The organism is Sinorhizobium sp. BJ1, from assembly GCF_002531555.1.
Taxonomy (GTDB): Bacteria; Pseudomonadota; Alphaproteobacteria; order Rhizobiales; family Rhizobiaceae; genus Sinorhizobium; species Sinorhizobium fredii_B.
Window position 1 is genome coordinate 170,855 of sequence record NZ_NWTH01000007.1, and the last position, 115,343, is coordinate 286,197.

The following is a 115,343-nucleotide window of genomic DNA, read 5'->3' on the forward strand; positions in this document are numbered from 1 at the left end:
TCCATCGCTGCGCTGAACTTGCCGGTCTATACCGGAGAGGCTCGCCTTTTCTCGCTCAATCGCAAAACAACGGCCAAAACGACGACGAAAACCGTCTGACGTCTCTGGCCCTCCGCTCTCTCCCCGGTACGGCCGGGGACAGGAACCTCGCGGACAATCCGCGCGGCGCCGCCTCCACCAGATGAGGAGAGACAGAAAGAGAGCTTAGATCATGGGTTTCAAGATTGCAGTCGCAGGCGCCACCGGCAATGTCGGCCGGGAGATGCTGAACATCCTGTCCGAACGGGGATTTCCTGCGGATGAGGTTGTGGCGCTCGCCTCCTCGCGCTCCATCGGCACCGAGGTCTCCTACGGCGACAAGACGCTGAAAGTCTCCAACCTCGAAACCTATGATTTCTCCGACACCGACATTTGCCTGATGTCGGCCGGCGGCGCGGTTTCCTTGAAGTACTCGCCGAAGATCGGTCAGCAGGGCTGCGTCGTCATCGACAATTCCTCAGCCTGGCGCTACGACGCCGACGTGCCGCTGATCGTGCCGGAAGTGAACGCGGATGCGGTTTCCCAGTTCACCAGGAAGAACATCATCGCCAACCCGAATTGCTCGACCGCGCAGCTCGTCGTCGCGCTGAAGCCGCTGCACGACCACGCGAAGATCAAGCGCGTCGTCGTTTCCACGTATCAGTCGGTTTCCGGTGCCGGCAAGGATGGCATGGACGAGCTCTTTAACCAGACGCGCGCCGTGTTCGTCGCCGATCCGATCGAGAGCAAGAAGTTCACCAAGCGAATCGCCTTCAACGTCATTCCGCATATCGACGTCTTCATGGAAGACGGCTACACCAAGGAAGAGTGGAAGGTTCTCGCCGAAACCAAGAAGATGCTCGATCCGAAGATCAAGGTGACCTGCACGGCCGTCCGCGTGCCGGTGTTCATCGGCCATTCGGAATCGGTCAATATCGAGTTCGAGAACGAGATCACCGCCGACGAGGCGCGCGAGATCCTGCGCGAGGCGCCGGGTTGCCTGGTCGTCGACAAGCATGAGAACGGCGGCTATGTGACGCCTTACGAATGCGCCGGCGAAGACGCGACCTATATTTCGCGCATCCGCGAGGACGCGACCGTCGAAAACGGCCTCAACATATGGGTCGTTTCCGATAACCTGCGCAAGGGTGCGGCGCTGAACGCCATTCAGATCGCCGAACTGCTCGTCAATCGCGGCCTGATCAAGCCGCGCAAGCAGGCCGCCTGAGAGGCGACAATCAAGTGCAATCGGAACCCCGCTCGGCACCTTGACCTTGCGGGGTTTCGCATTGAGTTCGGCGCGACGGATTCACGTGAAACCATGACGCGTCACAAGAGCAACGCGGGGCCAGCAGTGCGAGCGGCTCTTTTCTAAGGCAACAGATTCGGGCAATGACGGGGTATTCCATGAAGATGGCAAAGCGCGCAGCGGCAGGGCTCGCAGCCCTCATGATAAGTGCAGTTCTTCCCGCAGCCGCCTCGGCGGCGCAATGCGGCAACGACGGCGGTGGCTTTTCGGCCTGGGTCGCGGAGTTCAAGCGCGAGGCGGCCGGCAACGGTATCAGCCCATCGGTGCTCGACTCGGCACTTGCCAACGTTTCCTATAGCCGGGCGACGATCCGCGCCGATCGTGGACAGAAGAGCTTCAAGCTCTCGTTCGACCAGTTCATGAAGAAGCGCGGCGGCCAGACGATCATATCGCGCGGCAGGAAGATGCGCGCCCAGAACGCCAGGCTTTTCGACAGCATCGAGCAGCGCTACGGCGTGCCGGCGGGTCCGCTGATCGCGATCTGGGGCATGGAGACCGGCTTCGGCTCGTTCATGGGCAAGGAGCACACACTCTCAGCCGTCTCGACGCTTGCCTATGATTGCCGCCGCTCCGCCTACTTCACCGACCAGCTCTATGCCGCGCTCCAGCTCGTCCAGCGCGGCGATCTGAACCCGGCCGCCCGCGGCGCTGCCCATGGCGAAATCGGCCAAACCCAGTTCCTGCCGATGAACGTCCTGAAATACGGTGTCGACGGCGACGGCAACGGGCATGTCGACATGGTCCGCTCACGCGCCGACGCGCTTGCCTCGACCGCGAACTTCCTGCGCGGCCACGGCTGGCAGCCGGGCGGCGGCTACCAGCCGGGCCAGGTGAACTACGCGGCGATCCAGGGCTGGAACGCCGCAAGCGTCTACCAGCAGGCGATCGCAATCATCGGCGCCGAGATCGACGGCGACTGATCAGGCACACTGATTGGAATAAAGGCTCGCTTCGAAAGGAGCGGGCCTTTCTGTATCCTACGTCCCAGGCCGGGTAAAATCGCCGGTCTTCGCGTCCATCACCCAAAGCTCGCCGGTCGAGATGTCGAACCAGGCGCCATGCAGACGCAGCTTTCCCTTTGATTCGAGGATCTGCACGCAGGGAAATGTTCTGAGATTGGCGATCGAGTTGCGGATCGACACGCGCTCGAGCGCGCGCTGGCGTTCCGACTGAGTCATGAACTCATTGCTCTGGATCTGTTCGGCGGCCGGCTTCAGCAGGTTCATCCAGCGGCCGATGAAATCACCGGGGGAGAGCGGTTCCGCATCCGGGTCGAGCGCCGCCTTGATGCCGCCGCAGCGTCCGTGACCCATGACGACGATGTCGCTGACGCGCAACGACTGGACCGCGAATTCGAGTGCCGCGGATGTGGAATGATAGTGCCCATCCGGCTCGTAGGGCGGCATCATGTTGGCGACGTTGCGAACGACGAAGAGTTCTCCCGGACCGCTGTCGAAGATCGTTTCCGGTGCGGCGCGCGAATCGCAACAGGCGATAACCATTGACCTTGGCTTCTGGCCGCTCTCCGCAAGCGTCTTGTAGCGTTGCTGCTGTTCGCTGAAACGACCGCTCATGAAGTTGCGGTAGCCGGTCAGAAGATGTTCCGGAAAGCCCTGCATATCCATCGGTAACCCCGCGTCATCCAACGTCATTCACTGTCGCATGGCTCCCTGGGAACCATGGGCGTCGAAGTGTTACAGCGACCATCGCGCGCCTGGAAGGGCGAAGAGCGCTTATGAGCCATTTCTTTTATATCCGTCCCTATTTCTTCACCTGGCTCGGATGCATCAGCCGGCGCATCTGCACCATCGCCATCGGCGTCGCCAGGCTCGAAGCATCCTGCTCGAGCGTCAGTTCGTCGGCGCCGCGCTTGCGGCTGCGCGCGATGATCTCGAACACGCTGGCGGTCGCCATCTGCAACGCACGCTCCTCGGAAAGCCCCTGAAGAAGCCGCGCAAGAAAGACGGCCGCAAGGAGGTCTCCGGTGCCGTTCGGCGGATCGTCGATCAGCCGATGTTCGGCAAGCAGCGCATGCCGTCCGGAAAGATAGAGATTGCCGGTGCCGCCGCTCATCATCGGGATCGCCGACGTCACCAGCACCCGGGACGGCCCGAGACCGAGGGCTGCGTCGAGGATCGTCGCGTTGGTTTCAAGCGCGGCACCCGCGAGCCAGGCGAGCTCGAACCGGTTGGGCGTCGCCAGCGTCGCAAGCGGCAACAGCCGATCGCGGATGGCGGCAGCGACTTCGATCGGCACGTAAAGGCCGTTCGCATCGCCGATCACCGGGTCGCAGGCGTAGAAAAGGTCCGGATTGCGTTCATTGAGCGCTGTCACCAGCCGGGCAACGCCTTCGGCCTGGGCGGGCGAGCCCAGGTAACCGGAGAGTACGGCGCGCACCTCGCCGGCCCACGGAGCATTGGCAAGATCGTCGATGATGGACTGGAAGTCCGCGTCGGGCATCACCACCCGGGTCGAGCGGCCATGGCCCGGATGCCAGGGCAGAATGACGGTCGGCAGCGCCCACACCCGATGCCCGAGCGTCTCCAGGGCGAACACGGCGGCGCGATTGCCGACCGTGCCGCGAACCACATGGCTGGATATGACAATGACGGCACCGGGCGCGGCGGGCATTTCGGACATCGGGCAAGACCATCCTTCGATTCGAAGTGTGATCGCCCGACTGTTGCGGCGCTGTCAACAGCCGGTCACTTAGGACGACTACGGAGACCTGCGGTGTTTTTGTCCGTTTTCGTCGTTTTTCGAGAAATTTTCGCGAAAACACCCCCGATTTAAATGGATTAGGTCGATTCTACGTGAATTTCTCCAAAAACAGGCTCGATTTTGCCCAAATCCATCATAAAACAAGTCGCCATTGACCACGGTTCTGATAGGGTCGACTATCTTTTTGGGGGAGCGATTTTCATGGGCGTGAAGCATAATCCGAAACGGGATCGTCACATTGATGCGGCCCGTGCGGCTGTGACCAAGATCGGAACCGAGACTCTGCCGCCGGAGATCCTCTTCGGGGGAGCAAGCAACGACGACCTCGACCTCTATTCGCCGGACATGCTGGCGCTGACCGCCGCCCATGCCCGCCGGGAGCTGGCCCGCTGGGATGGCGGCAAGCCGCAGGTTTCGGTCGAGACGGTGCCGGGCGTAGCGCCGGGAGGAACCGAAGTCTCGATCATCGCCGTCACCGAACGCAACATGCCCTTTCTTTATGACTCGGTCATGGGGGAGGTGACGAGCACCCACCGCGACATTCACCTGGCGATCCATCCCATTCTGGTCGTGAAACCCGGCCAGTCCACGAAACTGTTCGATCCGGACGAGGAAAGCGATCCGGCGCACCGCGTCAGCCATATCCAGATCCATCTGAGCAAGCTGACGCCGCTCGAGGAGCGGTCGCTGAGCAAGCGTATCACCGATGTGCTGGAGCAGGTCCACCAGGCCGTCCACGACTGGCCGGCGATGACCGCCTTGCTCGATCAGGCCATGCGCGAACTGGAGGATTACAACGCTTCGCGCAAGAAGAGCGACCGCGACGAGGCGCTCGCCTTTCTTCGCTGGCTAAGGGACAACAATTTCACCTTCCTCGGAATGCGCGAATACACCTATTCCGGCAAGGGCGAGAAGGCGAGCGTCGAGCGCGGCAAGGGCCGGGGCCTCGGCATCCTTTCCAATCCGGATGTCCGCGTTCTGCGCCAGGGCAAAGATGCGGTGTTGACGACGCCCGAGATCCTCGCCTTCCTGGAAGGTCCCGACTTTCTGATCGTCACCAAGGCCAATGTGAAGTCCGTCGTGCACCGCCGGGCCTACATGGATTATATCGGCGTCAAGCGCTTCGACGCCACCGGAAACGTCGTCGGGGAACTCCGTATCGTCGGCCTCTTCACCTCGACGGCCTACACCCGGCAGGCGGCGGAAATCCCGCTGTTGCGGCACAAGATCGAGAAGATCGTCGATCACTTCGGCTACGACCCGCAAAGCCACTCGGGCAAGATGCTGGCGAATACGCTCGAAGCCTATCCGCGCGACGATCTCTTCCAAATCGACGTCGGCGTGCTCGCCGCCTTCTGCGAGCAGATCAACGAGCTCGCCGACCGGCCGCGCGTTCGCGTGCTGCCGCGTATCGACCACTTCGACCGCTTCGTTTCAGTCATCGTCTTCGTGCCACGCGAGCAATATGATTCGGACGTTCGCGAAAAGATCGGCGATTACCTGAAGACCGTCTATGACGGCCGCGTCTCCGCCTACTATCCCGCCTTCCCGGAAAGCGGTTTGGCCCGCGTGCACTTCATCATCGGACGCCCGGGCGGCAAGACACCACGCGTCCCGCAGGCCAAGCTCGAGGAAGCGGTCCGCGCCATCGTCACCCGCTGGATCGACCGCTTCAACCTGCTTGCCCGCAAGGACGGCATCGAGCTTGCGGTCGGAGAGGCCTATCAGGCCGCCTTCACGCCGGCCGAGGCCTATGCCGACCTCTCCGCCATAGCCGCCTGTAGGGCGGACGATCCGATTCGCATCTCCTTCTATCATCGGGACCGGGAAAGCCCGGACGCGCTGGAACTGAAGATCTTCCACGCAGACACCCCGGTGTCGCTCTCCCGCCGCGTGCCGCTCCTCGAAAATCTCGGTTTCCGCGTCATCAGCGAGCAGACCCACGACATCGGTGTGCGCACCCATGGGCAGGAACTGCGTGAAGTAGTGCTGCACGACATGGAGCTCATTCACCGCGACGGCCACACGGTCCATCTCGCCAAGACGGGTGCTGCCCTGGAGGAAGCCTTCCTCGCCGCCTGGAACGGCACGATCGAGGACGACAACTTCAACCGGCTGGTCATGCTGGCGGGGCTCACCGCCCGCGAAGTAACTGTGCTGCGCGCCTATTCACGCTACCTGCGCCAGGCCGGGATTACCTATTCGCAGGGCTATATCGCCGATACGCTGAACAAATATCCGGCCATCGCCGCCGATATCGTCCGCCTGTTCTCGACGCGGCTCGATCCGAAGATTGACGCGAAGTCGCGCGCGAAGAAAACCAGCGCCCTGCTCGCGGCGATCGAGGAGGCGCTATCCGCCGTACCGAGCCTTGACGAGGACCGGATCCTGCGCCGTTACGTCAACGTCATCCAGTCGACGCTCCGGACAAATTATTTCCAAAAGGATGCGGAGGGCAGACCGCGTCCGGTGCTCGCCTTCAAACTCGATCCGAAGACGCTCGAAGGCCTGCCGGAACCGCGGCCGTTCCGCGAGATCTTCGTGTACGGCACCGAAGTCGAAGGCGTGCATCTGCGGTTCGGCAAGGTGGCGCGCGGCGGGCTTCGCTGGTCCGACCGGGCCCAGGACTATCGCACCGAGGTGCTCGGCCTCGTCAAGGCGCAGCAGGTCAAGAACGCGGTCATCGTGCCGGTCGGCGCCAAGGGTGGCTTCTATCCGAAGCAGCTTCCCCTAGGCGGCAGCCGCGACGAGATCTTCAGGGCCGGCACCGAGGCCTACAAGACCTATATCCGCACGCTCCTGTCGGTGACGGACAACATCGTCGGCCAGGAAGTCGTACCGCCTCAAGACACGCTTCGCCTCGACGGCGACGACCCTTATTTCGTCGTGGCCGCCGACAAGGGTACCGCAACCTTCTCGGACACGGCGAACGGGCTGGCGCAGGAGGCCGGTTTCTGGCTCGACGACGCCTTCGCCTCCGGCGGCTCGGCCGGCTACGACCACAAGAAGATGGGCATCACGGCGCGCGGCGCCTGGGAGGCGGTCAAGCGGCATTTCCGCGAGATGGACATCGACATCCAGACGACGCCCTTCACCGTCGCCGGCGTCGGCGACATGTCGGGCGACGTCTTCGGCAACGGCATGCTGCTTTCGGAGAAGATCCGGCTGATCGCCGCCTTCGACCACCGCGACATTATCATCGACCCGAATCCGGATATCGATCTCTCCTTCGCCGAACGTAAGCGCATGTTCGCGCTGCCGCGCTCGAGCTGGCAGGACTATGACCGCAAGACGCTTTCGCCCGGTGCGATGATCATCTCGCGCGCGGAAAAGCTGGTGACGCTGACGCCCGAGGCGATGGCGGCGATCGGCATCGACAAGCCGAAGGCGACGCCGTTCGAGATCATGAACGCCATCCTGAAGAGCCAGGTCGACCTTCTGTGGTTCGGCGGCATCGGCACCTATGTGCGCGGCAGCAACGAGACGGATGCCGAAGTCGGCGATCGTGCCAACGACCCGATCCGCGTCACGGCGGAAGAGCTGCGCGCCCGGGTGATCGGCGAGGGCGCCAATCTCGGCGTCACCCAGAGGGGTCGCATCGGCTTCTCGCTTGCCGGCGGGCGCTGCAATTCCGATGCGATCGACAATTCGGCCGGCGTCAATTCCTCCGACGTGGAGGTCAACATCAAGATCGCCCTCGCCTCGGCGATGCGCGACGGACGTCTGACCCGACCCAAGCGCAACACGCTTCTGGCGGCTATGACGGACGAAGTCGGCCATCTCGTGCTGCGCAACAACTATCAGCAATCGCTGGCAATCTCGCTCACGGAAATGCTGGGCCTCGGCAACCGCACGCCGCTGGCACGGCTGATGGCGCGGCTCGAGACCGACGGGCATCTCAACCGCAAGGTGGAGACGCTGCCGACGGAAATAGCCATGGCCGAGCGCTACCAGGGGGGCAAACCGCTGACGCGCCCGGAGATTGGCGTGCTGCTCTCCTATGCGAAGCTGGTATTGTTCGAGGAGCTGATCCAGAGCGAACTGCCGGATGACCCCTATTTCACCGCGACGCTCGAACGCTACTTTCCGGCAAAGATGCGCAAGACCTATGCCGGGGATATTCACGGCCATCGCCTGCGCCGCGAAATCATTGCGACGGTGCTCGCCAACGAAACCATCAACCGCGGCGGCCCCGCCTTCGTCTCGACACTCACGGACGCGACCGGCTTCCTTTCCGCCGATGTCGTAAAGGCAGCGGTGCTGGCGCTGGATGGTTTCGACCTGCCGCGGATCTATGGCGAGATCGATGCGCTCGACAACAGGATCAGCGGCGCGGTCCAGAACCGGCTCTACCAGGAAGTCGGGCGTATCTTTGCGGTCGTCGCCGAGAGGGCCTTGCGGACGCGGGCGTCCGAGGGGGCCGTTGCCGACGCCGTTGCGCGGCTGCGCGATGGGCTGCAGAAGCTGCGCGGCACGATGCGCGCGGCGATTTCGAGCGAGAGTGCCGAGGAGGCGCGCCTGAAGTCTGCCGGATTCATCGAGAGCGGCATCCCGGCAAAGCTTGCCGAAGAGATCGCCGAACTGTCGATGATGACCCTGGTCCCCGAGATCATGCAGATCGCCACGGTAACCGGCGAGCCTCTCAATCGCACGGCGCAAGGCTATTTCGCCGTGACCGAAACGCTCCGGGTCAACCGCCTGCTGGCAGCCGCCGATCGCGTGCCCGCCACCGAACAGTTCGAGGCGATGGCGCTGACACGGGCCGTTGCCGACATAGCCACCGCCCGCCGCGATATCACCGTCGCCGCGCTCGTCGAACAGAAGCGAGACCGCAATCCGGTACTCGCCTGGCAGGAACAGGACCGTGAGCGCGTATCGCGCGCTGGCGACCAGTTGAAGCTCCTGACCGAAAAGGGCGAGACGACGCTTGCCAAGATCACCGTCGCCGCAGGTCTCCTCAGCGATCTTGCGCGCGGCAGGGCGAAATGACACAGTCCCTCCGGGCCGCTGGCCTGGAGGACTGATTCCGTTCCCGGTTAAGCGAAATCAATGCATTGGCACTCGCGCCCGTTAAACAGCGCGGGGTGCCCTACTGCATGTTTCCTTAAAGCGTAGACGATTTAAGGACTGAGACATGCAGCAATTCAAAGTGCTACAGCGTCCTTTGTGCGTCTGAAAAGACGCACGGCGCTGTAGTCCGGGAGGGGAACCTTGGAGTTGACGGCCGGACGAACGGCGGAACAGCCGAAAGCCACGCGACTCGGCATTGCCGGCTGGATGCTGTTCGACTGGGCCGCGCAACCGTTCTTCACCGTCATCACCACCTTCATCTTCGCACCTTATTTCGTTTCCCGGCTAACGGCAGATCCCGACGCCGGGCAGGCGATCTGGGGCTACACGCTCACGGTTTCCGGCATCGTCATCGCGGTGCTTTCACCGGTGCTCGGCGCCGTTGCCGATGCGACCGGACCGCGCAAGCCGTGGATCGGCTTCTTCGCGATCATCCAGATCTTCGCGCTCGCCATGCTGTGGTTCGCGGTGCCGGATTCACCACTGATCTACCCCGCGATCTTCCTGGCGCTGGCAACGGTCGCGGCCGAGTTTTCGATCGTCTTCAACGACTCGATGATGCCGCGTCTCGTCGGCGAGAAGGACGTGGGACGTATCTCCAACATCGCCTGGGGAATGGGCTATCTCGGCGGCATGATCGTGCTGATCGGCGTCGTCGCCCTGCTTGCCGGGAATCCGGCTACCGGCAAGACGGCGCTGGGGCTGGATCCGCTCTTCGGGCTCGATCCGGCCAAGGGCGAAGACGCGCGCATCACCGGCCCGATCTCGGCGCTCTGGTACCTAGTCTTCATTCTGCCGATGTTCCTTTTCACCCCCGATGCGGGCAAGGCGACGACATCCCTCAGGGAGGCGACGGAGCGGGGTCTGACGGAACTCAGAGGCACGCTCGGCGAGCTCAAGGAGAGGACGGGGATCTTCCGCTTCCTGATCGCCCGCATGATCTTCCAGGATGGCGTCAATGGCTTGCTGGCGCTCGGCGGCACCTTCGCCGCCGGCATGTTCGGCTGGCAGACGATGGAACTCGGCCTCTACGGCATCATCCTGAACGTCGTCGCGATCGGCGGCTGCCTCTATGCGAGCCGGCTCGACACGCGGCTCGGCTCGAAAGCCATCGTGGTCGCCAGTCTCGTCTGCCTGACGATCGCGACACTCGGCATCGTTTCGACGGGTCCCGGCTTCACCCTGTTCGGACTTATCCCCCTGCCGAGCGTGGATTCGGGCGGACTTTTCGGCACGGCCGCCGAGAAGGCCTACATTCTCTACGGCCTCCTGGTCGGCATCGCCTTCGGCCCGGTCCAGGCCTCCTCGCGGTCCTATCTCGCCCGCAGCGTCGCGGCCGACGAGGCCGGGCGCTATTTCGGGCTCTACGCGCTGTCCGGCCGCGCCACCTCGTTCCTGGCGCCCGCCTCGGTGGCCACCATCACGGTGATGACCGGTTCGGCCCGGATCGGCATGATGGCGCTGGTCGCCTTTCTGGCCGTCGGGCTCGTTATCCTGCTGCGCACGCCCTACCCGGCCCATCGGCCGGCATAAAGAACCCGCGGCGCGGCGGAGTTTGCCTTGTGAAAGCTGAAGAGCGACAAGGTCAGCGGTTTCCGCCCGCATCCGTCTCAGTCGTCATCCTCGGGCTTGATCCGAGATCCACTCACGAGCCGGCAAAAGGCGCCGCTCGTTGAAATCTGCTCCGCGTCCCGGTGAAGCTTGCGTCTGGATCCTCGGGTCAAGCCCGAGGATGACGAAGGAGCAGACGCAGATCACCGCAAAACCCTCGCTCAGTGGCGGAAATGCCGCATGCCGGTAAAGACCATGGCGACATTGTGCTCGTTGGCTGCGGCGATAACCTCTTCGTCGCGCATCGAGCCGCCCGGCTGGATGACGGCGGTGGCGCCGGCGGCGATCGCCGACAGGAGACCGTCGGCGAAGGGCAGGAAGGCTTCCGAGGCGACCGCCGAACCGCGTGTCAGCGGCGCAGCAAGGCCAAGCGCCTTGGCCGCTTCCTCGGCTTTGATAGCGGCAATGCGGGCTGAATCGACGCGGCTCATCTGACCGGCGCCGATGCCGGCCGTCTGGCCGTCCTTCGCATAGACGACGGCGTTCGACTTGACGTGCTTCGCCACCTTGAAGGCGAACTTCATGTCCTCGAGCTCCTGCGCCGTCGGCGCGCGTTTGGTGACCACCTTGAGTTTCAGATCCTCGACCATGCCGTTGTCACGGGTCTGGACGAGCAGGCCGCCGGCGACGGTCTTGGCGGTCAGCCCCGGCGTACGCGGATCCGGCAGGCCGCCGGCCGCCAGCAGCCGGAGGTTCGGCTTGCGGGCGATGATCGCTTTGGCCTCGTCGCTGACCGACGGCGCGATGATGACTTCGGTGAACAGCTTGACGATCTCTTCGGCCGTCTCCGCATCGAGCGGCTGGTTGAGGGCGATGATACCGCCGAAGGCCGAGGTGGAATCGCAGGCGAGCGCGCGGCGATAAGCTTCGGCGAGCGACGGCGCGGTGGCGACGCCGCAGGGGTTGGCGTGCTTGATGATCGCACAGGCCGGCGCCTTCTCCGGCAGGAACTCGGCTACCAGTTCGAAGGCTGCGTCCGTATCGTTGATGTTGTTGTAGGAAAGCTGCTTGCCCTGCAGCAGCGCCGCGGTCGCGACCCCCGGCCGCTGCTCGCCGGTCACGTAGAAGGCCGCCTTCTGATGCGGGTTCTCGCCGTAGCGCATCTCCTCCTTGAGCACGCCGCCGATCACCCGATGGCGCGGCATGGGCGTATCGAGCGCCTCGGCGAACCAGTTGGAGATCGCCGCATCGTAGGCCGCGGTGCGGGCATAGGCCTTGGCCGCCATTTTCTGGCGGAAGGCGTAGCGCGTCGTGCCGTTGGCGATTTCGTCCAGCAGCCCGGAATAATCGGCCGGATCGGTAACGATCGTCACATAGGCGTGATTCTTGGCCGATGCGCGGATCATCGCCGGTCCGCCGATGTCGATATTCTCGACCGTCGTCGGATAGTCGCCGCCCTGGGCGCGGACCTCCTCGAACGGATAAAGGTTGATGACGGCGAGATCGATGGCAGTAATGCCGTGCTCGTCCATCGCCGCTTTGTGGTCCGAATCGTCGCGAATGGCGAGCAGGCCGCCATGCACGCCGGGATGGAGGGTCTTGACGCGGCCGTCCATGACTTCGGGAAACTTGGTCAATTCGGAAACGTCACTGACGGGAAGCCCGGCCGCCGCCAGCGCCTTGTGTGTGCCGCCGGTCGAGACCAGCCGAATCCCCTTCGCGTCGAGAGCGCGGGCGAGCTCGACGATGCCCGCCTTGTCGGACACGGAGAGAAGGGCGGTTTGGATCCGGACTTCGTCCGGTGCCGGAATTTTCTTGGAGGCGACAGCCATCAACCATGCTCCTTTGGCAGCGCCGGACGCTTGGAAAGAGGGTGCCGGCGATTGGGATGGCTGCCCGTTAGCACAGCTTGCCGACGGAAGGAACCGTTGCAGCCGCAGGCGGGGAAAATAGGTCCTTTGTGCCCCCGTCTAACCCTCGCGGGTCAGCGTCCACTGGATTTCCGGCTGCGTCCCGACCGCGAAGGTGACCGTGATCTGCGAAGAAGCGCGGACGCCGGAGGGGTCGGCAAAGAAGACGTCTTCCTCGATCGCCAGGTCTCCGTCCCGGCAGGCAAAAAGCCAGGCCTCGCCGTCCGGCGCACTCAGATAGATCTCGCCCACGCTGCTCTGGCGCAGCCCGATTGCCGGATGAATGTGAAAGCGGGCGACGGCGATAGCGGCATCGGACGGCTCCGGATCGCTTCCGTCTTCGCGGGCGAGCCGATCACGTCCGCGGATCAGCCGGCCGCCGTTCAGAAGACCGATATCGCGCTCGTGGATGAGCCCGAAGGCGCCGAGATAACCATTATGACTCGCCCTGACGGATTCGATGCGGCCGGGCTCGTCGCTTCGCTCCGATTCGACCCGCGACACGCCGCTGACCATGAGCGGACCGAGAAAGTGCGATTGCGAAAAGCGTGAGGAGGAGGTGTCGTTCACCGTCACCGTCGAGTGCGCGGCAGTGGCGCGGGCCATTTGCCGGAATCGTTCGCCGGCAAACTTCGGCGCGCCGGAATTGATGATGAGACGGTTTCGCCCCGAAGACATCTCGAAGGAGAGGCAGCCGGCATGGGCGCTGCGCGACAGATCGACCGACAGCGGACGGCCCGTGTCGACGATCGCGACGGTCTCGCCGAGCGCCAGCCGCTCGAAACTGATATGCGGAAGCGACCGGAACGGCTCGCCCGCCGTTTCGTCGTAACGCAGCACCGATGCAAGCTCGTGTGCCGGCACCGAGCTGGCGCCGTTGAAGAGCGCCAGCTCCCCGCTCTGGTGCCGAAAGAAGCGCAAGGCCGGGTACATCCGGTCGATGCCGGAAATCAGCCGCGACGGCACGTCGTGACCGAGATTGACATAGGTCTGCCTGAGCGGCAGCAGGTCGAGCAGCAGTTCGAGACCGGCGCGCGGGTTGCGCGAGAAATGACCGCCGTCGGGCAGGATCTGCCGGTCGAGCTCGAGATCCAGACTGCGCGCGGCCCTGCGCAGTGCCGAAGAAGAGACGGGCATCGACACGGAAGCCATCGCCAACGCTATGCGAACCCTGAGCCGCGCCTCCCCGTCCGGGACGGTTTCGGCGATGTGGCGGAGATAGCGGATTTGAAAGGCGAGGCTTTTCAGGAAGCGGCGATAGAAACCGTGCTCGGCATTGCGTAACACCACCGGCGAATGCGACAGCCAGACGATGACGCGCTGCGCGATCACATCGGCGTCCCAGGCAATGCCGCCGATAGTGCGACCATGCGTGCCCATCCAGTCGTCGAAGATCTGACGCAGCCTAATGAAGCCGGCTTCATCGCGGACCGCACGCATGTGGCGCAGCCAGTCGAAGGCGTGGAGCCGATTGGCAAATTCGTGCGACGGCAGGTCGATCTCGAAGGGCGATTCACCCTCTGTGTCGAGCACGCGGCCGGCCAGCGGGTAGCGGCCCTGAAGAATTTCCTCCGCCACAAAAGGATCGATGGCTCTGAGATCCGTGGGCGCGACGATGAGCCGGTCCGGCGTCGATCCGGAAAAACGCAGCGCCGACAGGCGGCCGAGCGAAAGCCGGCGCGCAAATCGGCGCCAACCTTCGCGCAGATACAGGTAAAGCAGCCTTCGTTTACCGGTAAACAGCATCGGCGCCTGCAGGTTTGTTGATTGCCGCAACGGGACCTTCAAAGCGCTTGAGCAGAATCGCTTTCATGGCCGGAACCGTGCCGGAAGGATGATTAAATTTCTATCAATCTGGCCACCATTGATAGGCGGGCGGTCCGAAAGCGTCAATTGTCGCGGCGAGACAGCCTGTTGACGAGGCTCTAGCCCTCGGCGCGGCGAAGCACCGCCGCATAGAAACCGTCAAGCCCGCTGGAAAAGGGCGCGGCAAGCGGCAGCATCGCCGGCGTCGTGCGGAACTCGCCAACAGCCGTGATCGCCGCTTCGAACCCGGGCCAGTCGGACGCGGCAATCGGAACGCGCTCGCAAAGTCCCTCGTCAAGGACACGCGCTACGACGTCTTCCCCTTCTCGCGGGTCCAGCGAACAGTTGGAGAAGACCACGATGCCACCCGGCTTGACGACGCTCAGCGCATGGCGCAGCAGCCGCTCCTGAAGCTGGGCAAGCTTTTCGACGTCTTCCGGTCCCTTCGTCCACAGCACATCCGGGTGACGCCGCGTCGTGCCTGTCGAAGAGCAGGGGGCATCGAGCAGCGCGGCGTCGAAGAGCTCATCCGGACGGAAGTCCGCCATGTCGGTCTCTTTCGTCCGGGCCTCGAGGCCGAGCCGCTCAAGATTGCCCTTGAGCCGCCGCAGCCGGCTGGAGGACTGGTCCAGCGCCGTCACATTCGCCCCGGCAAGAATAAGCTGGGCCGTCTTGCCGCCCGGCGCCGCGCAGAGATCGACCACCGTTTTGCCGGAAAGATCGCCAAAAAGGCGCGCTGGTATAGAGGCGGCGGCGTCCTGCACCCACCAGGCCCCTTCCGCAAAGCCCGGCAAGGACGGGATCGCACCGGAAAAATCACCGAGCCGAACGGAGCCGGTCGGCAGGACCGTGCCGCCGAGGCGTTCGGCCCACAAGGCTGGGTCGGACTTCACCGTGAGGTCGATCGCGGCGGGAACGAGCTGCGCTTCCGAAATGCCTTCCGCCTGGGCGCGGCCGTAATGGGCGACGAGCCGGTCATGGAACCAGACCGGAATGGCGGGCACCGACCGCACCTTCTCGAGGATCGTCTCCTTCTCGCGCGAAAGCCGCCTGAGAACGGCGTTGACGAGACTGGCAAAGCGGCGATTGCGCGGATCCGACTGCGCCTGCTCGACCGCAAGGTCGACGGCGGAATGATCCGGAATGTCGAGATAGAGGATCTGTGCGGCGGCAACCGTCAGCACGTGCTCCAACGCCCGTGCGCCCTCGGGCAGCGGCGTCTGCAGCAGCGAATCGATCGCGGCGCGGATTCGCGGCAGGTGGCGGAGCGCCGAATTGAGGATGGCGCGCACCAGCGCGCGATCCGCATCATTGAGTTCGCGATAGGCGGGATTGCCGTGCTCCTGGTCGAGCATGCCGTCGAGCGACGTCCTGCGGTCGATCACCGCCGCCAGGATCTTGGCGGCGGTCTGGCGGCTCCTCAGCCCGGGCTTGGCCTCGACGCCGGCCGCGCCAGAGCGTTGCCCAGCCGACTGGGAAGGCTTGTTTCTGCGCACTCGTTTCGGATCTGAATCGTTCTTCGTTTTTTCGGACATCAGGACCAGGGGCCTTTCGGCGGTTCGGAACCACCGCGACCCCAGCCGGTTCTCGGGACAGAGCGCGATTTGCGCACCGCATTATCAGGGCGAACCCCTGGCGTCGAGCCCGCCGACATCTCGCCAGCCATCCGCTCGAGCGCGGCAACGCGGTTTTCGGTATTCGGATGGGTCGAAAAGAGGTTGTCCATGCGCTCGCCCGAGAGCGGATTGATGATGAACATGTGCGCCGTCGCCGGATTGCGCTCGGCATCATAGTTCGGAATCGCATGGGCCGCGCCGGCGATCTTGCGGAGCGCCGAGGCGAGGGAGAGCGGATTGCCGCAGATCTCCGCGCCGCGCCGGTCGGCGGAATATTCACGGGTGCGGCTGATCGCCATTTGCACCAGCATGGCCGCGAGCGGAGCGACGATCATCGCGATCAGAACGCCGATGAAGCCGAGCGGATTGTTGTTTTCACGGTTGCCGCCGAAGAAAAAGGCGAAATTGCCGAGCATCGAAATGGCGCCGGCGAGCGTCGCGGTCAGCGTCATCGTCAGGGTGTCACGATACTGAATATGAGCGAGCTCATGCGCCATGACGCCGGCCACTTCCTCATAGGAGAGCGACTGCAGCAGACCGGTAGAGGCGGCGACCGCCGCATTCTGAGGATTGCGGCCCGTCGCGAATGCGTTCGGCTGCGGACTGTCGATGACGTAGACGCGCGGCATCGGCAGGCCGGCATTCTGCGCCAGGTCGCGGACGATTCCGTAATATTCCGGGGCACTGCGTTCGTCGACTTCCTGGGCCCGATACATGCGCAGCACCAGGCGGTCGGAATTCCAATAGGAGAAGAAGTTCATGCCGGCGGCCATGACCAGGGCGATCATCATGCCGCCCCTGCCGCCGATGACATAGCCTACGGCCATGAACAGGACGGTCATGAAGGCAAGCAACATTGCGGTGCGCACGAGATTCATGAATCAAGCTCCTGGCATTCTCAAGTGGCTTCCCGTTCGGCGGCGAAGCGCAGCACCGACTCGGCTTGGCCTCTGATCTCACTCCAAACGTTTCACGTGAATCAGGGTTCCCGCTTCGAAGGAAGCCACTTATATGATGGGGATAAAGGTCCCGCTCTTCAATATCGTCAGGAAAACCAGCCGTCACATGCAGAACGACAATGACAATTCACCCGATCGTCCGAAGCGGCCGCTGACGCCGGCCGCGCTCCGCGCCCTCAAGGAGGCGGAGGAGAGACGCCGCGCCGAGGAGCAGGCGGCGACGCCGGCGGAATTCGGCGGACGCGGCGGTCTCGATCCGGCCCGTTTTGGCGACTGGGAGATCAAGGGTCGGGCGATCGACTTCTGAGAAGCCTTTGCCAGGATGGCGCACCATCGTTTCGTCGGCGAATCGATGCTGGCCGAGGATCTCTGGACTGCACGATTCGCGTCCGCTGCGTCGTCCCTTCTCCCCGCCTGCGGGGAGAAGGTGGCCGGCGGGCCGGATGAGGGGTCTTTCTAAGCGCCTTGCGCGGCCCATTCCCCCAAGCTCACATCAGCCGCGGTTCTGGCGGTTGGCGATCAGGTCGTCGACGACCGTCGGATCGGCGAGCGTCGACGTGTCGCCAAGCGACCCGAAATCGTCCTCGGCGATCTTGCGGAGAATCCGGCGCATGATCTTGCCGGAGCGCGTCTTCGGCAGGCCGGGTGCGAACTGGATCTTGTCCGGCGTGGCGATCGGCCCGATCTCCGAGCGGACGTGCTTGACGAGCTCCTGGCGAAGCTCGTCGCTGCCAACCTCACCCGCCATCAGCGATACGTAGCAATAGATGCCCTGCCCCTTGATCGGGTGCGGATAGCCGACAACCGCCGCTTCGGAAACGAGGTGGTGCGAAACGAGTGCCGATTCGACCTCCGCCGTGCCGAGACGGTGGCCGGAAACGTTCAAGACATCATCGACGCGGCCGGTGATCCAGTAATATCCGTCCTCGTCGCGGCGGCAGCCGTCGCCGGTAAAGTACTTGCCCCTGTATGTCGAGAAATAGGTCTGAATGAAGCGCTCGTGGTCGCCATAGACCGTGCGCATCTGACCAGGCCAGCTGTCTATGATGCAGAGATTGCCGTCGGCCGGCCCGTCGATCACCTTGCCTTCATTGTCGACGATCTGCGGCTGGACGCCGAAGAAGGGCCGCGTCGCCGAGCCGGGCTTGAGATCGGTCGCGCCTGGCAGGGGCGTGATCAGGATGCCGCCGGTCTCCGTCTGCCACCAGGTGTCGACGATCGGCGAGCGCTCTTCACCGACGACATGGTAGTACCACTCCCAGGCTTCCGGATTGATCGGCTCGCCGACTGTTCCGAGCAGACGCAGCGAAGAACGGGACGAGCGCTTGACGAAGTCGTCGCCCGCCCCCATCAGCGAGCGGATTGCGGTCGGCGCCGTGTAGAAGATGTTGACCTTGTGCTTGTCGACCACTTCCCAGAAACGGCCTGCATCCGGGAAGTTCGGCACGCCCTCGAACATCAGCGTCGTCGCGGCGTTGGCGAGGGGTCCGTAGACGATATAGGAATGGCCCGTCACCCAGCCGACATCGGCGGTGCACCAGTAGATATCGCCGTCGTGGTAGTCGAACACATACTGATGTGTCATCGAAGCGTAGACGAGATAGCCGCCGGTCGTGTGCAGAACGCCCTTCGGCTTGCCGGTCGAACCAGAAGTGTAGAGGATGAACAGCGGATCTTCGGCTTTCATCTTCTCCGGCGGACAATGCGGCTCGACCGTCGCGGTCTCCTGGTGGTACCAGAGATCGCGGCCCGATGCCCAGCCCACCTTGCCGCCGGTGCGGCGTACGACCAGCACCTTGTCGACCCTCACATGCTGCCTGGCGGCGATGTCGATCGCTTTGTCGGTGTTTTCCTTGAGCGGCACCGGCTTGCCGCCGCGCACCCCTTCATCGCAAGTGATCACGAAGGTGGATTCGCAGTCGATGATGCGACCGGCAAGCGCATCGGGCGAGAAGCCGCCGAAAACGACCGAGTGGATCGCGCCGACGCGAGCGCAGGCGAGCATCGCATAGGCCGCCTCCGGGATCATCGGCATGTAGATGGTGACACGATCACCCTTCTTGACGCCATGCTTCTTCAAGACGTTGGCAAGCCGGCAAACCCTGTCGTAAAGTTCATTATAGGTGATCTTCTTATCGAGATACGGGTTGTCCCCTTCCCAGATGATTGCGGTCTTGTCGCCATGCGTCTTCAAGTGACGGTCGATGCAATTATAGGAGACGTTGGTCAGCCCGTCCTCAAACCATTTGATCGAAACATCGCCCTCGAAGGAGGTATTCTTGACCTTGGAGTAGGGCTCGAACCATTCGATCCGCTTGCCGTGCTCGCCCCAGAACTTGTCCGGATCGGCAACGCTCTCTTTATACCATTTCAGATAGGTCTCGTTGTCGATGAGCGTGCGGTTCTTGGCCGCTTCCAGGACCGGGTGGGTCTTGACGTCCATATTCTTCCTCCCTGTGCATTTCTGCCTGGATCACGATGATCGTGGGTCGAATCGTCCCAGAACATCAACATGATCCATCCGAACATAGAGCGGGTGCGAACCGCTCTCAGCGGCACTCCCACCGCCGTTTTGACGATTCATAGCAGCTCAAAGCTTCGCCGCAATTAGACAAAAGCACATTCGGAAGTGAAGAATTGCAATTTCGAGACAAGAACGATATAGAACGCTCAATTCCCGGAAATGAGTGGTAGACTCAACGGCCCGCGACACCGGCGCGGCGGACAAAAGGACTATATCCATGGCTCAGCAATTGCTTATGCCCAAGGCAACGGCCGTCTGGCTCGTTGACAACACCGCACTCTCGTTCGACCAGATCGCGCAGTTTTGCAAGCTGCACCCGCTCGAAGTCAAAGCGATTGCCGACGGTGAATCGGCGCAGGGCATCAAGGGCCTCGACCCCATTGCAACCGGTCAGCTTTCGCGCGACGAGATCGCCCGCGGCGAGGCAAATCCGAACCATAAGCTCAAGCTCTCCGAACCGAAGGTCCGCGTTCCGGATTCGAAGCGCAAGGGACCGCGCTACACGCCCGTTTCCAAGCGCCAGGACCGTCCGAACGCCATTCTCTGGCTGGTCCGCAACCATCCGGAACTGAAGGACGCGCAGATTTCGCGCCTCGTCGGCACGACGAAGTCGACGATTGAGCAGATTCGCGAACGCACCCATTGGAACTCTGCCAACCTGACGCCGATGGATCCGGTCACCCTCGGCCTCTGCTCGCAGATCGACCTCGACCTCGAAGTCGAGCGCGCCGCCAAGGGCCGCCCGCTGCCGACCGCGGCCGAGGTGGGCGCGACGCTCGAGTCGGCACGGGAAACCGAGAAGCTCGACTACAGCTTCGAACGCGAAGAAGAGAAGGAAATCGACGCCGACGCCGTCTTCGCCAAGCTGAAGTCGCTGAAGTCGGACCGCAAGGACGAAGACGACGACTATTGATCGGTTCGTCAGCGGTGAGATTCAAGAACCCGGATCGCAGGATCCGGGTTTTTTGTTGCCGTACTCAATAGGCCGAGCCCGAAGAGTCTTTGAGGTTGTGGCGCTCCGTCCCCGTGAGCGGCGGATTGAAGATACTGACGAGGACCAGGTCCTTGTCGCGGCCCCCGCGCAGATAGTGCTTGTCATGCTTGTCGAGCACATAGATGTCGCCCCTGCGGATCGGAAAGACATTGCCCTCCATGTCTTCGACCTCGCCTTCGCCGGCGATGCAATAGCAGGCTTCGAGATGGTTGCGGTATTGAAGCAGCGACACGGTGTTGGCCCGCACCACCGTATGGCAGACGGTGAAGCCCATGCCGTCCTTTTCCGTCAGCAGTCGGTGGCTGGTACCGCTGCCCCACTCGACGAAGTGATCGGTGACTTCAACGTCCTGCAGACTGCGCACGAACATGGCGTTCTCCTCGTGTAAGAAAATCTGACAAATCCCGCAATGGGTCCCCGGGGCCGTCGCGATGAATCCCTTTATTTGCTTGATTTATGCCTCTTACAAACGATGATTCCTCACCGGATAGTTGAGGAGAATTTACATATGATGCCGCCCTTGGGCGCCTTGCGGGTCTTCGAAGCCGCCGCCCGCCTCGCCAGCTTCTCGCGCGCCGCCGACGAATTGCATGTCACGCATGCCGCCGTGAGCCATCAGATCCGGCAATTGGAGGAATGGTTCGGCCGACCCCTGTTCCTGCGCGAAAAGCGCGGCGTTCGGCTCGCGCCCGAAGCCGAGCGGCTTGCCGAAGCCCTGTCGGTAAGCTTCGAGCGCATTGCCGCCGAAGCGGAATCCTTGAAGCTCAGGACGAAATCGGAAATCACCGTCGCCTGCATTCCCTCGATTGCGACCCGCTGGCTGATCCCGGCGCTCGGTGAGTTCCTCGCAGCCCATGCCGATATCACGGTCAGGGTGGTCTATGCCATGGCAGCGCAGCGCCTACGTGAAACCGGCTGCGACGTGCTCATCACGCTCGGCGCCGATCTGTCCGACGGCGTCGTCTCGGATCGGCTCTTTTCCCGCATCAACAGGCCCGTCGCAAGTCCGCGTTATCTGGAACGGGAGGGTCGTCTCGCGACTGCTCAGCAGATCGCCACGGCGGACCTCTTGCACGACGAGACGACGGCCCATTGGCAGCAATGGTTCGCCCGGGCCGGCATAGTGCCGCCCGGGGCACCGAAGGGTCCGGTGTTTCAGGATTTCAATCTGCTGGCGACCGCCGCCATCGCCGGTCATGGCGTCGCGCTTTGCCCGGTCGAAGTATGCCGGCGCGAGATCGACAACGGCGACCTGATCGTGCTCTCCGAGACTTCTATCCTCGAAGAGGAGAGCTACTTCCTGATCAGCAAGTCCTCGCGCCAGACGGCCGCGTCCGCCTTCTGCGGCTGGTTCAAACAGGTTGTTGACCCCACATCGAACTGACGCCCCGCGTCAAATGCCGATACCCTTGGCGTGAAGCGCCTCGGTGATTTCATCGAGGATCGCCGGGTCGTCGATCGTCGCCGGCATCTTCCAGGGCTGGCGGTCGGCGATCTTCTGTATTGTGGCGCGCAGAATCTTGCCGGACCGGGTCTTCGGCAGCCGCTTGACGCAGATCGCGGTTCGGAAGGCGGCGACAGGGCCGATGCGCTCGCGAACGAGGTCGATGACCTCTGTCTCGATATCCGATGTTTCACGGGAAACATTCGAGTTGATCACCAGGAAGCCGGCCGGAATCTGCCCCTTCAACGGATCGGCGATGCCGATCACGGCGCATTCGGCGACGTCCGGATGACTGACGCAGACCTCCTCCATAGCCCCCGTCGAAAGCCGATGCCCCGCAACGTTGATGATGTCGTCGGTACGCGCCATGATGAAGACATAGCCGTCCTCGTCGATATAGCCGGCGTCGGCCGTCTTGTAGTAGCTGGGATATTCCTCGAGATAGGCGGCCCGAAACCGGTCGTCGGCCTTCCAGAGCGTCGGCAGGCAGCCGGGCGGCAGCGGCAGCTTGACCACGACATTGCCGAGCGTCCCCGCCTCGACCGGATGACCGGCATCATCTACGACCTGCACGTCATAACCGGGGAGGGGAACGGCGGGCGATCCGTATTTGACCGGCAGCAAGCCGAGGCCCAGCGGGTTGCCGGCGACCGGCCAGCCGGTCTCCGTCTGCCACCAGTGATCGATGACCGGTACCCCGAGTGCCCGCTCGGCCCAGCGGATCGTGTCCGGATCGGCGCGTTCGCCGGCAAGATAGAGGGCGCGGAAGCGCGACAGGTCATAACGCGCCACATGGGAGGCTTCCGGATCCTCCTTACGGATCGCACGCAGCGCTGTCGGGGCGGTGAACATCACGGCGACGCCGTGCTCGGCGATGATTCGCCAATAGGTGCCCGGGTCGGGGGTCCCGACCGGCTTGCCCTCAAACAGGATCGAGGTGCTGCCATTGAGGAGCGGTCCGTAGACGATATAGGAGTGCCCGACGACCCAACCGATGTCGGATGCCGCCCAGAAGACCTCGCCAGGCCGGACGCCGAAGAAATTCTCCATCGACCATTTCAACGCGACCATGTGGCCGCCATTGTCGCGCACGACGCCCTTCGGCTGGCCGGTGGTTCCGGAGGTGTAAAGGACATAGAGCGGATCGGTGGAGGCGATCGCTGCACAGGGTGCTTCATCGCCGGCCTCCCTGGCAGCCGCCAGAGCATCGGCGAAATCGAGATCACGACCGGGCACCATCTCGGCGGCCAGCATGTCGCGCTGGAAGATGAGGCAGTGGGCGGGCTTGTTGCTGGCGATCTCGATCGCCTGATCGAGCAGCGGCTTGTAGGCGACGGTGCGGCCGGGCTCCAGCCCGCAGCTTGCCGAAACGACGAGCCTGGCCTGGCAATCATCGATCCGGACGGCGAGCTCATTGGCGGCAAAGCCGCCGAAGACGACCGAATGGACCGCGCCGATCCGCGCCGCCGCCAGCATGGCGATCGCGGCTTCAGGGATCATCGGCATATAGATGATGATCCGGTCGCCCTTGTCGATACCGAGCTTTCCATAGACCGCCGCCATTGCCTTTACGTCGGCGAGCAGCGCCGCATAGGTGATCTTTTCGGTCCTGCCGGTGACGGGACTATCGTAGATGAACGCCGTCTGCTCACCGCGGCCCGCCTCGACATGGCGGTCGAGGCAATTGTAACAGGTGTTGGTGACGCCATCCGGAAACCAGTGCCCGTAAGGCCCACGCTCGGCGTCGAAGATCCGCCGCGGCCTTTCGACCCAGTCGATCGCCTCCGCGGCTTCGGACCAGAAGCCCTGCGGATCGGCTTTCCATGCGGCATACACATCGGAATAGCGACTTGCCATTTCCGTTCTCCTCCACTGACCTTCTGGACGGATGGCCCGACTCCTCTGTGCTGGAGGATAAGCCCGTGGAGGCAAAGGGAAAGCCCGACGAAAGGGTAATGGTCGGAATCGAGACGAGTGCGGCTCTCTGCCGCTCTCCAAGCTCTGCCAATCAGCGCGCGCCGAAGATCGCCGAGCCGACCCGGACGCTGCTGGCGCCGAAAGCGATGGCCGTTTCGAAATCGCCGGACATGCCCATGGAGATCTTGGTGAGACCGCACTTGGCCGCGAGTTTCGCAAGCAGGGCGAAATGCGGACCCGGATTCTCATCGAGAGGGGGAATGCACATCAGGCCCTCGACATCGAGGCCAAGCTCCAGGCGGCAGAGATCGATGAACGCGACGGTCGCCTCCGGTGCTATGCCCGCCTTCTGCGGCTCGAGACCGGTATTGACCTGCACATAAAGCCGCGGCTTGCGGCCCTGCCGCTCCATCTCGGCGGCGACGACGCGGGCGATCTTCTCTCGATCGATCGTTTCGATTACATCGAAGAGCGCGACGGCGTCGGCCGCCTTGTTGGACTGCAGCGGGCCGATCAGGTGCAGTTCGACATTAGGCGTCTCGCGCTTGAGCTCCGGCCACTTGCCTTGTGCTTCCTGGACGCGATTTTCACCGAATACCCGCTGGCCGGCAGCGATCACCGGTCGGATCGCCTCTGCGTCGAAGGTCTTCGAGACGGCGACGAGCGTGACGACGCCTTCAGCCCGCTTCGCCGCCCTTTCGCTGGCGCGAATCCGGCTCAGGACATCGCCCAATCGTTCCTGTACGTCCATTCTGCGCTCCTTGCGGTGTCGAGGCTCACATGCGGATTATTGAAACTTGCGACACTTGCCAAGCCCGGCGACGGTAACGGCCGCCGAATAGGCCAAAGTGCGGTGTCCTGGCCCTGAAAACTTGACGGTCCGGCGGTTTCATGATGAAGGTCAGGCCAGCTATTACGAGGGCGCTTTGGACGCCGCAAAATTTCCGGAACATCGACAAAGACATGGCTACCGAACGATATAATCCGCGTGATGCCGAACCGCGCTGGCAGCAGGAATGGGACGCAGGCAAGGTCTTCGAGACCAGCAACGACGATCCACGTGAAAAATATTACGTGCTCGAGATGTTCCCCTATCCGTCCGGGCGGATCCACATGGGCCACGTGCGCAACTATACGATGGGCGACGTCGTAGCCCGTTACAAGCGCGCCCGCGGCTTCAACGTGCTGCATCCGATGGGCTGGGATGCCTTCGGCATGCCGGCCGAGAACGCCGCCATGGAACGGGGCGTGCATCCGGCCAGTTGGACCTACCAGAACATCGCCTCGATGAAGGCGCAGCTCAAGGTCATGGGCCTGTCGCTCGATTGGAGCCGCGAATTCGCCACCTGTGATCCGGCCTATTATCAGCGCCAGCAGCATCTCTTCCTCGATTTCCTGAAAAAGGGCCTGGTCTACCGCAGGCAATCGAAGGTCAATTGGGACCCGGTCGACAACACCGTGCTCGCCAACGAACAGGTAATCGACGGCCGTGGCTGGCGCTCGGGAGCGCTGGTCGAACAGCGCGAGCTGACGCAATGGTTCTTCCGCATCACCGATTTCAGTCAGGATCTGCTCGACGCGCTCGATGGTCTGGATCAGTGGCCGGAAAAGGTGCGGCTGATGCAGAAAAACTGGATTGGCCGTTCCGAGGGCTTGGCTCTGCGGTGGGAACTTGATCCGGCGACGGTTCCCGGCGACAGCAGGGAGCTGACCGTCTATACCACGCGTCCCGACACGCTGTTCGGCGCCTCGTTCCTGGCGATCTCCGCCGACCATCCGCTCGCCAGGGAAGCCGCTGCCAACAATGCGGCGATCGACGCCTTCTGTGAGGAGTGCCGGCGCGCCGGAACATCGCTCGCCGCCCTCGAGACGGCCGAGAAGAAGGGGATGGATACCGGCATCCGCGCCAGGCATCCGTTCGACCCGGATTGGGAGCTGCCCGTCTATGTCGCCAATTTCGTGCTGATGGACTACGGCACGGGCGCGATTTTCGGCTGCCCCTCCGGCGACCAGCGTGACCTTGATTTCGCCCGCAAATACGACCTGCCGGTCGTGCCCGTCGTGATGCCGAAGGATGCCGATCCGGCAAGCTTCACGATCGAAGACGAGGCCTATGTCGGCGACGGGGTCATGATCAACTCGCGCTTCCTCGACGGGCTTCCCACGGAAGAGGCCTTCGAGGCCGTCGCCTCGAAGCTCGAGAAGGAGACGCTGAACGGCGACCCGCGCGCCGAACGCAAGGTGAATTTCCGCCTGCGCGACTGGGGAATCTCCAGGCAGCGTTATTGGGGTTGCCCGATCCCGGTCATCCATTGCGAGGATTGCGGCGTCGTTCCGGTGCCGAAGACCGATCTGCCCGTGGTCCTGCCGCCGGACGTCACCTTCGACAAGCCCGGCAACCCGCTCGACAGGCACCCGACCTGGCGGCATGTGGCCTGCCCCGAATGCGGCAAGGACGCGCGTCGGGAAACCGACACGATGGACACGTTCGTCGATTCCTCCTGGTATTTCACGCGTTTCACGGCGCCCTGGGAGGACAATCCGACCGATCCGAAGGTTGCCAATCACTGGCTGCCGGTAGATCAGTATATCGGCGGTATCGAGCATGCGATCCTGCATCTGCTTTATTCGCGCTTCTTCACCCGGGCGATGAAGGCGACCGGCCACGTGGCACTGGACGAGCCCTTCAAGGGGCTGTTCACGCAGGGCATGGTGGTGCACGAGACCTATAGCCGCGGCGAAGGTGCGCAGCGCGAATGGATCACGCCCGCGGAAGTCCGCATCGAAGAGATCGACGGCCGCCGCCGCGCGCTGCTCGTCGAAACCGGCGAGGAAATCGCCATCGGCTCGATCGAGAAGATGTCGAAGTCCAGGAAGAACGTCGTCGATCCGGACGACATCATCGGCTCCTATGGCGCCGACACGGCACGCTTCTTCGTGCTCTCCGATTCGCCGCCGGACCGCGACGTGATCTGGTCCGAGGCGGGCGTCGAGGGCGCCCACCGCTTCGTCCAGCGCGTCTGGCGCCTGGTCGGCGAGGCTGCCGAAAACCTGCGCGGCGTAAATGCCTCGCCGGCTAAGGAAGGCGAGGGCATGGCGATATCGCAGGCCGCCCATCGCACTCTGCGCGCAGTCGAGGCTGACTACGACAAACTTGCCTTCAACAAGGCCGTGGCGCGGATTTATGAGCTCGTCAACGTGCTGGCCGCGCCGCTCGCGCAGGTTGCCGCGGGCAAGGCCGACCCGGCCGTCACCGCCGCTGTCAAGGACGCCACGACGATCCTGATCGACCTGATCGCGCCGATGATGCCGCATCTCGCCGAAGAGTGCTGGCGCGAGATCGGCGGCGCGGGGCTGATCGCCGAGAGATCATGGCCGGCCTTCGACCCGGCGCTCGTCGTCGAGAACGAAATCACCTTGCCGGTGCAGATCAACGGCAAGAAACGCGCCGATTTGACAATCGCGCGCGACGCAGATCAGAGTGCGATCGAAAGCGCCGTCCTCGCACTTGACGCCGTAAAAGCGGCGCTCAACGGCGGCAGCCCGAAGAAAATTATTGTCGTGCCGCAAAGGATCGTCAATGTCGTCGTCTGAGAAAGCTGGCCTTCGTCTCCGGTTCCTGGGCGTGCTTGCCGGCACGTTACTGCTGACGGCGCTGGCCGGCTGCCAGGTCCGTCCGCTCTATTCCGACGGTCCGACCGGTGCGACCTCTGTGGCGCTTGCCTCCATCGAGATCGCGGAAGCGGACGATCGCGTCGAGCAGGAAGTCCGCAATGCATTGATCTTCCTGGCCTCGGGTGGCCAGGGCGAGCCGGTCAACCCGCAATATCATCTCGCCCTCAATGTTTCGCACCGGACGATGGGTGTGCTTTACGACGATGCGGAGGACCGGGCGAACGCCGGCCGCATCGTCGTCAAGGCAGACTACAATCTGACGAGGACGGGAACAGGCGAGACGGTGAAGGCGGGCTATCGCTCGGCGGTCGCGCTCGCCGATTTCCCGGAACAGGAATTCGCAAAGGTTCGCGCCGTTCGCGACGCCGAGAATCGCGCCGCCAAGGAACTGGCGGAACTCATCGGGGCTGATATCGCCGCCGCTCTCGGCCGCTGACGCCGGTATTCGGATGAGCGAGGTCAAATCGCACGAATTCGACAGCTTCCTCAACCGAGGCGCGTCGAACTACCGCCTTTTCCTGCTCTACGGCCCCGACCGTGGCCTCGTTTCCGAGCGTGCCGCCCAGCTTGCCGGCCGCTGCGGCGTCGCTCTCGATGACCCCTTTGCCGTCGTCAAGCTTGATGCAACGGAGTTGCAGCAGGGCGCCGGCAGGGTGCTCGACGAAGTCAATGCCATCGGGCTTTTCGGCGGCGATAAACTCGTCTGGATCCGCGGAGCCTCGAGCGAGAAGGCGATCGGCGAAGCCTTGCAGATTCTTGCCGACACGCCACCGCCCGGGAGCACGCTGATCATCGAGGCGGGCGACCTGAAGAAGGGCGCGGCGCTCAGGAAGATTGGCGAATCGTCGCGGGCGGTCGCCTCCATCGCCTGCTACAGCGACGACGCCCGCAGCCTGCATGCTCTCGTCGACAAGGAACTTTCTGAGGCGGATCTGCGCATAAGCCCGGCGGCACGCGAGCGTCTACTCGAAGCGCTCGGCGGCGACCGCATGGCCTCGCGGAACGAGGTGCGGAAGCTCGCACTCTATTGCCGTGGCAAGGATATGGTCGACGAAGAGGACGTCCTCGCCATTGTCGGCGACGCCAGCGCCATTTCCGTCGACGACGCGGTGGACGCGGTGCTGCAGGGCGACGTCGATGCACTGCTGCACGCCATGAAGAAGATCACCACCTCGAAAACGCCGCCCTTCCTGGTGCTCCAGGGCTGCCTCAGGCAGTTTCAGCAACTGGATGCGATGCGCGCCGAGATGGACACAAGCCGCCAGTCGGCGAGCCAGGTGGTTGCAAGCCTCGGCCGCGGCCTTCATTTCCGCCGCAAGCCGATTGTCGAGGCGGCGCTCAAGCACTGGACCACGCCGGCGATCCGGCGTGAACTGCGACGGCTCCAGGCAACAATTTACCAGAGCCGCGCGCGACAGAGCCTGGAAGAGAGTATGGTGCTGCAGAATCTCCTTGCGATCGCGATACAGTCGGCAAAGCGGTGATCAGTGTTCCTACAGCGTTGGGGGGGCCTCTCGATGAATCCGAGCGAGAGTGTTCGAAGCAGCTAGTTGCCACTGATCTCGACTAGGATCCGCCTGTGGTTTTCCCCTCCCCAAGGCCTGCCGCAAGGGGCCCACAACGGGGAGGGGGTAAGTGCACCTCGCAACCACGAGCCCATTCCGACCGCTGCATTTTGTGTAGCAGGCAAAAATCGGAGCCGTGCAGCCGAGATGACTCCAACATGGGAGCCCGCGAAACCGCCGAGATTTGGCGGATGCAGTGCGGCATCGCAAGTCCCTCCCTTTTGGGGAGGGGTTTGGGAAGGAGCTTATGAAACCCAGTCCTAACGTCGCTCGAGTAGCCGGCAAATCTCTTCGAGCTGATCGAGGGTCTTATAGGCGATCCGCAGATGCCCTCCGGATGCCCTATGGCTGACGGTCACCTCTAACCCCAAGCTGTCCGACAGGGTGCGTTCCAGCGCCAGCGTATCGGCATCCTTCTCATCGCGCTGCCGGCTCTTGGCGAAATTCGGATCGTTCTGGGCCTTGATGTCGTTCTGGGCCATGCGCTCCGCTTCGCGCACCGACAGGCCCTTGGAGACGATCGAGCGTGCCAGCGCCACCGGATCGGAAGTCGGGACGAGGGCGCGCGCATGGCCGGCCGACAGGCTGCCGTCGGAGAGCATGTCGCGGACCGGTTCCGGCAATTTGAGCAGCCGCAAACTGTTGGCGACATGGCTGCGGCTCTTGCCGATGATGTCGCCGAGATCGTTCTGCGTATAGCCGTGTTCGGCGATCAGCTGCTCGTAGCCAAGCGCCTCTTCCAGCGGATTGAGATCCGAACGCTGGACGTTCTCAACGATCGCGATCTCGAGGGCCGTCCGATCGTCCACATCGCGCACGATCACCGGTATTTCCGTGAAGCCGGCAAGCTGCGCCGCCCGCCAGCGGCGCTCACCGGCGATGATCTCGTAACGCTCATGACCTACGGTGCGAACCACGACAGGCTGGACGATGCCGTGCTGGCGAATCGAACTGGCCAGATCCTGCAACTCCGCTTCGTCGAATTGGCGACGGGGGTTGCGCGGGTTCCGGGAGACGAATTCGATTGGCACGCGGCGGTCGGCATTGACCTGGCTTGCAGGCGCCGTTCCACTTTGCAACGGCTGGTCCATTTCGCCAATCAAGGCGGCCAAACCGCGGCCGAGGCGCCTCTTGGAGCTGTCGTCGTTCATTCTACACCCGATTAATTACGATACCGAAACGTTTACGCCGCCTTTCGCTGGCGCTCACGTTGGATAACTTCTGACGCCAATTGCAAATAGGCCTGGCTTCCGGCGCATTTGAGATCGTAGAGAATCGCCGGTTTGCCGTAGGACGGGGCCTCGGAAACGCGCACGTTGCGTGGAATCAAAGTGTGATAGACCTTTTCGCCGAGGTGGGTCCGGACATCGCTGACCACCTGCTGTGCCAGATTGTTGCGCGAGTCGAACATGGTCAGCACGATACCCTGGATATCCAAGCTCGGATTCACCGTGCGACGCACCTGGTCGACCGTCTCCAACAGCTGACTGAGACCCTCCAGCGCAAAGAACTCGCATTGCAGCGGCACGAGCACCGAATGCGCCGCGGCCATGGCGTTCATCGTTAACAGGTTGAAGGACGGCGGGCAGTCCACCAAGATATAGGAATAGGCGAGCGCTTCCGGGGCGGTCAGCGCCTTGCGCAGGCGGAAGACCCGGTCGGCTTCGCGCGAAATCTCCATTTCGACGCCAAGCAGATCCATTGTCGATGGGATGATCGCCAGGTTTGGCACCGCGGTCTCGCGCGCAATCTCGCCAATGGAATGGCTGCCCATCATCAGCTCGTAGGAAGACAGGTGCCTGTCGCGACGCTGAATGCCGAGTCCGGTGCTGGCGTTTCCCTGCGGATCGAGGTCGACGATCAGAACCCTTTCGCCGATAGCCGCCAGTGCGGTCGCTAGATTGATCGCGGTCGTCGTCTTGCCGACGCCGCCTTTCTGATTGGCAATGGTGATGATCCGATTTCTTGGGCCAAACATGCTTCGCTCGCCTATCACTTCGTCCGACGCGAAAGATTTGCAATCTCGAGCACAACCGAATCCGGCTCGACGACACTTGCATGTTTTACCAGATCGAATTGAAAGCGACTAACGGCTTTGTCGACTTCCTGCTGATAATCCCGGCCTTTGTGAAAGAAAGCGACCGTATTCGACGTCTCCTCGAGCATCCAGGGCGTGCAATAGTCGAGCAACTGGGTCAAATCGGCCAGCGCGCGAGCCGAAACCGCGTCGCAACGGGGAATCACAGACGGAGCTTGCTCGATTCGAATCGGATGCACCGATCCACGCGCACCGGTTTCATTCAGGGCAATTCGTAGAAAGGCTGCCTTCTTGTTGTTGCTTTCGACAAGATCCACCCAGCCGTCAGAATATTCCGACAAGCAGATGGCGGTGATCACGCCGGGGAAGCCGCCGCCGCTGCCGAGATCGACCCAGGCTTTTGGGGAAGGCGAAAGCTGGAAAATCTGCAGGCTGTCAACGATGTGGCGCTGCCACAGGTCTTCGAGCGTGGATGGCGCCACGAGGTTAATCGACTTCGCCCACTTCTGAAAAAGCACGGCGAAATGCTCCAGCTTTTCGAGCGTTTCACGTGAAACACGCAGCGCTTTCATGCGCTCGGCAGGACTCGCTTTCATTGTGCCGCAGGCTCCGCCACAGGCCTGACACCACGCTCCTGCCGCCTTAGCCACGTCAGCAGCAACGACACAGCGGCGGGCGTCATGCCATCGACCTTCATCGCCTGGGCCAAGTTGCGGGGCCGCTGCTGTGCCAGCTTCTGCTTCAGTTCGTTCGACAGCCCCGGCAAGTCGCTATAATCGAAGTCATCCGGAATTATCGCGCTCTCCTCCCGCCGGATACCGGCGATGTCCGCAGCCTGACGCTCCATATAAACGGCATAAGCCGCATCGATCTCCAACGCCTCGCCGAGACGGCGCTCGATCGCTTCTTCGAGCTGCGGCCACAAGGGCTTGAGCGCCTCGATGGTCTGACCCGGGTAGGAGAGGATTTCGAAGGCGGAACGCCGCTGACCGTCCTGGTTAAGTTTTAGGCCAAACCGCCTGCCTTCGTTCGGCGTGATGGACAGGGACTGCAGAAGGGTGCGACCCTCTTCATAGGCGCCCTTCCAGGATGCAAAGCGTGCCCGCCGCGCCTCTCCGACGCAACCCAACTCGACGCCGACCGGGGTCAAACGCATATCGGCATTGTCGGCCCTCAGCGACAGCCGATACTCCGCCCGGGAGGTAAACATCCGGTAAGGCTCAGTGATGCCGCGCGACGTCAGGTCGTCGATCATCACGCCGATGTAGGAATCCGTCCGACTGAAAACGAAGGACTCGCGCCCGGTTGCCGCCAGCCCTGCGTTCAGGCCGGCCACGAGACCCTGCGCTCCCGCTTCCTCATAGCCTGTCGTGCCGTTGATCTGACCCGCCAGGAAGAGGCCGGGCATCTTGCGTACCGCCAGCGAAAGCTGCAGCTCGCGCGGATCGACATGGTCATATTCGATGGCATAGCCTGGCTGGAGGATGGACACACTTTCCAGACCCGGAATGGTGCGGATAAACGATTCCTGCACATCTTCCGGCAAGGAGGTAGAAATGCCGTTCGGGTAAATGGTGTCATCCTCGAGCCCCTCCGGCTCAAGGAAAATTTGATGGCCATCCCGTTCGCCGAAGCGGACGATCTTGTCCTCGATCGACGGGCAATAGCGTGGCCCAACTCCCTCGATCTGGCCCGAATACATGGCGGAGCGGTGAATATTGTCGGCAATGACCTTGTGTGTGGCGTCCGTCGTCCGGGTGACGCCGCAATCGATCTGGCGGTTGACAATCCCGTCGGTCATGAAAGAGAAGGGCACCGGCTCTTCGTCCGGCCCCTGGCGGGCAACGCGGTCCCAGTCGATTGTCCGGCCATCCAAGCGCGCCGGCGTACCGGTTTTCAACCGTCCAAGTCTGAGGCCGAAGCGCGTTAGCGTCTCCGAAAGGCCTACCGACGGCTCCTCGCCGACGCGGCCGGCCGGGATCTTGCGGTCACCGATGTGAATCAGACCCTTGAGAAAGGTGCCGGTCGTCAGTACCACCGCAGCGGTGCGAAACACCCGGCCGTCTTTCATGATCACGCCGGCTACCACATCGGCTTCGGTCAGGAGGTCATAAGCGTCTCCTTCGATCACGGTGAGATTGTCGGTTGCATCAATCTCCCGCTGCATAGCGTCGCGGTAGAGCCGGCGATCCGCTTGCGTGCGTGGTCCCCTGACCGCCGGTCCCTTGCGCCGGTTAAGCAGCCGGAACTGAATACCGGCCGCATCGGCGACGCGACCCATCAGCCCGTCCAGTGCGTCAATCTCGCGGACCAGATGGCCCTTTCCCAAGCCGCCAATGGCAGGGTTGCAGGACATTACACCGATTGTCTCTTTCTTATGGGTGATGAGCGCGGTCCGCGCACCCAACCGTGCCGCCGCCGAAGCGGCTTCGCAGCCGGCATGGCCGCCGCCAATCACGATGACATCAAAGCTTGTCATACCTACTCTCGCTCACTTCAGGTCTTGATTCGCAATTCGCAGCACCGAGTCAAGAAGTTTCACGTGAAACGTGCCGAGCAGACTCGGAATTGGTGCAATCGCCCTGAGACGTCATTTGCCGATGCAGAATTCCGAGAATATCACGTCGAGCAAATTCTCGACATCGACGCGGCCGGTGATCCGCCCAAGGGCGTCACTTGCCAGTCGAAGCTGTTCCGCCTGGATGTCGAGACCCTCTGCGGCTAGGCCGCTCGCAAGCGCCGCGCTCGCCTGTCTCAGGCAATCCACATGGCGCTTCCGCGACGGCATGGCAAGTGCGGTCCGGCCCGCCAGATCGGGAAGGTGTGCCTTGATCCTTTCCAGCAAATCGGCGATGCCGTCGCCCGTCTTCGTCGATAGGAACACGTCGGCCTGCTCGGGCGACCAAGTCGTCGCCTTGCGATCGATCTTCGTTGCGACACGAAGCACCGGCACATCACCCCCGACCGGTTCGCTCCAGACGAAGTCGCCCGGTTTCTCCGATAGCAGCAGGATCAAATCGGCGTGCCCGATAACCTCACGCGCCCGGCGGATGCCTTCCCGCTCGACGATTTCCGCGGTTTCCCGAAGTCCGGCGGTGTCAAACAGCTTCACTGAGAAGCCGGCTAAGGAAAGGTCAACCGATAGAACATCGCGAGTCGTCCCGGCAATCTCCGTGACGATCGCAATGTCCCTCTTGGCGAGCGCATTGAGTAAGCTCGATTTTCCGGCATTCGGTTCGCCCGCAATGACGATCTTCAGACCGTCGCGAACAATCTCGGCAAGGCCGGCCTGGTCGATATGCGCGTCAATCTCCCCCTGAAGCTTCTCGATGTCGGCCCAAATCGTCTCGCTGACGGAACCGGGAACATCCTCTTCATCGGCAAAGTCGAGTTCCGCCTCGATCATCGCGCGCGCATGCGTCAGGCGTCGAGCCCAACTCTGGTAGACAGCCGATTGACCGCCGCTGGACTGCTCGAGGGCAAGACGACGCTGCATCTCCGTCTCGGCAGTGATCAGATCGGCTAACCCCTCGACCTCGACGAGATCCATCTTGCCGTTTTGGAAGGCGCGCCGCGAGAACTCGCCGGCTTCGGCATGCCGCAGCCCTTCGAACCCGGCGAGCGCATCGAGAATGGCGTGCACCACGGCCCGCCCGCCATGTACCTGCAGCTCGCAGCAGTCCTCTCCGGTGAACGAGGCCGGAGCGGGAAAGTAGATCACCAGTCCGCTATCCAGCATCTCATCGTTTCGAGTCCGAATCGTTTTGAGCGAGGCGGAACGCGGTTTCGGCAGTGCACCGCATAGGCGCACCAGCGCATCGGCCGTCGCCGGTCCGCTGATGCGGATCACGGCAACGCCGGCGGGTAGGGCGCCGCTGGAGAGCGCGTATATGGTATCCGTGAACTGCATCGGCTTGTTCGATCCGGTGAAGGCACAGCGCGAATCCGCGCGCCACGTCAACGGTTTTCTCTGTCTGTGTAGAGGTGCAACCTTAGGCGAGCACTATGTTCGTACGCCGAAACACGCTGCGTCGGTCGTCGGCAACGGCGCAGACTTATGCATGCCTGCGGCCCGGAAATCAAGCATAGCCAAGGCTATGCGGATTGCGGCGGACAGACGCACTGTTTCACGTGAATCATCGTGATGCCGAAGGACCGCAGGACCCACACTGGCGCCACGACCAGGCAGCTGAGGAATACCAGCGACAGAAAAGGCCGGGATTCAGTGAATCCCGGCCACCTGGATGGTACGGCAGCAATCGATCAGGTGTTCATCGAATCGAAGAAATCGCCGTTTGTCTTCGTCTGCTTGAGCTTGTCGATGAGGAACTCGATCGCATCGGTCGTGCCCATCGGTGCAAGAATGCGGCGCAGCACGAAGATTTTCTGCAGATCCTGGCGCGGCACCAGCAGGTCTTCCTTGCGCGTGCCGGACTTCAGAATGTCCATCGCCGGGAAGATGCGCTTGTCGGCAACCTTGCGGTCGAGCACGATTTCCGAGTTGCCGGTTCCCTTGAACTCTTCGAAGATGACTTCGTCCATGCGGCTGCCGGTGTCGATCAGCGCCGTGGCAATGATCGTCAGCGAGCCGCCTTCCTCGATATTACGAGCCGCACCGAAGAAGCGCTTCGGACGCTGCAGGGCATTGGCGTCGACGCCGCCGGTCAGCACCTTGCCGGAGGACGGCACGACCGTGTTGTAGGCACGGCCGAGGCGGGTGACCGAGTCGAGAAGAATGACGACATCACGGCCATGCTCGACGAGGCGCTTCGCCTTCTCGATGACCATTTCGGCCACCTGCACGTGGCGCGTTGCCGGCTCGTCGAAGGTCGAGGAGACGACTTCGCCTTTCACCGAACGCTGCATGTCGGTCACTTCTTCAGGCCGCTCGTCGATCAACAGTACGATCAGATAGCATTCCGGATGATTGGCGGTGATCGAATGGGCGATGTTCTGCAAGAGAACCGTCTTGCCGGTACGCGGCGGGGCGACGATGAGGCCACGCTGCCCCTTGCCGAGCGGAGCGACGAGGTCGATGACGCGGGCGGACAGGTCCTTGGAGGTCGGTACTTCAAGTTCCATCTTGAACCGCTCATTCGGGTAGAGCGGCGTCAGATTGTCGAAGTGAACCTTGTGGCGGATCTTTTCCGGATCGTCGAAATTGATCGTGTTGACCTTGAGCAGCGCGAAGTAGCGCTCGCCTTCCTTCGGGCCGCGTATCGGCCCTTCGACCGTATCGCCCGTCTTCAACGAAAAGCGGCGGATCTGCGATGGCGAAATGTAGATGTCGTCCGGACCGGGCAGGTAGTTTGCATTTGCCGATCGAAGAAAGCCAAATCCGTCCTGAAGGACCTCGACAACGCCTTCACCGATGATTTCTATCTCTTGCGTGGCCAGGTTTTTGAGGATGGCGAACATCAGCTCTTGCTTGCGCATGGTGCTGGCGTTCTCGACCTCGACCTCTTCGGCAAAGGCAAGGAGATCCGTCGGCGTCTTGTTCTTGAGATCTTGAAGCTTCATTTCAGCCATGAAGAGTCCATGATTTGTAGGGGAATGGGAGCAGGCGTGATTTTCGTAAGGGAGCTGCAGAGGGGGAAAAGCGGCAGGCTCTAAACTTCGTCACAGGCCTTGGGATGAAGGAGATGGGCGAAAATAGCGATTCACGTGAAACGCCGCAAGGGGGCGCCGCAAATTAAGCGCCAACTATTACAGCTCTGAATCGATTGAAGTCAAAATGGTTTCACGACGGCGAGGATGACGATGAGGATCATCAACAGGGTCGGCGCCTCGTTCATCAGCCTCCAGTAGCGCGCGCTCTTCCGATTCGCGTCCCGCTGAAAGTCAGCCACCGCCCGGCCGAAATGCACGTGCACGAGCGTCAACAGCACGACGCAGAAGAGCTTCGCGTGAAGCCAGCCGCCACGGAAGCCGTAGACGCTCCAGGCGAGATAGAGGCCGAGGACCCAGGCGATCATCATCGCCGGATTCATGATGACCTTCAGCAGCCGTCGCTCCATCGTCTTGAAGGTCTCGGACTGCACCGAACCGGGCAGCGCATCGGTGTGATAGATGAACAGCCGCGGCAGATAGAGGAGCCCCGCTATCCAAGAAATCACCGCGATGATGTGAAGCGCCTTGATCCAGAGATAGAGATCGCCCGGCCGCCCGACGAAAAGCCCGGCCAGCAAAGCCACAAAGACGGACAGCGCGGCAATCGCCCGAAGCCGCGCCCGCTTTCCGGGAGCGTTATCCGTCTGCCGCTCGATCATCACCCTCTCCCGCGAACACGCGCAACGAGGGCGGCGACGTTCTCCGGGTCGGCCTCAGGCGTGATGCCGTGGCCGAGATTGAAGATCAATGGTCCATTGCCGAGCACATCGAGAATCCGATCGATGCCGCGCTCCATTGCCGCCCCGCCGGCAACAACCCGCATCGGGTCGAGATTGCCCTGCACCGGACCGTCCTTCTGCAATTCGGCAGCGAATGACAGGGGCACAGCCCAGTCGAGCCCGATCGCGTCGGCGCCGGTCGACCGGCGATAGTCCTTGAGCAACAGGCCGGCTCCCTTGGCAAAGGCGATGATCTTCGCCGAAGGGCGGCGGGCGCGCACGGATGCAACGATCCGCCGCACCGGCTCGACGGCAAAGCGCGCAAACTCATCCTCGCCGAGGACACCCGCCCAGGAATCGAAGATCTGCACCGCATCGGCGCCGGCATCGATCTGCTCGACCAGGTAGTCGGCAGAAACGTCGGCCAGGAAGGCCAAAAGCTGCTCGAAAGCCTTCGGATGGCGGTAGGCGAAAAGGCGTGCGGGTGCCTGGTCAGGTGTGCCGCGACCGGCGATCATGTAGGTCGCAACCGTCCAAGGCGCACCACAGAAACCGAGCAGCGTCGTCTCCGCCCGCAATTCCCGGCGGAGCCGCGAAACGGTTTCGAAGACGGGAGTGAGGTGACTCAAAACGTCATCGGCCTTGAGGCCCGCAATGCCGTCCGCATCGATCGGATCCATCCGTGGCCCGTGGCCCTCCTCGAAACGGACGTTCCGGTGAAGCGCATCGGGAATGACGAGAATATCGGAGAAGAGGATCGCAGCGTCGAAGGCGTAGCGCCGGATCGGCTGCAGCGTCACTTCCACGGCGAGATCCGGCGTATAACAGAGATCGAGGAAGCTCCCGGCTTTCACTCGCGTAGCGCGATATTCCGGCAGATAGCGGCCGGCCTGGCGCATCAGCCAAACGGGTGGAGGTGTGAGGCATTTGCCGTTCAACACCTCTATCACTTTGCGACGTGTCTCTGCCACTCGCCATTCCCCAATCTAAAAATAAAACCTTATTGAAAAGGTTTCTATTTCTTAGAGTCGGTGGGTATCAAGGATTAAAATCAATCCTCAGTTCTTCCAATCAGCAGGGATCGACGCGCGCATGGTGGGAGAAAGTTCGACCGAATTTCCGATGGATCGGGAAAAGGCGCGAAAACTCAGAAAAGTCAGGATCTTGGCTGCACTCCCGGATTTGCGATTCCTGTGGACAAGGAGTCGATCCGCGTGACAATTTGTCGTCGGCATGAGTCTTGTCCACAACAGCGCCTGGGCGTTTTTCGTCTCGGTACCGAATGTGAATAACGCGGCGGTTTTCCACGTGCCTGAGCGGCGACCGCGATTTTGGCGTCTGGTGTCCCGGCCTATCAACAGCCTCCGGAGAATTGCGTGGAGAACCGAAAAAACTACTTCCACCTGCATCTCGTCTCCGATTCGACCGGCGAGACGCTGATTGCCGCGGGCCGCGCGGCGGCGGCGCAATTCCAGTCCGCGCACGCGCTCGAACACGTCTATCCGCTGATCCGCAACAAGAAGCAGTTGATGCAGGTCCTCGACGCCATCGACGGCGCGCCGGGCATCGTGCTCTATACAATCGTCGACCGGGAGCTTGCCGGTATGATCGACCAGCGCTGCCGCGAGATCGGCGTTCCTTGCGTTTCGGTCCTCGATCCGATCATCGAGCTGTTCCAATCCTATCTTGGTTCGCCGTCGCGTCGGCGTTCGGGCGCACAGCACGTCATGGATGCCGATTATTTCGCCCGGATTGAAGCGCTGAATTTCACCATGGATCACGACGATGGCCAGATGCCGGCCGATTTCAACGCGGCGGACGTCGTGCTCGTCGGGGTGAGCCGGACCTCGAAGACGCCGACGAGCATCTATCTTGCCAATCGCGGCATCAAGACCGCCAACATCCCGATCGTGCCCGGCGTGCCCTTGCCGGACGGGTTGCTCAAGGCGACGAAGCCGCTGGTGGTGGGGCTGATCGCCAGTGCCGACCGACTGTCGCAAGTCCGCCAGCATCGCGTGCTCGGCACGACCCAGAGCTTCCATGGCGAGGACTATACCGACCGGGCAGCGATCGCCGAGGAACTGAAATATGCCCGCACGCTCTGCGCGCGCAACAATTGGCCGCTGATCGACGTGACGCGGCGTTCGATCGAGGAAACGGCCGCGGCAATCGTTGCCCTTCGTCCTCGGCTCAGATAGAGCGAATCGCAGGAACCGGGCGGGGCGCGCACCAGTCGGACGGTCACCGTTCGGTTCCGGTTCATGATGAATCGATCATGATGGTTCGGATCGAACCGGTCCAGCGACCATGGTGATCTCGGGACTGCGGAATTGAGAAGATGAAATCCTCGCTCGTGCTGGCCTCTGCCAGCCCATTTCGACGCGCCCTCCTGGAAAATGCGGGGCTGACATTTGCGGCGCGCGCAGCTCAGCTAGACGAGCGGGCCCTGGAGCGTCCGCTGGAGGAAGCAGGTGCGTCGCCGACCGAAGTTGCGCTGGCGCTCGCCGAAGCAAAGGCGAGGAATGTCTCGCGCCATTTCGATGGAGCGCTGGTGATCGGCAGCGACCAGACGATGTCGCTTGGGGCCCGCGTCTATCACAAGCCGAAGGACATGGCGGAAGCCGCCGAGCATCTCTTGTCGCTCGCCGGCGAGACGCACAGCCTGAACAGCGCGATCGTGATCGTCCGCGATGGCGATGTCCTCTGGCGGCACGTCTCGACGGCGCATATGACGGTCAGGCCCTTGGACCGGACCTTTGTCGAACGGCATCTGAAGCGGGTCGGGGAGAAGGCGCTTTCGAGCGTCGGCGCCTATCAGCTCGAAGGCGAGGGGATCCAGCTCTTCGAGAAGATCGACGGCGATTACTTTACCATTTTGGGCCTGCCGATGCTGCCGCTTCTTTCCAAACTGCGCGAATTGGGATCGATCGATGCGTGATTCACGTGAAACATTTGTTAACCATGCCTTCGTCACGGGCTGTCCGATCAAGCATTCGCGCTCGCCGCTGATTCACGGCTATTGGCTGAAGCAGTTCGGAATTGCCGGAAGCTACCGGGCTTACGAAGTGACCCCGGAGGCATTCCCGGATTTCATGCGCCAGTTGCGGGACGGCAGCGCCGGCTTCTGCGGCGGCAATGTCACCATCCCCCACAAGGAGATGGCATATGAGCTTGCAGACCGGCCGGATGAGCTGAGCGCCGAGCTTGGCGCCGCCAACACGCTCTGGCTCGAGGACGGAAAGATCTCAGCGACGAATACGGACGGGCGTGGCTTCGTCGCCAATCTGGACGAGCGCGCCAGCGGCTGGGACCGGAGCTCGACGGCGGTCATCCTCGGCGCCGGCGGCGCCAGTCGCGCCGTGATCCAGGCCGTCCGCGATCGCGGCGTCAAGACGATCCACGTGGTGAACCGCACCGCCGCCAGGGCGCAGGAACTGGCCGACCGGTTCGGCCGCGCCGTTGAGGCTCATCCGGTAGCCGCACTTTCCGAAGTTATGGCCGGCGCCGGCCTGTTCGTGAACACGACGTCGCTCGGCATGGACGGCGAGCCGGTGCCATCAATCGATTTCTCGCCCTTGGCAAGCGGCGCCGTGGTCACCGATATCGTCTATGTGCCGCTGAAGACACCGCTCCTTTACCAGGCCGAAGCGCAGGGCTTCCGCATCGTCGACGGGCTTGGCATGCTTTTGCATCAGGCAGTGCCCGGATTCGAGAAATGGTTCGGTCAGAGACCGGTTGTCGATGAAACGCTTCGGCAAATCATCATCGAGGATATGGACGTTCACGCATGATCATCGTCGGGCTCACGGGCTCCATCGGCATGGGAAAAACGACAGCGGCTCAGATGTTTCGGGAGCTCGGCGTACCGGCGAGCGACGCGGACGAGGTGGTCCACGACCTCTATCGCGGCGAAGCGGTCGCCCCGGTCGAAGCAGCCTTCCCGGGTGTCGCAAAGGACGGCGTCATCGACCGGGCGGAACTCTCCCGGCAACTGCTTGCGCAACCGGAGCGGCTCGGCGAACTGGAGCGGATCGTCCACCCGCTCGTTCGCGCCAAGGAAATGGAATTCATCGCCCGGCACAAGGCGGCCGGGGCGCCTTTTGTTCTTCTCGATATTCCCCTGCTTTTCGAGACCAGGGCCGAAAAGCGGGTGGATCGGGTCGTCGTCGTCAGCTGCGATGCGGAGAGTCAGAGAGAGCGCGTCATGAAGCGCCCGGGCATGACCGCGGAGAAATTCGCGATGATCCTCGCGCGGCAAGTGCCCGACAGCGACAAGCGCGCCAGAGCGGACTATGTGATCGACACAAGCAACAGTTTCGACGTCACCCGCGAGCAGGTTCGGGCCATTGTCGATCGATTGCGCGCGGGCCGGCACTGATCTGGGCCAACCAATGGGCTTCAATTGGCAAAAGAACGACATTAGAATCGCGTGCAAGAGTGGCCGTGATTCGCCGAGCGCCCGCCTTTAGGAAAATCCATGCGTGAGATCATTTTCGATACGGAAACGACTGGGCTCGACAGCCGCGAGGACCGGGTCATCGAGATCGGTGGCGTCGAGCTCGAGAACCAGTTTCCAACTGGGCGGACGATCCATCTCTATATCAATCCCGGCGACCGCAAGGTCCACCCCGACGCGCTCGCCGTGCACGGCATCACCGACGACTTCCTCAAGGACAAACCGTCCTTTGCCGACGTCGTCGAGGAGATCGTCGAGTTCTTCGGCGACGCGCGTTGGGTGGCGCACAACGCCACCTTCGACATCGGCTTCATCAATGCGGAGTTCGATCGCTTGGGACTGTCGCCGATTGCCATCGATCGGGTGACCGATACGTTGTCGCTGGCGCGGCGAAAGCACCCGATGGGTCCGAACTCGCTCGACGCCCTCTGCCGCCGTTATGGCGTCGACAATTCACATCGCGCCAAGCACGGCGCCCTTCTCGACTCCGAACTGCTCGCCGAAGTCTATATCGAGATGATCGGCGGCCGGCAGGCGGCTCTCGGACTCGTCACCAGTGAGATCGGCGGTCTTGCCGTACAGGCGGACGACGGCCCGATCATTGTCATGCAAAGGGAGCGGTTGCTGGCGCCGCGCCTGACGGAGGCCGAAATCGCCGCCCATGCGGCTCTTGTTTCGAAGATCGGCGCCAAGGCGATCTGGGTGAAATACGGCCGCTAGGACATGTCGTCCAAAGGGCGAAGCGGTAGCGCTGGCTCAGCTTGAATACAAAAACCCGGCGCGAGCCGGGTTTTCCATCACTATCCGAATTGGGATGCGTCAGTTGGTCGTCGTGTTGCTGTTGGCGACCTGAGCACGGACCTTCTCTTCTGCCATGCGCTGAGCGAACATCTGCGCGAAATCGATCGGATCGATCATCAGCGGCGGGAAACCACCGTTGCGGGTCGCGTCGGCGACGATCTGACGGGCAAAGGGGAACAGCAGGCGCGGGCACTCGATGAAGAGCAGCGGCAGCATGTGCTCCTGCGGGAAGCCCGAAACTCGGAAGACGCCGCCGTAGGCGAGTTCGACATTGAACAGCACCTTGTCGCCGTCCTGCGCCTGGGCGTTCAGCGAGAGAACGACGTCGAAATCGTTCTCCGCGAGCGGGTTGGCATTGACGTTGACATTGATGTTGATCGACGGCGCGTGCTCGCGGGCCTGGAGCGAACGCGGTGCGCCGGGGTTCTCGAAGGAGAAGTCCTTGACATACTGGGCCAGGATATTGAGCGACGGGGTCTGCTGGGCGGCGGCGCCGTTGCCGTTGGATGCGGTATCAGTCGTCATAAGAGTTTCCTCGGACTTCGAATTGGTGAGGCCGTCTAGCATTTCGGTCCTGGGCTTACAACCCTCGAAGCCCGGACCGGTTCCCCGGAATGAAGGGCGATTCAAGCCCTCCTCGGCCGGAATCATTATGGCCCTGATCTAACGAGAAATCCGGTTGCTCGGTGGCGGGGAACCGTCTCCGTCCTCGTCTTTCCTGGAGAACTCGTCCGTATCGAGATCGATGATCGTCGGCCTGTGCGGCGGTCGGTCGTTCCCGCCGCCGCCATAATAGAAGCCGCTTCCCGTCGTCAGGATCGTCAGCCGCGTCTGTAGGAAGGAAGCGATGGCGCGCCTGACCGGGGGCAGGAAGAGGACCAGGCCGGCAATATCGGTGATGAAGCCGGGAACGATCAGCAGGATCGCCGCAATGAAGATGAGCGCACCGCCAAGAAGATCCGGGCCGGGATCCTTTCCTGCCCGCGCCGCCTCCTGTACACGGCGCAAAGTGCCGAGCCCCTGGATGCGGAGAAGCAAGACGCCGGCAACTCCGCTCAACAGGACGAGGAGCAGCGTCATCGCCAAGCCGAGCTCCCGGCCGACGACAACGAAACCGGTAATCTCTGCGATCGGCAGACCGAGAATGACGAGAGGAATGATCACCGAACGCATTGATCGTGCTCGCAAGAAGATGAGTGCAATTGATCAGTCTCCGGTTTATGGGTGCGACATCGCCATTTGAATGGTTTATCCTTGCGGACTATATGGAACACCAAGATAAATTCTAACAGCGGTTCCGGGTGGAAATGGGCTCTTTTGACTTCATCACGTTTTTTTTCCTGATCGCAGCTGTGGTCATCTTCTTGCAATTGCGCAGCGTCCTTGGCCGCAGGACAGGAAATGAACGACCGCCTTTCGATCCCTATTCGCCGCGCGAGGCGCAGGGTCCGGAGGCGAGAGACAATGGCAAGGTCGTGCAGCTCCCCCGCCGCGAGAGCACTGCGGAGGACGAGTCGCGCTACGCCGCCATCGATGGCTTTTCGAAGCCCGGCACGCCTTTGAACGCCCAACTGAGGGCGCTCAGCGACGCAGATCCCACCTTCCAGCCCGCCGAATTCCTCAACGGCGCGAAGATGGCCTACGAGATGATCGTCATGGCTTTCGCCGATGGCGACCGCAAGACACTTAAAGGGCTCCTGTCCCGCGAGGTCTATGAGGGCTTCGAAGCGGCGATCGCCGAACGGGAAAGCAAGGGCGAGGTGGTCAAGTCGACCTTTGTCGGCATCGAAAAGGCCGACCTCGTCCATGCTGAACTCAAGGACAGCGAAGAGAACGTCACGGTCCGCATCATCAGCCAACTCATCTCCGCCACCTACGACAAGCAAGGCAAGCTGATCGACGGTGATGCCGATTCGGTTGCCGAAGTGAACGACCTCTGGACGTTTGCGCGCGATGCCCGATCGCGCGACCCAAACTGGAAGCTGATCGCCACCGAATCGGAAAATTGACCGCAAGGGGCGATAATGGCCTTTGATCTCGAACCGGTCGCCTTCTCGGAATTGCCGGGGTGGCAACAGGATGACCCGACTCCCGTCATCGACGCGCTGCGCCGCTGTCAGCATCAGGTGACGGCGGTCAAGCCGTACAGGACTGGCTCTCTCGGTGTTTCGGTTGCCGATCTGCTGCCCGTCTTCGAGGCGGCCGGGGCGGTTTTTTCAAGCGCGCCGGAAGCGCGGAAGTTCTTCGAAGGTCATTTCGTGCCCTTCCGCATCCGGCCTGCGGACAGAAGGCCAGGCTTCGTCACCGCCTTTTACGAACCAGAGGTTGAGGTTCGCGCCATCGCCGACGAGGCATTCCGCTTTCCCTTCTACCGGCGCCCCGCCGACCTCGTTGATATCGACGATACGAACCGGCCGGAAGGCATGGATCCCTATTTCGCCTTCGGCCGGCTGCGTGACGGCAGGATTGAGGAGTATCCCGATCGCCGGACGATCGAGGAGGGCCTGCTCCTGGGCCAAGGCTTGGAGATCGCCCACGCCCGCTCGAAAGTCGATGTCTTTTTCGTCCATGTCCAAGGTGCGGCCCGGCTCGTTTATCCGGATGGATCGCGCCGCCGCATCACCTATGCGGCGAAGACCGGGCATCGCTTTTCCGCCATCGGCAAGCTCTTGATCGAGCGCGGCGAAATCGACGCGGCGACCGTTTCGATGACGAGCATCCGCGGCTGGCTCGTGGCCCATCCGGAAGAGGTTGACGAGGTCCTCTGGCACAATCGCTCCTTCATCTTCTTCCGCGAAGCACCCGTCGGAGATGAAAAGCTCGGACCGGTGGCCGCGGCCAAGGTGCCACTCGAGCCGGGACGGTCGCTTGCGGTCGACCGCCTGATCCACACTTTTGGGGTTCCTTTCTATATTGCCAGCGAAACCCTTACCCATCTCGATGGCGGCCGTCCCTTCGGACGGCTGATGCTTGCGCTCGATACGGGTTCGGCGATTGTCGGGCCGGCGCGCGGGGATATCTTCACGGGATCGGGCGAGGCGGCCGGCGCGCTTGCCGGCTCCGTGCGCAACGATGCCGATTTCTACATCCTTGTGCCGCGCGCGGCTGCCGCCCGATATCGCCATGGCTAGGGACAAGAAGCTATCGCCGGACGACCGCATCCTTTGGGGAAAGGTCGTGCGCTCGATCAAGCCGATGCCGGGGCGTTTGCAGGACCTCGAGGACCTGCTCGGGGAAATCGAGGAGCCGTCAACGCCACCTCCGCAGCAACCGAATTCCGGCGTGTCCGCGTCCGAAACGCCGGAACAGGGGATTGCGCTCAGCGGCAAGGCCGAGCACCGCCATCATCCGTTCGAGAGGCCGGTTAAGCGGAAGCTTTCCAAGGGCCGGCTCGCGCTCGAGGCGCGGATCGACCTGCACGGAATGATCCAGAGTGAGGCGCATGGCTTCCTTCTGCAGTTCCTGCTGAAAGCGCACGAGCGGGGTTTGCGCCATGTGCTTGTCATCACCGGCAAGGGAACGTCGCTCGGCAGCGACGGAGCGTTGAAGCGCGCCGTGCCGCTCTGGTTCGCGCTGCCGGAGTTTCGCCCGCTGATCTCGTCCTACGAGCCGGCGGCGCGAAACCATGGGGGCGAGGGGGCGCTCTATGTCCGCCTGGCGCGCAGCAGGGGACATGCATCGTGACGCCTTTCGGTGAGGCCATGCGCGAGCTGCGCCGCCGCAAAGGCGTCTCGCAGAAGGAGATGGCGGCGGTGATCGGCGTTTCGCCGGCCTATCTGTCGGCCCTCGAACACGGCAAGCGCGGCGCACCGAGCTTCGATTTCCTGCAGCGCGTCGCCGGCTATTTCAATGTGATCTGGGACGAGGCCGATGAACTCTTCCGGGTCGCGCGGCTTTCCGACCCGCGAGTGGTCCTCGACACATCGGGCCTGCCGCCCGGCCACACGGCCTTTGCAAACCGTCTGAGCGAGCGGATTCGCGGCCTGTCGGGCGAAGCGATCGAGGCGATGGAAGATATTTTGGAAAAAGCCACATTTCCTGATAATGACAGGGGATGAAGCCTCGCCCTGGCCGTGCTCCTGTGGCCCGGGGTTTGGAACCCGTGGACAAATTTCCTATAGTCCGCGAGGCGTCCGCGCTGTGATTCGCAACGAATCGCCGCGTCCGAAGAACCTGGAAAGACCTGAAGCCGAATGACCGATATCTCTGAGACCGAAGCCGGCGCGATTGCCGAATATGGTGCCGATTCCATCAAGGTGCTGAAGGGCCTCGATGCCGTGCGCAAGCGCCCGGGCATGTATATCGGCGACACCGACGACGGCTCCGGTCTGCACCACATGGTCTACGAGGTCGTCGACAATGCGATCGACGAGGCGCTGGCGGGCCACGCCGACATCGTCACCGTCACGCTCAATCCGGACGGTTCGGTCACCGTGACCGACAACGGTCGCGGCATTCCGACGGACATCCACCGGGAAGAGGGCGTCTCGGCGGCCGAAGTCATCATGACGCAGCTCCACGCCGGCGGCAAATTCGACCAGAACTCCTACAAGGTTTCCGGCGGCCTGCACGGCGTCGGCGTTTCGGTCGTCAACGCACTCTCCGTCGCCCTGAAGCTCAAGATCCGCCGCGCCGGCAAGATCCACGAGATGAGTTTCACCCACGGCGTCGCCGACGGGCCGCTGGCGATCACCGGAGACGCCGGCAGCGAGACCGGCACCGAAGTCACCTTCCTGCCGAGCGAGCTGACCTTCTCGAAGACCGAATTCGACTATGCGACGCTCGAACACCGGCTGCGGGAGCTCGCCTTCCTGAATTCCGGTGTCCGGATCGTGCTCACTGACAAGCGCCATTCCGACATCCGCCGCGACGAGATGATGTATGACGGCGGGCTCGAGGCCTTCGTCGCCTATCTTGACCGGGCGAAGAAGCCGCTCGTCCACAAGCCGGTGTCGATCCGCAGCGAGAAGGACGGGATCACCGTCGAGGTGGCGATGTGGTGGAACGACAGCTACCACGAGAACGTGCTCTGCTTCACCAACAACATCCCGCAGCGCGACGGCGGCACGCATATGGCGGGCTTCCGCGGGGCGCTCACCCGCCAGATCACCTCCTATGCCGATACGTCCGGCATCACCAAGAAGGAAAAAGTGTCGCTGACCGGCGATGATTGCCGGGAGGGCCTGACGGCGGTTCTGTCGGTCAAGGTGCCGGATCCGAAGTTTTCCTCGCAGACAAAGGACAAGCTGGTATCGTCCGAAGTCCGGCCCGTTGTCGAAAGCCTCGTCAACGAGGCGCTCAGCGTCTGGCTCGAGGAAAATCCCTCCGAGGCGAAGATCCTCGTCGGCAAGGTCGTCGAAGCGGCCGCTGCCCGCGAGGCGGCCCGCAAGGCCCGCGAACTGACGCGCCGCAAGGGCGCGCTCGACATCTCGTCGCTGCCCGGCAAGCTCGCCGACTGCTCCGAGCGCGATCCAGCGAAGTCGGAGGTGTTCCTGGTGGAGGGCGACTCGGCAGGCGGCTCAGCCAAGCAGGGCCGTTCGCGCGAGAACCAGGCGATCCTGCCGCTGCGCGGCAAGATCCTGAACGTCGAGCGCGCCCGCTTCGACAAGATGCTGTCGAGCCAGGAAATCGGCACGCTGATCACCGCGCTCGGCACCTCGATCGGCAAGGACGAGTTCAATGCCGACAAGCTGCGCTACCACAAGATCATCATCATGACGGACGCCGACGTCGACGGCGCCCACATTCGCACGCTGCTGCTCACCTTCTTCTTCCGGCAGATGCCGGAGCTGATCGAGCGGGGCCACCTTTATATCGCCCAGCCGCCGCTCTACAAGGTGACGCGCGGCAAGTCCGCCCAGTACCTGAAGGACGAAAAGGCGCTCGAGGATTATCTGGTCACCATGGGCCTCGAGGAGGCATCGCTGACACTCGGCTCCGGCGAGGTCCGGGCCGGGCAGGATCTCCGCGAGGTGATCAACGACGCCTTGCGCCTGCGCTCGCTGATGGAGGGGCTGCATTCGCGCTACAACCGGGCAATCGTCGAGCAGGCGGCCATCGCCGGTGCGCTCAATACGGAACTCAACAGCCATCAGGACGACTACCAGAAGATCGCCGTCGAAGTGGCGCGCCGTCTTGATGTCATTGCCGAAGAGACCGAACGCGGCTGGGTCGGATCGGTGACGGCCGAGGGCGGCCTGAAGCTCGAGCGCATGGTGCGCGGCGTCAAGGAGGTGGCGGTGCTCGACATGGCGCTGATCGGCTCATCCGATGCCCGCCACATCGATCAGCTGACGGGGAAACTCAAGGAAGTTTATTCGGAGCCGCCGGTGCTCAGGCGCCGCGATGGCACGCAGGAGATCAGCGGGCCGCGTGCCCTTCTGGACGCGATCTTTGCCGCCGGTCGCAAGGGCCTGACCATGCAGCGCTACAAGGGTCTTGGCGAGATGAACGCCGAGCAGTTGTGGGAAACGACGCTCGATCCGAACGTCCGCTCGCTGCTGCAGGTCAGGGTTGCCGACGCCACCGACGCGGATGGCCTGTTCTCGCGGCTGATGGGCGACGAGGTCGAGCCGCGCCGCGACTTCATCCAGGAAAATGCGCTGAGCGTCGCCAACCTGGATATCTGACGAAGCGATCGATTCGGAAAGAAGCGCTTCGGTGCGTTGAAAACAAAAGCGTGGGGCGTCTTCGCTCCCACGCTTTTTCTTTTGTGCACTCGGCACAGACCATGCAAACGCCGCCCGATTCCAGCTCCAGGTGTCAATCGCCTCGGAATCGACCCTCGAAGACGAATTCGCCGATCGCCTTGCGCTGGCTCGGCCTTTCCCTTTCGCGCAGATCCTCCGGAAGGGTGGAGGGATCGGCGATCCTGCCGATCGCCACGGCCGCCTCGACCCGGTAGTGCTCCGGCACGCCGAGCACGTGCATTGCCTTGTCTCGGTCAATCCCCGCCATGGCATGGGCATGCCATCCGGCAAGCTGCGTCTCCAGCGCCAGTGCAAACCAGGCAGCACCCGTATCGAAGGCATGGGTATAGGCGGGTCTCAGCTCGCCGCTCGATGTCAACCTGTGGGTCTTCGACAGAATGATGACGAGCGCCGAAGCGTTCTTCGCCCAACGCTGGTTGCCTTCGTCGAGCGTCTCCAGCAGCGACGCAAAGTACTCGGTGCCGCGCCGGGCATAGACGAAGCGCCAAGGCTGCATGTTGCTCGCCGAAGGCGCCCAGCGCGCCGCTTCGAAGAGCGCCAGCAGGTCCCTTTCGCTGATTTCTTCGCCGGTGAAGGCGCGCGGCGACCACCGCTCGAGGAAGATCGAGTGGATCGGGTGGTCGGCTTTTCTGTGGTTGATTTCTGTCACGAACGAGCATCCTTGTCCTGCATGGGAATTCCTTGGGAGGCCCTTCGACTTGCAGATGAAGCGTCCGCGAGGAGCCGGATTCGCCGCGACGCTATAGAAGATGCAGGCGCTTTGAAACGCGCTCTCCGAAAAATGATCGGAGTTGGATCTTGCACCGCAAGGACCCTTCGAAAGGTTGGAACGAAGCGAGACGGCAGCCGTTCTGATTTGGGGTTCGCCCGGGAGCGGCGCTGCGGAGGCTTGCCTTTTGTTTGAGGGGAAAAGCAGAAAGGGTGTCCCGACCGATTGTCGAAACCGAAAAAAGTTGTATAAGTTCTGTAAAGTTTTCCGAGGGAAGGACCAGCCATGAACATGAAGGACCCGTCGCTGTTTCGCCAGGCCGCGCTCGTCGGCGACAACTGGATCGAAGCGGACCCGCAGAATGCGATCGAGGTGAACAACCCGGCGACCGGCGAGATCATCGGTCTTGTGCCGAAGCTCGGTGCCGCCGAGACCAGGGCCGCGATCGAGATCGCCGCGCGGGTGCAGAAGGAATGGGCGGCGCGAACCGCTAAGGAGCGCGCGGCAATCCTGCGCCGCTGGTTCGAGCTGATGATCGAGAATAAGGACGATCTAGGCCGGATATTGACTATCGAGCAGGGCAAGCCGCTTGCCGAAGCGACCGGCGAGATCGTCTATGGCGCGAGCTTCATCGAATGGTTCGCCGAAGAGGGGCGGCGCGTCTATGGCGACCTCGTGCCCGGCCACCAGAAGGACAAGCGCATCCTGGTGATGAAGCAGCCGATTGGCGTGGTCGCCGCCATCACACCCTGGAACTTCCCGAATGCGATGATCACCCGCAAGGCCGGCCCCGCCTTTGCCGCCGGCTGCGCCATGGTGCTGAAACCGGCCGCGCAGACGCCGTTCTCGGCGATCGCCATCGCCGTGCTCGCCGAGCGGGCCGGCATGCCGAAGGGCCTGTTCAGCGTCATAACCGGCTCGGCCCGCGAGATCGGCGCCGAGATGACCTCCAACCCGACCGTGCGCAAGCTGACCTTCACCGGCTCGACCGAGGTCGGCGCCGAGCTCTACCGCCAGAGCGCCGCGACGATCAAGAAGCTCGGCCTCGAACTCGGCGGCAACGCGCCTTTCATCGTCTTCGACGACGCGGACCTCGATGCTGCGGTCGAGGGCGCCCTGATCGCCAAGTACCGCAACAACGGTCAGACCTGCGTCTGCGCCAACCGCCTCTATGTCCAAGACGGCGTCTACGAAGCCTTCTCGGCGAAGCTGGCTCAAGCGGTCGCCAAGCTCAAGACCGGCAACGGGATGGAAGAGGGCGTCATTCTCGGGCCGCTGATCGACAAGCCGGCGCTTGAGAAGGTCGAGGAGCATGTCGCCGACGCGCTCGCCAAGGGCGCCCGCGTCATCCAGGGCGGCCAGCGCCACGCGCTCGGCGGCAGCTTCTATGAGGCGACGGTGCTGGCGGACGTCACCCAGGCGATGGCGGTGGCGCGCGAGGAAACCTTCGGTCCGGTGGCGCCGCTCTTCCGCTTCAAGGACGAGGCGGACGTCATCCGCCAGGCGAACGACACCGAATTCGGCCTGGCCTCCTATTTCTATGCCAAGGATCTGGCGCGCGTCTTCCGCGTCGCGGAGGCGCTGGAGTACGGCATGGTCGGCGTCAATACCGGTCTGATCTCGACGGCGGAAGCGCCCTTCGGTGGCGTCAAGCTCTCCGGCCTCGGCCGCGAGGGCTCGAAATACGGCATCGAGGAGTTCATGGAAATCAAATATGTCTGCCTCGGCGGTATCGCCTGAGTAGGCCAGGTCTTTCACGCAAACAAACCGGCCGGAAAGTTCTGGCCGGTTTTTTTGTTTGCCGCTAAGACATTGGTCTTCGTCACAGGAGAGCGATCATGCCGGCCCCCAAAAACTCCTTCAAAGCGGCAATTCGCGAAGGTCGTTTCCAGCTCGGCCTGTGGGTGGCGCTTGCCAGCCCCTATGCCGCCGAAGTGGTGGGCGGCAGCGGCTATGACTGGCTGCTGATCGACGGCGAACATGCGCCGAACGACCTCCCGTTGCTTGCCGCGCAATATCGCGCCATCGCCGGCCGCGGCAGTCATCCGATCGTGCGCCTGCCGGTCGGCGACACCGCCCTCATCAAGCAGATCCTTGATACGGGTGTTCAGACCCTGCTCATCCCGATGGTCGACACTGTCGAACAGGCGCGGCAGCTGGTCCGCGCCGTCCGCTACCCGCCGCACGGCATTCGCGGCGTCGGCGCCGCCCTCGGGCGAGCCACGAATTTCGGACGGGTCAAGGATTATCTGCAGAACGCCAATGACGAGATCTGCCTGATCCTGCAGATCGAGAGCCGGGCAGGCTTGGCGGCCATCGATGAGATTGCCGCACTGGACGGTGTCGACGGCCTGTTCATCGGCCCATCGGACCTGGCCGCCGACATGGGCCATCTCGGCAATCCCGCCCACCCGGAGGTCCGGGCCGCAATCATCGACGGCTTTGCGCGCATCGAGAAGGCCGGCAAGGCGCGCGGCATTCTGACCCTCGATCCGGTACAGGCGCGCGACTACCGCGATCTCGGTGCCGACTTCCTGGCGATCGGCACCGACGTGACCTTGCTCGTCAGTGCCACGGAGCGATTGCGCCGCGAATTTCTCGGAGAGGTTGATCCGGTGAGAGCCGAATCCGGCTACTGATCGGGACGAGCTGCTAAGGAATCGACTGCAGCAGGGTCTCCCGCGCCGACTTAAGGTGACGGCGGCAGGCCTGCTCCGCCTGCTTCGGGTCGCGCGACTGAAGAGCCGCGATATAGGCGAGATGCTCTTCCAGCGCCCGGGCGTTGCGCTCGCGCGCATTCGCCTTGTTCCACTGGTAATGGTAGTGGAAGACGATCGCGATAACGTCGTAGAAATCGACGATGAAACGGTTGCTCGACGATTTGTGCACAAGCAGGTGAAATCGCTCGTCGAGCTCGGAGAATTCCCTGTAGCGGTTGTCGATGTCGGCAAGGATTTCGCGATGCAGCGCTTCGATCTGCTTCAGTTCGGCCCAAGCGGGGTCATTCTCGGGTAGGGTCACGAAGCGAGACGCCGAGCGAAGCTCGAACATCTCCCTGACTTCCGTCAGCTCGAGCGCGAATTCGCGGGTAAATCCCTTGAGCACCCAATGGCTGTTCGGCCGCTTCTCGATCAGGCCGAAGCGACTGAAGCGGATCAGGAATTCGCGCACACTCGTGGTGCCGGTGCCGATCTCGCGCGCCAGCTCGAGCTCGTTGATCTGCATGCCGGGCTCCGCGCCGCCCGCCAGAATCCGGCGCATGAAGCTGCGTTCGATTCTCTCGGCGAGCGAATCGGTTTCCTCGGTGGGGAAATAGTCCGACGCCTCTGGACGCCTGAGCACGATCTTGCGGCGCTTGTCCCAGCTGATGAGCTTGACCTCCTCGCAACGCGACAGGATGGCACGCACCGTCGTGCGGCTGACGCCGAGCGCCTGTCCGAGCTCCGGTTCCGAGGGCAACGCGGATGTTTCCGAAAGCAGCGTGAGGCAGCGGTTGAAGGCATCCTTGAAGACTGTGTTTTGCTTCGCCATGAATTGATCCGGCCTATTGACGTTTCCTGGGGTCTAGCCCGGCAGCGCCGTTTTGTCTTGAGGGTCGCTCGCAGAATTTGTCGAGACCGTCCTGCTTCCTGCCTCTCCCATGCCGTCATCGGCTGAGAGCATCGGAATCCCAGTTGCGACGGCAGCCATAATACCCATTGACGAAGATCTGTCTATTGTAGATAAAAGACAAATCAGAGAACACGGGCCCATCCCGTGAAAACAGTTCTGGGAGAGCCTGAGATTGTCCGCACCGACTTCGATCCTTCTTTCGCCGGAAGATAATGTCGCTGTCACTACGGTGGCGATCGAGCCCGGCGAAACATTGCCCGGCGGGCAGAAGGCAACGGCGCGGATCGAAGCCGGCCACAAGGCGGCAATCCGGCCGATCCCGGCCGGTGAGCCCGTCGTCAAATATGCCCAGGCGATCGGCCGCGCCACCCGCGACATCGCCGCCGGCCAGCATGTGCACTCCCACAATCTTGCCTTTGATCAGGACCGGCTGGCGATCGGTGCGCCGGTGCCGCCGGAAGCGGCGAGCGAAGCCGACAAGGCGCGCACCTTCCTCGGCTACCGGCGGGCCGACGGCCGTGCGGCGACCCGCAACTATATCGGCATCATCGCCAGCGTGAACTGTTCCACCACCGTCTGTCGCGCCATTGCCGAGGAGGCCAACCGCCGCATCCTGCCCCGGTACGAAGGCATCGACGGCTTCGTGCCGATCGTCCACGACCAAGGCTGCGGCATGTCGTCCTCCGGCGACGGGATGAAGAACCTGCACCGGACGCTTGCCGGCTATGCCCGTCATGCCAATTTCGGCGGCGCACTGATGGTCGGGCTCGGCTGCGAGGTCAACCAGCTGACGCTCTACGGCCAGGGCGGCTCCGGCGCGGAAAAGCGGCATTTCAACATCCAGGAGGCCGGCGGCTCGCGCCGCTCGGTCGAGCGCGCCCTTGGCGTTCTCGAGGAAATCGCCAAGGAAGTGGCGACGGCGCGCCGCGTGCCGATTCCGGTGAGCGAGATCATCGTCGGGCTGCAATGCGGCGGCTCGGACGGCCTTTCCGGCGTGACGGCAAACCCGGCGCTCGGCGCCGCAGTCGATATTCTCGCCGGTGCCGGCGGCACCGCGATCCTCTCCGAGACCTCGGAGATCTATGGGGCCGAGCATCTCCTGCGCAGCCGTGCCGTCAACGAGGCGGTGGCGGTGAAGCTCGACGGGCTGATCTCCTGGTGGGAAAACTACGTCGAGATGCATGGCGCCTCGCTCGACAACAATCCTTCGCCGGGCAACAAGCGCGGCGGCCTGACGACGATCCTCGAAAAGTCGCTCGGTGCGGTTGCCAAGGGCGGCCGTTCGCCGTTGGCCGCCGTCTACAGCTACGCCGAACGCGTGACCGAGCACGGCCTAGTCTTCATGGACACGCCCGGCTACGACCCGGTGTCGGCAACCGGCCAGGTGGCAGGCGGAGCCAATGTCATTGCCTTTACGACCGGCCGCGGCAGTTGCTTCGGCTGTCGGCCGGCGCCGTCGATCAAGCTGACCAGCAACACGGCGCTCTACCGGGCAATGGAAGAGGACATGGATATCGATTGCGGGGTGATCGCCTCCGGCGAGGCGACGATTGCCGGGCTCGGCCGCCAGATCTTCGATCTGATCATCGACACGGCTTCGGGCAGCAAGACGAAGAGCGAACTTTTCGGTTACGGCGACAACGAATTCGTCCCCTGGCATCTGGGGGCGACATTGTAGGAGGCAGGTGACTACCCCTCATCCGCCTGCCGGCACCTTCTCCCCGCCCTGCGGGAGGGCTAAGGGTGAGGGCAAAGGGCCGGGTGAGGAGCTGCCCCGCTCTTGAATTGAGAATGGGCATCCTTGGAGGGAGGAGACAAGGAATGCAGACGAGAAAGATCGGCCGTACGGATCTCGAGGTGACCGAATACAGTTTCGGGACCGCAGGGCTCGGCGGCCTCTATCGCGAATGCACGCGCGAGGCGGCGCTGGCGACGCTCGACGCCGCTTGGAATTCAGGCATCCGCTATTTCGACACGGCGCCCTATTACGGTCTCGGTCTTGCCGAGCGCCGGGTCGGCGATTTCCTGCGCGGCAAGCCGCGCGACAGCTACGTGCTCTCGACCAAGGTCGGCCGCCTGCTTCACCCGGTCCCGGAAGACAAGGTCCCCGACTATTCCTACGTCAAGGCGCTGAATTTCGACGTCACCTATGATTACGGGTATGACGCGATCATGCGGTCGGTGGAGTTCAGCTATGCCCGTCTCGGACTTAACCGCATCGATATTCTCTATGTCCACGATATAGGCGGCTACACCCACGGGACGGCGAAGAACGCCGTCTATCTCCGGCAACTGCTCGATTCCGGCTTGAAGGCGCTGGAGGAGCTGAAGGCGGGCGGCGCCATTTCGGCCTATGGCCTGGGTGTCAACGAAGTCCCCGTCTGCCTCGACGTGATGCGCCAGGCGGATATCGACTGCATCCTGCTTGCCGGCCGTTACACGCTTCTCGATCGATCGGCGGTCGCGGAACTCATCCCGCTCTGCGAGAAGAAGCAGACCTCGCTCGTCGTCGGTGGCGTCTTCAATTCTGGCATCCTCGCCACCGGCCCGGTGCAAGGGGCGCATTTCGACTACATGCCGGCGACGGAAGAGATCCGTGCGAAGGTGGCGGCGATGGAGCGGATTGCCAGCGAGCGCGGCTTGCCGCTTGCGGCGCCCGCCCTTCAGTTTCCGTTGGCCAATCCTCAGGTCGCCTCGGTCCTGCTCGGCACCGCCAAGCCCTCAAGCCTCGAGCGCAACATGGAGCTGACCCGAAGGAAGATAGCGCCGGAAGATTTCGCCGTCTTCGAGCCTCACACGCTCGTAGCCCCAGCGCTCGGAGCGGAGGCTGTGAGGGTCTGATTGTCTCGCCGGCTGCCGAGAGCGGCGGCGATCCTTTTTGCGTCCTGGAGGAACGCAATGAAGCGGGCGTATCGAAGTGGGGCTTGCCAACTCGATTTGTCTGAACTAGCGTGTCGAAATGTTTTTTATTGATAAAAGACGATCTGCAAGCACCTGGCGGATTGGTCTCGCTAACGGAACAAGGTGTAATGAGAGGAGAAACTTGATGAGCATGACCAGACGCATTCTTTCCCGCCGCGCCTTCAACGCCCTGGCCGGCGCCGCCTTCGCCGTTGCGATGGCGCCCGCGACGTCTTTCGCGCAGGACGTCACCATCCCGATCATCGTGAAGGACACGACCTCCTTTTACTGGCAGATTGTGTTGGCGGGCGCGCGTGCCGCCGGCAAGGACCTCGGCGTCAACGTGCCGGAACTCGGCGCACAATCCGAATCCGACATCAACGGCCAGATCAGCATCCTAGAGAACGCCGTCGCCGGCGCGCCGGCCGCGGTGGTCATCGCTCCGACCGAGTTCAAGGCACTTGGCAAGCCGATCGACGAGGCCGCCAAGGCGGTGCCGGTCATCGGCATCGATTCGGGTGCTGATTCGAAGGCCTTCAGTTCGTTCCTGACGACTGACAACGTCCAGGGCGGCCGCATCGCCGCCGACGGTCTTGCCGCCGCGATCAAGGAAGCGACCGGAAAGGAAGAGGGCGAGGTCGCCATCATCACCAGCCTGCCGGGCGTCGGTTCGCTCGACCAGCGCCGCGAAGGCTTCCTCGACCAGGTCAAGACCAAGTATCCTGGCCTCAAGGTGGTTGCCGACAAATATGCCGACGGCCAGGCGACGACCGGCCTCAACATCATGACCGACCTGATCACCGCCAATCCGAATCTCGTCGGCGTCTTCGCCTCCAACCTGATCATGGCGCAGGGCGCCGGCCAGGCGATCGCCGAGAACAAGCTCGGCGACAAGATCAAGGTCATCGGCTTCGACAGCGACGAAAAGACCGTCGGCTTCCTCAAGGAAGGCGTGCTGGCCGGTCTCGTCGTGCAGGATCCCTATCGCATGGGTTATGATGGCGTGAAGACGGCGCTTGCGGTTTCGAAAGGCGAAAAGGTCGAGGCCAATGTCGACACCGGCGCGAACCTGGTCACCAAGGCCAACATGGCCGAGCCGAAGATCGACGCGCTCCTGAACCCGAAGGTCAACTGACCTGTCGCCAATGAGTCGTGGCGTTTGGGTCACCTGCGCCACGACCCGTCTTGGCGCGACGGCCGGCCGGAGAAGCCGACCGTCGCGGACCGGAAAGTGAGGAGGGTGTTATGACGGGGCTTCAAGAGGTCAGCCAGCGGCACGAGGAGGCGCTCGAGGCGGCCGTGCCGAAAGGCAAGCCGATCCTGGAACTGCGCGGCCTGCAGAAGAACTATGGCGCCGTCCAGGCGCTGAAGCCTGCGAACATCACCTTTCTCTCCGGGGAGGTTCACGCGATCGTCGGCGAAAACGGCGCCGGCAAGTCGACGCTGATCAAGCTTCTGACCGGCGTCATTCCGCGGACCGCCGGCGAAGTGTTCTGGCAAGGTGAGTCTGTTCAACTCGCGAGCCCCAACGAGGCGATCGCCCGCGGCATCAACGCGGTTCACCAGGAAGTGGTCCTCTGTCCGCACCTGAGCGTGGCGGCCAACATGTTCCTCGGCGACGAGATGAACCGCCGCGGTGTCATGCGCAAGCGGGCAATGACGGATGCGGCCCAGGGCGTTCTCGACGACCTCGGCTTCAACCTGCCGGCCAACGCGACGCTCGGCAGCCTGACGATCGGCCAGCAGCAGTTGGTCGCGACCGCGCGCGCCGCCATGCGCGGCACCCGCTTCCTGATCTTCGACGAGCCGACGGCCTATCTGACGCGGCAGGAATCGGCCCAGCTCTTCCGCCTCATTCGCCGGCTGCAGGGCGAGGGCGTCACCATCGTCTATATCAGCCATCGGCTCGAGGAAGTCTTCGAGCTTGCCGACCGCGTCTCGGTGCTGCGCGACGGGACCCATGTCGGCACGCGCGGTATATCCGAGACGAATGAGGCGGAACTGATCGCGCTGATGATCAACCGCACCATCGAGCAGATCTATCACAAGGAGCAGTTTGCTTTAGGCGAGACCATCGTCGAGGCGCGCGGGCTCTCCGGCCCCGGTTTCAGCGACATATCGCTTTCCGTCCGGGCCGGCGAGATCGTCGGGCTCTATGGCCTGATCGGCGCAGGGCGCAGCGAATTCGCGCTCGGCCTCTACGGCCGTCATCCGCTCACCGCCGGAGAGGTCTATTGGCAGGGCCGCAAGGTCGAGATCGACCATGAGCGCAAGGCGATGGAACTCGGCATCGCGCTCGCGCCGGAAAGCCGCCGCGACCAGGGCCTTTGCCTCAACCTGCCGATCGGCCTCAACATCAACCTGCCGGTGTTTCGCAGGCTGACGCGCGGCTTGACGATCAACCGCGCCGAGGAGGCCGCCAATGCCGAACGCCAGATCCGCGACCTGCAGATCAAGACGCCGTCGCGCCGGGTGCTCGCCTCCGCCATGTCCGGCGGCAACCAGCAGAAGATTGTCATCGGCAAGTGGCTGAGCCACGGAGCCAAGCTGTTCATCTTCGACGAGCCGACTGTGGGCGTCGACGTCGGCACTAAGGCAGAAATCTACCGGCTCTTCGCGCGCTTGCTGGAAAATGGGGCGGGGATCATCCTGATCTCCTCCTATCTGCCGGAAGTCTACGAGCTTGCGGACCGGCTGCACGTATTCCGCCAGGGACGACTCGTGGCAAGCCATGATTACCGCGCCGCCAGCCACGAGGATGTCCTGGCGCAGGCGATCAATGCCTGAGCGTTTCGAGCGAATAAGAAAGACTGCAGGGAGGACGGAATGAGTGTGGAAACGGTAGAAAGCAGCGCAGGTCCGACGCCGAAGAGAGGGGTCAGCATCCTGTTCGGGCTGACGCTCCTCGGGCTGCTGGTCGTGCTCTGGCTGCTGCTTGGCCTGGCGACGAGCGCCTTCTGGACGCCGAACAATATCAGCAACCTGCTGCGCCAGGGGGCGATGACCGCGATCCTCGCGGTCGGCCAGACCTTCGTGATCATCACCGCCGGCATCGACCTGTCGGTCGGCGCGGTCGTCGGCTTCAGCAGCGTCGTCGTCGCCTGGCTGCTGGCCGCCGGCGTGCCGCTCTGGCTGGCGCTCGTCGCAACGCTGGCGATCGGCGTGCTGATCGGCGCATTTCACGCCTTCGGCATCGTTCGCATGGGCCTGCCGCCCTTCATCATCACGCTGGCGACGCTGACATCGTTGCGCGGTATAGGCCTGCTGGTCACAAACGGTTCGACGATCTCGATCACCAACGAGGCCTTCACCAATTTCTCGCGCGCCGACTTTCTCGGTGTCCCGAGCCTTTTCTGGATGGTGATCGTCGTCGCGATTCCGGCCTACGTCTTCCTGCATTTGAGCCGCTTCGGCCGCTATCTCTTTGCCGTCGGCTCGAACAGCGAGGCGGCCCGCCTGTCCGGCGTCAACGTCAACCGGACGATCTATCTCGCTTATATTCTGTCTTCGACCTGCGCCGCCTTTGTCGGCCTGCTGCTCGCCTCGCGCATCGGCATCGGCAACGCCACGCAGGCGGAGGGCTGGGAATTGCAGGCGATCGCCTCGTCGGTCATCGGCGGGACCAGCCTTTTCGGCGCCGTCGGCTCTGTGCACGGACCGCTGCTCGGCGCCTTCATCCTGGCGACCATCAACAACGGCGCCAATCTGTTGAACGTCAACTCCTTCTGGCAACGCATCATCACCGGTCTGCTGATCATCGTGATCGTCTATTTCGACCAGCTCAGGCGCCGGGGGTCGCGTTGAACGGCGATTGGCCAATGCCGGCCGGATCGCGCTTCGGAATCTAGGAAAGCCCCATGAAAGTTGTCGTCTGTTCAGAACCCGGTCGCCTGGAAATCACCGATCGACCCCGGCCGGCGGCGCCCGCCGAGGGTTGGGTTCGTCTTGCCGTTCGCCAGGTCGGGATATGCGGCACCGACTATCACATCTTCGAAGGCAAGCATCCGTTTCTCGAATATCCGCGCGTTATGGGCCACGAGATTTCCGCGACCGTGATCGAGGCAGGCCCGGGTTCCCGGCTCGATCCGGGCATGCTGGTGGTCGTCAATCCCTATATCTCCTGCGGTAGCTGCATTGCCTGCCGGAGGGGGAAGCCGAATTGCTGCACGGCGATCCGGGTTCTCGGCGTCCACACCGACGGCGCCTTCTGCGAAGAGATCCTCATGCCCGAGCAGAACCTCTATCCGGCGAACGGTCTTTCTCCCGAAGCCGCAGCGACGGTGGAGTTCCTGGCGATCGGCGCCCATGCGGTCAGGCGGTCAGGGGTGGCGCCCGGCGCCAGGTCCCTGGTGATCGGCGCCGGCCCGATCGGCCTCGGGACGGCGATTTTCTCGCGGATTGCCGGACACGAGGTAACGCTTCTCGATACAAGCGCCGAGCGACTGGGTTTCGCGGCGAACGAGCTCGGCTTTTCGGGCGGCCTTCTGGCCGGTGAGGGGCTGGAAAAGGCCGTCGCCCAAGCGACGGATGGCGATGGCTTCGACGTCGTTTTCGACGCCACCGGCAATGCCACGTCGATGGAACGCTCCTTTGCCCATGTCGCCCATGGCGGGACGCTAGTGTTCGTCAGCGTGGTGAAGAACGACATCCGCTTCTCCGACCCGGAATTCCACAAGCGCGAGACGACGCTGGTGGCGAGCCGCAATGCGACGCGCGAGGACTTCGATCACGTTATCGCGTCGATCGGCAGCGGCCTGGTCCCGGTGGACAGGCTCGTGACCCACAGGACGACCCTCGACCAGGCGGTGCACGACTTGCCGCGTTGGGCGCACGACAAGGCGGGCCTTGTGAAGGCGGTCATTACGGTGAATGCGGCATGAGCTTCATCGATGCCCACCAGCACTACTGGACCTTGGGGCTTGGTCACAACGACTGGCCCGGCCCGGACCTTGAACCGATCTTCCGCGACTTTGGACCCGACGATCTCAAGCCCCATCTGAGCGCCGCGGGAATCGGCAGTACCATCCTCGTGCAGGCGGCGCCGAATGTCGCCGAAACCGAGTTCCTGCTCGATATCGCCGCGCGGGAAGAGACGGTTGCCGCGGTCGTCGGTTGGGTCGACATCCTTGCTGCGGACGCCGGTGCCGAGCTTCGGCGACTGAAAACGCATCCGAAATTCAAGGGCATTCGGCCGATGTTGCAAAGCATCGACGAAACCGCCTGGATTCTTCGGCCGGAAGCGATCGCCACGCTTGAGATGCTGCCGCAAATGAACCTCCGTTTCGACGCGCTCGTCCAGCCGCGGCACCTGCCGGTGATCGCTGTGCTCGCCGATCGCCTGCCGGATCTCGCCATCGTCGTCGATCACGGCGCCAAGCCTTTCATTGCGGAAGGCCGGCTGGAGCCTTGGGCGACGGATATGGCGGCGCTCGCCCTCCGCCCCAACGTTCACGTCAAGCTGTCGGGGCTTGTGACCGAGGCCGGCGGAGACTGGTCGGTCGAACGATTGCGGCCCTATGCCGCTCACCTGGTTGACGTCTTCGGTGCTGAGCGAGTCATGTTCGGCAGCGATTGGCCGGTTGTGCTGCTCGACGCCGACTATGCAGAGTGGTTCGCTGCTGCCCGGGCGTTGACCGCGACTTGCACGGCAGCGGAGCGGCAGGCGATTTTCCTGGGGACGGCGGCCCGTTTCTACGGAATTTCCGCGGTCTGAGGTACGAACGTCATAGCGCGACAGGCCGGCGCAATGTTATCTCAATATATTAGTAATATGATTTCGCTGCGCAACATACCCCAAAATGCAGGGGGCGTTTTTGTTGCGATGCACAAGAAAAGTGGTAGTCTGCAAGGGATTGCGGACACCAAGACAAACACTCGCAAGCCTTGCGTCGGGACCTGGGAGCGGCGCCGAGATTGATTGAACCGAGGGGTACGCATCCCATGTTCTACCAGCTTTACGAAATGAACCATGCCATGATGGCACCGTGGCGCACGGCGGCGGATGCCATGCGGCTGGCCTTCAAGAATCCGATGAATCCGGTCTCGCACACTTATTTCGGCCGCGCCGCGGCCGCGGGGCTGGAAGTCTTCGAACGCGCCACGCGTCGTTACGGCAAGCCGGAATTCGGCCTGCCCGAAACGATTATCGACGGGCAGCCGGTGCCGGTCCGCGAAAAGATCGTCTGGCGGGCGCCCTTCTGCAACCTCATCCATTTCGAGCGGTCGCTGCCGAAGGGGCGGACGCCGGACCCGAAAGTGCTGCTCGTCGCGCCGATGTCCGGCCATTATGCGACGCTGCTGCGCGGTACCGTCGAGGCGCTGCTGCCCCACTCCGACGTCTACATCACGGACTGGATGGATGCCCGGATGGTGCCGCTCAGCGAAGGCACCTTCGACCTCGACGACTATATAGACTACGTCATCCAGCTCCTGCATTTCCTCGGACCCGACACGCATGTAATCGGCGTCTGCCAGCCGGCGGTACCGGTCCTCGCCGCGGTCGCGCTTATGGAGGCGGACAACGACCCGCTCTCGCCGGCGTCGATGACGCTGATGGGCGGTCCGATCGACACGCGCATCAATCCGACCGGTGTCAACCAGCTGGCCGAGCAGCGTCCGGTTGAATGGTTCCGCGACAATGTCATCATGCCGGTGCCGTGGCCGCAGCCGGGCTTCATGCGCATGGTCTATCCGGGCTTCCTGCAGCTCTCGGGCTTCATGTCGATGAATCTCGATCGCCATCTGGTCGCCCATAAGGAGTTCTTCGCCCATCTCGTCAAGAATGACGGCGATGCCGCCGACAAGCACCGCGATTTCTATGACGAATATCTCGCGGTCATGGACCTGACGGCGGAATTCTATCTGCAGACGGTGCAGGTGGTGTTCATGCAGCATGCGCTGCCGAAGGGCGAGATGACGCATCGCGGCAAGCGCGTCGATCCGACGGCGATCCGCAGAACGGCCCTGCTGACCGTCGAGGGCGAGAACGACGACATTTCCGGCGTCGGCCAGACCAAGGCGGCGCAGACGATCTGCACCAACATCCCGGACTACATGCGCCAGCACTACATGCAGCCGGATGTCGGGCACTACGGCGTCTTCAACGGCTCTCGCTTCCGCGGCGAGATCGCGCCCCGCATCGTCGCCTTCCAGCGCCAGCATTCGCGCCACTCGAAACCGGTGAAGCAGATCATCAAGGGCGGCAAGTCGGCCTAAGGGCCGTCGCCGCCGGGCCGATCCGAATATCCCTCGGACCAACTGCGGCAGCGATTTGCTACCGCAGAGTCAAGGGCTTGTCCGATTCGCATCCGGTGCATCTTGCAGACATCTTCGGTCTTTCCCACATCGTCTTCATCGGGCCGCAACGGGCGGCCCGCTGACTGCGAGGAATACTGAAGATGAACCAATCTGCATTGATCCGTCCGGACTGGACGCCTGCGACCATTGCATTGATGGTGCTTGGTTTCATTGTGTTCTGGCCGCTCGGTCTGGCGATGCTCGCTTACATCCTCTTCGGCGACAAGCTGAGGACCTTCAAGAAGGACGCCAACGACAGCGTGGACCGCATGTGCGCCGGCTTCCGCCGGAACCACAAGGCCCAGTGGGCCCACCATCGGACCGGCAATGTCGCCTTCGACGACTGGCGCGAAGCGGAACTTACCCGCCTCGACGAAGAGCGCCGCAAGCTCGACGAGATGCGCGAGGAGTTCGACGCCTATGTCCGCGAGCTCCGGCGCGCCAAGGACCAGGAGGAATTCGACCGCTTCATGCGCGAGCGCAAGAACGGCCGCCCGGGTCCGGCACCCGGCTCCGAAACGAACTGACCTGACGGAATCGATGTCCGGCGTTTCACATGAAACGCCGGACGTCTCGTAGAGGCAGCTGCCAGCGGTCGGCGAATCGGCTAGAAAGGCCTCATGTTTCCTTCTTTCAAGCGGCGCCGCGGCACTGAAACGCGCCTCGATGTTACGCGTGACATCGAGGTGGCCGGCAAGCTTCTTCCCTTGACCATCCGGCAGAACGCCCGGGCGACGCGGATGACGTTGCGTATCGAGCCCGGCGGGCGGGCCTTGAAACTGACCGTTCCCGAGGGCCTGCCGGAGCGCGAGGTCAGCGCGTTCCTCACCCGTCACCAGGGCTGGCTGATGACCAGGCTCGCGCGCTTCTCCGGCGAGAGCGAAATCGAGCATGGCGGAACGATCTTCATCCGCGGCGTCGCCCATCGCATCGAGAGAACCGGCCGGATCCGTGGCCTCACCGAGGCCGTGGTCGCTGACGACGAGGCGGTGTTGCGGGTCGGCGGCGCGGAGGAACACCTGCGTCGGCGGATTGCCGACTTCCTGAAGAAGGAGGCGCGCTTCGAACTGGAGCGTCTCGTCGCCGTCTATGCCGGCAGGATCGATCGCCGGGTGCGCTCGCTCAGCTTCAAGGATACCCGCAGCCGCTGGGGTTCCTGCTCCGCCGAAGGCGACTTGAGCTTTTCCTGGCGCATTGCAATGGCGCCCCCGAAAGTCATCGCCTATCTCGCCGCCCACGAGGTGGCCCATCTCCAGGAGATGAACCACGGCCCCGACTTCTGGGCACTGTGCGAAAAGCTCTGTCCGGACACAAACGACGCCAGGGGCTGGCTGAAGCGCAACGGCACCATGCTGCACGCGATCGATTTCGGTTAGATCTGGATTGGGGAAAGCGCGCGGTTTCCGCCGCAACGACGTGCCGGCCTGATTCTTCGCCGGCCAAGAATGTCACATGAGCGTCATTTGATGTTGCTACTGCAACGCGCAGAACGACAATGTGACGGTAAACTCATGCCATCCAGCCTTCCTTCCAAAGCCGTTCGCTTTGGAAAGCGCGCTTCCAAAAAGGCGCCAGCATCGGCAGCGCCGATCGCGGTGCGCTTCCAGCATCGGGCTGACGTCGATGCGCTCCTCGTTCTCGAACGGGCCAAATGGACCGGCGCGCAGGCTGCGAGCCGGGCCGATCTCGAGCGGCGCATAGCGGCTTTTCCCGGCCTGAGCATCGGGGCCTTTTCCACGGAGACCGGCGCGGCGCTTGCGTCGCTCTTCCTGAAACCGGTGACGCCGGAGCAGATCAGAGCCGCACGCACTTGGTCGGAATGCGCGGCAATTTCCAGTCCCCCGCCCGCAAACGCGCGAGCGCTCTTCGGAATCAGCCTGAGCAGCACGGATGCTCTCGCCGTGCGCCTCATCTTCGAGTTCTTTTGGCCCTACGCGTTGAAACAGGGATGGCGGCGGATCTATCTCGGCTCGCCCATGCCGGGACTGGCAGCCTGGAGGCGCGCCAATCCGGAGGCGCCGATCGACGAGTACGTCTGGGAAACGCACAACAAGCTGCCGCGCGATCCGCAGTTGCGCTATTATTATAAGAAAGGCTTCCGCCGGATCGAGGGCTGGAAAGCGGATTATTTTCCCCACGAACCGTCCCTCGACCACGCCGCCCTGTTGCGCGCCGACATTCCGCTGTCGTCGGTCTCTCCCTTGTGGACGCTGATGCCGCTGTCGTGGCTTGAGCGCATGCGCAGTCTCTTGTTCCTGGTTGCTTGAGACTTCCATTCGCCGTTGATTGCAGATCGGGATAGCCTCATGATTTCGAATGACTCCGTGGCGAACCGCTACGACGCCGACGTCCTCGTGATCGCGCAAGCATGGCAGGGCTGCTGGCTGCAGCGGCGGCGAGCCAGGCCGGCAAGACCGTGCGCATCATCGAGCGCGATGTGCTCGACGGTTTGCCCCTGCCGCGCAAGGGTGTGTCGCAAGGCCATCAGCCGCATGTTCTTCTCTATCGTGGTCTGTGCGCCATCGAGGAACTGCTGCCGGGGTTCCGGAGCGAGCTTGTCCAGGCTGGTGGCGTGCCGCTCGACACCGGCAATCTCGCCTGGCTCGGCGAACAGGGATGGGCACCGATCGGCAACCCGGCCTTCGAACTGGTCTCCGCGACGCGCCCCGTGGTGGAAGAGCTCGTGCGCCTGAGGGTGGCTGCCTTGGCTGGCGTAGCCTTGACCGACGGCGTGCGCATCGCGGCTCTCGAGCGCGACAGCGAAAGACACGGCTGGATCGCCCGAAAGGCGGACGGAAGCGTGCTGTCGGCGCCGCTTGTCATCGACGCGTCCGGGCGCGCGTCCCGCCTGCCGTTCTGGCTCGTGGAGTCGGGGTTCGGCGGGGTCGAGGTCACGACCGTCGATGTCGGCTTCGGCTATGCGAGCCGCATGTACAGAGCTCCGGCGGATCATCTGGCGCCGGCCGCCGGCATTCTCGTTCTTCCAACCCCTTCGAGCCCCATGGGAGGGGTTGCCCTTCCCGTAGAAGGCGGACGCTGGATGATCGGCGCGGTGGGTGCGGGAGAATGCTGCCCGCCGCGCGAAACCGAGGGCTTCCTGCCTTTCCTCGAACGGCTGCGCGATCCTGCGCTCGCGGATTTCGCCCGGTCGGCGACCGCTGTCAGCGATGTCGTCATCCATCGCCGGACGGATAATGTGCGCCGCCAGTACGACCGGATGTCGGCTTGGCCCGCCGGATTGCTGGCGATCGGCGACAGCTTTTGCGCCTTCAATCCGGTTTACGGACAGGGCATCACCGTATCGGCCTGCCAGGCGCTCATGTTGCGGGACAGTTTCAGGGCCGGTGAGGTCATCGGCGCGGAACACCGCCTGATGCGGAGGCTCGGTCAACTTGCGCAACTGCCCTGGGAGATCGCGACGGGCGAAGATCTGCGCTATTCCTCGAGCCGGGGAGAATCGACCCCGCTCCAGGCGCTGTTTGGGAAATGGTCCCGGCAGCTCGACCTGCTCGCCGCCCATGGAGACCTGCAGGCCCAGCGCGCCTTGGACCGGGTATATCATCTCGTCGGTTCGCCGGTGGGATTGCTTCATCCGCGTCTCTTCTGGTCCGCGTTGAAGGCGTGGGCGTTCGGCCTACCGCCCCGGCTTCCCCGACCGCTTGAGCGCCCGAGGTGAGGGCGGCAAAAAGCACCGCTTCGTCGAATGTGGTAAGCTTGTGACCTGAGCCGCAACACCTGGCGGCAACCCTCCTCTTGATTGCCGAGGAAGGCCATGGTTTTGCTCGACTCGCGCGGCATTTCGTGCAAGGTCGCTTCCCATGAAAATGGACGTGAAGATTTGTGGATTGAAGACCGCGGAGGCCTTGGAGCACGCCGTGTCCCTCGGCGCTTCGCACACGGGTTTCATTTTCTTCCCGAAGAGCCCGCGCAACATCGAGCCGGACGATGCCGGTCGCCTTGCCGAGCGCATTCGCGGCCGGGCGACGATCGTCGCCGTCACGGTCGACGCGGACAATGACGATCTCGACGAGATCGTTTCCGCTCTCAGGCCGGATATGCTGCAGCTGCATGGCGGCGAGGATCCGGAGAGGGTGCTGACCGTCAAGGCGATCTACGGCCTTCCGGTGATGAAAGCGCTGTCGATCCGCGAGGCTTCCGATCTCGACCGGATCGATCCCTATCTCGGCATCGTCGATCGTTTCCTTTTTGATGCGAAGCCGCCGGCCGGGTCGGAACTACCGGGCGGCAACGGCGTCTCTTTCGACTGGAGACTGCTCGACGCGCTTGACGGAAGCGTCGATTACATGCTTTCCGGTGGACTGAATGCTGAAAATATCGGCGAGGCTGTTGCGCTCACCGGCGCGCGCGCCGTCGATACATCCTCCGGGGTCGAGAGCGCACCGGGTGTCAAGGATTTGAAGCTCATGGATGCGTTTTTCGATGCGGTCCGCCGCGCCGAAACCGAACGGCGACGATCAGGGAGCAAGACGTGAATCAGCCGCTAAAACCGAACTCCTTCAGGGCCGGACCGGACGAGGACGGCCGTTTCGGTATTTTCGGCGGCCGTTTCGTCGCCGAGACTCTGATGCCGCTGATCATCGATCTTCAGGACGAATGGAGCAAGGCCAAGAACGACCCGGCCTTCAAGGCGGAGCTCGAAAACCTCGGCACCCACTATATCGGCCGGCCGAGCCCGCTCTACTTCGCCGAACGCCTGACCGCCGAGCTCGGCGGCGCGAAGATCTATTTCAAGCGTGAGGAGCTGAACCACACCGGCTCGCACAAGATCAACAATTGCATCGGTCAGATCCTGCTGGCCAGGCGCATGGGCAAGACCCGCATTATCGCCGAGACCGGCGCCGGCCAGCACGGCGTCGCCTCTGCGACCGTTGCCGCGCGCTTCGGGCTTCCCTGCGTGGTCTATATGGGCGCCACCGACGTCGAGCGCCAGGCGCCGAACGTCTTCCGCATGAAGCTGCTCGGCGCCGAGGTGAAGCCTGTGACCGCCGGTCACGGCACGCTGAAGGACGCCATGAACGAGGCGCTGCGCGACTGGGTCACGAACGTCGACAGCACCTATTACCTGATCGGCACGGCCGCCGGCCCGCATCCCTATCCGGAGATGGTGCGCGACTTCCAGGCGGTCATCGGCCAGGAGGCCAAGGAACAGATTCTCGCGGCCGAGGGCCGCTTGCCCGACCTTGTCATCGCGGCGGTCGGTGGCGGCTCGAACGCCATCGGCATCTTCCACCCGTTCCTCGATGACGAGGGGGTGAGGATCGTCGGCGTCGAAGCGGGCGGAAAGGGACTTGAGGGCGACGAGCACTGTGCCTCGATCACTGCCGGCTCGCCGGGCGTCCTGCATGGCAACCGTACTTACCTGCTTCAGGACGGCGACGGCCAGATCAAGGAAGGCCACTCCATCTCGGCCGGCCTCGATTATCCGGGTATCGGTCCGGAACATGCCTGGCTCAACGATATCGGCCGGGTCGAATATGTGCCGATCATGGACCATGAGGCGCTCGAAGCCTTCCAGACGCTGACGCGGCTCGAAGGCATCATCCCGGCGCTCGAACCGTCGCATGCGCTGGCCGAGGTTATCAAGCGGGCGCCGTCGATGGGCAAGGACGAGATCATCCTGATGAATCTCTCCGGTCGCGGCGACAAGGACATCTTCACCGTCGGCAAAATTCTGGGAATGGGGCAGTAACGAGTATGACCGCACGCATCGAGCAGAGGTTCGCCGACGTCGCGGCGGAAGGCCGCCCGGTCCTCGTCACCTATTTCATGGGCGGCGATCCCGACTTCGCAACGTCCCTGGCGATCATGCAGGCGCTGCCGAAGGCGGGCGCCGACGTGATCGAACTGGGCGTGCCGTTTTCCGATCCGATGGCCGACGGTCCGGCGATCCAGCTTGCCGGCCAGCGTGCCCTCAAAGCCGGGCAGACGCTCGCCAAGACGCTCGAACTCGCCCGCCGCTTCCGGGCCGAAGATCAGCGCACGCCGGTCGTGCTGATGGGCTATTACAATCCGATCTATATCTACGGCGTCGAACGGTTCTTGAACGATGCGGTCGAGGCGGGTGTCGACGGACTGATCGTCGTCGATCTGCCTCCGGAAATGGACGACGAGCTGTGCATCCCGGCCCTGAAGAAGGGCATCAGCTTCATCCGTCTGGCGACGCCGACGACGGATGACCGCCGTCTGCCCAAGGTTCTCGAAAACACCTCCGGTTTCGTCTATTACGTCTCGATGACCGGCATCACCGGTTCCGCCTTGCCCGATCCGTCGCTGATTGCCGGTGCGGTGGCACGGATCAAGTCACACACGAAGCTGCCCGTCTGTGTCGGCTTCGGCGTCAAGACCGCCGACCATGCGCGGGTGATCGGCGCCTCGGCCGATGGTGTCGTGGTTGGCACGGCGATCGTCAACCAGATCGCCTCGAGCCTGACCGAAGAAGGTCGCGTCACCGAGGCGACGGTGCCCGGCGTCGAGGCGCTTGTGCGTGGGCTTTCGGCCGGGGTGCGGGCCGCACGCCTTGCGGCAGCCGAATAATCGCCCATATTGGCGCGCAGAAGCCGAAGGACAGCTTCAGGAGTCTATAAGTGAACTGGATCACAAACTACGTTCGGCCGAAGATCAATTCGATGCTCGGCCGCAGGGAAGTTCCGGAGAACCTCTGGATCAAGTGCCCTGAAACCGGCGAGATGGTGTTCCATCGCGATCTCGAAGAGAACAAGTGGGTCATCCCGCAGTCCGGCCATCATATGAAGATGCCGGCAAAGGCTCGCCTGAAGGATCTCTTCGATGGCGGAATCTACGAAACGCTGCCGCAGCCGAAGGTGGCGCAGGATCCGCTGAAGTTCCGCGATTCGAAGAAATATCTCGACCGCCTGCGCGACAGCCGCGCCAAGACCGAGCTCGAGGATACGATCGTCGCGGGCCTTGGCCTCGTTCAGGGCGTCAAGCTGGTCGCCGTCGTGCATGAGTTCAACTTCATCGGCGGCTCGCTCGGCCTGGCGGCCGGCGAAGCAATTATCAAGGCCTTCGAGAGAGCGATTGCCGAGAAGTGCCCGCTGGTGATGTTCCCGGCTTCGGGCGGAGCCCGCATGCAGGAAGGCATCCTTTCGCTGATGCAGCTTCCCCGCACCACCGTCGCGGTGAATTTGCTGAAGGAAGCGGGGCTCCCCTATATCGTCGTGCTGACCAATCCCACCACCGGCGGGGTAACCGCATCCTATGCGATGCTGGGCGACATCCACCTGGCCGAACCCGGTGCGGAGATCGGCTTTGCCGGCAAGCGGGTAATCGAGCAGACCCTGCGCGAAAAGCTCCCCGACGGCTTCCAGACCTCCGAGTACCTCCTGGAGCACGGCATGGTCGACATGGTCGTCAAGCGCCACGACATCCCGGCGACGTTGGCACGCGTACTGAAGATCCTGATGAAGAAGCCGGCGGAGGCCGCAAGGCGGGAGAGCGGCTCCCAGGTTTCGGCCTTGCCGCTCGCAGCCCGGGCGTAGCCGCCGCAACCCATCGAGCCCTGTATTGAACGTTGCGCGTCCCATCCGGACGCGCATACGTCGTTGTAAGTGTTTTGATTTGCTGCAATTCCGTTCTAAGGAATCATCGAGCAGCGGATCATCTTTTGCGAGGCAGGAACATGACGGCGGCACAGGTCAGCGAGGCGGCGCAGGAGATCGACAAGCTTCTTGCCCTGCATCCCAAGGGGTTCGACCTGTCGCTCGACAGGATCACGCGGCTGCTCGCCGCGCTTGGAAACCCGCAGGACCGCCTGCCGCCGATCATCCATGTCGCCGGCACGAACGGAAAAGGCTCCGTCACCGCATTTTCCCGGGCAATCCTGGAGGCGGCGGGTCTCAGCGTTCATGTGCACACATCGCCGCATCTGGTGAACTGGCACGAGCGTTATCGGCTTGGCGTCGCGAGCGGCAAGGGTGCGCTCGTCAGCGATCCGGTTCTCGCCGATGCGGTACGCCGCGTTGCGAAAGCCAATGCCGGCGAGAAGATCACCGTCTTCGAAATCCTGACGGCGGTCACCTTCGTGCTGTTCGCAGAGCACCCGGCCGATGTTGCGATCATCGAGGTCGGTCTCGGCGGCCGCTTCGATGCGACGAATGTTATCGCCCGGCCGGCGGTTTCCGTCATCATGCCGATCTCGCTCGATCACCAGGCCTATCTCGGCGACCGCGTAGAACTGATCGCCGCCGAAAAGGCCGGAATCATGAAGCGCGGCTGCCCGGTGGTGATCGGCCATCAAGAGGAAGATGGTGTGCGCGACGTGCTCGTCGATACGGCCGAGCGGCTCGGCTGCCCGATGTCCGTGTATGGCCAGGATTTCATGGCGCATGAGGAATTCGGCAGGTTGATTTTCCAGGACGAGAACGGCCTTGCCGACCTGCCGCTGCCGCGCCTGCCGGGCCGGCACCAATATGCCAATGCCGCGGCGGCGATCCGCGCCGTCCGGGCGGCCGGGTTCGACGTTCCGGAAGCGGCGATCGAGAAGGGCCTGGCCGGCGTCGAATGGCCGGGGCGCCTGCAGCGACTGGCCGGCGGCAAGCTTTCGCACTATGGACCGCCGGCCGCCGAGATCTGGATTGACGGCGGCCACAATCCCGGCGCCGGCCAGGTCATAGCCGAAGCGATGGCCTCCTTCGAGGAACGCGATCCGCGGCCGCTGTTTCTGATAATCGGCATGATCAACACCAAGGATCCGGTCGGCTACTTCAGGGCCTTCCTCGATCTCGCCGAACAGGTCTTCACCGTGCCGATCCACGCCTCGGACGCGGGCCTTGATCCGGTGGCGCTGGCCGCCGACGCGGCCGCTGCCGGGTTGGAGGCCAATGCCACCTCCTCGGTCGCCGAAGCGCTCGGTCTCATCGCCGAACTCACCGAAGAGGACCCCGTGCCGCCGCGCATCCTGATCGGCGGTTCTCTCTATCTCGCCGGCGATGTGCTCGCCGAAAACGGCACGCCGCCGCGGTAGTAGGACGAGTTCGGCTCAGCTGCGTCTGCCCTCATCCCGCTGCCGCGACCTTCTCCCCATTTTGAGGGGGAGAAGGGATTTGCCGCGAGCTCTTAAGTCCCTCGCCCCGCGCGCTGGGAAAGGCTCTAAAGATCTGGGGTAAGGGGCAAGCTCAAGCCTCGGCTGTCTCGGACGAGCAAGAAAAAAGCCCGGCGAGCCGGGCTTTTCGATAGCGCTTTTCAAAAATTCGGCGGCTTAGACCGCGTTGGAAATCCACGAGCTGAGCGCGGTCTTCGGCGCGGCGCCGACCTTGATGTCGGCAACTTCGCCGGCCTTGAACATGGCGAGCGTCGGAATCGAGCGAACTCCATATTGGGCGGCCAGTTCGGGGTTTTCATCGATGTTGAGCTTGACGACCTTGACCTTGCCGGCCAGTTCGGTGGCGATCTCTTCAAGGCTCGGCGCAATCATTTTGCACGGGCCGCACCATTCGGCCCAGAAGTCGACGACGACCGGCTCGGCGGAATTCAGGACTTCTTTTTGAAAATTGGACGCATCGACTTTTACAGTTGCCATCGGCTGCTCCTTCGGAATGGCATTGTCCAGATATTGTGCCTCATGTGAGGCCTCGCCACTGGATTTTCAATATCGTGTATCTCACTTTGTCGCGAGCTCTTCAAGGCTCGCGTCCAGCATCGTGTCGGGAAGCACCCGGACCGCCGGACCTTCCGTGAAGATCAGCGCAGAGCGAAATTGCTTGCCAGGATAAAGCGGCTTCAACAGTTCGCGATAAATGGCGAGCTGCCGTCGGTAAACGGTCGGAACCTCGTCGGCCGAGGCCGGCACGTCGCGGTTGGTCTTGTAATCGGCAATCGTCACCGTGTCGCCGGCAATCGCCAGGCGGTCGAGCCGGCCTGACACGGCGAACGCATGACTGCCGAGCGTGAGCGTTCCCATGACGGACACCTCGGCGCGGCTGTCCTCGCCAAAAAGCGACTGCAGGTCCGGATGATCGAGCACGTCCATCACGGCACCGGCGAGCGCCTGCCGCTCTGCCTCCGGCCAGCGCGGTACGGCGCGGCTCAGATAGCGTTCCGCCGCGTCGCGCCGCTCCGGACCGTCGAGCATCGGGAGCACCTGCAGCAGCCGATGCAGGATCGCGCCGCGCAGCATCGAGGCCTTGGGCGCAGTAGGCCCTGCAAAGAGAGCCGAGCCGACGATCGACTCCTGATCCGAATCGTCGATGGCCACGCTCGTTCCGGAAGGGGCGAGCGGCCGCGGCAGTCGGCGCTGCGGCGGCAAGGGCGTGAACAGCGCCGGCGGCAGGCCGGAGGCCATTGAATCAGGCTCACTGCCCGTGTTGCCGCTTGTCGGGATGATGACCGGCACATGCGCTTCGCGCCAGACATGGCCTGTCCATTCCTCGCCTCCGGCGCGGAAGGCCATCGGCGTCGCTCTGCCTTTTGGGTCGTGCGACAGCGTCCCCTGAACCAACGCATGCCAGGTGTCGAGGTTCTGCCGCTGGCCACGATAACCGCAGACGATCAGCCGATCCGCGGCGCGCGTCATGCCGACATAGAGCAGGCGGCGATATTCTTCTTCCGCCAGTCGCTTCAGTCGATCGTTGTCGGCGGCGATCAGCGAATTCGGCGTCGAGCCGGGCGCCCGCCAGACGGGGACGCTGACGAGCGAGCCGTCGGTCTGTTGCTTCTCCAGAAAGCGCAGGTCCGATACCTGCTGGCTGACGAAGGCGGTGCCGCCGCCGTCGACAAGGAAGACGACCGGCGCCTCGAGGCCCTTGGCGGCATGCACGGTCATGACGCGGACCTCGTCGCGCTCCTTGTCCTGCTCGCGCTTGACCGTCGGCGCTTCGATCTCGAGCGTCGAGATGAAGGCCTGCAGGCCGGGGAGCCCACTCCGCTCGTGGTCGAGCGCGAAGGTGAGGAATTCGTCGAGGATGTCGCTGACCTCGCTGCCGAGCCGCGCCAGGAAGGCGCGCCGGCCGCCATGGGTCCCCAGCACCCGGGCGTAGAAGTCATGCGGCAGCAGGTTGCGGGCAAGCTCGCCGTAACCGGCAAGGGTCCGCACGACCCCGTGATAGCGGCTCGATTCGTCCGTACCGAGCTGTTGCAGCCGCTGCCAGAGGCTTTCGCCCTCCGCCCGGCGTCCCGCCAGTTCGAAGACATCCTCCTCGCCGAGATTGAGGAGCGGGCTCTTCAACAGCGCCGCGAGTGACAGGTCGTCCTCCGGCAGAAGTACGAAGCGGCCGAGTGCCATCAGGTCCTGGATGGCGATGTGGTTGGTCAGCACCAGCCGGTCGGCACCGGCAACCGGAATATTGCCGCGGCGCTTCAGCGCGCGTGTCAGGGCGTTGACGAAGGCATCGCGCTTGCGCACCAGCACGATGACGTCGCCCGGCCGCATCGGCCGCCGGACGCCCTTTTCGATCACGGTCTCCCTGCCGATCCAGTCTTCGAGCACGGCCGCGATCCGCCGGGCGAGAATGTTCACCGGTGCGCGCTCGGGCGTCGCATCGAACGGCGCCGTCCAGTCGTCTTCGGAGGTGGCTGGCTCAGGGGCGATGACGTCCCAGATGTCGACGGCTCCTGGGTGGCCAATCCGGTTGGAGGCATGCACGACCGCCTCGCTCCGGGCGCTGAGCCCCTTGGCATTGCCCGGATTGGCAAAGACCGTATCGACGGCGGAAAGCACGTCAACAGTCGAGCGGAAGGAGAGCTGCAGGCGGATGGGGCTGAAATATTTGTTGCCGGCGCGCACCCTGCGCTCGGTCAGGATGCTTTCGCGCGAAAAGCGCTCCGGACGTGCGCCCTGGAAGGAATAGATCGACTGTTTCTCGTCGCCGACCGCAAAGATCGTCCGGTCGTCCGCGCGCGCTGTTTCGCCGGCAAAGAAATCGGCGGCAAGCGCCTGGATGATCGTCCATTGCGCGGGGCTCGTATCCTGTGCCTCGTCGACGAGAATATGGTCGATACCCTGGTCGAGCTTGTAATGCACCCAGGCGCCGACGTCGCTGCGGGCAAGCAGCGCCGCCGTGCGGTTGATCAGGTCCTCGAAATCGAGCTGGCTGCGCCTCTTCTTGAGGTCCTCGTAGTCCCGATTGAGCCTTTCCGCGAGGATCAGCGCCGCGCGTGTCGCCTCATACATGCGCACGATGCTGAGGCGATCGGCACAGGAGACGATGTGCTGGCGTGCTTCCTCGATCAGCGGTGTTAGCTGCGGCGCCTGCGCCAGCATCGCCTTGTTGAAAAACGCAGAGTCCGCCTTCGGCTTGCCGCCGCCGTTGAAGAACACGCGCAGAAGTCCGGCGAAGCGCTCCTCCGCATTCCCGGCCGCGCGGACGACCGCCAGCCCCTTTGCAATCTCGCCGGGCTTCATACCACCGAGGCTGAGCGCAAGCTCGATATATTGCTCGAGGGCAGTGCCGTTGAGGCCGGCAAGCGGCCAGGCGCCGGCCATCACGCTCGCGGCCGATTCTCCCGGAGCGAGACCGAGCGCCGCTCGCAATTGCCTCTCCCGCCCGCCGCGTTCGGTGGCGCGGTCGAGAAAGGCCTGGATGGGCGCGCGGTTCGCCACGATCGCCTGCAGCAGTTTTTCGAGACCCGTGTCGTCGGCAAGGTCGAGAACCGCCGCAAAGGCATCGGCAAGCTCCGTCTCGTGCTCAGCGGCGGTGGCCGTCAGCAAAGCGCGTCGCGCGTCGGCGAGCAGCACCGCCGCGGCCCGGTCGTCGAGGACCGAAAAATGGCCTGCCACATTGGCCTCGAGCGGAAACTGGTGAAGCAGGGCCTCGCAGAAGGCGTGAATCGTCTGGATCTTCAGACCGCCGGGGGTTTCGAGCGCCTTTGCAAAGAGCCGCCGCGCCTCCTGGATCTTGGCGACCGAAGGGCGTGCGCCTTCGATCGTCTCGATGCGCTTTTCCAAGGCGGCGTCATCGATCGTTGCCCATTCGGCGAGACGCTCGAAGATGCGGTTCGACATCTCGGAGGCCGCCGCCTTCGTATAGGTCAGGCAGAGAATCGCGGAGGGCCGGCAGCCGGCGAGCAGCAGCCGGATGACTCGCTGCGTCAGCACATGCGTCTTGCCCGAGCCAGCATTGGCCGAGACCCAGGCCGAGCGGGCGGGATCCGAGGCAAGCGATTGCCGCTCCGTCGTCCAGTCGAGCCACGCCTTGGGCGTCCTCTCCTCCGGGCCGGAGGCGTCATTCCTCATCGTCGTCCTCCCCTTCGGCGGTCGCCCATTCGGCGACGCGTGCCAGGTGGTCGTACTCGCCGCCATAGTCCCGCTCCTTCTGGACGATTAGGCGCGAGGCGAAGCCATATCGACCGCTGGTGAGCCCGGTAAGCAGCTTCTTCAGTTCGGCAAGCGAATCTTCCGCCAGCTGGTCGGCAGATTTGGTCTCCTTCGACTTGCTGTTCTCGTTATTGACGGTGTCGACGACAAAGCGGCTGCCGGGCTTCAGGCGCACATAGCGCAGCGAATGCGGCCGGGCGGGTCCGATCGTGCCGAAAGCGCCGGCCTTGAGCGCCGCCGCTTCGAGCGCCAGTTGCGGGTCGAGCAGCGCCCGCGCTTCTCTGGCGGAGGGGCTGGAGCCGGTCTTGTAGTCGATGATATCGATGACGCCGCCCACGAGCCTGTCGAGGCGGTCGGCAATGCCGGTCAGCCTTATGTCGGCAATGCCGAGGTCCATTGCGGCAGGAACTTCGGTGAAAGACCAGACGATCTCATGACGGCGCTCCCGCTCCCAGGAAAGGAACGTCCTCGCCACCGCTTCGAAGCGTGGCCGCCAGATTGTGTCTATGTGAGCCGGGAGATTTTCCTCGTCGAAGGCCTCCCCGATCAGCCGCGCCATCGCCTCTTCACCGTCGCGGGAGGCGGGATCGAAGCCGCCTTTGACGAAGCGGTCGACGATCCGGTGGTAGAGCAGGCCGCGTTCGGCAGCACCCGGATCGCAGTTGAAGGGGTCGATCGGCTGCAGCCGCAAGATGCGCCGCGCGTAGATGGAATAGGGATCGCGGCGAAGTCGGGCCACCTCGCTGAACGAATATTTGCGCGGCTGCAGTTCGACCGGCGGCTTCGGCTGCGGCCTCTCGCTGAGCGGCTGGCGCTCGCCATCGTCGAGGATACGCATAAAGTGGAGATAACTGGCGCCATTCGCCTTGAGCTGCTCGGTCAATGTCTTGCCGCCGAGCGCCTGCAGGCGTTGCAGCCATCGCGAGGCGACCGTCGGAGCCGAGCCCTGGCGCATGGATCTGGAAAGGATCAAGCGGCGCGTTCCGCAGGCCATCTGCAAATCATGGGCAAGCTGGCCGATGCGTCGTTCGGGCGGTTCGAGGCCGATTCCGGACTTCATGGTCCGCGACAGAAACGGGTCGTTCGAGGTCTGCCCCGGCCAGGTGCCCTCGTTCATGCCGCCGAGCACGATGAGGTCGACGCTTTGCAGACGCGATTCCAGCGCCCCGAAGATAAAGACGCGCGGGTGCCGCATCGACCGAGGCTTGACCGCTTCGCTGGCGGCAAGCGCCTCGACGATATCGCACCATTGCCGCCCGTCGGCCTCCATCTGCCCGTCGGTCTCGATGATCCCCTTAAGCAGCGTCGCCAATGCTTCGCCGGCTTCCGAAGCCCACAACCCGCCGAGGCTGCCGCGCTCGTCGATGCTGACCGCTTCCAGTGCTCGGCCGGTGCGCTCCGCCCATTCGGCCAGGGTCAGGACTGTCATGTGGCGGCCGCTTTCTGGGCCGCCGGAGATGGTGCTCGCCAGCGGCTCGACAGCCGCTGAAATTCGCCGGGCGAGGGCCCGTGCGAGTTCGACATCGTTCTGACCAATTCCGCCGCGCCAGGGCCTCGGATGCCGCTCAGTCCGCTGCCTCGCGAGTGCCTTGTCGAGCACCACTTCGAGAGCGGAAATATCGGATACGTCGGTGCCGCCGCGCAGCGCAAGAAGCTCCAGCACGTCGGCTGCATGCCGCGCGGCTTCCGCCGCCTGGCCGAAGCGGGCGAGCGGGTGCTTCAGAAGCGCTACCAGGGCCACCGGGTCGTCCGGTCTGAGAGTCGCCTCGATCAACAGCCGCGTGAGCGCGCCTGCCGCGGTGGCCGAGAGCGGCACGCCAGCGGAATCATCGGCCTCGATGCCGAATCGGGCGAGCTCCGCGCCGACCCGTCGCGCCAAGCCGCGATCGGGTGTGATCAGCGCCGCCTGGCTCTCTTCGTCGCCTTCGAGCGCGAGCCTCAGCGCAATCGCGATCGCGGTCGCCTCCTCGCGCTCGTTCGCCGCCTCGATCAGCGCCACGTCGGCGAAGGCGGCAAAGAGCCTCTCCGCCGCAAAGCTCTCGCGGGCCTCGGTCCAACGATCGGTGGCTTGGGCCGGCAACAGTGCCCGCGAAAGAACCACGGCTCGATCGCCGAGGTCATCGTCGAGCGACCCCAGCACCGGCACTTCGCGGCGTTCGATGCGCATGCGCTGCAGGAGGCGATGAAAACCATATTGTGGGTGCGTACGGCTTGCCGGGTCTCGTGCCGCCAAGGCGGCCCCGTTGCCGCCGATCAGCTCCCATTCCGCGTCGCTCATCTCCAGGTCGAGGCCGGGAAGCACGATGGTGCCGTTCGACAACGCCTTCACCGCGGCGATCAGGGCCGCGGTCGCAGGTATCGAGCCGGTCGAGCCGGCGATGATGATCGGCCCATCGACCTTGCCGGCGGCGATGCGCTGTGTTTCAGCCTTGAGCACGGCGTTGCGATGGCGCGCCGGCGAGGAATGTTTGAGCTCGTTAAGGCGGTCCGGCCAATAGGTCCGGGCAATCTTCAGGAAGGCGAGCGTCAATTGCCACCAGAGCGCATGCTCGCCGCCGTCGAGACCGTCGAGCGCATCCCAGTCGAGCTCCTCCGTCTCGATCGCGTCGATCAGCTCGGCGAGATTGCGCGCCAACCAGATGGCGTCGGCCGGGCTTGCCGGGGCGATCAGCGGGCTTTCGGCATGAATGTCGAGGACCACCTGCGGCAGTCGGTTGCGCCAGGCGAGAATGAGGCGGGCGAGCTCGATTAGCCGCGCCGTGCCGGAGAGCGGTGGGGCAAGATCGAGGATCGCCGGAACCTCGGCGTCGAAGAAGCCGTTGTCATCCTCCGTCTCGCCCAGCGCGCGGATCATCGGCAGGATCGCCGAGCGGCCGCCGAGCAGGTCGACGAATTCCGAGCGCAGAACGCGGGCCGAACGCCGGGTCGGAACGAAGATCGTCACGCCGGCGAGCGCCAGCGGATCGGCCGGATCATATTGGAAGTCCGGCGTCAGCGCGCCGCCCAACAGTTTTTCCGCCAGCGTTTTCAGGAAGGGCAGGCCGGCTGGGATCGTGAAGACGTTGGAAGCGCGGCCGGGCAAGCTAGCCTCCCGGCTCGAACCGCCGGACCACAGCTTCGGCCTCGTCGATCGCCTCCGGCGTGCCGACGGTCATCCATTGGCCTTGCAGCATCAGACCGAACAGCCTTTCCCTGGCGATCGCCCGATCGAAATAGACGTTGAGATTGAACGCGTCACTGGGCGCATCGGCGAAAAGCCGCGAGTCCATGGCGATCGCGCCGGCATAGACGACGGGATTTTCCATGTCTTCTTCATAGCGCGTCAGCCGCCCGCTTCTGGACAGCGAAAAATCCTTCTTGCCGTTGTGACCGGTCGTGTCCTCCAGGCGCACGCAGAGCAAAGCCATGTCCATGCGCTCGGGATCGAAGAATTCGGCGAGCCTCTGCAGATTGCAGGGTTGCTCAGCCTCCTCGCCGACCCAGAAGAGATCGGCATTCATCACCAGGACCGGCCCGTTGTCGAGAAGCTTCAGTCCCTTGGCGAGTCCGCCGCCGGAATTCATCAGCGCATCCCGCTCGTCCGAAATCAGGATCCGCGGCGTTTCGCGCCGGCTGAGATGAGCTTCCATCTGGTCGGCGAAATGATGGACGTTCACCGCCGCCTTGGTCACGCCGGCAGCCGCGAGCAGGTCCAGGACATAATCGATCATCGGCTTGCCGGCGATCCGGACGAGCGGTTTCGGCAGAGTGTTGGTGATCGGCCGCAGGCGGATGCCCAGTCCGGCTGCGAGCACCATGGCATTGGTGATAGGCATGATTTCCCGTCAGTTTGCTGATTCGCTAACCAGGATTCCAGCCTTAATGCACCATTCGCGCAAGGGTGTCAGCACTTCATGCGTCAATGCATGCTGCAGATAGGCGAAGGTTCGTGGCATGTGCTTCATATAGCCGGGCTTGCCGTCGCGCTGCATCAGCCGCACCCAGATGCCGGCCAGTTTGCAATTGCGTTGCGCCGCCATCAGGTGCCAGTCGCGCAGGAAGGCCGCCTCATCGAAGCCGCCCTGCGCCTTGCGCTCGGCCACATAGGCGCCCAGCAGCCGTTCCGCCAGCCTACGATCGATTGTCACGCGCGCATCCTGCACCAGCGCGGCAACGTCGTAAGCCGTTGGCCCGATCATCGCATCCTGGAAGTCGATGATGCCGATCCGCTCGAGGCCAAGGCGATCGGGCCGCCAGAGGATGTTGGGCGAATGGAAGTCACGCAGCAGCAGGTTCTTTTCGCCTGAGCCGAGAATGTCGATCAATTCGTCCCAGATCGCGAAATAGTCGCTTCGCTCCGTGTCGGAGGCAGGCAGCCCTCGCTTCCATGGCAGGTACCAATCGATCAAGAGGCTCGTCTCGATCTTGATTGCCGTGCGGTCGAAATCGGGAATGTGATGAACGATGCCGTCGGCGATCGCGATGTCACGCTCAGCCGTCTCGGCATGAAGTCGGCCAAGCAGCCGTACGGCCTCGATATAGCGGTCCGCAATGGGCCGTGCTTCGGCATCGAGGATACCCTCCGAGCCCAGGTCCTCGATGAGCAGCAGCCCTTTGCCGAGATCGCGCGCATAGATCGCCGGCGCCGCAAAGCCGCGCTTGCGCAGGAGCTCGGAAATGGCGACGAAGGGGATGACGTCCTCGGCAAGATGGGCGAGCTGCTGGTAGTATTTGCCATCCTGGAGGATGGGGCCGGGCTTGTGCTTCGCCGCGTCCATGAGGATTTTCGCCGGCTCACCGTCGGCCGAATGGATGCGCTCATAGGCCCGCACCGAGGCGTCGCCGCTCAGGTGCCGGCGACGCGCGTCCGCATGACCGGCATCGGACAGAAAAGCGCGGATGGCGAGCGAGCGGGCAATCCGCTCGAGGGCCGCGTCGGGCCCCGTAATGCGCACACGACGCCCTTCGCTCTCATGTGTGAAGCTCAGTGTGATGCGTTGGGCGGGCAGCGCTTCCTCGGCCTTCTCCGGCCATTCGACGAGACAGATGCCTTCCGACAGGGCCTCGTCAAAACCGAGCTCGTCGAGCTCCGAAGCGTCGGCGAGGCGGTAAAGATCGAAATGCGCGACCGGGATTCGAAGATCGTAGGCCTGTACCAGGGTGAAGGTGGGGCTTGGCACCTCCAGCGAATCGTCGTCGGCCATCGCCCGCAGAAAAGCGCGCGCGATGGTCGATTTCCCCGCCCCGAGATCGCCCGAAAGCCCGACGCAGTCGCCCTTCTTCAAGGCCAGCGCCAGGTCTTCGCCCAGTTCGATCGTCGCGGCTTCATCCTTCAGCAGGCGTTCGAGAGACTTCATCTATTCCGCCGCGATGATCTTCGGCATGTCGGCGGAAGGGATGCGGCAGGTGACTTCCGTGCCTTCGCCTTCCTTGCTGCGGATCGAGACGGTGCCGTGATGCAGGCTGACAAAACTCTCGACGATCGACAGGCCGAGACCCGCGCCGCCGCTCTGGCCGTAGCTCTCGAAGCGGTTGAACACGGTGTTCAGCACGTCCTGCGGGATGCCCGGTCCCGTATCGGTGACCGAGAAGACGAAATCGCTGCCTTCACGCCGGCATTGGAGGTCGATCGTGCTGCCGTCCGGCGCGAAATTGGCGGCATTGGTCAAGAGCTTGATGAAGACCTGCTTCAGCCGCTGCTGGTCGGCGGTGATGCGCCCGAGATTGTCGGGCGCGTCGATCCTCAGCGAGACGCCGCTCTCGGTCAGCCTGTCGGCCATCTGCTGCGCCACGTCGTCGAGCAGGTCCAAGAGGTTCACCTCGGACATGTCGAGTTCGACGATGCCGGCATCGACGGTTGCAAGGTCGAGGATATCGTTGACAATCGTCAGCAGGAGCGAGGAGGAGGTGGCGATGTGGTCGACATATTCCGCCTGGCGCTCGTTGAGATCGCCGAAGGCCGGCGTCTTCAAGAGATCGGCAAAGCCGATGATGTTGGTCAGCGGCGAGCGCAGCTCGTAGGAGACGTGATGGACGAAATCGTTCTTCAGCGCATCCGCCTTGCGCAAGGCCTCGTTCTTTTCCGTCAGCGCTCGCTCGACGCGCACGCTGTCGGTGATGTTGACGAAGGTCAGCATCGTCTGGGCGTTGGGCAGCGGAATGACGGCATAGTCGAGGATCAGTCCGGTGCGCAGCTCCAGGATGCCGCGGCTCGACGGCCGCTCGTCGTCGAAGCTGGTGATGATATGGGCGAAGCGCTTCCAGCCGTCCGGCTGGTCGTATGAGGCGAGGCACGCCTGCTCGACGGCACGGATATGGGTGCCGGGCTTGGCCTCCGCCTCGCTGATGCCCCAGATCGCCCGGAAGGCCGGATTGGATAGCCGCATGCGGCCGTCGGGCCCGAAGACGGCGACGCCCTCGGCTAGGTGATCGATCGTTTCGCCCTGAACCTGCACGAGCGTGTTGTAGCGGGTTTCGAGATCGACCTTTTCGGTCAGGTTCTCGAAGACCCAGGTCACGCCGCCCTGTGGCCGTGCCGTCGCGAAAACGCGCAGGGTCTGCCCGTTGGGCAGGTGCCAGAGGTCGGACTGCGTATCGAGGGCCTGGTAGACCGACAGCGCGTTTGTCTTCCATTGCTTCCAGTTGAGCTGTTCCGGCAGCTTGCCGCCGGCTCTCAGCCGATCGAGCACTTCGCCGTTGTCGGGCTTGCGCTCCAGGAACCCCATGTCCAGCTCCCAGAGCCGCTGGAAGGCCTGGTTGTAGAATTGCAGGCGCTGATTGCCGTCGAAGATCGCGACGGGCGTCGCCAGGTGGTCGAGCGTTTCGGCATGGCTCTTCAGCGTGCGCGCCAGTTCCTCGCGCACCGATTCGATGCCGGAAATGTCGATGGCCATGCCCGCCGAGCCGGTGGGGGTGCGGGCGTCGACGACGTCGAAGAAGGTGCGGTTGCCCTTGACGACGGTCGAAAGCTTGTCGCGGTACGGCGTTTCGAAGGTCGAGACGGAGCGGATCTTTTCGCGCGCCGTAGTCGCCAGCAATTCGCGTCCCTCGGTCGCGGCCACAGCCGGGCTACGCGCATCGACCGCCTCCGCATAGGCCTCGTTGACCCATTCGAGCTTGCCGTCGGCGCCGCGCTGCCAGACCGGAAGGTCGACCGCGTCGAGAAGTGTGCGGAATGTCGAGAGCGAGGAATGCAACTGGTGACGCTCGAGCTTCAGTTCGGCCAGTTCGGCGCGCAGATTGTTGAGCGCGATGAAGCGCACGAAGGCTCGCCCGCCGGATACGCGTCCCTGCGCTTCCAGCACCTCGTTGCGCTGTGTTTCGAGCACCAGGTCGAAACTTTGCGCCTGGGCGCGCAAGGCCTCGATCGCCTTCTCGAGCTGGCCCGCCGATTGCGGCTTGATCCAGCGCCCGAAGGCAAGAAAATCCCGGTCGTCCTGCGGAGCGCCGGTCTCGACGGGAAGCTGCCCGAGGAATTCCGGGCGTTCGGCCAGTCCGTCCCAGACGACAATCCGGCGGTTCTTGTCGGCAATGAGCGCCTGGAAACGGGAGATCCGCTGGTTCGCATCCGAAAGGTCCGAGCGCAAGGCACGATTTTCCGCTTCGATATTGCCGCGCTGGCGGATGAGCCAGATCGCCGAAAGCATCGCTGCGGAGATGACGCCGATGAGCACGGAAAAGGTGACGACTTCGGAGGTGCCGAAAATCGATCTGGCGACCGGCGCGGAGGCCTGGGCGGCTGCGTCCGTTGCCGCCAAAAGCGCCGTGCCGGCGAACAACCGCCGCACCAGCCGGGAAGCCTTGCGGCCATCGCCGAAAAAGCTGAATCGTTCTCTTCTCATGGCGCCGTCCCCGTTGATCCGCAAAGTTCCGCCGACCTTGCGTCGCCATGCTCGAAACCCTCGAGGAGGGTTTGCGTCCGTTCCGATTGCATCCCCGGTCTGTCTCCGTCTGTTTGCCGCTTTCCGACAAGACATCCCCGCGCGTAACGCCTCAGGCCCCTCCGGCGTCACGAATCAATGACTTAACCATACTTCTTTGACGATTCACCGGAAAGTGCGCCGCCCAAAAAAGCGGCCGCGATCTCTTGTCAAGATCGCGGCCACAAGATGTTGTGGATTGCCCGGGTAAGGATTAGTACCGGTAGTGTTCGGCCTTGAACGGGCCCTGCGGCTTCACGCCGATATAGTCGGCCTGCTCTTCCGAAAGCTCGGTCAATCTGGCGCCGAGCTTGGCGAGATGCAGGCGAGCGACCTTCTCGTCGAGCTGCTTCGGCAGAATGTAGACCTCGTTGTTGTAGTTTTCGCCCTTGGTGAAGAGCTCGATTTGCGCCAGCACCTGGTTGGAGAAGGAGGCCGACATGACGAAGGACGGGTGACCGGTGGCGTTGCCGAGGTTCAACAGGCGGCCTTCCGAAAGCAGGATCAGCCGGTTGCCCTTCGGGAACTCGATCAGGTCCACCTGCGGCTTGACGTTCGTCCACTTCAGGTTCCTGAGCGCGGAGACCTGAATCTCGTTGTCGAAGTGGCCGATATTGCCGACGATCGCCATGTCCTTCATCTCGCGCATATGCTCGATGCGGATGACGTCCTTGTTGCCGGTGGTGGTGATGAAGATGTCGGCGGACGACACGACGTCCTCGAGCTGCACCACTTCGTAACCGTCCATGGCGGCCTGCAGCGCGCAGATCGGATCGATTTCGGTGACCTTGACGCGGGCGCCGGCGCCCTGCAGCGAGGCGGCCGACCCCTTGCCGACGTCGCCATAGCCGCAGACCACGGCGACCTTGCCGGCCATCATCACGTCGGTACCGCGGCGGATGCCGTCGACGAGCGACTCCTTGCAGCCGTACTTGTTGTCGAACTTCGACTTGGTGACGCTGTCGTTGACGTTGATTGCCGGGAAGGGCAGCAGGCCCTTGGCCTGGAGCTGGTACAGGCGGTTGACGCCGGTGGTCGTCTCTTCGGTCACGCCCTTGATGGCGTCGCGCTGCTTGGTGAACCAGCCCGGCGAGGCGGCAAGCCGCTTCTTGATCTGGGCGAAGAGGATTTCTTCTTCTTCCGAACCGGGATTCGAAAGCACGTTCTCGCCGGCTTCGGCGCGGGCGCCGAGCAGGATGTACATGGTGGCGTCGCCGCCATCATCGAGGATCATGTTGGAGAAGCCGCCATCGGTCCACTGGAAGATCTTGTCCGTATAGGCCCAATATTCTTCGAGGGTTTCGCCCTTGACGGCGAAGACCGGCACGCCGCTTGCAGCGATCGCCGCTGCCGCATGGTCCTGCGTGGAGAAGATGTTGCAGGACGCCCAGCGGACATCCGCGCCAAGCGCAACCAGGGTCTCGATCAGCACGGCGGTCTGGATGGTCATGTGCAGCGAGCCGGTGATGCGTGCGCCCTTCAGCGGCTTCGAAGCGCCGAATTCCTCACGGCAGGCCATCAGGCCCGGCATTTCCGTTTCGGCAATGGTAATTTCCTTGCGCCCGAAATCGGCAAGCCCGATGTCGGCGACAATATAGTCCTGAGTTGCGGTCATGGAGTTCTCCAGGCTGATCTTGGGGCGCGTCGGTCCTACAGAGTCCGGCGGCATGACGATGCCTCCCGCGCGTCACGTTCGCGGGGAGAGTGGGCTCGGTCTATCAGGAATCGCCGGGCAGGGCAACCGTCATATAAAGAGGTCTTTATATGTTTATATTACCGTGCCGGAGAGCGGGGCGGCCAGCAGGGGATCACATTTCCTCGCCGAACTTGTCGCGCACCAGCGCATCCAACGCGTTCAAGGCCTCTTCGGCCTGATTGCCGCTGGCGGCCACGAAGACCGTGCAGCCGGTGCTGGCGGCCAGCATCATCAGTCCCATGATGGATGTTCCGCCGACGGTCATTCCGTCTTTCGATACGGTGATCTCGGCGTCGTAGGCCTCGACCGTCTGCACGAATTTCGCCGAGGCCCGCGCATGCAGGCCGCGCTTGTTGATGATGAGCAGCTCGCGCGTCAGCGCCGTGTCGGGCAGGTGGTCCATCATTTTCCGCTCAGGACGCGGCTGGCGACATTGATGTATTTGCGGCCCGCCTCGGAAGCCTCGACAAGGGCCTTGTCCATGTCGCTCTCGCCCCGGACGCCGGCGAGCTTGATCAGCATCGGCAGGTTGACGCCGGCGATCACCTCTACGATGCCGCTGCGCATCACGGAAATGGCGAGATTGGAAGGTGTGCCGCCGAACATGTCGGTCAGGATGATGACACCGTTTCCTTCGTCGGCACTTTCGACGGCGTCGATGATATCCTGACGCCGCTGGTCCATGTCGTCCTCGGGGCCGATGCACACCGTCTCGATAGCTTTTTGCGGACCGACGACATGTTCCAATGCATGCCGAAACTCATCCGCCAGCTTGCCATGGGTGACAAGCACAAGTCCGATCATGGGTATCTTTGCTCCAACTGCAGTGCAATTCGTCGATGGTCAGATATCGCAATGCAGCAATTTCGTCCACCTGTTGGGGCGGCCATCTTGGCAAGGAAAAGCTGAAGTGCAAGCCAAAAATGCCGAAAAAGCAGTCGCCCTGCCTTTCGACAAGGCTAAAGGCCTAGTTTTTCCGGCAGCAATGCGGTGAGCGCATCGACCGGCGAAAGCAGAGTTTCAACGGGAAGGCGCAGCATCGGCAAGCTTCGCCCGATCTCGAGTTGCAGTTCCTCCTGCTCCGGGGGAAGGCGCGGATCGAAAGGCGCGCGGACCGGCAGGATCGCCCAGTCGAGGACACAGGCAGGCAATGTGTCGACTTCCGCTATGCCGCTGCCGCGGATTTCGATCAGGCCGCGGATCGCCGCAGGGCAGCGCGCCACGATCCGCTCGTTCGCGAGCGTCAGGTCGACCCGGTCGTCAGCAACGAGCGCCGCGAAGCGCCCGCGGCGTCGTAGTTCTGCAATGCAGGCGAGCGCCAGAGCCGATTTCCCCGATCCGGAAGGGCCGGTGACCAGAAAGCCGGTCGTGCCGAGCACCATGGCGGTGCCGTGGATGTTGCAGTGCGTGCTCACGTGTGCGGCTCGGCGGGAAGGGAAAGGATGAAGCGGGCACCGGTTACCTCACCGCCCTTGCCGACGATGTTTTCCGCCTTGAGCGTGCCGCCGTGGGCTTCGGCGATCTGGCGCGAAATCGACAGGCCGAGGCCGGAATTCTGGCCGAAATCCTCGGCCTCCGGCCGATCCGTGTAGAAACGCTCGAAAATCCGGTCAATGTCTTCCGCCTGAATGCCGGGACCGTTGTCCTCGACATAGACGAGGCAGCGCGACCGCGAACGGGTCAGGCGCAGGATGATCCGGCCGTTCGGTTCCGGCACGAAGGAGCGAGCGTTCTCGATGAGGTTGGTGATGATCTGCCCAATGCGCAGGTCGTAGCCGCTGACGATGAAGTTCGCCTTCGGATTGTCCTTGCGATCGACGACGAAGTCGAGCAGCACGGGCTTCTTCTTGCCGCGAATCTGCCGCGAGATGTCGATCATATCGCCGAGAAGTTTTTCCAGGTCGATCTTCTTCGCGTCGCTGCGCGCCAGTTCGGCATCGAGCCGCGAGGCGTCGGAAATGTCGCTGATCAGCCGGTCGAGGCGCCGGACATCGTGCTGGATGATGTCGAGCAGCCGCTTCTTCGACTCCTCCGTGCGCGCCAGCGGCAGGGTCTCGACGGCGCTCCTGAGCGAGGTGAGCGGATTCTTGAGCTCATGGCTGACATCGGCGGCGAAGTTCTCGATCGCGGCGATGCGATCGTAAAGCGCCGTCGTCATTTCCCGGAGCGCCACCGAAAGGTTGCCGATCTCGTCCTGGCGGGAGGAGAAGTCCGGGATTTCCTCGCGCTCCTTGGCGCCGCCGCGACGCACCCGGATTGCGGCTGCCGACAGTCGCCGCAACGGATTGGCGATCGTCGACGACAGGAGCAGCGAGAGAATGACGTTGACGAGCGCCGCCACGCCGAAGACGCGGATGATTGCCAGACGCTCGGCATGGACGATCTTGTCGATGTCGCCCGCCTGGGTGGAAAGCAGCAGGACGCCGAGCACCGCGCGAAAGCGCTGCACTGGCACCGCCACGGACACGATCAGCTCGCCCTTCTCTGTGACGCGCACCACCGCGCCGCGTACGCCGGTCAGCGCGTTCATCACCTCCGGATAGATCGAGCCGTTGCCGCCCGGCGGCTCCTTGTAGAGCGGCAGGTCACGCGGCTGCAGCAGGCGGTTGAACCAGGCGCTGATCTTATCGGAAACGCTCGACGTCTCCGGATCGACCGGCGGAAGATCGAAGCGGAGCACCTGGCCGCCGCTATAGAGATGGCGCGAGTCGAGCAGAAGGTCGGCATCGGCGTCGAACAGGCGAGCCCGCGTGCGTGTCGGCGAGATTAGCCTTCTGAGGACGGGCGCGACTCGTTCTTGGATGATCGGGAATTCCAGATCCTCGTCGCTCGGCAGCGGGGTTATGCTCTCGCCGGCCTGCAGCTCGAGCAGCTTTTGCGGGTCGATGGTGATCGAGTTGGTGTCGACCGACGCCGAGGCGGAGATGGCTCCGGCGATGATTTCGCCTTGGGTCAGCAGGCTTTCCACGCGGGCGTCGATGAGGCCCTCGCGGAACTGGTTCAGGTACATGATCCCGCCGACCAGAACGACGAGCGCGACGAGGTTGAAGAAGACGATGCGCCGCGTCAGGCTGGAGAAGACGGCGTTGCCGAACAGCCGCCGGATCAGCGTAAAGGGATGCGCCCATCGGCGCCTTCCACGCAGCGCCGATGACCGCCCGTCCGAATCTTCGATCTCGCCCTGCAAGACTTCTACCAAGTCTTCCGCTCCCACGACGAATATTCGCCGCCCTTTTTGTTTGCGTATCAGCCCCGGGCCAGCCTGCCGCTCTTGCGCCCAAGCCATCCTTCGGCGCCGCCTAATCCGCGATCGGAGCACCGAAGGGTCGGGCTTGAGGTCAAGCGTATTGCGGCGCTTTCGCCGAAGCCGGCGCTATCTGGCGGAATCGATCGCCGCTATCATCATGACTGCTCACCAGTCGCGAGCTGCGATCCCGTTCGGTGGCCGCGTCGGTTTTCAATGAGCCACAATCGGTGCGAAGGCAAGCCCCGCGTGGCCTCAGGCGGACTCGCGGAAGCGATAGCCGACGCCATAGAGCGTCTCGATCATATCGAAGTCGCCGTCGACCATCTTGAACTTCTTGCGAAGCCGCTTGATGTGGCTGTCGATCGTCCGGTCGTCGACATAGACCTGTTCGTCATAGGCGGCATCCATCAGCGCGTCGCGGCTTTTCACGACGCCGGGCCGCTGCGCCAACGAATGCAGGATGAGAAATTCGGTGACGGTGAGTGTGACCGGTTCGCTCTTCCAGGTGCAGGTGTGGCGCTCCTGGTCCATGACCAGCTGTCCGCGCTCCAGCGAGCGGGACGGCGCGTCGGCGCTCTTGGCAAGGCCAACGACTCCGGCCGCGGCGGCGTCGCGGGCCGGTGCGCGGCGCAGGATCGCCTTGACGCGCTCGACCAGGAGCCGCTGCGAGAACGGCTTCGTGATGAAATCGTCCGCCCCCATCTTCAGGCCGAAGAGCTCGTCGATCTCCTCGTCCTTGGAGGTCAGGAAGATCACCGGCAGATCGGATTTCTGCCGGAGCCGCCGCAACAGCTCCATGCCGTCCATGCGCGGCATCTTGATGTCGAAGATCGCCAGGTGCGGCGGGCGCGCCACCAGACCCTCGAGCGCGGAGGCGCCATCGGTATAGGTTTCGACCTTGTAGCCCTCGGCTTCCAGCGCGATGGATACCGATGTCAGGATGTTACGGTCGTCATCGACAAGCGCGATGGTCTGCATCGTGTTTCAACTCCGTCTTTATGGGTCCGGCGCCGGGATCCGCTCTTGGCAGCGGCGGCAAACCGCGAGTCACGGTTGCGTTACTTGAGTATAAAGGTGGAACAAATTGTGGCGAAGCGAAAAAAGCGCCCTATCGCAGGCGGGTCGGAGCGCCTGCTACGGTTGGGCTCCTCCAGGGAGCGATTCAACCGATTAAAAAATCCATATTTTTCTTTAAATCGATTAATATACTGATATCATTACTCTTTTAGGATTAACTACCTTGTTTTCAGCAAACCGACCCGGTATGTTCCAATGAAATTCAACGCCATTGGCCAGAGACGAAGGAAGCTTGACCATGGAGCAACTCGGCAACCGCAACCCCTCGAACGGATTGGAAACGATCGGTTTTTCCGACCTCTCGGTCGTTCGCTACAACTTCGAGGCAGCGGAGCTTTATGAGGAAGCCCTTCGCCGCGGCGAGGCGCAATTGACGGCTCATGGTGCGCTTTGCGCCCGCACCGGCCAGCACACCGGCCGCTCGCCCAAGGACAAGTATGTCGTGCGTGATTCGGCCACGGCCGATCAGATCTGGTGGGACAACAACAGCGCGATCTCGCCCGAAAACTTCGAGCGTCTTCGCCAGGATATGCTGGCGCACGCCAAGGGCATGTCGCTCTATGTGCAGGATCTCGTCGGCGGCGCCGACGAGGAGAATGCGTTGCCGACGCGGGTCGTCACCGAATTCGCCTGGCATTCACTGTTCATCCGCAATCTCCTGATCCGTCCGCCGCGCGAGGCACTGGCGACCTTCCTGCCGAAGCTGACGATCATCGACCTGCCGAGCTTCAAGGCCGATCCCGAGCGCCACGGCTGCCGCAGCGAGACCGTCATCGCCTGCGACCTGACCAGGGGTCTCGTGCTCATCGGCGGCACGTCCTATGCAGGCGAGATGAAGAAATCGGTCTTCACCGTGCTCAACTACCTGCTGCCGAAGAAGGCCGTCATGCCGATGCACTGCTCGGCGAATGTCGGCCCGGCCGGCGACACGGCCATCTTCTTCGGCCTTTCCGGCACCGGCAAGACGACACTCTCCGCCGATCCGAACCGCACCCTGATCGGCGACGACGAACATGGCTGGGGCCACCAGGGCGTCTTCAATTTCGAAGGCGGCTGCTACGCCAAGGCAATCCGCCTGTCGGAAGCGGCCGAGCCGGAGATTTTCGCGACGACACGCCGCTTCGGTACCGTCATGGAAAACGTCGTCCTCGACGAACGGCGCGCGCCCGACTTCGACAATGGCTCGCTGACGGAAAACACCCGTATCGCCTATCCGCTCGATTTCATTCCGAATGCCAGCGAGACCGGCACGGCGCCGCAGCCGCGCACCATCATCATGCTGACGGCGGATGCCTTCGGCGTCCTGCCGCCGATCGCCAAGCTGACGCCGGAACAGGCCATGTACCACTTCCTGTCCGGTTATACCGCCAAGGTCGCCGGGACGGAGAAGGGCGTGACGGAACCGGAGGCGACCTTCTCGACCTGCTTCGGCGCACCGTTCATGCCGCGCCATCCCTCGGAATACGGCAACCTTCTCAAGGATCTGATCGCCAAGAACGGCGTCACCTGCTGGCTCGTCAATACCGGCTGGACCGGCGGCGCCTACGGCACCGGCAGCCGCATGCCGATCAAGGTAACGCGCGCGCTTCTCTCGGCGGCGCTCGACGGATCGCTGAACAGCGCCTCGTTCCGCACCGATGCGAATTTCGGCTTCGCGGTGCCGGTCTCGGTGCCGGGCGTGGATGACCGCATTCTCGACCCGCGCTCCACCTGGTCGGACGGCGTGGCCTATGACGCCCAGGCGCGGCGGCTGGTCGAAATGTTCATCGCCAACTTCGCCAAGTTCGAGAGCCATGTCGACGGCAGCGTGCGCGATGCCGCTCCGGGGACCCGGTTGGCCGCCGAATAACATCGCAGGCCATGATTCACGTGAAACCCGGTCCTCACGGCCGGGTTTTCGCGTTTTATCTTGAGGTCGTTCTCAATCGCGCAACTCTGTGCGATAGAACGGTCTCTATCCAAAGTGCTACAGCGTCACGCGTCTGGTCAGACGCGTGACGCTGTAGGGGGCGAACATGGCAAGCGAACCGCTTTACATCAACGAAAACATCGTGATCGCCGGCTGGGAGCTGACGGAGCAGTTCGTGCTGGCCGGCGGTCCGGGCGGCCAGAATGTCAACAAGGTGTCGACCGCCGTCCAGCTCTTCTTCGATATCCAGGCCTCACCGTCGCTCCCGGACCGCGTCAAGGCCAGTGCCCTGAAGCTTGCCGGCAGACGGGCCTCCAAGGACGGCGTGCTGATGATCGAGGCCAGCCGTTTCCGCAGCCAGGACCGCAACCGCGAAGACGCCCGCGAGCGGCTGAAGGAACTGATCCTGAAGGCGGCCGAACCGCCGCCGCCGCCGCGCAGGAAGACGAAGCCGTCGCGCGGTTCGATCGAGCGGCGGCTGAAGGAGAAGTCCGGCCGCGGCGAGATCAAGAAGCTGCGCGGACGCCCCGCCGGCGATTGAGGTACGGGCGTGCCCTGAATCTTTCCGGACTGCCCTTGTCTTCATGGAAACCGTCCTCTCTTACCGGCAGCATACCCGTAGAAGGAGGCGACCATGGGTCTGTTCAGCTTCATCAAGAGCGCCGGCAAGAAGCTCGGTATCGGCGACGATGATAGCCCGCCGGATGCGGCGACCGTCGAGAAGGAACTCGCGTCTCACGATCTCGGCACCAAGGACGTCAAGGTCGAAGTCGTCGACGACAAGGTGGTCCTCAAGGGTGTCGTCAAGGACCAGTCGATTTTCGAGAAGGCTGTCGTCGCCGTCGGCAATACGCTCGGCATATCGGCGGTCGAAGCCTTCGAACTGCAGGTCGCCGCTGGCGGCGCGGCGCCGGCGGCGGCAAAGGCTCCGGTTTTGCATACCGTGAAAAAGGGCGACAACCTCTGGAAGATCGCCGAGGTACACTGCGGCAAGGGCAAGGGCGCCAAACACACGGTGATCTTCGAGGCCAACCAGCCGATGCTCACCCATCCGGACAAGATCTATCCCGGCCGAGTGCTGCGCCTCCCGGAGCTCGATGCCGGCTGAGCGAAGGCGATATTCGGGTCGCATTCGGCTCCAATGAGCGCTACATCCCAGTCGTCGGGGCCCCTTGAGCGGCAGTTTCGCCTCCCGCGGAAAGAGGTCGGTGATCGTCATCGAACGACAGGGTGCTGGCAATGCAGGTGCTGCCGAAGGGCGTAAGGCATATTCCCGGTTTTCTCGACCGCTCGCGTCAGGAAGAGCTTGTCGAGGCCATCCGCCATGTGGTCGCCACGGCGCCGCTCTACCTGCCGGAAATGCCGAAGACCGGCAAGCCGATGTCGGTGCGCATGACCAATTGCGGATCGCTCGGCTGGATCACCGATCGCGAGCGCGGCTATCGCTACCAACCGGAACATCCGGTCACCAGCAAGCCGTGGCCGCCGATTCCCGATGTCCTCATCGACATCTGGTGGGCGGTTTCGGCAAGCGACAAGCGACCCGAGGCGTGTCTCGTCAATTTCTATTCCGCCGACGCCCGGATGGGATTGCACCAGGACCGGGACGAGCGCGACCTGGAAACGGCCGTCGTGTCGATTTCGCTCGGCGATACCTGCCTCTTCCGCGTCGGCGGCCGGACGCGCGGCGGGCGGACCATGTCGTTCAGGCTCGAAAGCGGCGATGTCGTCGTGCTCGGCGGCGAGGGGCGGCTCGCCTTTCACGGCGTCGACCGGATTTATCCGAACACCTCGACGCTCTTGAAGAACGGCGGGCGGGTCAATCTGACGCTACGGAGGGTCAATCCGTAGAGCTTCGATAAGACCCCTCCCCAACTCTCTCCACAAGGGGAAGGAGCTTCAATGTTCGCTGCGACCGCCTGCCGCTTCCGACCGTCGGAAAGGCCGACTTCGAAACGCTGGCAGTGCGGCATCGTAAGTCACTCCCCCTTGAGGGGAGGGGTTGGGGAGGGGTCTTCACTCCAGCGCCGAAGCTCTGCGCTCAAAGCTTCCTCAGCGCCACCGTCTGCGTCAGGTGATTGGGACCCTTCTGCAGGATGAGGTCGGCGCGCGGCCGCGTCGGCTGGATATTCTGGTGCAAGTTTTTCAGGTTGATGTTGTGCCAAAGGCCTTCGGCGATCGCCCGCGCTGCGTCCTCGCTGATCGTCGCATAGCGATGGAAGAAGGATTGCGGGTTCTGGAAGGCCGTTTCACGGAGCCGCATGAAGCGGCTCACATACCAGTTGTGGATCAGGCTTTCCTCGGCGTCGATATAGATCGAGAAGTCGAAGAAGTCCGAGACCATCGGGACGATCTTGCCGTCGGCCGGCAGATCGCGCGACTGCAGCACGTTGATTCCCTCGAAGATCAGGATGTCCGGTCGGTCGATGACCTGGAATTGGTCGGGGATGACGTCATAGGTCAGGTGCGAATAGGTCGGCGCCTTGACGTTCGGCCGGCCGGCCTTGATCGCCGAGAGGAAGCGCAGCAGCGCGCCGATGTCGTAGCTCTCCGGGAAACCCTTGCGATCCATCATGTTTTCGCGCTGCAGGTGCGCATTCGGGTAGAGAAAGCCGTCCGTCGTGATGAGATCGACCTTCGGGCTCGAGGGCCAGCGCGCCAGCAGCTCGGCGAGGATACGGGCGGTCGTCGACTTGCCGACGGCGACGGAGCCGGCGATGCCGATGACGAAGGGGGTCTTCGTCTCGTCCGACATGCTCAGGAAGCGCTTGCGCTGCTGGAAGAGAATCTGCGACGCTTCCACATGGGCGGAGAGAAGTCGCGACAGCGACAGATAGATGCGGCGCACCTCGCCGAGATCGACCGGGTCGTTGAGCGAGCGCAGCCGTTTGACCTCTTCTGCCGTCAGCGTCAAGGGCGTATCGGCGCGAAAGCGCGACCATTCCTGGGCGGAGAAGACGTGATAGGGCGAATATTCGCCCCCGGTGAGATTGCCCGGAATATCGACCGGTTCGATGTCTTTCGCGGCGATGCTCATGGATTCTGCCGGTTTGCCTTCTCCTGCAGGCCGGATTGGCTCGTTCGCCTGGCCAGTTCGCTCATCACATCCTGCAACGGGACGGCGGCGATGTTCAATACGACCATAAGATGATAGAGGAGATCGGCGCTCTCATCGATCAGATTCTCGCGGTCGCCACTGACCGCCGCGATCACCGTTTCGACCGCCTCCTCGCCGAGTTTTTTCGCCGCCTTGCGCTGTCCGGCCGCAACCAGCTTGGCCGTCCAGGAGTCTTCCGGCGCCGCCTTGGCCCGGGTCGCCACGATCGTCTCGAGATCGGTGAGGGTGAAAGCGCTCATCACGAAAATCCTTCAATCGAGGCGCATGGCGATGCCGCGCTCGGCCATGTAGCGCTTCGCTTCGCCGATGCTGTAGGTACCGAAGTGGAAGATGGATGCCGCAAGCACTGCTGTCGCATGGCCGTCGCGGATGCCTTCCACCATATGATCGAGCGTTCCGACGCCGCCCGAGGCGATGACCGGCGCACGCACCGCATCGGCAATGGCGCGCGTCAGCGCGATGTCGTAGCCGCTCTTGGTGCCGTCGCGATCCATCGAGGTCAAAAGGATTTCGCCGGCGCCGAGGTCGACGACCTTCCTGGCGAATTCGAACGCATCGATGCCGGTCGGCTGGCGCCCGCCATGGGTGAAGATCTCCCATCGGTCCGCTTCGCCCGCAGCCGAGACCTGCTTCGCGTCGATGGCGACGACGATGCATTGGTTGCCGAACTTGTCGGCGGCCTCGGCTACGAAACCCGGATTCTTCACGGCCGCCGTGTTGATCGATACCTTGTCGGCGCCGGCAAGCAGCAGCTTGCGAATATCCGATACCTGGCGCACGCCGCCGCCGACGGTGAGCGGCATGAAGCATTGCTCGGCGGTGCGGGCGACGACGTCGAAGATCGTCTCGCGATTGTCCGATGAGGCGGTGATATCGAGGAAGCAGAGCTCGTCGGCCCCGGCGGCGTCATAGGCTTTTGCCGCCTCCACCGGATCGCCGGCGTCGATGAGATCGACGAAATTGACGCCCTTGACGACGCGGCCGTCCTTAACGTCAAGGCAGGGGATTACGCGGGCTTTCAGCGTCATCGGTTCATCCCTTTCGCGCGGCGCGGATCAAGGCCAGCGCCTCTTTCGGATCGATCCGCCCATCATAGAGCGCCCGGCCGGAGATCGCCCCTTCGAGCTTCTCGGCATCCGGCGCGGTCAAGCGGCGGATATCGTCCATCGAGGCGAGACCGCCCGAGGCGATGACCGGAATGGAAACCGCATTGGCGAGTTCCAAGGTCGACTCCCAGTTGATGCCGGTGAGGATGCCGTCGCGGTCTATATCGGTATAGATGATCGCCGAAACGCCGGCGCCCTCGAATTTCTTCGCAAGCTCGATAACCCCGAGCTCGGAGGCTTCCGCCCAGCCCTCGACCGCCACCTTGCCGCCCTTGGCGTCGATGCCGACCGCCACCCGGCCGGGGAACTTGCGGCAGGCCTCGATCACCAGCGCCGGATCGCGCACCGCGACGGTGCCGAGGATGACGCGCTTGAGCCCGCGCGACAGCCAGTTCTCGATATGCTCGAGCGTACGAATGCCGCCGCCAAGCTGCACCGGATTCCGGGTCGCCTTTAGGATGGCGTCGACCGCAGCGCCGTTCACCGTCTCGCCGGCAAAAGCGCCGTTCAGATCGACCACATGCAGCCATTCGAAGCCCTGTTCCTCGAAGGCACAGGCTTGGGCGGCCGGATCAGGGTTGTAGATCGTCGCCTGGTCCATGTCGCCGAGCTTCAGGCGCACGCATTGGCCGTCCTTGAGGTCGATCGCGGGGAAGAGAATCATGTGTTCGTCCGATCAGATGGCGGGAGCCTCTAGGGCTTCCAACGCAGGAAATTCGAAATGAGGGCGAGGCCGAGCGCCTGGCTCTTTTCCGGGTGGAACTGCGCCCCGGCCTTGTTGTCACTCGCGACGAAGGCCGTCACCGGACCGCCGTACTCCGTCTCGGCGATAACGTGCTCCGGGTCTGCGGCGGCGAGGTGATAGGAATGCACGAAATAGGCATGCAGTCCTTTCTCGCCGGTCGGAATGCCCTCGAAGAGCGCGTGCTGCCGGTTGAGCCGCAGCGTGTTCCAGCCGATCTGCGGGATCTTCAACGACGGGTCCCGGGGCGCCATCTCCACGACGTCACCCGGAATCCAGCCGAAACCCTTTGTGGTTGTCTTTTCCAGCCCGCGCGACGACATGAGCTGCATGCCGACGCAGATGCCGAGAAAGGGACGTCCTTCCGTCTCGACGGCCTGCACGAGCGCCGCTTCCATGCCGGCGACGGCGTCAAGGCCACGGCGGCAGTCGGCATAGGCACCGACGCCCGGCAGCACAATGCGATCGGCCGAAGCAACCCGTTCCGGCTTGTCCGTCAGGTCGATTTCGGCGGCGATGCCGGCTTCGCGTGCCGCTCGCTCGAAGGCTTTGGTGGCCGAGCGCAGATTGCCGGACCCGTAGTCAATGATGGCGACCCGCATCAGCGCTCTCCATAGGATTCAAAGAAGCCGACCCCGGCGGCATTTTCCGGCCGTCCGGACTTGGACCATTCGATCGACTGCAACGGAGTTGCGCCTTGATGGTGCGCCGTTGCTGCCGCGTTCGCGAAGTAGATCTCCTCCGCCGTCTCGATGTTGCGGGCCGGAATGATCGAGCGAAGCGTCCAATCCTCGGCCGCGAGTTTCCGGGCGATGAAAAGCGGCCCTTCGAGCGATACCAGCAGACTGAGCGCCACCTGCATGGTCAACGCGGCGGCGAAGCCGCCGGGGAGCGTCGACACAAGAATTAACAGAATTTGCAAAACGGCAACGGAGATTCCGAGCAGCCAGGCCCGCTTGGCGATCAGCCAGAGCGCGGGGAAGAAGAAGGCTACCCAAGAAAAACCGTCGGCGATGAACCGCGCCCTTTCGTCGTCGGCCGGTGCGCCGGGCGGGGTCATGATCAGATAGGAGGCCATAAGTCTTCAGCCAGTCTTGGCCGGCTCAGGCGAGCGTGCCCTTCGTCGAGGGAACGCGTCCAGCCTGGCGCGGGTCGATTTCTGTTGCCGTGCGAAGCACGCGGGCGACGGATTTGAAGCAGGTCTCGGCAATGTGATGGTTGTTGGCGCCGTAGATGTTTTGCACATGCAGCGTGATGCCGGCGTGCTGGGCGAGCGCCTGAAAGAATTCGCGCACCAGCTCGGTGTCGAAGGTACCGATCTTCGGTGAAGTGAAGGTCACGTTCCAGACGAGAAACGGCCGGCCGGAGACATCGACGGCGGCGCGCGTCATCGTCTCGTCCATGGCGAGGTCGAGCGAGGCGTAACGGGTGATGCCGCGGCGATCGCCGAGCGCCTTGGCAATCGCCTGGCCAATGGCAATGCCGGTATCCTCGACGGTGTGGTGATCGTCGACATGGAGGTCGCCTTCTGTCTTGATCTCCATGTCGATCAGCGAATGGCGCGCGAGCTGGTCGAGCATATGATCGAAGAAGCCGACGCCGGTCGCAATCTTCGAGACGCCGGTACCGTCGATTTTGACGGAGACGGACACCGCCGTTTCGTTCGTCTTTCGCGAAACCTGGCCGGAGCGGCTCAGCGTCACGTCTGCCATCAGGCTCTCCTGTCTGCACTCGATAGACCGGAGCGGATGCGGGCGGCAGAACGCCTTCCGCCGCCTCGACCCGTTCCAGAGCCGCTGCATATCAGGCGGGGCGCCAAATATCCAGAACCGCGACGGAGATTCGATCGGTGCCGAGCGACAGGCGCGAACCCGCGTCAAAGTGGCCGGTAGGGGTGATTTGAGCCGCGCATTTGCAATCGCGTCGCGCTAACTTACATAGGCCTCAAGCAACCAGGTTCTTTCGGGCAGCAACGCCTCGTATGCCGGGGCCGACAGGTATTTTGATGAGCGAACACAATCCCTATGGAACGATGCATGCCACCACCATCATCACGGTGCGCAAGGACGGCAAGGTGGTGATGGCGGGCGACGGCCAGGTGAGCCTCGGCCAGACGGTGATGAAGGGCAATGCGCGCAAGGTCCGGCGCCTCTCGAAAGGCGACGTGATCGCCGGCTTCGCCGGCGCGACGGCGGACGCCTTCACGCTTCTGGAGAGGCTCGAGGCGAAACTCGAGCAATATCCCGACCAGTTGATGCGGGCGGCCGTCGAACTTGCCAAGGACTGGCGCACCAACAAGTATCTGCGCAATCTAGAGGCGATGATGCTGGTCGCCGACCGATCGGTGACGCTGGCGATCACCGGCAATGGCGACGTGCTCGAGCCGGAGCACGGGACGATCGCCATCGGCTCGGGCGGCAACTACGCCTTTGCGGCCGCCCGCGCCCTGATGGACAGCGACAAATCGGCCGAAGAGATCGCCCGGCGCGCGCTCCAGATCGCCGGAGACATCTGCGTTTATACCAACCACAATGTCGTCATGGAGACGCTGGATGCCGGCTGACTGGGCAGATGTCAGCTTCGAGCCGGTGGCCGAGCGCCATCTGCCGATGCTGCTTGCCTGGCTTTCGGAGCCGCATGTCCGACAATGGTGGGGCGACCCGGATGTGGAACTCGGGCTGATCCGCGAGGGTTGCGCCAGCGGCGAGGTCGACGGGTTCGTCTTTCACGTGTGGGGCGAACCGGCCGGTTACATCCAGTCCTGGATCCCCTCGCAATATGACGAGGAGCCCTGGGCGAAGGATCTGGCGTCCGACACGCCCGGTGTCGATATCTTCATCGGGCCCCCTGAAATGACCGGCAAAGGCGTCGCGGCGCTCGCGCTCAAGGCCTTTGCCGGAAAGCTGTTCGAAAAGGGTGCCGCCCGGATCGTCATCGATCCGGATGCCGGCAACCGGCGAGCGGTCAGAGCCTATGCGAAGGCCGGCTTCGTGCCCTTCGCCGAATGGATAGACGAGTCCGGTCGGACCCTCCTGATGGAGCTGACGCGGACCGAGTTTGAGAGGAATTCATGACCACCTTTTCACCCAGAGAGATCGTATCGGAGCTCGACCGCTTCATCATCGGCCAGAAGGACGCCAAACGCGCCGTGGCCATCGCATTGCGCAACCGCTGGCGCCGCCAGCAGCTGAGCGACGAGCTGCGCGACGAGGTCATGCCGAAGAACATTCTGATGATCGGCCCAACCGGCGTCGGCAAGACGGAGATTTCCCGCCGCCTCGCCAAGCTCGCCGGCGCTCCCTTCGTCAAGGTGGAAGCCACCAAGTTCACCGAGGTCGGCTATGTCGGCCGCGACGTCGAGCAGATCGTCCGCGACCTCGTCGAGGTCGGCATCACGCTGGTGCGCGAGAAGAAGCGCGCCGACGTCAAGGCCAAGGCCCACCAGAATGCCGAAGAGCGCGTACTCGACGCGCTGGTCGGCACGACGGCGTCGCCGGCGACACGCGATTCCTTCCGCAAGAAGCTGAGGGCCAACGAGCTCGACGACAAGGAGATCGAGGTCGATATCGCCGAAATCGGTGCGCCCGGCGGCTTCGAGATCCCGGGCATGCCGGGTGCCAATATCGGCGTCCTGAACCTGTCGGAAATGTTCGGCAAGGCGCTGGGCGGCAGGACCAAAAAGGTCAAGACGACGGTCAAGGATTCCTACGAGCTCCTGGTCAACGACGAATCCGACAAGCTGCTCGACAATGAGCAGATCCAGCGCGAGGCGATGGCGGCGGCGGAAAACGACGGCATCGTCTTCCTCGACGAGATCGACAAGATCGCCGCCCGCGACGGCGGCATGGGCGCCGGCGTTTCGCGCGAAGGCGTCCAGCGCGACCTGCTGCCGCTCGTGGAAGGAACGACGGTGGCGACGAAATACGGGCCGGTGAAGACGGATCACATCCTCTTCATCGCCTCCGGCGCTTTCCACGTGTCGAAGCCGTCCGATCTGCTGCCCGAGCTGCAGGGGCGCCTGCCGATCCGGGTCGAGCTGCGCGCCCTGACCAAGGAGGATTTCCGCCGCATCCTGACTGAGACCGAGGCGAGCCTCATTCGCCAGTACAAGGCACTCCTGGAGACGGAGGGCGTGGCGCTCGACTTCACCGAGGATGCGATCGACGCGCTCGCGGAGGTCGCCGTGCAGCTCAACGCCAATGTCGAGAACATCGGCGCCCGACGCCTGCAGACGGTGATGGAACGCGTCCTCGACGAGATCTCCTTCAACGCGCCCGATCGCGGCGGCGATACGCTGATGATCGACGCGGACTATGTCCAGAAGCATGTCGGCGATCTTGCCGCCAATACCGACCTGTCGCGCTACATTCTGTGACGCCGGCGCTGCACTCGCCCGCAAAATAGCGCTGGTCACCGCATCGTGGGGCGCCTGTCACTCGACAGGCGCCCATATATTTTCTAGAGCGAACGCTGATCGGTCGAAAACGGGGCATTATTCCGACATGATTGTGCCCTAGGTGGCCGCGCCCGGACGAATCGGGGCCCCAGCTTCACAGGAAAATTAAACGTGCGCCTTACCGCCTGCCTGCTTCTTCTCGCCACGCTTTGCTTCTCCGCGGCGCAACCGGCCGCGGCCGAGATTCGCGTGGTCCCGGAAGGCAACCGGCACGTCGAGCAGCCGCGCGTTCCCGGCGCTTCCCTTCGCCGCACCAAGGCTGGCCGGACCTCCTTCGACGCGAAATACGAGAAGGTGCGCGATTTGCTCGCCAGCGACCGCAATCTCGTCGCGAAGATCAAGTCGATCGCCGCCGCCTACGGTATCGCGCCGATCCACATGATCGGCGCCATCGTCGGCGAGCACACCTACAATGTCGACGCCTATGACCGCCTGCAGGCCTACTACGTCAAGGCGGCCGCCTATGCCGGCAACAGCTTCCACTTCGGTTACGACGGCGAATCCGTCGATGAATTCGTCAAGCGTCCGCAATTCGCCGACTGCGCCGGCGAAAAGTCCTCTTACGCGCTGTGGAGCTGCCGCGAGCGGATCTGGGACAGGGAGTTCCGCGGCCGGTCCGTCGGCGGACAAACTTTCCCGAACAACCGCTTCAGCGCCGTCTTCTTCCAGCCTTTCTTCGCCGGCCAGACCTTCGGCCTCGGCCAGATCAATCCGCTCACCGCCTTGATGCTGACGGACATGGTATCGCGCGTGTCCGGCTATGATCGTCTCGACGAGAATAATGCCGGCGCCGTCTACGAGGCGATCATGGATCCGGATGTCTCGCTCGCCTATATGGCCGCCTCGATCCGGCATTCGATCGATGCCTACCGGTCGGTCGCCGGCATGGACATTTCCCACAACCCTGGCCTGACTGCGACGCTCTACAATGTCGGCAGCCCGGACGAGCGCGCCGCTGCACTTGCGGCGAAGAATGCGGGCGGCGAGGTCCACTGGCCGGAAGAAAACTATTATGGCTGGCTGGTCAACGACAAGCTCACCGAGCTCGAGGCCTTGCTTTAGGCGGCGGCAGAGCGTCGGACCCCATCCGTATCTCGATCGCGCTTCACGTGAATCATCTTCTTGATTGCGCCGTAAAAAACTGAAACGGTAGGCGGTCAGGAAAGGCATCGACATGGACACGCGACCGGAGCCCTTCGAGCCGCCCGCGCCCGTCCCGCGCACCCACATTCCTTCGCGGCTCGAGATCATCCGCACGGTGCTGCGCAATCCGCTCGAACTGTGGGGCGAGCCCTCCTATACGCTTCCCTGGATCGAGACGAAGTTCATTAACCAGCGGACATTGATCGTCAACGATCCGGGACTCATCCGTTACATTCTCGTCGAGAATGCCGCCAATTACGAAATGTCGAATGTCCGGCGGCTGATCCTCCGCCCCATCCTGCGCGACGGCCTTTTGACGGCGGAAGGCGAGGTCTGGAAGCGATCGCGCAAGGCGATGGCCCCGGTCTTCACGCCCCGCCACGCGAAAGGCTTCGCCGGTCAGATGCTGAGCGTCTCGGAGCATTTCGTCCAGCGCTACGAACGTGCCGCTTCCGAGCCCTTCGTCTCCAATGTCGCCGTCGACATGACCGAGCTTACCTTCGAGATCCTCGCCGAAACGCTCTTCTCCGGGGAGATCGCCGTCGCAAAGGAAGGCTTTGCCGCCAATGTCGAGGAACTGCTGCACCGGATGGGCCGTGTCGATCCGATGGATCTTCTCGTGGCGCCGCCGTGGGTGCCGCGTCTCACCCGTATTGGGGGTCGAAAGGTGCTCGAACGCTTTCGCGGCGTCGTGTCGGAGACGATGGCGCAGCGCCGGCAGCGCATGGCGGAGGGGCCGGACAAGGTTCCGAACGATTTCCTGACGCTGCTCCTGCAGCTCGAGAGACCGGAGGGACTTTCGACCTCCGAGATCGAGGACAATATCCTGACCTTCATCGGCGCCGGTCACGAAACGACGGCCCGGGCGCTCGCCTGGACGCTCTATTGCATCGCCAATACGCCGGCCTATCGCCAGACGATGGAGCGCGAGATCGATTCAGCGCTGGCAAGCGGCGCCGAACCGGTCGAGTGGCTCGAACGGATGCCGCATGTGCTCGCCGCCTTCGAAGAGGCGCTGCGGCTCTACCCGCCGGCGCCTTCGATCAATCGCGCCGCGATCGAGGAGGACGCGTGGACGTCACCGGAAGGCGAGGTTGTCCCGATCCGCAAGGGCATATCAGTGCTGATCATGCCGTGGACGCTGCATCGTCACGCGCTCTATTGGCAGAAGCCGCGCGCCTTCATGCCCGAGCGCTTCCTTCCCGAAAACCGCGACAAGATCAACCGCTTCCAGTATCTCCCCTTCGGCGCCGGCCCGCGCATCTGCATCGGCGCGACCTTTGCGCTGCAGGAAGCAGTGATCGCTCTTGCCGTCTTGATGCACCGCTTCCGCTTCGACCTGACCGAAGCGACGCATCCCTGGCCCGTGCAGAGGCTGACGACCCAGCCGAGGGGCGGGTTGCCGATGATGGTATCGGTGCGGTCGGGGTAGCATATCCGGCTGGTCGGGTGGCATCCCCTCTGCCCCGCCGGGCATCTCCCCCACAAGGGGGGAGAACGGCAAGCCGCGGGCTCTCCGCCTTCTATCCCCGACAAACTCACCTCGTAGCAGGAGGGAGGAATGGCGCCTGGCGGTGCCTCTTTGATCTCCCCCTTGTGGGGAGATGCCCGGCAGGGCAGTGGGGGTAAGCCTATCAGACTTTTGAACGTCGCTGTCACGCGATGGATTTTCGCGAAAGTATGCCCTATCACCGGACGATCCTGACCCCTGGCTTCCTCCCGATCCTAGAATAATGGACTTGAGCAGAAATTGACCTCGCATCTTCTTCTCGGCATCGATACTGGCGGCACCTATACGGACGCCGTTCTTTTCAGTGAAGCGGCGGGTGTCGTCGCCAAGGCCAAGGCGCTGACGACGCGGCACGATCTTGCCGAAGGCATTTCCGGAGCGGTGGAAGCCGTCCTGAAAAAGGCGCAGGTTCCGGCATCGGCAATCAGCCTCGTTTCGCTCTCGACGACGCTCGCCACCAATGCGCTCGTCGAAGGCCAGGGCGGCCGCGCCGGGTTGGTGATGATCGGTTTCGGGCCTGAGGATCTGAAGCGCGACGGCCTCCAGCAGGCGCTGGGGTCGGATCCGGCGATTTTCCTTCCGGGCGGCCATAACGTCCATGGCGGCGAGGCGCCGCTCGACATGAGCGCGCTCGACGAAGCACTGCCGACGCTTGCCACCGAAGTGTCGTCCTTCGCCATCGCCGGCTACTTCGCCGTGCGCAATCCGGATCACGAGAAACGGGTGCGCGAGCGCATCCGCGAAGTCTCGCATCTGCCGGTCACCTGCAGCCACGAACTGTCCTCCAAGCTCGGCGGTCCGCGCCGCGCGCTGACGACGCTCCTCAATGCCCGGCTGGTTTCGATGATCGACCGGCTGGTCGGCTCCTGCGAAGATTTCCTGAAGGAACGTGGCATCGACGTGCCGATGATGGTGGTGCGCGGCGACGGCGCGCTGATCTCCGCCGCGGAGGCAAGGCTGCGGCCGATCGAGACGATCCTCTCCGGGCCGGCCGCGAGCCTGGTCGGGGCGCGCTATCTGACCGGGCTCGAAAACGCCGTCGTCTCCGATATCGGCGGCACGACGACGGATGTCGCCGTGCTCGATGCCGGCCGCCCGCGGCTCGACTCGGATGGGGCCGTCGTCGGCGGCTTCCGCACCATGGTCGAGGCGGTCGCCATGCGCACCTACGGCCTTGGCGGCGATTCGGAGGTGAAGATCAACGATCGCGGCCTCAAAGCGAAGATCGATCTCGGCCCGCGCCGTTTCCTACCCTTGAGCCTTGCAGCGGCGCTCCATGACGATGCGGTGCTGTCGGTGCTCGACAAGCAGCTGCGGGCGACCCATGCCGGCCGCCACGACGGCCGTCTTGCCGTGCGCACCGGCCTGCCCGACCATCTGGCGAGCGGCCTTCAGCCGCAGGAGCAGGCCCTATACGACAGGATCGGTCCGGTGCCGTTGGCGCTCGCCGACCTTATCGTCAGCACGCCGCAGAAGGCGACGCTCGACCGGCTTGTCGCCCGCGGACTGGTGCATATCTGCGGCCTGACGCCGTCCGACGCGATGCATGTGCTCGGCAGGCAGTCGCAGTGGAATACCGAGGCCGCGCTGCTCGGCCTGAAGATCGCTGCCCGGACCAAGGACGGCTCCGGCCAGCCGATCGCCGCCTCTGCCGAGATGCTGGCGAAAACGATCGTCGACCGGCTGGCGCGGCAATCCTCGGAGGTGATTCTCCAGGCCTGCCTTAACGAGGATGGTGCCGGCGCGATCGACCCGGCCTCCTCCCTCGCGGTCGATCGCGCGCTGAAGCGCCAGCCCGGCATCGTCCGCTTTTCGCTCGGCCTCGACCGGCCGCTCGTTGGCCTTGGGGCCTCGGCGCCGGTATATTATCCGGCGATCGCCGGGATGCTGGCGACTGAAGCGGCAATCCCGGCGGAAGCCGACGTCGCTAATGCCGTCGGCGCCGTCGTCGGCCAGGTGCGCGCCACCGTCACCGTCTTCGTGACGGCACCCGAGGAAGGCATCTTCATCGTCAACGGCGCGGGCGCGAGCGAGCGCTTCATCGACCAGGAGGAGGCCTTCGGTGTCGCCCGCCGCCGCGCCGAGACCATGGCGCTGGAGACGGCGCGTGCCAACGGCGCGGAGGAACCCGCCGCGACCGCTTGGGAGGAGATCGACGCTCCGGAGGTCGAGGGCGGCCGCAAGCTCATCGAGGCGCGTTTCATCGCGTCGGCGAGCGGCAGACCGCGAATCGCCCATCACTGATCTTTTCCAATTTGGAAATAATTCTTCGCATCCTTGCGGAATTGACAGGCAACGGGTTGATGGGAGACTGTCCGCGCGCGTGAGCGGGATGAGGAAAGGCGGAAAGCGCTTTTCCGCGTGCATCCTGCTCCTATTTATTGGAATCTGGCATAGAGACATTTCAGGAGCTGCCGAATGGACCGCGTTGAGAACAATGATCTGAAGATCGATGCGGGCCTTCACCGCTTCCTGGTCGACGAGGCGATGCCGGGCACCGGCGTCGATCCCGACCATTTCTTTTCCGCCCTCGCGGAACTCGTCCATGATCTCGCGCCGAAGAACCGAACGCTTCTCGCCAAGCGCGACGAACTCCAGGCAAAGCTCGATGCCTGGTACCGCGAACATGGTGCTCCGGTCGACCTCGATGCCTATCAGGCTTTCCTGAGAGAGATCGGCTATCTCCTGCCGGAGGGCCCGGATTTCTCGGTGTCGACCGCCAATGTCGATGCCGAAATCGCCACCATTGCGGGGCCGCAACTCGTCGTTCCGGTGATGAATGCCCGCTATGCGCTGAACGCCGCCAATGCGCGCTGGGGTTCGCTCTATGACGCGCTCTACGGGACCGACGCTATTCCCGATGCGGACGGGGCCGAGCGCGGCAGAAGCTATAATCCGGCGCGCGGTGCCAAGGTCATTGCCTGGGCACGGGATTTTCTCGACGCGAGCGTTCCGCTTGCCACGGGCCGCTGGAGCGAGGTCGCTGCGCTTGCGATCGACGGGCCTGCTCTTTCGCTGAGCTTGACGAACGGCGTCACGATGTCGCTTCGGAATCCGGCTCAGTTCGCCGGCTATTCCGGGTCCGCGGCGACGCCTTCCGAGATCGTCCTCACCCAGAACAATCTTCACATCGTCATCGTCCTCGATGGAACGACGCCGATCGGCAAGGCTGACCAGGCCGGCATTTCCGACGTCATCCTCGAATCGGCGATCACGACGATCATGGACTGCGAGGACTCCATTGCCGCGGTCGATGCCGAGGACAAGGTCGTTGTCTATCGAAACTGGCTCGGGCTGATGAAAGGCGACCTCGAGGAAGAGGTCGCCAAGGGCGGCAGGACGTTCACGCGCAAGCTCAATGCTGACCGCGTTTTCACCAGGTCCGATGGTTCGGCGCTGACGTTGCCCGGTCGTTCGCTGATGCTGGTGCGCAATGTCGGGCATTTGATGACCAATCCGGCGATCCTCGACCGTGACGGCCGCGAGGTGCCCGAAGGCATCATGGACGCCATGGTGACGGCGCTGATCGCTCTGCACGATATCGGCCCGAGCGGAAGGCGGGCAAACTCGCGCAGCGGCTCGATGTATGTAGTCAAGCCGAAGATGCACGGCCCGGAGGAAGTGGCCTTCGCCTGCGAGATTTTCGCTCGCGTCGAGGCGGCGCTCGGGCTTCCGGCCAATGCCATCAAGATGGGCATCATGGACGAGGAACGGCGCACCACCGTCAATCTCAAGGAATGCATCCGCGCCGCCCGCGACCGCGTCGTCTTCATCAATACCGGCTTCCTCGACCGTACCGGCGACGAGATCCATACCTCGATGGAAGCCGGCCCGATGATCCGCAAGGGCGGCATGAAGCAGGCGGCCTGGATCGGTGCCTACGAAAATTGGAATGTCGATATCGGCCTCGAGTGCGGCCTTTCCGGCCACGCCCAGATCGGCAAGGGCATGTGGGCGATGCCGGACCTGATGGCCGCCATGCTGGAGCAGAAGATCGCCCACCCGAAGGCCGGCGCCAATACTGCCTGGGTTCCCTCGCCAACGGCGGCGACGTTGCACGCCACGCATTATCACCGGATCAACGTTGCCGAGGTACAGGCGGACCTCAAGAGCCGGCCGCGTGCCAAGCTCGCCGATATTCTCTCGGTACCGGTGGCGGCGCGGCCGAACTGGACAGAAGAGGAGATCCAGCGCGAACTCGACAACAACGCCCAGGGCATTCTCGGCTATGTCGTGCGCTGGGTCGACCAGGGCGTCGGCTGCTCGAAGGTGCTCGACATCAACAATGTCGGTCTGATGGAAGACCGCGCGACGCTGCGCATCTCGGCGCAGCACATGGCCAACTGGCTGCACCATGGCATCGTCAGCGAGGCGCAGATCGTCGAGACGATGAAGCGGATGGCGGCCGTCGTCGACCAGCAGAATGCAGGCGATCCGCACTATGCGCCCATGGCCGGCCATTTCGACGAATCGATCGCCTTCCGGGCAGCGCTCGAACTGGTGCTCAATGGCCGCGAGCAGCCGAACGGCTATACCGAACCGGTGCTGCACCGCCGCCGCCTGGAGCTCAAGGCGAAACTGACCGCTTGAGCGATGATACTTTACAAATGAAAGGGCCGCCGGCATCACCGGCGGCCCTTTCGTTTAGGCTCGTCTCTCAGCTTACTGCTGGACGACGACGCGTGCGTTTCGACCCGGCCGAACCCGCGAATAAAGGTCGATGATGTCCTGGTTCATCAGGCGGATGCAGCCGGACGAGGCGGCGGTGCCGATCGAAGACCATTCCGGCGTGCCGTGCAGGCGGAAGAGCGTGTCCCGGCCCTCCTCGTTGAAGAGATAGAGCGCGCGTGCGCCGAGCGGATTGCTGATGCCGGGGCCCATGCCCGCTTCGACATATTTGGCGACTTCAGGCTTGCGTTCGGCCATCTCCTTCGGCGGATGCCAGGTCGGCCATTCCTGCTTCCAGGCGACATAGGCCTCGCCTTCCCAGGCAAATCCGGCCTTGCCGACGCCGATGCCGTAACGCACCGCCTTCCCGCCCGGCAGCACGTAATAGAGGAAGCGATTCGGCGTGTTGACGACGATGGTTCCCGGCCGTTCCCTGGTGGCATAATCGACGATCTGGCGGTGGAAACGCGGGTCCAGGCGCTTGATCGGAATCGCGGGCAACGGATAGCCGTGGTCCTCGACGGCGCCATAATTGCTTGTAAAGATCTGATTCGTCACGACTTTCTGGCCCTCGGGAGCAGAGCCTGCGGTGGACGTCGTTTGCGAGCAGCCGGCGATGAAGACAGTCGCCGCCAGACTGCACAAAAGGAGAGCGTTGCGGAAGCGCATGGGGGTCTCGTAAAAGGGAATCAGGAAACGCGGAAGCGTGCCCGGCCGTCAGCTTATTTGCGATTGCAGTGCACTGCGCAAGGGATTGGGCCGCCGCAATTCGGCCGAAATGTGCAAATTCCGTGACGATGGTTTTTTTGCAACAAGGCTGTGACAGGGAGCCGGAGTGGGACGATGACGATCCTATCGATCCATGGCGACAATCCGCTCGCCGACGGGCGCCAGTCGGAGCGGGCCCTGAGGGTGCGCCGCGGCGTGCAGCGATTGTTCATGGAATTGCGCCACGCGGTGCTGCCGGAGCTGACGCTTGCCAGCGGCCGTCGCGCCGACCTGATCTCGATTTCTCCGAAGGGGGAGATCTGGATCGTCGAAATCAAGACGTCGATCGAGGACTTTCGGGTCGACCGCAAGTGGCCGGACTACCGCCTCCATTGCGACCGCCTGTTCTTCGCCACCCATGCGCAGGTGCCGCTCGATATCTTCCCGGAGGAATGCGGACTGCTCATCTCCGACGGCTATGAAGCCCATATGCTGCGCGAGGCGCCGGAGCATCGCCTGGCGGCGGCGACGCGCAAATCGGTAACGCAGGCCTTTGCCCGCACAGCGGCGCAGCGACTGATGCTCGCCGAATGGGCGGCCGAGCGCAATGGCGAACTCGGCCAGTCGATCCGCGATATCGTCGGCGGGTCGCGCGATGCGGCGACCGAGGCGGATTGATTATTTCGGTGCCCGCTTTGCCAGGATGCGCTGCAGCGTGCGGCGGTGCATGTTGAGGCGGCGAGCCGTTTCCGAGACGTTGCGTTCGCACATCTCGTAGACGCGCTGGATATGTTCCCAACGCACGCGATCGGCCGACATCGGATTTTCCGGCAGTTCGACGCGCTCGCCCTGGCGACGCACCAGGGCGGCGAAAATCTCGTCGGCATCCGCCGGTTTGGCGAGGTAATCGAGCGCTCCGAGCTTCACCGCGTTCACCGCCGTGGCGATATTGCCGTAGCCGGTCAGCACGATCATGCGGGTATCGTCGCGGCGGCCGCGGATCGCTTCGATGACGTCGAGCCCGCTGCCGTCACCGAGCCTCAGATCGATGACCGCATGTTTCGGCGGGTGCGACTTGGCCTTGGCGATGCCTTCGGCGACCGATTCGGCGATCTCGACCGCGAAGCCGCGTGCCTCCATGGCACGCGCCAGGCGGCGCAGGAAGGGCCCGTCATCGTCGACTATCAAAAGCGTTCTATCCGGTCCGATCAGTTCGGCATCTGCAGGGGTGGCATGGGCACCCGTCGATTTTTCGCTCATTCTTTCAATCCGCAGCCAAACCTGGGCAGTTTGCGCTGAAACTATGTGGGTTTTTCCCAGCAGTCTTCAATAAACTGCCAAAAATCATTTCGCCAGTTTCGTATCCATCAGCGCGCGCGGCCATTCGACGCTGACCCGGGCACCGGGACTATTTTCAAAACGGAGCCGGGCGCCGGACCGCTCGAGCAGCGTCTTGGCAATGAAGAGGCCGAGCCCGAGCCCTCCGGCGCTGTCTTCCTTCTGCCGTCGGGTGACGTAAGGTTCGCCGATTCGCGCGAGGATGTCCGGCGAAAAGCCGTCGCCATCGTCTTCGATCGTCACCTTGACGCGTTCCGCCGTGTGCTCGACCGTGACCGTCACCGCCTCCCGCGCATAGTCGACGGCATTTTCGAGAAGATTGCCGAGACCGTAGAGAATGCCCGCATTGCGATTGCCGACGGGCTCGGTGGCGCGGTCGCCTTTCTCCACAAGCTTGATCTGGATGCCGAATTCGCGATGCGGCGCCATCACCTCCTCGATCAGCGAGGAAAGCGGCAAGAGCCGCATATGTTCCTCGCTTTCGGAGGAAAGCGTCGTCAGGCGTTTCAGGATGTCGCGGCAACGCTCGCTCTGGCTTCGGAGCAGATGGACGTCCTCGCCGAAGCGCGGGTCGTCGCCAAGCTCTCGCTCCATTTCCTTGGCGACGACTGTGATCGTCGCAAGCGGCGTGCCGAGTTCATGGGCGGCCGCCGCCGCGAGCCCGTCGAGCTGCGACAGGTGCTTCTCGCGCTGGAGCACGAGTTCGGTTGCCGTCAGCGCCTCCGAAAGCTCGCTTGCCTCGAGCGACACACGATAGGTGTAGAAGGCAGCGAAGGCCGTCATCGAAACGATCGCGAACCAGATGCCAGCGGTCAGCACGCGCGGAATCAACAGGACCGTGCCGGGATACCAGGGCAGCGGGAAGGGCGAGAAGGCGAGCGCGCTGACGCCAATTATCGCGAACACGGCGAGAACGATGCTGTGCGGCTTCGGCTGCGAGGCGGACGAGATGATCACCGGCACGCAAAGCAGCGGCGCAAACGGATTGGCGAGCCCTCCGGTGATGAAGAGCAGTCCCGTCAGCTGCGCCAGATCGAGGCCGAGCAGGACGAAGGCGGCCGCCGCAGTCAAGCGATGCGTCGGCGGAAAGCGAATGGTGAGAAAGACATTGAGCAGCGCCAGGCTGGCGATCAGCAGCGAGCAGAAAACGAGCGGCAGCGGGAACTGCAGCCACAGCGCCGTGACGATGACGGCCACGGACTGGCCGCCGACCGCCAGCCAGCGCAGCCGCACCAGCGTCTGCAGTCTCAGGCTTCGATTGCTGTTCAGTTCGTTGTGGTCGAGTGTCATCGTCGCCATGCTGCCTGCCGGTCCTCTCATGCGTACTTGGAAGTCTAGCGCGATCCGCGAAGGATAAACCAGCCCCAGGTCCTGAGCCTATGTGCCGCGTGGCTTGGCGCGCGTCGTCGGCAGGGCATTTGCCGGGTCATCCGGCCAGGGATGCTTGGGATAGCGGCCGCGCATGTCGGCGCGTACGTCCTTCCAGGAGCCCGCCCAGAAGCCCGGCAGGTCGCGCGTCGTCTGGATCGGCCGGTGGCCGGGCGAGATCAGTTCGAGCAGCAGCGGCAGCCGCCCGTCGCCGATCGTCGGATGCGCCTTCAGACCAAAGAGTTCCTGGACGCGGATGGAAAGCAGCGGCTCGTCGCCATCGTAACAAATCGGATGCCGCTGTCCGGTCGGCGCTTCGAAATGCGTCGGAGCGAGCCTCGAAAGATTGCGCTGCAGGTCGTAAGGAACGAGCGCCATCAGGCCTTCGGCAAGATCGCGGCCCTTGATCCCGTCAATGCCGCCGGCTTCCCCTTGAAAAGGAACGAACCAGTCGTCGAGGCGGGCGACGAGCGCCGCATCCGACATGTCGGGCCAGGGATCACCGATCGAACGGTGAAGGAAGCCGATGCGGTCGCGCAGTTGCGCCACGTCCTTCGGAAAGGGCACGGCAGCCAGTCCCAGCTGGCGAATGCCATCGGCGAGCGCCCGGGCGGCCGGCTCGCCGCGTGGCCGAGGCAGCGGCGTTTCGTCGAAGAGGATTGCTCCAAGCCGCGTCACCCGGCGGGCTCTGACTTGGCGGCTCGCCCGGTCGAAGACGCTCTGTTCCTCGGAGACGATCGCCTCGGGCATATGGGCTTCGACATCGGCCCTGGTGATTTCCGCCGCCGCCAGCACCCGCTGCGCTCCGGCTCTTCCCGTCAGATCGGCGATCACCAGCATCGTTGCTGCCGCCAGCCGCTCGGTCTCAGGCACCTCCGCGCCCCGTCCGTTCGCCATAACGAAGCGGCCGCGACCGCCGCGCTGCAGGGCGATTCGATCCGGGAAGGCGTGCATCAGCAGCGGTCCCGGCAAGGCAGGCCCGCCCTTTTCCTTTGACCCGCCAAGGTCGGCGGCCATGCGTCTGGCAAGCCCGCGTGCCGCCTCCGCCCGGTCGCCGCGCTCGTTCCGGAAGCGGCGCAGCCGATCCTCGATGTCGACGCTGTTGCCGCCGAGGCCCTGCTCGGTGAGCATCACGGCAATGAGGCAGGCCTCCGCAGCCGTCCCATCTTCTGCCGCCGAAACCGCCATCGCCGCCAGCCTGACAGGCAGCGCCAAGTCGCGGATCCGGCGCCCTCTCGGGGTCAACGCGCCTTGCGCGTCGACCGCCCCCAGCTCGACGAGCAGGTCGCGGGCCTCAAGCAACGTCGCTTCCGGCGGCGGGTCGATGAAGCGAAGCGCCGAGGGGTCGGCAACGCCCCAATGGGCAAGATCGAGCAGCAGGCCGGAAAGATCGCTCGCCAGAATCTGCGGCGGCGTGAAGGGAGCAAGCGCCGCCGTCTGGCCGGGATGCCACAGCCGGATGGCGATGCCGGGCTCGGTCCGCCCGGCGCGTCCGGCACGCTGATCGGCCGAGGCCCGGGAGACGCGGACAGTCTCCAGCCGCGTGATCCCGGTCGAGGCCTCGAAGACCGGCAGGCGCTGCAGGCCGCTGTCGACAACGATGCGCACCCCGTCGATGGTGATCGAGGTTTCGGCGATCGAGGTCGCCAGCACGATCTTGCGGGTGCCCTTCGGCGGCGGCCGGATCGCCGCATCCTGCTCCTTCTGGCTGAGATTGCCATAGAGCGGCACGATCATCGTATTCTGGTCGAAACGCCCGGCGAGGCGTTCTGCCGTTCGGCGGATCTCGGCTTGGCCGGGCAGGAAGGCGAGAATCGAGCCGTCTTCGGACCGGTGCGCCTCGACGATCGTCCGGACCACCCCATCCTCGACGCTTTCACCGGTGCCTCTGCTCTCGTATCGAAGATCGACCGGATAGCTCCGCCCTTCGCTCTGAAGAACCGGCGCATCGCCGAGCAGTCCGGCGACGCGCTCGACATCGAGTGTTGCCGACATGACGACAATCCTCAGGTCGTCGCGCAGCGCCGATTGGACGTCGAGCGCCAGCGCCAGGCCGAAATCGGCGTCGAGCGATCGCTCGTGGAATTCGTCGAAAAGGACCGCCGAAACGCCGGTGAGCTCGGGATCGTCGAGGATC

96 protein-coding genes (1 of these 96 cut by a window edge) are annotated in these 115,343 nt (G+C 63.4%); 51 read left to right on the forward strand and 45 right to left on the reverse strand.

Annotated features, from left to right (window positions below):
- Window positions 1-211: 211 nt before the first annotated feature.
- The gene (locus CO676_RS12750) at window positions 212-1,246 is read left to right on the forward strand and encodes an aspartate-semialdehyde dehydrogenase (RefSeq protein ID WP_014766446.1); all 1,035 of its coding nucleotides are present in this window, start codon (window positions 212-214) and stop codon (window positions 1,244-1,246) included.
- A 179-nt stretch (window positions 1,247-1,425) separates the two neighbouring features.
- Window positions 1,426-2,247 (forward strand): lytic transglycosylase domain-containing protein, encoded by an 822-nt coding sequence (locus CO676_RS12755; RefSeq protein WP_041414794.1) that lies wholly within the window; start codon window positions 1,426-1,428, stop codon window positions 2,245-2,247.
- Between the two features lie 57 nt (window positions 2,248-2,304).
- On the opposite strand, the gene CO676_RS12760 is transcribed toward CO676_RS12755, so the two are convergent.
- A complete protein-coding gene (locus CO676_RS12760; RefSeq protein ID WP_014766448.1) occupies window positions 2,305-2,952 on the reverse strand; it encodes a carbonic anhydrase in 648 nt (215 codons plus the stop codon).
- A gap of 136 nt (window positions 2,953-3,088) precedes the next feature.
- The gene (gene pdxY / locus CO676_RS12765; RefSeq protein ID WP_014766449.1) at window positions 3,089-3,967 is read right to left on the reverse strand and encodes a pyridoxal kinase PdxY; all 879 of its coding nucleotides are present in this window, start codon (window positions 3,965-3,967) and stop codon (window positions 3,089-3,091) included.
- A gap of 282 nt (window positions 3,968-4,249) precedes the next feature.
- Between pdxY and CO676_RS12770 the strand changes: the two genes are divergently transcribed.
- Together CO676_RS12770 and CO676_RS12775 are read left to right on the forward strand one after the other, a co-directional pair.
- Entirely contained in the window at window positions 4,250-9,037 is a 4,788-nt protein-coding gene (locus CO676_RS12770; protein ID WP_097521330.1) for an NAD-glutamate dehydrogenase, read from the forward strand.
- Window positions 9,038-9,259: 222 nt separating this feature from the next.
- The gene (locus CO676_RS12775; RefSeq protein ID WP_097521331.1) at window positions 9,260-10,651 is read left to right on the forward strand and encodes an MFS transporter; all 1,392 of its coding nucleotides are present in this window, start codon (window positions 9,260-9,262) and stop codon (window positions 10,649-10,651) included.
- Between the two features lie 239 nt (window positions 10,652-10,890).
- Here the strand turns inward: CO676_RS12775 and purH are convergent, their stop codons facing one another.
- The 4 genes from purH to htpX form a co-directional block, all read right to left on the reverse strand.
- On the reverse strand, window positions 10,891-12,501 hold the full coding sequence (purH, locus tag CO676_RS12780; protein WP_014766453.1) for a bifunctional phosphoribosylaminoimidazolecarboxamide formyltransferase/IMP cyclohydrolase: 1,611 nt from the start codon (window positions 12,499-12,501) through the stop codon (window positions 10,891-10,893).
- A gap of 138 nt (window positions 12,502-12,639) precedes the next feature.
- Window positions 12,640-14,325, reverse strand: a complete 1,686-nt coding sequence (locus tag CO676_RS12785) for a heparinase II/III family protein (protein WP_014766454.1) — start codon at window positions 14,323-14,325, stop codon at window positions 12,640-12,642.
- Window positions 14,326-14,504: 179 nt separating this feature from the next.
- On the reverse strand, window positions 14,505-15,920 hold the full coding sequence (locus tag CO676_RS12790) for an RsmB/NOP family class I SAM-dependent RNA methyltransferase (protein WP_014766455.1): 1,416 nt from the start codon (window positions 15,918-15,920) through the stop codon (window positions 14,505-14,507).
- Window positions 15,920-16,879, reverse strand: coding sequence for a zinc metalloprotease HtpX (gene htpX / locus CO676_RS12795; protein ID WP_014766456.1), 960 nt, complete (start codon window positions 16,877-16,879; stop codon window positions 15,920-15,922). Before htpX ends, CO676_RS12790 begins: the two co-directional genes overlap by 1 nt.
- A 133-nt stretch (window positions 16,880-17,012) precedes the next feature.
- Here htpX and CO676_RS12800 point away from each other — a divergent pair, with 133 nt between their 5' ends.
- Entirely contained in the window at window positions 17,013-17,267 is a 255-nt protein-coding gene (locus tag CO676_RS12800) for a DUF1674 domain-containing protein (protein WP_179875477.1), read from the forward strand.
- A gap of 186 nt (window positions 17,268-17,453) precedes the next feature.
- On the opposite strand, the gene acs is transcribed toward CO676_RS12800, so the two are convergent.
- Entirely contained in the window at window positions 17,454-19,403 is a 1,950-nt protein-coding gene (gene acs / locus CO676_RS12805; protein WP_097521332.1) for an acetate--CoA ligase, read from the reverse strand.
- A 298-nt stretch (window positions 19,404-19,701) separates the two neighbouring features.
- On the opposite strand from acs, the gene CO676_RS12810 reads away from it, so the two are divergent.
- The gene (locus CO676_RS12810; RefSeq protein ID WP_014766460.1) at window positions 19,702-20,397 is read left to right on the forward strand and encodes a DUF1013 domain-containing protein; all 696 of its coding nucleotides are present in this window, start codon (window positions 19,702-19,704) and stop codon (window positions 20,395-20,397) included.
- Window positions 20,398-20,461: 64 nt separating this feature from the next.
- Here the strand turns inward: CO676_RS12810 and CO676_RS12815 are convergent, their stop codons facing one another.
- A complete protein-coding gene (locus CO676_RS12815) occupies window positions 20,462-20,848 on the reverse strand; it encodes an ectoine synthase (protein WP_014766461.1) in 387 nt (128 codons plus the stop codon).
- 138 nt (window positions 20,849-20,986) lie between these two features.
- On the opposite strand from CO676_RS12815, the gene CO676_RS12820 reads away from it, so the two are divergent.
- On the forward strand, window positions 20,987-21,862 hold the full coding sequence (locus CO676_RS12820; RefSeq protein ID WP_097521333.1) for a LysR substrate-binding domain-containing protein: 876 nt from the start codon (window positions 20,987-20,989) through the stop codon (window positions 21,860-21,862).
- A gap of 9 nt (window positions 21,863-21,871) precedes the next feature.
- Here the strand turns inward: CO676_RS12820 and CO676_RS12825 are convergent, their stop codons facing one another.
- Together CO676_RS12825 and CO676_RS12830 are read right to left on the reverse strand one after the other, a co-directional pair.
- Window positions 21,872-23,779, reverse strand: coding sequence for an AMP-binding protein (locus CO676_RS12825; protein WP_097521334.1), 1,908 nt, complete (start codon window positions 23,777-23,779; stop codon window positions 21,872-21,874).
- 151 nt (window positions 23,780-23,930) lie between these two features.
- Window positions 23,931-24,590 carry a YggS family pyridoxal phosphate-dependent enzyme gene (locus tag CO676_RS12830; protein ID WP_097521335.1) on the reverse strand — a complete coding sequence of 220 codons (660 nt, stop codon included), beginning with the start codon at window positions 24,588-24,590 and terminating at the stop codon, window positions 23,931-23,933.
- 212 nt (window positions 24,591-24,802) lie between these two features.
- Between CO676_RS12830 and leuS the strand changes: the two genes are divergently transcribed.
- The 3 genes from leuS to holA are packed head-to-tail and all read left to right on the forward strand — an operon-like array spanning window position 24,803 to window position 28,998.
- Entirely contained in the window at window positions 24,803-27,433 is a 2,631-nt protein-coding gene (gene leuS / locus CO676_RS12835) for a leucine--tRNA ligase (protein WP_097521384.1), read from the forward strand.
- Entirely contained in the window at window positions 27,420-27,950 is a 531-nt protein-coding gene (lptE, locus tag CO676_RS12840) for an LPS assembly lipoprotein LptE (RefSeq protein WP_097521336.1), read from the forward strand. The genes leuS and lptE overlap by 14 nt, the downstream gene beginning before the upstream one ends.
- Before the next feature lie 13 nt (window positions 27,951-27,963).
- On the forward strand, window positions 27,964-28,998 hold the full coding sequence (holA, locus tag CO676_RS12845; RefSeq protein ID WP_097521337.1) for a DNA polymerase III subunit delta: 1,035 nt from the start codon (window positions 27,964-27,966) through the stop codon (window positions 28,996-28,998).
- Between the two features lie 341 nt (window positions 28,999-29,339).
- Here the strand turns inward: holA and CO676_RS12850 are convergent, their stop codons facing one another.
- From CO676_RS12850 to hemE, 8 genes are all read right to left on the reverse strand, one after another.
- Window positions 29,340-30,230, reverse strand: a complete 891-nt coding sequence (locus tag CO676_RS12850) for a ParB/RepB/Spo0J family partition protein (protein WP_097521338.1) — start codon at window positions 30,228-30,230, stop codon at window positions 29,340-29,342.
- 32 nt (window positions 30,231-30,262) lie between these two features.
- The gene (locus tag CO676_RS12855) at window positions 30,263-31,057 is read right to left on the reverse strand and encodes a ParA family protein (RefSeq protein ID WP_014766469.1); all 795 of its coding nucleotides are present in this window, start codon (window positions 31,055-31,057) and stop codon (window positions 30,263-30,265) included.
- A gap of 14 nt (window positions 31,058-31,071) precedes the next feature.
- Window positions 31,072-31,713 carry a 16S rRNA (guanine(527)-N(7))-methyltransferase RsmG gene (gene rsmG, locus CO676_RS12860; protein WP_097521339.1) on the reverse strand — a complete coding sequence of 214 codons (642 nt, stop codon included), beginning with the start codon at window positions 31,711-31,713 and terminating at the stop codon, window positions 31,072-31,074.
- Entirely contained in the window at window positions 31,710-33,596 is a 1,887-nt protein-coding gene (mnmG, locus tag CO676_RS12865; protein WP_097521340.1) for a tRNA uridine-5-carboxymethylaminomethyl(34) synthesis enzyme MnmG, read from the reverse strand. Before mnmG ends, rsmG begins: the two co-directional genes overlap by 4 nt.
- A 111-nt stretch (window positions 33,597-33,707) precedes the next feature.
- Window positions 33,708-35,027, reverse strand: a complete 1,320-nt coding sequence (gene mnmE, locus CO676_RS12870) for a tRNA uridine-5-carboxymethylaminomethyl(34) synthesis GTPase MnmE (protein WP_097521385.1) — start codon at window positions 35,025-35,027, stop codon at window positions 33,708-33,710.
- Between the two features lie 353 nt (window positions 35,028-35,380).
- On the reverse strand, window positions 35,381-36,646 hold the full coding sequence (rho, locus tag CO676_RS12875; RefSeq protein WP_014766473.1) for a transcription termination factor Rho: 1,266 nt from the start codon (window positions 36,644-36,646) through the stop codon (window positions 35,381-35,383).
- A 200-nt stretch (window positions 36,647-36,846) separates the two neighbouring features.
- Window positions 36,847-37,389 (reverse strand): protoporphyrinogen oxidase HemJ, encoded by a 543-nt coding sequence (gene hemJ / locus CO676_RS12880; RefSeq protein WP_174900819.1) that lies wholly within the window; start codon window positions 37,387-37,389, stop codon window positions 36,847-36,849.
- Complete coding sequence (gene hemE, locus CO676_RS12885; protein WP_097521341.1) at window positions 37,386-38,417, reverse strand: uroporphyrinogen decarboxylase; 1,032 nt, start codon at window positions 38,415-38,417, stop codon at window positions 37,386-37,388. Before hemE ends, hemJ begins: the two co-directional genes overlap by 4 nt.
- Before the next feature lie 405 nt (window positions 38,418-38,822).
- Between hemE and CO676_RS12890 the strand changes: the two genes are divergently transcribed.
- From CO676_RS12890 to dnaQ, 5 genes are all read left to right on the forward strand, one after another.
- Entirely contained in the window at window positions 38,823-39,644 is an 822-nt protein-coding gene (locus tag CO676_RS12890) for a pyruvate, water dikinase regulatory protein (protein WP_014766476.1), read from the forward strand.
- Between the two features lie 140 nt (window positions 39,645-39,784).
- Window positions 39,785-40,384 carry a Maf-like protein gene (locus CO676_RS12895; RefSeq protein WP_097521342.1) on the forward strand — a complete coding sequence of 200 codons (600 nt, stop codon included), beginning with the start codon at window positions 39,785-39,787 and terminating at the stop codon, window positions 40,382-40,384.
- Window positions 40,377-41,237 (forward strand): shikimate dehydrogenase, encoded by an 861-nt coding sequence (locus tag CO676_RS12900; RefSeq protein ID WP_097521343.1) that lies wholly within the window; start codon window positions 40,377-40,379, stop codon window positions 41,235-41,237. The genes CO676_RS12895 and CO676_RS12900 overlap by 8 nt, the downstream gene beginning before the upstream one ends.
- Complete coding sequence (gene coaE, locus CO676_RS12905; RefSeq protein ID WP_014766479.1) at window positions 41,234-41,824, forward strand: dephospho-CoA kinase; 591 nt, start codon at window positions 41,234-41,236, stop codon at window positions 41,822-41,824. The genes CO676_RS12900 and coaE overlap by 4 nt, the downstream gene beginning before the upstream one ends.
- A gap of 99 nt (window positions 41,825-41,923) precedes the next feature.
- Complete coding sequence (gene dnaQ, locus CO676_RS12910; RefSeq protein ID WP_097521344.1) at window positions 41,924-42,622, forward strand: DNA polymerase III subunit epsilon; 699 nt, start codon at window positions 41,924-41,926, stop codon at window positions 42,620-42,622.
- A gap of 99 nt (window positions 42,623-42,721) precedes the next feature.
- On the opposite strand, the gene secB is transcribed toward dnaQ, so the two are convergent.
- Both secB and CO676_RS12920 read right to left on the reverse strand, forming a co-directional pair.
- Window positions 42,722-43,228 carry a protein-export chaperone SecB gene (gene secB, locus CO676_RS12915; protein WP_097521386.1) on the reverse strand — a complete coding sequence of 169 codons (507 nt, stop codon included), beginning with the start codon at window positions 43,226-43,228 and terminating at the stop codon, window positions 42,722-42,724.
- A gap of 138 nt (window positions 43,229-43,366) precedes the next feature.
- The gene (locus CO676_RS12920; RefSeq protein WP_014766482.1) at window positions 43,367-43,876 is read right to left on the reverse strand and encodes an FxsA family protein; all 510 of its coding nucleotides are present in this window, start codon (window positions 43,874-43,876) and stop codon (window positions 43,367-43,369) included.
- 134 nt (window positions 43,877-44,010) lie between these two features.
- Between CO676_RS12920 and CO676_RS12925 the strand changes: the two genes are divergently transcribed.
- From CO676_RS12925 to gyrB, 5 genes are all read left to right on the forward strand, one after another.
- Window positions 44,011-44,712, forward strand: a complete 702-nt coding sequence (locus CO676_RS12925) for a Tim44/TimA family putative adaptor protein (RefSeq protein WP_097521345.1) — start codon at window positions 44,011-44,013, stop codon at window positions 44,710-44,712.
- A gap of 15 nt (window positions 44,713-44,727) precedes the next feature.
- Window positions 44,728-45,834, forward strand: coding sequence for a murein transglycosylase A (locus CO676_RS12930; protein WP_097521346.1), 1,107 nt, complete (start codon window positions 44,728-44,730; stop codon window positions 45,832-45,834).
- Entirely contained in the window at window positions 45,827-46,387 is a 561-nt protein-coding gene (locus tag CO676_RS12935; protein ID WP_097521387.1) for a Smr/MutS family protein, read from the forward strand. The genes CO676_RS12930 and CO676_RS12935 overlap by 8 nt, the downstream gene beginning before the upstream one ends.
- Window positions 46,384-46,761 carry a helix-turn-helix transcriptional regulator gene (locus CO676_RS12940; protein WP_014766486.1) on the forward strand — a complete coding sequence of 126 codons (378 nt, stop codon included), beginning with the start codon at window positions 46,384-46,386 and terminating at the stop codon, window positions 46,759-46,761. Before CO676_RS12935 ends, CO676_RS12940 begins: the two co-directional genes overlap by 4 nt.
- Window positions 46,762-46,896: 135 nt before the next feature.
- Window positions 46,897-49,332: a DNA topoisomerase (ATP-hydrolyzing) subunit B gene (gene gyrB, locus CO676_RS12945; RefSeq protein WP_097521347.1), complete on the forward strand. Its 2,436-nt coding sequence runs from the start codon at window positions 46,897-46,899 to the stop codon at window positions 49,330-49,332.
- Window positions 49,333-49,465: 133 nt separating this feature from the next.
- On the opposite strand, the gene CO676_RS12950 is transcribed toward gyrB, so the two are convergent.
- A complete protein-coding gene (locus tag CO676_RS12950; RefSeq protein ID WP_097521348.1) occupies window positions 49,466-50,062 on the reverse strand; it encodes a nitroreductase family protein in 597 nt (198 codons plus the stop codon).
- 345 nt (window positions 50,063-50,407) lie between these two features.
- Here CO676_RS12950 and gabD point away from each other — a divergent pair, with 345 nt between their 5' ends.
- Together gabD and hpaI are read left to right on the forward strand one after the other, a co-directional pair.
- On the forward strand, window positions 50,408-51,862 hold the full coding sequence (gabD, locus tag CO676_RS12955) for an NADP-dependent succinate-semialdehyde dehydrogenase (protein WP_097521349.1): 1,455 nt from the start codon (window positions 50,408-50,410) through the stop codon (window positions 51,860-51,862).
- 98 nt (window positions 51,863-51,960) lie between these two features.
- The gene (gene hpaI / locus CO676_RS12960; RefSeq protein WP_014766490.1) at window positions 51,961-52,761 is read left to right on the forward strand and encodes a 4-hydroxy-2-oxoheptanedioate aldolase; all 801 of its coding nucleotides are present in this window, start codon (window positions 51,961-51,963) and stop codon (window positions 52,759-52,761) included.
- Between the two features lie 13 nt (window positions 52,762-52,774).
- Here the strand turns inward: hpaI and CO676_RS12965 are convergent, their stop codons facing one another.
- Window positions 52,775-53,653 (reverse strand): GntR family transcriptional regulator, encoded by an 879-nt coding sequence (locus CO676_RS12965; protein WP_014766491.1) that lies wholly within the window; start codon window positions 53,651-53,653, stop codon window positions 52,775-52,777.
- Window positions 53,654-53,906: 253 nt separating this feature from the next.
- Between CO676_RS12965 and CO676_RS12970 the strand changes: the two genes are divergently transcribed.
- From CO676_RS12970 to CO676_RS13050, 17 genes are all read left to right on the forward strand, one after another.
- The gene (locus tag CO676_RS12970; RefSeq protein WP_097521350.1) at window positions 53,907-55,412 is read left to right on the forward strand and encodes an altronate dehydratase family protein; all 1,506 of its coding nucleotides are present in this window, start codon (window positions 53,907-53,909) and stop codon (window positions 55,410-55,412) included.
- Window positions 55,413-55,555: 143 nt separating this feature from the next.
- On the forward strand, window positions 55,556-56,575 hold the full coding sequence (locus CO676_RS12975; RefSeq protein WP_014766493.1) for an aldo/keto reductase: 1,020 nt from the start codon (window positions 55,556-55,558) through the stop codon (window positions 56,573-56,575).
- A 205-nt stretch (window positions 56,576-56,780) separates the two neighbouring features.
- Window positions 56,781-57,770 carry an ABC transporter substrate-binding protein gene (locus tag CO676_RS12980; RefSeq protein WP_014766494.1) on the forward strand — a complete coding sequence of 330 codons (990 nt, stop codon included), beginning with the start codon at window positions 56,781-56,783 and terminating at the stop codon, window positions 57,768-57,770.
- A 110-nt stretch (window positions 57,771-57,880) separates the two neighbouring features.
- Window positions 57,881-59,422: a sugar ABC transporter ATP-binding protein gene (locus CO676_RS12985; RefSeq protein WP_014766495.1), complete on the forward strand. Its 1,542-nt coding sequence runs from the start codon at window positions 57,881-57,883 to the stop codon at window positions 59,420-59,422.
- 39 nt (window positions 59,423-59,461) lie between these two features.
- Entirely contained in the window at window positions 59,462-60,439 is a 978-nt protein-coding gene (locus CO676_RS12990; RefSeq protein WP_014766496.1) for an ABC transporter permease, read from the forward strand.
- Window positions 60,440-60,492: 53 nt separating this feature from the next.
- Window positions 60,493-61,515, forward strand: coding sequence for a zinc-binding alcohol dehydrogenase family protein (locus CO676_RS12995; protein ID WP_097521351.1), 1,023 nt, complete (start codon window positions 60,493-60,495; stop codon window positions 61,513-61,515).
- Window positions 61,512-62,348, forward strand: coding sequence for an amidohydrolase family protein (locus tag CO676_RS13000; RefSeq protein WP_097521352.1), 837 nt, complete (start codon window positions 61,512-61,514; stop codon window positions 62,346-62,348). Before CO676_RS12995 ends, CO676_RS13000 begins: the two co-directional genes overlap by 4 nt.
- Before the next feature lie 227 nt (window positions 62,349-62,575).
- Entirely contained in the window at window positions 62,576-63,850 is a 1,275-nt protein-coding gene (phaZ, locus tag CO676_RS13005; protein WP_097521353.1) for a polyhydroxyalkanoate depolymerase, read from the forward strand.
- A 182-nt stretch (window positions 63,851-64,032) separates the two neighbouring features.
- Window positions 64,033-64,458, forward strand: a complete 426-nt coding sequence (locus CO676_RS13010; protein ID WP_014766501.1) for a DUF2852 domain-containing protein — start codon at window positions 64,033-64,035, stop codon at window positions 64,456-64,458.
- 93 nt (window positions 64,459-64,551) lie between these two features.
- The gene (locus CO676_RS13015) at window positions 64,552-65,307 is read left to right on the forward strand and encodes a M48 family metallopeptidase (protein ID WP_097521354.1); all 756 of its coding nucleotides are present in this window, start codon (window positions 64,552-64,554) and stop codon (window positions 65,305-65,307) included.
- 135 nt (window positions 65,308-65,442) lie between these two features.
- Window positions 65,443-66,198, forward strand: coding sequence for a hypothetical protein (locus CO676_RS13020; protein WP_097521355.1), 756 nt, complete (start codon window positions 65,443-65,445; stop codon window positions 66,196-66,198).
- Between the two features lie 101 nt (window positions 66,199-66,299).
- A complete protein-coding gene (locus CO676_RS13025; RefSeq protein WP_097521356.1) occupies window positions 66,300-67,607 on the forward strand; it encodes an FAD-binding protein in 1,308 nt (435 codons plus the stop codon).
- Between the two features lie 142 nt (window positions 67,608-67,749).
- Window positions 67,750-68,424 carry a phosphoribosylanthranilate isomerase gene (locus CO676_RS13030; protein WP_014766505.1) on the forward strand — a complete coding sequence of 225 codons (675 nt, stop codon included), beginning with the start codon at window positions 67,750-67,752 and terminating at the stop codon, window positions 68,422-68,424.
- Window positions 68,421-69,641 (forward strand): tryptophan synthase subunit beta, encoded by a 1,221-nt coding sequence (gene trpB / locus CO676_RS13035; protein WP_097521357.1) that lies wholly within the window; start codon window positions 68,421-68,423, stop codon window positions 69,639-69,641. The genes CO676_RS13030 and trpB overlap by 4 nt, the downstream gene beginning before the upstream one ends.
- 5 nt (window positions 69,642-69,646) lie before the next feature.
- Window positions 69,647-70,486, forward strand: coding sequence for a tryptophan synthase subunit alpha (gene trpA / locus CO676_RS13040; protein WP_097521358.1), 840 nt, complete (start codon window positions 69,647-69,649; stop codon window positions 70,484-70,486).
- 50 nt (window positions 70,487-70,536) lie between these two features.
- A complete protein-coding gene (gene accD, locus CO676_RS13045) occupies window positions 70,537-71,451 on the forward strand; it encodes an acetyl-CoA carboxylase, carboxyltransferase subunit beta (RefSeq protein WP_014766508.1) in 915 nt (304 codons plus the stop codon).
- Window positions 71,452-71,591: 140 nt separating this feature from the next.
- The gene (locus CO676_RS13050; protein ID WP_014766509.1) at window positions 71,592-72,935 is read left to right on the forward strand and encodes a folylpolyglutamate synthase/dihydrofolate synthase family protein; all 1,344 of its coding nucleotides are present in this window, start codon (window positions 71,592-71,594) and stop codon (window positions 72,933-72,935) included.
- Window positions 72,936-73,169: 234 nt separating this feature from the next.
- Here CO676_RS13050 and trxA read toward each other — a convergent pair whose 3' ends face one another.
- The 12 genes from trxA to CO676_RS13110 all read right to left on the reverse strand — a co-directional run bounded on the left by trxA (window position 73,170) and on the right by CO676_RS13110 (window position 91,041).
- Window positions 73,170-73,490, reverse strand: coding sequence for a thioredoxin (trxA, locus tag CO676_RS13055; protein WP_014766510.1), 321 nt, complete (start codon window positions 73,488-73,490; stop codon window positions 73,170-73,172).
- 81 nt (window positions 73,491-73,571) lie between these two features.
- Window positions 73,572-77,141: a double-strand break repair helicase AddA gene (gene addA / locus CO676_RS13060; RefSeq protein WP_097521359.1), complete on the reverse strand. Its 3,570-nt coding sequence runs from the start codon at window positions 77,139-77,141 to the stop codon at window positions 73,572-73,574.
- Window positions 77,131-80,304 (reverse strand): double-strand break repair protein AddB, encoded by a 3,174-nt coding sequence (addB, locus tag CO676_RS13065; RefSeq protein WP_097521360.1) that lies wholly within the window; start codon window positions 80,302-80,304, stop codon window positions 77,131-77,133. The genes addA and addB overlap by 11 nt, the downstream gene beginning before the upstream one ends.
- 1 nt (window position 80,305) lies before the next feature.
- Window positions 80,306-81,037, reverse strand: coding sequence for a nucleotidyltransferase family protein (locus CO676_RS13070; protein ID WP_097521361.1), 732 nt, complete (start codon window positions 81,035-81,037; stop codon window positions 80,306-80,308).
- A 9-nt stretch (window positions 81,038-81,046) separates the two neighbouring features.
- The gene (gene tsaE, locus CO676_RS13075; protein ID WP_097521362.1) at window positions 81,047-82,558 is read right to left on the reverse strand and encodes a tRNA (adenosine(37)-N6)-threonylcarbamoyltransferase complex ATPase subunit type 1 TsaE; all 1,512 of its coding nucleotides are present in this window, start codon (window positions 82,556-82,558) and stop codon (window positions 81,047-81,049) included.
- Window positions 82,559-85,042 carry a PAS domain-containing sensor histidine kinase gene (locus CO676_RS13080; protein WP_097521388.1) on the reverse strand — a complete coding sequence of 828 codons (2,484 nt, stop codon included), beginning with the start codon at window positions 85,040-85,042 and terminating at the stop codon, window positions 82,559-82,561.
- 292 nt (window positions 85,043-85,334) lie between these two features.
- Window positions 85,335-86,735 carry an adenosylhomocysteinase gene (gene ahcY, locus CO676_RS13085; RefSeq protein ID WP_097521363.1) on the reverse strand — a complete coding sequence of 467 codons (1,401 nt, stop codon included), beginning with the start codon at window positions 86,733-86,735 and terminating at the stop codon, window positions 85,335-85,337.
- A gap of 193 nt (window positions 86,736-86,928) precedes the next feature.
- Window positions 86,929-87,222: an HPr family phosphocarrier protein gene (locus CO676_RS13090; protein WP_014766517.1), complete on the reverse strand. Its 294-nt coding sequence runs from the start codon at window positions 87,220-87,222 to the stop codon at window positions 86,929-86,931.
- Window positions 87,219-87,620 carry a PTS sugar transporter subunit IIA gene (locus CO676_RS13095; protein WP_014766518.1) on the reverse strand — a complete coding sequence of 134 codons (402 nt, stop codon included), beginning with the start codon at window positions 87,618-87,620 and terminating at the stop codon, window positions 87,219-87,221. The genes CO676_RS13090 and CO676_RS13095 overlap by 4 nt, the downstream gene beginning before the upstream one ends.
- 155 nt (window positions 87,621-87,775) lie before the next feature.
- On the reverse strand, window positions 87,776-88,198 hold the full coding sequence (locus tag CO676_RS13100) for a serine kinase (protein ID WP_048657525.1): 423 nt from the start codon (window positions 88,196-88,198) through the stop codon (window positions 87,776-87,778).
- 29 nt (window positions 88,199-88,227) lie between these two features.
- Window positions 88,228-90,015: a sensor histidine kinase gene (locus CO676_RS13105; protein WP_014766520.1), complete on the reverse strand. Its 1,788-nt coding sequence runs from the start codon at window positions 90,013-90,015 to the stop codon at window positions 88,228-88,230.
- Between the two features lie 300 nt (window positions 90,016-90,315).
- Window positions 90,316-91,041 (reverse strand): response regulator transcription factor, encoded by a 726-nt coding sequence (locus CO676_RS13110; protein ID WP_097521364.1) that lies wholly within the window; start codon window positions 91,039-91,041, stop codon window positions 90,316-90,318.
- Window positions 91,042-91,378: 337 nt separating this feature from the next.
- On the opposite strand from CO676_RS13110, the gene CO676_RS13115 reads away from it, so the two are divergent.
- From CO676_RS13115 to CO676_RS13130, 4 genes are all read left to right on the forward strand, one after another.
- A complete protein-coding gene (locus tag CO676_RS13115) occupies window positions 91,379-92,989 on the forward strand; it encodes a phosphoenolpyruvate carboxykinase (RefSeq protein WP_014766524.1) in 1,611 nt (536 codons plus the stop codon).
- Between the two features lie 166 nt (window positions 92,990-93,155).
- Window positions 93,156-93,590, forward strand: a complete 435-nt coding sequence (gene arfB, locus CO676_RS13120; protein ID WP_014766525.1) for an alternative ribosome rescue aminoacyl-tRNA hydrolase ArfB — start codon at window positions 93,156-93,158, stop codon at window positions 93,588-93,590.
- A gap of 93 nt (window positions 93,591-93,683) precedes the next feature.
- A complete protein-coding gene (lysM, locus tag CO676_RS13125) occupies window positions 93,684-94,157 on the forward strand; it encodes a peptidoglycan-binding protein LysM (protein ID WP_097521365.1) in 474 nt (157 codons plus the stop codon).
- A gap of 131 nt (window positions 94,158-94,288) precedes the next feature.
- Window positions 94,289-94,900, forward strand: a complete 612-nt coding sequence (locus CO676_RS13130; RefSeq protein WP_097521389.1) for an alpha-ketoglutarate-dependent dioxygenase AlkB — start codon at window positions 94,289-94,291, stop codon at window positions 94,898-94,900.
- 190 nt (window positions 94,901-95,090) lie between these two features.
- Here CO676_RS13130 and coaA read toward each other — a convergent pair whose 3' ends face one another.
- Genes coaA through hisB form a run of 7 tightly spaced genes read right to left on the reverse strand, consistent with a single transcriptional unit; the run spans window position 95,091 to window position 99,727 of the window.
- Window positions 95,091-96,086 carry a type I pantothenate kinase gene (coaA, locus tag CO676_RS13135; RefSeq protein WP_014766527.1) on the reverse strand — a complete coding sequence of 332 codons (996 nt, stop codon included), beginning with the start codon at window positions 96,084-96,086 and terminating at the stop codon, window positions 95,091-95,093.
- Window positions 96,083-96,406 carry a phosphoribosyl-ATP diphosphatase gene (locus CO676_RS13140; protein ID WP_014766528.1) on the reverse strand — a complete coding sequence of 108 codons (324 nt, stop codon included), beginning with the start codon at window positions 96,404-96,406 and terminating at the stop codon, window positions 96,083-96,085. Before CO676_RS13140 ends, coaA begins: the two co-directional genes overlap by 4 nt.
- Before the next feature lie 12 nt (window positions 96,407-96,418).
- Window positions 96,419-97,195 (reverse strand): imidazole glycerol phosphate synthase subunit HisF, encoded by a 777-nt coding sequence (hisF, locus tag CO676_RS13145; protein WP_097521366.1) that lies wholly within the window; start codon window positions 97,193-97,195, stop codon window positions 96,419-96,421.
- A gap of 4 nt (window positions 97,196-97,199) precedes the next feature.
- Window positions 97,200-97,937 carry a 1-(5-phosphoribosyl)-5-[(5-phosphoribosylamino)methylideneamino]imidazole-4-carboxamide isomerase gene (gene hisA / locus CO676_RS13150; protein WP_014766530.1) on the reverse strand — a complete coding sequence of 246 codons (738 nt, stop codon included), beginning with the start codon at window positions 97,935-97,937 and terminating at the stop codon, window positions 97,200-97,202.
- A 29-nt stretch (window positions 97,938-97,966) separates the two neighbouring features.
- Window positions 97,967-98,617: an imidazole glycerol phosphate synthase subunit HisH gene (gene hisH, locus CO676_RS13155; RefSeq protein ID WP_097521367.1), complete on the reverse strand. Its 651-nt coding sequence runs from the start codon at window positions 98,615-98,617 to the stop codon at window positions 97,967-97,969.
- Window positions 98,617-99,093, reverse strand: coding sequence for a DUF2628 domain-containing protein (locus CO676_RS13160; RefSeq protein WP_097521368.1), 477 nt, complete (start codon window positions 99,091-99,093; stop codon window positions 98,617-98,619). Before CO676_RS13160 ends, hisH begins: the two co-directional genes overlap by 1 nt.
- A 25-nt stretch (window positions 99,094-99,118) precedes the next feature.
- Window positions 99,119-99,727, reverse strand: a complete 609-nt coding sequence (gene hisB, locus CO676_RS13165; RefSeq protein WP_014766533.1) for an imidazoleglycerol-phosphate dehydratase HisB — start codon at window positions 99,725-99,727, stop codon at window positions 99,119-99,121.
- A 293-nt stretch (window positions 99,728-100,020) separates the two neighbouring features.
- Between hisB and hslV the strand changes: the two genes are divergently transcribed.
- From hslV to CO676_RS13200, 7 genes are all read left to right on the forward strand, one after another.
- Window positions 100,021-100,578 (forward strand): ATP-dependent protease subunit HslV, encoded by a 558-nt coding sequence (gene hslV / locus CO676_RS13170; RefSeq protein ID WP_014766534.1) that lies wholly within the window; start codon window positions 100,021-100,023, stop codon window positions 100,576-100,578.
- Complete coding sequence (locus CO676_RS13175; RefSeq protein ID WP_014766535.1) at window positions 100,568-101,089, forward strand: GNAT family N-acetyltransferase; 522 nt, start codon at window positions 100,568-100,570, stop codon at window positions 101,087-101,089. Before hslV ends, CO676_RS13175 begins: the two co-directional genes overlap by 11 nt.
- Entirely contained in the window at window positions 101,086-102,390 is a 1,305-nt protein-coding gene (gene hslU, locus CO676_RS13180) for an ATP-dependent protease ATPase subunit HslU (protein ID WP_014766536.1), read from the forward strand. The genes CO676_RS13175 and hslU overlap by 4 nt, the downstream gene beginning before the upstream one ends.
- A 192-nt stretch (window positions 102,391-102,582) precedes the next feature.
- A complete protein-coding gene (locus CO676_RS13185) occupies window positions 102,583-103,533 on the forward strand; it encodes a DUF1402 family protein (protein ID WP_097521369.1) in 951 nt (316 codons plus the stop codon).
- Between the two features lie 112 nt (window positions 103,534-103,645).
- Complete coding sequence (locus tag CO676_RS13190) at window positions 103,646-105,046, forward strand: cytochrome P450 (RefSeq protein ID WP_014766538.1); 1,401 nt, start codon at window positions 103,646-103,648, stop codon at window positions 105,044-105,046.
- Between the two features lie 318 nt (window positions 105,047-105,364).
- Window positions 105,365-107,368: a hydantoinase/oxoprolinase family protein gene (locus tag CO676_RS13195; protein ID WP_097521370.1), complete on the forward strand. Its 2,004-nt coding sequence runs from the start codon at window positions 105,365-105,367 to the stop codon at window positions 107,366-107,368.
- 174 nt (window positions 107,369-107,542) lie between these two features.
- Complete coding sequence (locus tag CO676_RS13200; RefSeq protein ID WP_097521371.1) at window positions 107,543-109,714, forward strand: malate synthase G; 2,172 nt, start codon at window positions 107,543-107,545, stop codon at window positions 109,712-109,714.
- 72 nt (window positions 109,715-109,786) lie between these two features.
- Here CO676_RS13200 and CO676_RS13205 read toward each other — a convergent pair whose 3' ends face one another.
- A complete protein-coding gene (locus CO676_RS13205; protein ID WP_097521372.1) occupies window positions 109,787-110,461 on the reverse strand; it encodes a L,D-transpeptidase in 675 nt (224 codons plus the stop codon).
- 174 nt (window positions 110,462-110,635) lie between these two features.
- Between CO676_RS13205 and CO676_RS13210 the strand changes: the two genes are divergently transcribed.
- Window positions 110,636-111,178, forward strand: a complete 543-nt coding sequence (locus tag CO676_RS13210) for an MmcB family DNA repair protein (protein WP_097521373.1) — start codon at window positions 110,636-110,638, stop codon at window positions 111,176-111,178.
- Here the strand turns inward: CO676_RS13210 and CO676_RS13215 are convergent, their stop codons facing one another.
- The 3 genes from CO676_RS13215 to hrpB form a co-directional block, all read right to left on the reverse strand.
- The gene (locus CO676_RS13215) at window positions 111,179-111,760 is read right to left on the reverse strand and encodes an ActR/PrrA/RegA family redox response regulator transcription factor (protein WP_097521374.1); all 582 of its coding nucleotides are present in this window, start codon (window positions 111,758-111,760) and stop codon (window positions 111,179-111,181) included. It lies immediately after the preceding gene.
- An 84-nt stretch (window positions 111,761-111,844) separates the two neighbouring features.
- Complete coding sequence (locus CO676_RS13220; RefSeq protein WP_014766544.1) at window positions 111,845-113,137, reverse strand: ActS/PrrB/RegB family redox-sensitive histidine kinase; 1,293 nt, start codon at window positions 113,135-113,137, stop codon at window positions 111,845-111,847.
- 78 nt (window positions 113,138-113,215) lie between these two features.
- On the reverse strand, window positions 113,216-115,343 hold the 3' portion of the coding sequence (gene hrpB, locus CO676_RS13225) for an ATP-dependent helicase HrpB (RefSeq protein ID WP_097521375.1). Its footprint extends 335 nt past the window's final position; only the last 2,128 of its 2,463 coding nucleotides appear in the window; its start codon lies off the right edge, out of view — the gene reads right to left on this strand; the stop codon is at window positions 113,216-113,218.

Bases quoted from the DNA above. Each gene is read 5' to 3' on its own strand.
- CO676_RS12750 (WP_014766446.1), top strand. From the start codon at position 212: ATGGGTTTCAAGATTGCAGTCGCAGGCGCCACCGGCAATGTCGGCCGG.
- CO676_RS12755 (WP_041414794.1), top strand. From the start codon at position 1,426: ATGAAGATGGCAAAGCGCGCAGCGGCAGGGCTCGCAGCCCTCATGATA.
- CO676_RS12760 (WP_014766448.1), bottom strand. From the start codon at position 2,952: ATGGATATGCAGGGCTTTCCGGAACATCTTCTGACCGGCTACCGCAAC.
- pdxY (WP_014766449.1), bottom strand. From the start codon at position 3,967: ATGTCCGAAATGCCCGCCGCGCCCGGTGCCGTCATTGTCATATCCAGC.
- CO676_RS12770 (WP_097521330.1), top strand. From the start codon at position 4,250: ATGGGCGTGAAGCATAATCCGAAACGGGATCGTCACATTGATGCGGCC.
- purH (WP_014766453.1), bottom strand. From the start codon at position 12,501: ATGGCTGTCGCCTCCAAGAAAATTCCGGCACCGGACGAAGTCCGGATC.
- CO676_RS12785 (WP_014766454.1), bottom strand. From the start codon at position 14,325: ATGCTGTTTACCGGTAAACGAAGGCTGCTTTACCTGTATCTGCGCGAA.
- CO676_RS12790 (WP_014766455.1), bottom strand. From the start codon at position 15,920: ATGTCCGAAAAAACGAAGAACGATTCAGATCCGAAACGAGTGCGCAGA.
- htpX (WP_014766456.1), bottom strand. From the start codon at position 16,879: ATGAATCTCGTGCGCACCGCAATGTTGCTTGCCTTCATGACCGTCCTG.
- CO676_RS12800 (WP_179875477.1), top strand. From the start codon at position 17,013: ATGATGGGGATAAAGGTCCCGCTCTTCAATATCGTCAGGAAAACCAGC.
- acs (WP_097521332.1), bottom strand. From the start codon at position 19,403: ATGGACGTCAAGACCCACCCGGTCCTGGAAGCGGCCAAGAACCGCACG.
- CO676_RS12810 (WP_014766460.1), top strand. From the start codon at position 19,702: ATGGCTCAGCAATTGCTTATGCCCAAGGCAACGGCCGTCTGGCTCGTT.
- CO676_RS12815 (WP_014766461.1), bottom strand. From the start codon at position 20,848: ATGTTCGTGCGCAGTCTGCAGGACGTTGAAGTCACCGATCACTTCGTC.
- CO676_RS12820 (WP_097521333.1), top strand. From the start codon at position 20,987: ATGATGCCGCCCTTGGGCGCCTTGCGGGTCTTCGAAGCCGCCGCCCGC.
- CO676_RS12825 (WP_097521334.1), bottom strand. From the start codon at position 23,779: ATGGCAAGTCGCTATTCCGATGTGTATGCCGCATGGAAAGCCGATCCG.
- CO676_RS12830 (WP_097521335.1), bottom strand. From the start codon at position 24,590: ATGGACGTACAGGAACGATTGGGCGATGTCCTGAGCCGGATTCGCGCC.
- leuS (WP_097521384.1), top strand. From the start codon at position 24,803: ATGGCTACCGAACGATATAATCCGCGTGATGCCGAACCGCGCTGGCAG.
- lptE (WP_097521336.1), top strand. From the start codon at position 27,420: ATGTCGTCGTCTGAGAAAGCTGGCCTTCGTCTCCGGTTCCTGGGCGTG.
- holA (WP_097521337.1), top strand. From the start codon at position 27,964: ATGAGCGAGGTCAAATCGCACGAATTCGACAGCTTCCTCAACCGAGGC.
- CO676_RS12850 (WP_097521338.1), bottom strand. From the start codon at position 30,230: ATGAACGACGACAGCTCCAAGAGGCGCCTCGGCCGCGGTTTGGCCGCC.
- CO676_RS12855 (WP_014766469.1), bottom strand. From the start codon at position 31,057: ATGTTTGGCCCAAGAAATCGGATCATCACCATTGCCAATCAGAAAGGC.
- rsmG (WP_097521339.1), bottom strand. From the start codon at position 31,713: ATGAAAGCGAGTCCTGCCGAGCGCATGAAAGCGCTGCGTGTTTCACGT.
- mnmG (WP_097521340.1), bottom strand. From the start codon at position 33,596: ATGACAAGCTTTGATGTCATCGTGATTGGCGGCGGCCATGCCGGCTGC.
- mnmE (WP_097521385.1), bottom strand. From the start codon at position 35,027: ATGCAGTTCACGGATACCATATACGCGCTCTCCAGCGGCGCCCTACCC.
- rho (WP_014766473.1), bottom strand. From the start codon at position 36,646: ATGGCTGAAATGAAGCTTCAAGATCTCAAGAACAAGACGCCGACGGAT.
- CO676_RS12895 (WP_097521342.1), top strand. From the start codon at position 39,785: ATGAAATCCTCGCTCGTGCTGGCCTCTGCCAGCCCATTTCGACGCGCC.
- CO676_RS12900 (WP_097521343.1), top strand. From the start codon at position 40,377: ATGCGTGATTCACGTGAAACATTTGTTAACCATGCCTTCGTCACGGGC.
- coaE (WP_014766479.1), top strand. From the start codon at position 41,234: ATGATCATCGTCGGGCTCACGGGCTCCATCGGCATGGGAAAAACGACA.
- dnaQ (WP_097521344.1), top strand. From the start codon at position 41,924: ATGCGTGAGATCATTTTCGATACGGAAACGACTGGGCTCGACAGCCGC.
- secB (WP_097521386.1), bottom strand. From the start codon at position 43,228: ATGACGACTGATACCGCATCCAACGGCAACGGCGCCGCCGCCCAGCAG.
- CO676_RS12920 (WP_014766482.1), bottom strand. From the start codon at position 43,876: ATGCGTTCGGTGATCATTCCTCTCGTCATTCTCGGTCTGCCGATCGCA.
- CO676_RS12925 (WP_097521345.1), top strand. From the start codon at position 44,011: ATGGGCTCTTTTGACTTCATCACGTTTTTTTTCCTGATCGCAGCTGTG.
- CO676_RS12930 (WP_097521346.1), top strand. From the start codon at position 44,728: ATGGCCTTTGATCTCGAACCGGTCGCCTTCTCGGAATTGCCGGGGTGG.
- CO676_RS12935 (WP_097521387.1), top strand. From the start codon at position 45,827: ATGGCTAGGGACAAGAAGCTATCGCCGGACGACCGCATCCTTTGGGGA.
- gyrB (WP_097521347.1), top strand. From the start codon at position 46,897: ATGACCGATATCTCTGAGACCGAAGCCGGCGCGATTGCCGAATATGGT.
- gabD (WP_097521349.1), top strand. From the start codon at position 50,408: ATGAACATGAAGGACCCGTCGCTGTTTCGCCAGGCCGCGCTCGTCGGC.
- hpaI (WP_014766490.1), top strand. From the start codon at position 51,961: ATGCCGGCCCCCAAAAACTCCTTCAAAGCGGCAATTCGCGAAGGTCGT.
- CO676_RS12965 (WP_014766491.1), bottom strand. From the start codon at position 53,653: ATGGCGAAGCAAAACACAGTCTTCAAGGATGCCTTCAACCGCTGCCTC.
- CO676_RS12975 (WP_014766493.1), top strand. From the start codon at position 55,556: ATGCAGACGAGAAAGATCGGCCGTACGGATCTCGAGGTGACCGAATAC.
- CO676_RS12980 (WP_014766494.1), top strand. From the start codon at position 56,781: ATGAGCATGACCAGACGCATTCTTTCCCGCCGCGCCTTCAACGCCCTG.
- CO676_RS12985 (WP_014766495.1), top strand. From the start codon at position 57,881: ATGACGGGGCTTCAAGAGGTCAGCCAGCGGCACGAGGAGGCGCTCGAG.
- CO676_RS12990 (WP_014766496.1), top strand. From the start codon at position 59,462: ATGAGTGTGGAAACGGTAGAAAGCAGCGCAGGTCCGACGCCGAAGAGA.
- CO676_RS12995 (WP_097521351.1), top strand. From the start codon at position 60,493: ATGAAAGTTGTCGTCTGTTCAGAACCCGGTCGCCTGGAAATCACCGAT.
- CO676_RS13000 (WP_097521352.1), top strand. From the start codon at position 61,512: ATGAGCTTCATCGATGCCCACCAGCACTACTGGACCTTGGGGCTTGGT.
- phaZ (WP_097521353.1), top strand. From the start codon at position 62,576: ATGTTCTACCAGCTTTACGAAATGAACCATGCCATGATGGCACCGTGG.
- CO676_RS13010 (WP_014766501.1), top strand. From the start codon at position 64,033: ATGAACCAATCTGCATTGATCCGTCCGGACTGGACGCCTGCGACCATT.
- CO676_RS13015 (WP_097521354.1), top strand. From the start codon at position 64,552: ATGTTTCCTTCTTTCAAGCGGCGCCGCGGCACTGAAACGCGCCTCGAT.
- CO676_RS13020 (WP_097521355.1), top strand. From the start codon at position 65,443: ATGCCATCCAGCCTTCCTTCCAAAGCCGTTCGCTTTGGAAAGCGCGCT.
- CO676_RS13025 (WP_097521356.1), top strand. From the start codon at position 66,300: ATGGCAGGGCTGCTGGCTGCAGCGGCGGCGAGCCAGGCCGGCAAGACC.
- CO676_RS13030 (WP_014766505.1), top strand. From the start codon at position 67,750: ATGAAAATGGACGTGAAGATTTGTGGATTGAAGACCGCGGAGGCCTTG.
- trpA (WP_097521358.1), top strand. From the start codon at position 69,647: ATGACCGCACGCATCGAGCAGAGGTTCGCCGACGTCGCGGCGGAAGGC.
- CO676_RS13050 (WP_014766509.1), top strand. From the start codon at position 71,592: ATGACGGCGGCACAGGTCAGCGAGGCGGCGCAGGAGATCGACAAGCTT.
- trxA (WP_014766510.1), bottom strand. From the start codon at position 73,490: ATGGCAACTGTAAAAGTCGATGCGTCCAATTTTCAAAAAGAAGTCCTG.
- addA (WP_097521359.1), bottom strand. From the start codon at position 77,141: ATGAGGAATGACGCCTCCGGCCCGGAGGAGAGGACGCCCAAGGCGTGG.
- CO676_RS13070 (WP_097521361.1), bottom strand. From the start codon at position 81,037: ATGCCTATCACCAATGCCATGGTGCTCGCAGCCGGACTGGGCATCCGC.
- tsaE (WP_097521362.1), bottom strand. From the start codon at position 82,558: ATGAAGTCTCTCGAACGCCTGCTGAAGGATGAAGCCGCGACGATCGAA.
- CO676_RS13080 (WP_097521388.1), bottom strand. From the start codon at position 85,042: ATGAGAAGAGAACGATTCAGCTTTTTCGGCGATGGCCGCAAGGCTTCC.
- ahcY (WP_097521363.1), bottom strand. From the start codon at position 86,735: ATGACCGCAACTCAGGACTATATTGTCGCCGACATCGGGCTTGCCGAT.
- CO676_RS13090 (WP_014766517.1), bottom strand. From the start codon at position 87,222: ATGATGGACCACCTGCCCGACACGGCGCTGACGCGCGAGCTGCTCATC.
- CO676_RS13095 (WP_014766518.1), bottom strand. From the start codon at position 87,620: ATGATCGGACTTGTGCTTGTCACCCATGGCAAGCTGGCGGATGAGTTT.
- CO676_RS13100 (WP_048657525.1), bottom strand. From the start codon at position 88,198: ATGGTGCTCGGCACGACCGGCTTTCTGGTCACCGGCCCTTCCGGATCG.
- CO676_RS13110 (WP_097521364.1), bottom strand. From the start codon at position 91,041: ATGCAGACCATCGCGCTTGTCGATGACGACCGTAACATCCTGACATCG.
- CO676_RS13115 (WP_014766524.1), top strand. From the start codon at position 91,379: ATGGAGCAACTCGGCAACCGCAACCCCTCGAACGGATTGGAAACGATC.
- arfB (WP_014766525.1), top strand. From the start codon at position 93,156: ATGGCAAGCGAACCGCTTTACATCAACGAAAACATCGTGATCGCCGGC.
- lysM (WP_097521365.1), top strand. From the start codon at position 93,684: ATGGGTCTGTTCAGCTTCATCAAGAGCGCCGGCAAGAAGCTCGGTATC.
- CO676_RS13130 (WP_097521389.1), top strand. From the start codon at position 94,289: ATGCAGGTGCTGCCGAAGGGCGTAAGGCATATTCCCGGTTTTCTCGAC.
- coaA (WP_014766527.1), bottom strand. From the start codon at position 96,086: ATGAGCATCGCCGCGAAAGACATCGAACCGGTCGATATTCCGGGCAAT.
- CO676_RS13140 (WP_014766528.1), bottom strand. From the start codon at position 96,406: ATGAGCGCTTTCACCCTCACCGATCTCGAGACGATCGTGGCGACCCGG.
- hisF (WP_097521366.1), bottom strand. From the start codon at position 97,195: ATGACGCTGAAAGCCCGCGTAATCCCCTGCCTTGACGTTAAGGACGGC.
- hisA (WP_014766530.1), bottom strand. From the start codon at position 97,937: ATGATTCTCTTCCCCGCGATCGACCTCAAGGACGGCCAATGCGTGCGC.
- hisH (WP_097521367.1), bottom strand. From the start codon at position 98,617: ATGCGGGTCGCCATCATTGACTACGGGTCCGGCAATCTGCGCTCGGCC.
- CO676_RS13160 (WP_097521368.1), bottom strand. From the start codon at position 99,093: ATGGCCTCCTATCTGATCATGACCCCGCCCGGCGCACCGGCCGACGAC.
- hisB (WP_014766533.1), bottom strand. From the start codon at position 99,727: ATGGCAGACGTGACGCTGAGCCGCTCCGGCCAGGTTTCGCGAAAGACG.
- hslV (WP_014766534.1), top strand. From the start codon at position 100,021: ATGAGCGAACACAATCCCTATGGAACGATGCATGCCACCACCATCATC.
- CO676_RS13175 (WP_014766535.1), top strand. From the start codon at position 100,568: ATGCCGGCTGACTGGGCAGATGTCAGCTTCGAGCCGGTGGCCGAGCGC.
- hslU (WP_014766536.1), top strand. From the start codon at position 101,086: ATGACCACCTTTTCACCCAGAGAGATCGTATCGGAGCTCGACCGCTTC.
- CO676_RS13190 (WP_014766538.1), top strand. From the start codon at position 103,646: ATGGACACGCGACCGGAGCCCTTCGAGCCGCCCGCGCCCGTCCCGCGC.
- CO676_RS13200 (WP_097521371.1), top strand. From the start codon at position 107,543: ATGGACCGCGTTGAGAACAATGATCTGAAGATCGATGCGGGCCTTCAC.
- CO676_RS13205 (WP_097521372.1), bottom strand. From the start codon at position 110,461: ATGCGCTTCCGCAACGCTCTCCTTTTGTGCAGTCTGGCGGCGACTGTC.
- CO676_RS13210 (WP_097521373.1), top strand. From the start codon at position 110,636: ATGACGATCCTATCGATCCATGGCGACAATCCGCTCGCCGACGGGCGC.
- CO676_RS13215 (WP_097521374.1), bottom strand. From the start codon at position 111,760: ATGAGCGAAAAATCGACGGGTGCCCATGCCACCCCTGCAGATGCCGAA.
- CO676_RS13220 (WP_014766544.1), bottom strand. From the start codon at position 113,137: ATGGCGACGATGACACTCGACCACAACGAACTGAACAGCAATCGAAGC.